The sequence below is a fragment of the Streptomyces sp. NPDC048516 genome, from assembly GCF_043199875.1.
Lineage (GTDB): Bacteria > Actinomycetota > Actinomycetes > Streptomycetales > Streptomycetaceae > Streptomyces.
The window spans coordinates 56,987-172,329 of record NZ_JBICWS010000006.1 but is presented as its reverse complement, the minus strand read 5'-3'; the positions used below and the strand labels follow the sequence as shown (position 1 = coordinate 172,329).

At 70.7% G+C, this 115,343-nt stretch carries 86 protein-coding genes, 1 tRNA gene and 4 pseudogenes (2 of these 91 running past the window's edge); 47 read left to right on the top strand and 44 right to left on the bottom strand.

Going from position 1 to position 115,343, the window contains the following annotated elements:
- From topA to ACGFR7_RS14470, 5 genes are all read left to right on the top strand, one after another.
- Positions 1–2,220 carry the 3' portion of a type I DNA topoisomerase gene (topA, locus tag ACGFR7_RS14490; protein WP_393317954.1) on the top strand. 636 nt of this gene lie to the left of the window's left edge, so only the last 2,220 of its 2,856 coding nucleotides appear in the window; its start codon lies beyond the left edge, outside the window; its stop codon occupies positions 2,218–2,220.
- A gap of 200 nt (positions 2,221–2,420) precedes the next feature.
- A complete protein-coding gene (gene tmk, locus ACGFR7_RS14485; RefSeq protein WP_393317951.1) occupies positions 2,421–5,915 on the top strand; it encodes a dTMP kinase in 3,495 nt (1,164 codons plus the stop codon).
- Between the two features lie 283 nt (positions 5,916–6,198).
- Entirely contained in the window at positions 6,199–7,512 is a 1,314-nt protein-coding gene (locus ACGFR7_RS14480) for a DNA polymerase III subunit delta' (protein WP_393317948.1), read from the top strand.
- Between the two features lie 464 nt (positions 7,513–7,976).
- Positions 7,977–9,560, top strand: a complete 1,584-nt coding sequence (locus tag ACGFR7_RS14475; RefSeq protein WP_393317945.1) for an alpha/beta hydrolase — start codon at positions 7,977–7,979, stop codon at positions 9,558–9,560.
- A 102-nt stretch (positions 9,561–9,662) separates the two neighbouring features.
- Positions 9,663–9,736 (top strand) — tRNA-Thr (locus tag ACGFR7_RS14470).
- A gap of 46 nt (positions 9,737–9,782) precedes the next feature.
- On the opposite strand, the pseudogene ACGFR7_RS14465 reads toward ACGFR7_RS14470, so the two are convergent.
- A pseudogene (locus tag ACGFR7_RS14465) lies at positions 9,783–10,052 on the bottom strand (integrase); the annotation flags it as partial.
- Between the two features lie 681 nt (positions 10,053–10,733).
- Between ACGFR7_RS14465 and ACGFR7_RS14460 the strand changes: the two are divergent.
- Entirely contained in the window at positions 10,734–10,937 is a 204-nt protein-coding gene (locus ACGFR7_RS14460; protein WP_393317942.1) for a hypothetical protein, read from the top strand.
- Positions 10,938–11,291: 354 nt separating this feature from the next.
- Here ACGFR7_RS14460 and ACGFR7_RS14455 read toward each other — a convergent pair whose 3' ends face one another.
- The gene (locus ACGFR7_RS14455; RefSeq protein ID WP_393317939.1) at positions 11,292–11,489 is read right to left on the bottom strand and encodes a hypothetical protein; all 198 of its coding nucleotides are present in this window, start codon (positions 11,487–11,489) and stop codon (positions 11,292–11,294) included.
- 283 nt (positions 11,490–11,772) lie between these two features.
- On the opposite strand from ACGFR7_RS14455, the gene ACGFR7_RS14450 reads away from it, so the two are divergent.
- On the top strand, positions 11,773–12,795 hold the full coding sequence (locus ACGFR7_RS14450; protein ID WP_393317937.1) for a LuxR C-terminal-related transcriptional regulator: 1,023 nt from the start codon (positions 11,773–11,775) through the stop codon (positions 12,793–12,795).
- 388 nt (positions 12,796–13,183) lie between these two features.
- Here the strand turns inward: ACGFR7_RS14450 and ACGFR7_RS14445 are convergent.
- The 18 genes and pseudogenes from ACGFR7_RS14445 to ACGFR7_RS14360 form a co-directional block, all read right to left on the bottom strand.
- Positions 13,184–14,132 (bottom strand): annotated as a pseudogene (locus ACGFR7_RS14445) (hydroxyacid dehydrogenase); the annotation flags it as partial.
- A 41-nt stretch (positions 14,133–14,173) separates the two neighbouring features.
- The gene (locus tag ACGFR7_RS14440; RefSeq protein ID WP_393317934.1) at positions 14,174–16,123 is read right to left on the bottom strand and encodes an FtsX-like permease family protein; all 1,950 of its coding nucleotides are present in this window, start codon (positions 16,121–16,123) and stop codon (positions 14,174–14,176) included.
- 26 nt (positions 16,124–16,149) lie between these two features.
- Positions 16,150–16,923 carry an ABC transporter ATP-binding protein gene (locus ACGFR7_RS14435; protein ID WP_393317931.1) on the bottom strand — a complete coding sequence of 258 codons (774 nt, stop codon included), beginning with the start codon at positions 16,921–16,923 and terminating at the stop codon, positions 16,150–16,152.
- A 69-nt stretch (positions 16,924–16,992) separates the two neighbouring features.
- On the bottom strand, positions 16,993–26,154 hold the full coding sequence (locus ACGFR7_RS14430) for an amino acid adenylation domain-containing protein (RefSeq protein ID WP_393317929.1): 9,162 nt from the start codon (positions 26,152–26,154) through the stop codon (positions 16,993–16,995).
- Entirely contained in the window at positions 26,147–26,371 is a 225-nt protein-coding gene (locus tag ACGFR7_RS14425) for an MbtH family protein (RefSeq protein WP_393317926.1), read from the bottom strand. Before ACGFR7_RS14425 ends, ACGFR7_RS14430 begins: the two co-directional genes overlap by 8 nt.
- A gap of 29 nt (positions 26,372–26,400) precedes the next feature.
- The gene (locus ACGFR7_RS14420) at positions 26,401–27,165 is read right to left on the bottom strand and encodes a thioesterase II family protein (RefSeq protein ID WP_393317923.1); all 765 of its coding nucleotides are present in this window, start codon (positions 27,163–27,165) and stop codon (positions 26,401–26,403) included.
- A complete protein-coding gene (locus ACGFR7_RS14415) occupies positions 27,162–27,395 on the bottom strand; it encodes a hypothetical protein (protein WP_393317920.1) in 234 nt (77 codons plus the stop codon). The genes ACGFR7_RS14420 and ACGFR7_RS14415 overlap by 4 nt, the downstream gene beginning before the upstream one ends.
- 147 nt (positions 27,396–27,542) lie before the next feature.
- Positions 27,543–38,237 carry an amino acid adenylation domain-containing protein gene (locus tag ACGFR7_RS14410; RefSeq protein ID WP_393317918.1) on the bottom strand — a complete coding sequence of 3,565 codons (10,695 nt, stop codon included), beginning with the start codon at positions 38,235–38,237 and terminating at the stop codon, positions 27,543–27,545.
- Complete coding sequence (locus ACGFR7_RS14405; protein ID WP_393317916.1) at positions 38,234–43,270, bottom strand: amino acid adenylation domain-containing protein; 5,037 nt, start codon at positions 43,268–43,270, stop codon at positions 38,234–38,236. The genes ACGFR7_RS14410 and ACGFR7_RS14405 overlap by 4 nt, the downstream gene beginning before the upstream one ends.
- 58 nt (positions 43,271–43,328) lie before the next feature.
- On the bottom strand, positions 43,329–43,544 hold the full coding sequence (locus ACGFR7_RS14400) for an MbtH family protein (protein WP_393317913.1): 216 nt from the start codon (positions 43,542–43,544) through the stop codon (positions 43,329–43,331).
- Between the two features lie 48 nt (positions 43,545–43,592).
- Positions 43,593–44,543: a TauD/TfdA family dioxygenase gene (locus ACGFR7_RS14395; RefSeq protein WP_393317910.1), complete on the bottom strand. Its 951-nt coding sequence runs from the start codon at positions 44,541–44,543 to the stop codon at positions 43,593–43,595.
- Between the two features lie 84 nt (positions 44,544–44,627).
- Positions 44,628–45,890, bottom strand: coding sequence for an MFS transporter (locus ACGFR7_RS14390; protein ID WP_393317907.1), 1,263 nt, complete (start codon positions 45,888–45,890; stop codon positions 44,628–44,630).
- Positions 45,887–46,840, bottom strand: a complete 954-nt coding sequence (locus ACGFR7_RS14385) for an ornithine carbamoyltransferase (protein WP_393317904.1) — start codon at positions 46,838–46,840, stop codon at positions 45,887–45,889. Before ACGFR7_RS14385 ends, ACGFR7_RS14390 begins: the two co-directional genes overlap by 4 nt.
- A complete protein-coding gene (locus ACGFR7_RS14380) occupies positions 46,789–47,652 on the bottom strand; it encodes a 4'-phosphopantetheinyl transferase family protein (RefSeq protein ID WP_393317901.1) in 864 nt (287 codons plus the stop codon). Before ACGFR7_RS14380 ends, ACGFR7_RS14385 begins: the two co-directional genes overlap by 52 nt.
- A 34-nt stretch (positions 47,653–47,686) precedes the next feature.
- Positions 47,687–48,709, bottom strand: coding sequence for a 2,3-diaminopropionate biosynthesis protein SbnA (gene sbnA, locus ACGFR7_RS14375; RefSeq protein WP_393317898.1), 1,023 nt, complete (start codon positions 48,707–48,709; stop codon positions 47,687–47,689).
- 799 nt (positions 48,710–49,508) lie between these two features.
- Positions 49,509–50,183 carry a hypothetical protein gene (locus ACGFR7_RS14370; protein ID WP_393317895.1) on the bottom strand — a complete coding sequence of 225 codons (675 nt, stop codon included), beginning with the start codon at positions 50,181–50,183 and terminating at the stop codon, positions 49,509–49,511.
- 73 nt (positions 50,184–50,256) lie between these two features.
- Entirely contained in the window at positions 50,257–51,957 is a 1,701-nt protein-coding gene (locus tag ACGFR7_RS14365) for a BTAD domain-containing putative transcriptional regulator (RefSeq protein ID WP_393317893.1), read from the bottom strand.
- Between the two features lie 298 nt (positions 51,958–52,255).
- Positions 52,256–53,074 carry a rhomboid-like protein gene (locus ACGFR7_RS14360; RefSeq protein WP_393317891.1) on the bottom strand — a complete coding sequence of 273 codons (819 nt, stop codon included), beginning with the start codon at positions 53,072–53,074 and terminating at the stop codon, positions 52,256–52,258.
- Positions 53,075–53,232: 158 nt separating this feature from the next.
- On the opposite strand from ACGFR7_RS14360, the pseudogene ACGFR7_RS14355 reads away from it, so the two are divergent.
- From ACGFR7_RS14355 to ACGFR7_RS14340, 4 genes and pseudogenes are all read left to right on the top strand, one after another.
- Positions 53,233–53,405, top strand: a pseudogene (locus ACGFR7_RS14355) (LuxR C-terminal-related transcriptional regulator); the annotation flags it as partial.
- A 207-nt stretch (positions 53,406–53,612) separates the two neighbouring features.
- Positions 53,613–53,861, top strand: coding sequence for a hypothetical protein (locus tag ACGFR7_RS14350; protein ID WP_393317889.1), 249 nt, complete (start codon positions 53,613–53,615; stop codon positions 53,859–53,861).
- 135 nt (positions 53,862–53,996) lie between these two features.
- Positions 53,997–55,181 (top strand): pyridoxal phosphate-dependent aminotransferase, encoded by a 1,185-nt coding sequence (locus ACGFR7_RS14345; RefSeq protein WP_393317887.1) that lies wholly within the window; start codon positions 53,997–53,999, stop codon positions 55,179–55,181.
- The gene (locus ACGFR7_RS14340; protein ID WP_393317884.1) at positions 55,171–55,761 is read left to right on the top strand and encodes a response regulator transcription factor; all 591 of its coding nucleotides are present in this window, start codon (positions 55,171–55,173) and stop codon (positions 55,759–55,761) included. The genes ACGFR7_RS14345 and ACGFR7_RS14340 overlap by 11 nt, the downstream gene beginning before the upstream one ends.
- A gap of 87 nt (positions 55,762–55,848) precedes the next feature.
- On the opposite strand, the gene ACGFR7_RS14335 is transcribed toward ACGFR7_RS14340, so the two are convergent.
- From ACGFR7_RS14335 to ACGFR7_RS14310, 6 genes are all read right to left on the bottom strand, one after another.
- Complete coding sequence (locus ACGFR7_RS14335; RefSeq protein WP_393317882.1) at positions 55,849–56,331, bottom strand: SAM-dependent methyltransferase; 483 nt, start codon at positions 56,329–56,331, stop codon at positions 55,849–55,851.
- Between the two features lie 32 nt (positions 56,332–56,363).
- Positions 56,364–56,633, bottom strand: a complete 270-nt coding sequence (locus ACGFR7_RS14330; RefSeq protein ID WP_393317879.1) for a hypothetical protein — start codon at positions 56,631–56,633, stop codon at positions 56,364–56,366.
- Between the two features lie 655 nt (positions 56,634–57,288).
- The gene (locus tag ACGFR7_RS14325; RefSeq protein WP_393317877.1) at positions 57,289–58,497 is read right to left on the bottom strand and encodes a sensor histidine kinase; all 1,209 of its coding nucleotides are present in this window, start codon (positions 58,495–58,497) and stop codon (positions 57,289–57,291) included.
- A 5-nt stretch (positions 58,498–58,502) separates the two neighbouring features.
- Positions 58,503–59,180 carry a two-component system response regulator CseB gene (gene cseB, locus ACGFR7_RS14320; protein WP_393317874.1) on the bottom strand — a complete coding sequence of 226 codons (678 nt, stop codon included), beginning with the start codon at positions 59,178–59,180 and terminating at the stop codon, positions 58,503–58,505.
- A gap of 11 nt (positions 59,181–59,191) precedes the next feature.
- Positions 59,192–59,644 carry a hypothetical protein gene (locus ACGFR7_RS14315; protein ID WP_393317872.1) on the bottom strand — a complete coding sequence of 151 codons (453 nt, stop codon included), beginning with the start codon at positions 59,642–59,644 and terminating at the stop codon, positions 59,192–59,194.
- A gap of 15 nt (positions 59,645–59,659) precedes the next feature.
- Positions 59,660–60,160, bottom strand: coding sequence for a hypothetical protein (locus ACGFR7_RS14310; RefSeq protein WP_393317869.1), 501 nt, complete (start codon positions 60,158–60,160; stop codon positions 59,660–59,662).
- 505 nt (positions 60,161–60,665) lie between these two features.
- On the opposite strand from ACGFR7_RS14310, the gene ACGFR7_RS14305 reads away from it, so the two are divergent.
- Entirely contained in the window at positions 60,666–61,550 is an 885-nt protein-coding gene (locus ACGFR7_RS14305; protein ID WP_393317867.1) for a glycerophosphodiester phosphodiesterase, read from the top strand.
- A gap of 374 nt (positions 61,551–61,924) precedes the next feature.
- Entirely contained in the window at positions 61,925–63,193 is a 1,269-nt protein-coding gene (locus ACGFR7_RS14300; protein WP_393317865.1) for an acyltransferase family protein, read from the top strand.
- Between the two features lie 223 nt (positions 63,194–63,416).
- Here the strand turns inward: ACGFR7_RS14300 and ACGFR7_RS14295 are convergent, their stop codons facing one another.
- The 4 genes from ACGFR7_RS14295 to ACGFR7_RS14280 form a co-directional block, all read right to left on the bottom strand.
- Positions 63,417–63,863 (bottom strand): RidA family protein, encoded by a 447-nt coding sequence (locus ACGFR7_RS14295; protein ID WP_393318568.1) that lies wholly within the window; start codon positions 63,861–63,863, stop codon positions 63,417–63,419.
- Positions 63,864–64,079: 216 nt separating this feature from the next.
- Positions 64,080–64,259 (bottom strand): hypothetical protein, encoded by a 180-nt coding sequence (locus ACGFR7_RS14290; protein ID WP_393317862.1) that lies wholly within the window; start codon positions 64,257–64,259, stop codon positions 64,080–64,082.
- Between the two features lie 192 nt (positions 64,260–64,451).
- Positions 64,452–65,612, bottom strand: a complete 1,161-nt coding sequence (locus ACGFR7_RS14285) for an alpha/beta hydrolase (RefSeq protein WP_393317859.1) — start codon at positions 65,610–65,612, stop codon at positions 64,452–64,454.
- Between the two features lie 150 nt (positions 65,613–65,762).
- Positions 65,763–67,448 carry a bifunctional 3'-5' exonuclease/DNA polymerase gene (locus tag ACGFR7_RS14280; protein ID WP_393317856.1) on the bottom strand — a complete coding sequence of 562 codons (1,686 nt, stop codon included), beginning with the start codon at positions 67,446–67,448 and terminating at the stop codon, positions 65,763–65,765.
- Positions 67,449–68,047: 599 nt separating this feature from the next.
- On the opposite strand from ACGFR7_RS14280, the gene ACGFR7_RS14275 reads away from it, so the two are divergent.
- The 7 genes from ACGFR7_RS14275 to ACGFR7_RS14245 all read left to right on the top strand — a co-directional run bounded on the left by ACGFR7_RS14275 (position 68,048) and on the right by ACGFR7_RS14245 (position 73,171).
- The gene (locus tag ACGFR7_RS14275; protein ID WP_393317854.1) at positions 68,048–68,446 is read left to right on the top strand and encodes a rodlin; all 399 of its coding nucleotides are present in this window, start codon (positions 68,048–68,050) and stop codon (positions 68,444–68,446) included.
- 363 nt (positions 68,447–68,809) lie between these two features.
- Positions 68,810–69,043 (top strand): chaplin, encoded by a 234-nt coding sequence (locus ACGFR7_RS14270; RefSeq protein ID WP_393317851.1) that lies wholly within the window; start codon positions 68,810–68,812, stop codon positions 69,041–69,043.
- Positions 69,044–69,312: 269 nt separating this feature from the next.
- Positions 69,313–69,600, top strand: coding sequence for a hypothetical protein (locus ACGFR7_RS14265; RefSeq protein ID WP_393317849.1), 288 nt, complete (start codon positions 69,313–69,315; stop codon positions 69,598–69,600).
- A 321-nt stretch (positions 69,601–69,921) separates the two neighbouring features.
- Positions 69,922–70,320, top strand: a complete 399-nt coding sequence (locus tag ACGFR7_RS14260) for a rodlin (protein ID WP_393317846.1) — start codon at positions 69,922–69,924, stop codon at positions 70,318–70,320.
- Between the two features lie 450 nt (positions 70,321–70,770).
- Entirely contained in the window at positions 70,771–71,166 is a 396-nt protein-coding gene (locus ACGFR7_RS14255) for a rodlin (protein WP_393317843.1), read from the top strand.
- 142 nt (positions 71,167–71,308) lie between these two features.
- Entirely contained in the window at positions 71,309–71,929 is a 621-nt protein-coding gene (locus tag ACGFR7_RS14250) for a chaplin (RefSeq protein WP_393317841.1), read from the top strand.
- 396 nt (positions 71,930–72,325) lie between these two features.
- Positions 72,326–73,171 carry a nitrilase-related carbon-nitrogen hydrolase gene (locus ACGFR7_RS14245; RefSeq protein ID WP_393317839.1) on the top strand — a complete coding sequence of 282 codons (846 nt, stop codon included), beginning with the start codon at positions 72,326–72,328 and terminating at the stop codon, positions 73,169–73,171.
- Positions 73,172–73,279: 108 nt separating this feature from the next.
- On the opposite strand, the gene tatA is transcribed toward ACGFR7_RS14245, so the two are convergent.
- The 3 genes from tatA to rpmB form a co-directional block, all read right to left on the bottom strand.
- Entirely contained in the window at positions 73,280–73,531 is a 252-nt protein-coding gene (tatA, locus tag ACGFR7_RS14240; RefSeq protein ID WP_393317837.1) for a Sec-independent protein translocase subunit TatA, read from the bottom strand.
- A gap of 113 nt (positions 73,532–73,644) precedes the next feature.
- Complete coding sequence (rpsN, locus tag ACGFR7_RS14235; RefSeq protein ID WP_393317834.1) at positions 73,645–73,950, bottom strand: 30S ribosomal protein S14; 306 nt, start codon at positions 73,948–73,950, stop codon at positions 73,645–73,647.
- Positions 73,950–74,186: a 50S ribosomal protein L28 gene (gene rpmB, locus ACGFR7_RS14230; protein WP_393317832.1), complete on the bottom strand. Its 237-nt coding sequence runs from the start codon at positions 74,184–74,186 to the stop codon at positions 73,950–73,952. Before rpmB ends, rpsN begins: the two co-directional genes overlap by 1 nt.
- Before the next feature lie 482 nt (positions 74,187–74,668).
- Between rpmB and ACGFR7_RS14225 the strand changes: the two genes are divergently transcribed.
- Positions 74,669–74,908 (top strand): DUF397 domain-containing protein, encoded by a 240-nt coding sequence (locus ACGFR7_RS14225; RefSeq protein WP_086718280.1) that lies wholly within the window; start codon positions 74,669–74,671, stop codon positions 74,906–74,908.
- A gap of 200 nt (positions 74,909–75,108) precedes the next feature.
- Here the strand turns inward: ACGFR7_RS14225 and ACGFR7_RS14220 are convergent, their stop codons facing one another.
- Entirely contained in the window at positions 75,109–75,597 is a 489-nt protein-coding gene (locus ACGFR7_RS14220) for an ATP-binding protein (RefSeq protein ID WP_393317829.1), read from the bottom strand.
- A 313-nt stretch (positions 75,598–75,910) separates the two neighbouring features.
- Here ACGFR7_RS14220 and ACGFR7_RS14215 point away from each other — a divergent pair, with 313 nt between their 5' ends.
- The 6 genes from ACGFR7_RS14215 (at position 75,911) to ACGFR7_RS14190 (ending at position 81,788) form a co-directional block, all read left to right on the top strand.
- Positions 75,911–76,774 (top strand): helix-turn-helix domain-containing protein, encoded by an 864-nt coding sequence (locus tag ACGFR7_RS14215; RefSeq protein ID WP_393317826.1) that lies wholly within the window; start codon positions 75,911–75,913, stop codon positions 76,772–76,774.
- Positions 76,775–76,858: 84 nt separating this feature from the next.
- A complete protein-coding gene (locus ACGFR7_RS14210; RefSeq protein ID WP_393317823.1) occupies positions 76,859–78,316 on the top strand; it encodes an aldehyde dehydrogenase family protein in 1,458 nt (485 codons plus the stop codon).
- Positions 78,317–78,469: 153 nt separating this feature from the next.
- Positions 78,470–79,018: a DinB family protein gene (locus tag ACGFR7_RS14205; RefSeq protein WP_393317820.1), complete on the top strand. Its 549-nt coding sequence runs from the start codon at positions 78,470–78,472 to the stop codon at positions 79,016–79,018.
- A gap of 64 nt (positions 79,019–79,082) precedes the next feature.
- Positions 79,083–79,820, top strand: coding sequence for a PadR family transcriptional regulator (locus tag ACGFR7_RS14200; RefSeq protein WP_393317817.1), 738 nt, complete (start codon positions 79,083–79,085; stop codon positions 79,818–79,820).
- 82 nt (positions 79,821–79,902) lie between these two features.
- Complete coding sequence (locus ACGFR7_RS14195) at positions 79,903–81,000, top strand: ATP-binding cassette domain-containing protein (protein WP_393317814.1); 1,098 nt, start codon at positions 79,903–79,905, stop codon at positions 80,998–81,000.
- Complete coding sequence (locus ACGFR7_RS14190; protein ID WP_393317811.1) at positions 80,997–81,788, top strand: ABC transporter permease; 792 nt, start codon at positions 80,997–80,999, stop codon at positions 81,786–81,788. The genes ACGFR7_RS14195 and ACGFR7_RS14190 overlap by 4 nt, the downstream gene beginning before the upstream one ends.
- Positions 81,789–81,867: 79 nt before the next feature.
- On the opposite strand, the gene ACGFR7_RS14185 is transcribed toward ACGFR7_RS14190, so the two are convergent.
- From ACGFR7_RS14185 to leuE, 3 genes are all read right to left on the bottom strand, one after another.
- Positions 81,868–83,283 carry a glutamate decarboxylase gene (locus ACGFR7_RS14185; protein WP_393317809.1) on the bottom strand — a complete coding sequence of 472 codons (1,416 nt, stop codon included), beginning with the start codon at positions 83,281–83,283 and terminating at the stop codon, positions 81,868–81,870.
- Positions 83,284–83,299: 16 nt separating this feature from the next.
- A complete protein-coding gene (wrbA, locus tag ACGFR7_RS14180; RefSeq protein WP_393317806.1) occupies positions 83,300–83,923 on the bottom strand; it encodes an NAD(P)H:quinone oxidoreductase in 624 nt (207 codons plus the stop codon).
- Between the two features lie 161 nt (positions 83,924–84,084).
- Positions 84,085–84,750 carry a leucine efflux protein LeuE gene (gene leuE, locus ACGFR7_RS14175; protein ID WP_393317803.1) on the bottom strand — a complete coding sequence of 222 codons (666 nt, stop codon included), beginning with the start codon at positions 84,748–84,750 and terminating at the stop codon, positions 84,085–84,087.
- 115 nt (positions 84,751–84,865) lie between these two features.
- On the opposite strand from leuE, the gene ACGFR7_RS14170 reads away from it, so the two are divergent.
- Entirely contained in the window at positions 84,866–85,624 is a 759-nt protein-coding gene (locus ACGFR7_RS14170) for a MerR family transcriptional regulator (RefSeq protein ID WP_393317800.1), read from the top strand.
- A gap of 101 nt (positions 85,625–85,725) precedes the next feature.
- Here ACGFR7_RS14170 and ACGFR7_RS14165 read toward each other — a convergent pair whose 3' ends face one another.
- On the bottom strand, positions 85,726–86,094 hold the full coding sequence (locus ACGFR7_RS14165; protein WP_088799183.1) for a YbjQ family protein: 369 nt from the start codon (positions 86,092–86,094) through the stop codon (positions 85,726–85,728).
- A 208-nt stretch (positions 86,095–86,302) separates the two neighbouring features.
- Here ACGFR7_RS14165 and ACGFR7_RS14160 point away from each other — a divergent pair, with 208 nt between their 5' ends.
- Positions 86,303–86,998 carry a DedA family protein gene (locus ACGFR7_RS14160; protein WP_393317797.1) on the top strand — a complete coding sequence of 232 codons (696 nt, stop codon included), beginning with the start codon at positions 86,303–86,305 and terminating at the stop codon, positions 86,996–86,998.
- A gap of 252 nt (positions 86,999–87,250) precedes the next feature.
- Positions 87,251–88,999 (top strand): threonine/serine exporter family protein, encoded by a 1,749-nt coding sequence (locus ACGFR7_RS14155; protein WP_393317794.1) that lies wholly within the window; start codon positions 87,251–87,253, stop codon positions 88,997–88,999.
- Positions 89,000–89,155: 156 nt separating this feature from the next.
- On the opposite strand, the gene ACGFR7_RS14150 is transcribed toward ACGFR7_RS14155, so the two are convergent.
- Positions 89,156–89,650 carry an inorganic diphosphatase gene (locus tag ACGFR7_RS14150; RefSeq protein ID WP_088799186.1) on the bottom strand — a complete coding sequence of 165 codons (495 nt, stop codon included), beginning with the start codon at positions 89,648–89,650 and terminating at the stop codon, positions 89,156–89,158.
- An 86-nt stretch (positions 89,651–89,736) separates the two neighbouring features.
- Here ACGFR7_RS14150 and dacB point away from each other — a divergent pair, with 86 nt between their 5' ends.
- The 6 genes from dacB (at position 89,737) to folE (ending at position 97,610) form a co-directional block, all read left to right on the top strand.
- The gene (dacB, locus tag ACGFR7_RS14145; protein WP_393317791.1) at positions 89,737–91,311 is read left to right on the top strand and encodes a D-alanyl-D-alanine carboxypeptidase/D-alanyl-D-alanine-endopeptidase; all 1,575 of its coding nucleotides are present in this window, start codon (positions 89,737–89,739) and stop codon (positions 91,309–91,311) included.
- Between the two features lie 260 nt (positions 91,312–91,571).
- Entirely contained in the window at positions 91,572–92,720 is a 1,149-nt protein-coding gene (locus ACGFR7_RS14140) for a zinc-dependent metalloprotease (protein ID WP_393317789.1), read from the top strand.
- A 188-nt stretch (positions 92,721–92,908) separates the two neighbouring features.
- The gene (tilS, locus tag ACGFR7_RS14135) at positions 92,909–93,967 is read left to right on the top strand and encodes a tRNA lysidine(34) synthetase TilS (RefSeq protein WP_393317786.1); all 1,059 of its coding nucleotides are present in this window, start codon (positions 92,909–92,911) and stop codon (positions 93,965–93,967) included.
- An 86-nt stretch (positions 93,968–94,053) separates the two neighbouring features.
- The gene (gene hpt / locus ACGFR7_RS14130) at positions 94,054–94,593 is read left to right on the top strand and encodes a hypoxanthine phosphoribosyltransferase (protein ID WP_129298546.1); all 540 of its coding nucleotides are present in this window, start codon (positions 94,054–94,056) and stop codon (positions 94,591–94,593) included.
- 282 nt (positions 94,594–94,875) lie between these two features.
- A complete protein-coding gene (gene ftsH, locus ACGFR7_RS14125; RefSeq protein ID WP_393317783.1) occupies positions 94,876–96,888 on the top strand; it encodes an ATP-dependent zinc metalloprotease FtsH in 2,013 nt (670 codons plus the stop codon).
- Positions 96,889–97,004: 116 nt separating this feature from the next.
- Entirely contained in the window at positions 97,005–97,610 is a 606-nt protein-coding gene (folE, locus tag ACGFR7_RS14120; RefSeq protein WP_393317780.1) for a GTP cyclohydrolase I FolE, read from the top strand.
- Positions 97,611–97,875: 265 nt separating this feature from the next.
- Here the strand turns inward: folE and ACGFR7_RS14115 are convergent, their stop codons facing one another.
- Entirely contained in the window at positions 97,876–98,991 is a 1,116-nt protein-coding gene (locus ACGFR7_RS14115; RefSeq protein WP_393317777.1) for an alpha/beta hydrolase, read from the bottom strand.
- Positions 98,992–99,132: 141 nt separating this feature from the next.
- Between ACGFR7_RS14115 and ACGFR7_RS14110 the strand changes: the two genes are divergently transcribed.
- From ACGFR7_RS14110 to ACGFR7_RS14080, 7 genes are all read left to right on the top strand, one after another.
- The gene (locus ACGFR7_RS14110; protein ID WP_393317774.1) at positions 99,133–100,980 is read left to right on the top strand and encodes a phosphatidylglycerol lysyltransferase domain-containing protein; all 1,848 of its coding nucleotides are present in this window, start codon (positions 99,133–99,135) and stop codon (positions 100,978–100,980) included.
- A gap of 123 nt (positions 100,981–101,103) precedes the next feature.
- Positions 101,104–102,042: a dihydropteroate synthase gene (gene folP, locus ACGFR7_RS14105; RefSeq protein WP_393317772.1), complete on the top strand. Its 939-nt coding sequence runs from the start codon at positions 101,104–101,106 to the stop codon at positions 102,040–102,042.
- Between the two features lie 5 nt (positions 102,043–102,047).
- Positions 102,048–102,527: a nuclear transport factor 2 family protein gene (locus tag ACGFR7_RS14100; protein ID WP_393317769.1), complete on the top strand. Its 480-nt coding sequence runs from the start codon at positions 102,048–102,050 to the stop codon at positions 102,525–102,527.
- Positions 102,528–103,070: 543 nt separating this feature from the next.
- Positions 103,071–103,430, top strand: a complete 360-nt coding sequence (gene folB / locus ACGFR7_RS14095; RefSeq protein WP_393317767.1) for a dihydroneopterin aldolase — start codon at positions 103,071–103,073, stop codon at positions 103,428–103,430.
- Entirely contained in the window at positions 103,427–104,074 is a 648-nt protein-coding gene (gene folK, locus ACGFR7_RS14090; protein ID WP_393317764.1) for a 2-amino-4-hydroxy-6-hydroxymethyldihydropteridine diphosphokinase, read from the top strand. Before folB ends, folK begins: the two co-directional genes overlap by 4 nt.
- A gap of 123 nt (positions 104,075–104,197) precedes the next feature.
- Positions 104,198–104,689 carry a DUF3180 domain-containing protein gene (locus tag ACGFR7_RS14085; RefSeq protein ID WP_393317761.1) on the top strand — a complete coding sequence of 164 codons (492 nt, stop codon included), beginning with the start codon at positions 104,198–104,200 and terminating at the stop codon, positions 104,687–104,689.
- Positions 104,690–104,955: 266 nt separating this feature from the next.
- Positions 104,956–106,128 (top strand): hypothetical protein, encoded by a 1,173-nt coding sequence (locus ACGFR7_RS14080; protein WP_393318565.1) that lies wholly within the window; start codon positions 104,956–104,958, stop codon positions 106,126–106,128.
- 236 nt (positions 106,129–106,364) lie between these two features.
- Here ACGFR7_RS14080 and ACGFR7_RS14075 read toward each other — a convergent pair whose 3' ends face one another.
- Positions 106,365–107,507 carry an NADH-quinone oxidoreductase subunit D gene (locus tag ACGFR7_RS14075; protein ID WP_393317759.1) on the bottom strand — a complete coding sequence of 381 codons (1,143 nt, stop codon included), beginning with the start codon at positions 107,505–107,507 and terminating at the stop codon, positions 106,365–106,367.
- A 44-nt stretch (positions 107,508–107,551) separates the two neighbouring features.
- Positions 107,552–108,583 carry an SAM-dependent methyltransferase gene (locus ACGFR7_RS14070; RefSeq protein WP_393317756.1) on the bottom strand — a complete coding sequence of 344 codons (1,032 nt, stop codon included), beginning with the start codon at positions 108,581–108,583 and terminating at the stop codon, positions 107,552–107,554.
- A gap of 173 nt (positions 108,584–108,756) precedes the next feature.
- Between ACGFR7_RS14070 and ACGFR7_RS14065 the strand changes: the two genes are divergently transcribed.
- Together ACGFR7_RS14065 and ACGFR7_RS14060 are read left to right on the top strand one after the other, a co-directional pair.
- Positions 108,757–109,962, top strand: coding sequence for a sensor histidine kinase (locus ACGFR7_RS14065; protein ID WP_393317753.1), 1,206 nt, complete (start codon positions 108,757–108,759; stop codon positions 109,960–109,962).
- A gap of 151 nt (positions 109,963–110,113) precedes the next feature.
- Positions 110,114–110,797 carry a response regulator gene (locus ACGFR7_RS14060; RefSeq protein ID WP_393317750.1) on the top strand — a complete coding sequence of 228 codons (684 nt, stop codon included), beginning with the start codon at positions 110,114–110,116 and terminating at the stop codon, positions 110,795–110,797.
- 75 nt (positions 110,798–110,872) lie between these two features.
- Here ACGFR7_RS14060 and ACGFR7_RS14055 read toward each other — a convergent pair whose 3' ends face one another.
- Together ACGFR7_RS14055 and ACGFR7_RS14050 are read right to left on the bottom strand one after the other, a co-directional pair.
- Positions 110,873–111,982, bottom strand: coding sequence for a DUF5937 family protein (locus ACGFR7_RS14055; protein WP_393317747.1), 1,110 nt, complete (start codon positions 111,980–111,982; stop codon positions 110,873–110,875).
- Between the two features lie 314 nt (positions 111,983–112,296).
- Positions 112,297–112,596, bottom strand: a pseudogene (locus tag ACGFR7_RS14050) (threonine aldolase); the annotation flags it as partial.
- Positions 112,597–113,109: 513 nt separating this feature from the next.
- Between ACGFR7_RS14050 and ACGFR7_RS14045 the strand changes: the two are divergent.
- The gene (locus ACGFR7_RS14045; RefSeq protein WP_393317744.1) at positions 113,110–114,225 is read left to right on the top strand and encodes a Rossmann-like and DUF2520 domain-containing protein; all 1,116 of its coding nucleotides are present in this window, start codon (positions 113,110–113,112) and stop codon (positions 114,223–114,225) included.
- On the top strand, positions 114,222–115,343 hold the 5' portion of the coding sequence (gene panC, locus ACGFR7_RS14040) for a pantoate--beta-alanine ligase (protein WP_393317741.1). 123 nt of this gene lie beyond the right edge of the window; the window shows 1,122 of its 1,245 coding nt (coding positions 1–1,122); its start codon is at positions 114,222–114,224; the stop codon falls past the right edge of the window. The genes ACGFR7_RS14045 and panC overlap by 4 nt, the downstream gene beginning before the upstream one ends.

Genomic DNA, 115,343 nt, shown 5'->3' with positions numbered 1-115,343 from the left:
TACTGGGACCTGACCGGCACCTTCTCCACCGGCCGGGCCGGCGACGCCGGCGACCCGTCGGTGCTGACCGCCCGGCTGAACACCGTCGACGGCCGCCGCATTGCCCAGGGCCGTGACTTCGGTCCCAACGGGCAGCTCAAGAACGACGTCCTCCACCTGGACGAGGCGAACGCCCGCGCGCTCGCCACCGCCCTGGAGAACACCGACTTCGCGGTGCGCTCGGTCGAGTCCAAGCCCTACCGCCGCTCGCCGTACGCCCCGTTCCGGACGACCACCCTCCAGCAGGAGGCCAGCCGCAAGCTCGGCTTCGGCGCCAAGGCGACGATGCAGGTCGCGCAGAAGCTGTACGAGAACGGCTTCATCACCTATATGCGTACGGACTCCACCACGCTCTCGGACACCGCGGTCGCCGCGGCCCGGGCGCAGGTGACGCACCTGTACGGCGCGAACTACCTGCCGGACAAGCCGCGCACCTACGCCGGCAAGGTCAAGAACGCCCAGGAGGCGCACGAGGCGATCCGCCCCTCCGGCGACCGCTTCCGCACCCCGGCCGAGACCGGTCTGACCGGCGACCAGTTCAAGCTCTACGAGCTGATCTGGAAGCGGACCGTCGCCTCCCAGATGAAGGACGCGACCGGTAACTCCGTCACCGTCAAGATCGGTGGCCGGGCCGCCGACGGCCGGGACGCCGAGTTCAGCGCGTCCGGCAAGACCATCACCTTCCACGGCTTCCTCAAGGCCTACGTGGAAGGCGCCGACGACCCCAACGCCGAGCTCGACGACCGCGAGCGCCGGCTGCCGCAGGTCGCCGAGGGCGATGCGCTGGCCGCGCAGGAGATCACCGCCGACGGGCACGCCACCAAGCCGCCCGCCCGCTACACCGAGGCCACGCTGGTCAAGGAGTTGGAAGAGCGCGAGATCGGCCGCCCGTCGACGTACGCCTCGATCATCGGCACCATCCTCGACCGCGGCTATGTCTTCAAGAAGGGCACCGCGCTCGTCCCGTCCTTCCTCTCCTTCGCGGTGGTCAACCTCCTGGAGAAGCACTTCGGCCGGCTGGTCGACTACAGCTTCACCGCCAAGATGGAGGACGACCTCGACCGCATCGCCCGCGGTGAGGCGCAGTCCGTGCCCTGGCTGCGGCGCTTCTACTTCGGCGAGGGCGATGCCGAGGGAGCCGCCTCGGAGGCCGGAAACGGCGACGGCGACCACCTCGGCGGCCTGAAGGAGCTGGTCGAGGACCTGGGCGCCATCGACGCCCGGGAGATCTCGTCCTTCCCCGTCAGCGACGACATCAAGCTGCGGGTCGGCCGCTACGGCCCGTACGTCGAGCGCGGGGAGAAGGAAGCCGAGGGCCATCAGCGCGCCGATGTCCCCGACGACCTGGCACCCGACGAGCTGACCGTGGAGTACGCGGAGGAACTGCTCGCCAAGCCGAGCGGTGACTTCGAGCTGGGCATGGACCCGGAGTCCGGCCGCCAGATCGTCGCCAAGGACGGCCGCTACGGCCCGTACGTCACCGAGATCCTGCCCGAGGGGACCCCGAAGACCGGCAAGAACGCGGTCAAGCCGCGCACCGCCTCGCTCTTCAAGTCGATGTCCCTGGACACCGTGACCCTGGCGGACGCGCTCAAGCTGATGTCGCTGCCGCGCGTCGTCGGCAAGGACCCCGAGGGCGTGGAGATCACCGCGCAGAACGGCCGCTACGGCCCGTATCTGAAGAAGGGCACCGACTCGCGCTCCCTGGAGACCGAGGACCAGCTCTTCACGATCACCGTCGACGAGGCGCTGGCGATCTACGCACAGCCCAAGCAGCGCGGGCGGGCCGCCGCCAAGCCGCCGCTGAAGGAGCTGGGCACGGACCCGGTGAGCGGCAAGCCGGTGGTGGTCAAGGACGGCCGCTTCGGTGCGTATGTCACCGACGGCGAGACCAACGCGACGCTGCGGCGGGACGACGACGTCGAGACGGTCACCGCCGAGCGGGGCTACGAACTGCTGGCGGAGAAGCGCGCCAAGGGGCCGGCGAAGAAGACCGCGAAGAAGGCGGCCAAGAAGGCGCCGGCCAAGAAGACGGCCGCGAAGAAGACGGCCGCCAAGAAGACCGCGGCGAAGACCACCGCGGCGAAGACCACCGCGGCGAAGAAGACGACCGCCAAGAAGGCCACCGCCAAGACGGCGGCGGCGAAGAAGACGGCGGCGGCGCCGGCGGCGGAGGACTGAGGCCTGCGCCGACCCCGGCCGCGCCGGTAATGCGGAGGACCGAGGACCGCGCCGGTTCCGGCACGGTCACGTCGGTTCCGGCACGGCCGCGCCGGTAAAAGCGCAGGACATGGGCGGGCACAACGGATGCGTTCCGTTGTGCCCGCCCATTTGTTCGGGTGGGCGCTCGACGGCGTGCCCCGTCCCGCTAGGCTGGCGGGATGACGCGTGCCGAGCAGCCAACGGTCGTGACCCCCACATCAGGCGCCCTAGCGGCGGATTCCCGCGAGCGCGCCGTGCGAGCCCTGCTCCGCTTCCCCCCACTGAAGCGATTGTGGAGCGCCCAGTTTGTCGGGGGCATCGGCGATGCCCTGTCCATGCTTGTCCTCGTACTCCTCGCCCTGCAGGCGGCGTTGTACGTCCCGTTGGGCGGCGAGCCCGTCTTCGGCGGCGGCTATCGGGGGGCAGCCCTGGCGGTCACCGTGGTCTTCGCGGCCCGGATGCTGGCGATGCTGCTCTTCGGAGCCGTCCTGCTGGGCCCGCTGTCCGCGATGACGTCCCCCGCCGCCGCGCGCGCGGGGGGAGCCCCATCCGGCGGGCCGCTGGACCGGCGCTGGACGATGATCGGTGCGGATGTGCTGCGGCTCGCGCTGCTGGTCATCGCCCCCCTCTGGATCGACTGGACGCCGGACGACGCGCTGGCCTGGCTGCTGGTCACGGTCTTCGTGACCGGTGTCGCCGAACGCTTCTGGACCGTCGCCCGGGAGAGCGCCGCACCGGGGCTGCTGCCCGCCCCGCCCCCTGAGGGCGCCGCCGTGCGGCCCCTCCCCGACAACATGGACGCCCTGCGCCGCCTCTCGCTGCGCACCGGCTTCGTCTCGCTGCCGATCGCGGCCGCCGCCCTGGTGGTCGTCACGCTCATCAGCAAGCTGCTGGGCACCGGCATCGACTGGTTCCACCTGCACCAGGCCGCGCTCGGCTCGTATGTCGCCGCCGGTCTGTTCGCCGCCTCCGTATCGATCCTCTACTTCATCGAGCTCCCCGGAGTGCCGACGCCGCGGCCGCGCTCCCCCCTGGAGGGGCTGCGCCGTCCGAAGGCCGCGAGCGCGAAGACCGGAGCGGCGACGGGTACGAAGACCGGAGCGGCGACGGGTACGAAGGCCGGAGCGACAGGCCCGGGCGACACGCCGGAGAACGGCACGGCCCGGGCGAGCGCCGACAAGGGCCGTACGGGCGCGCTCCCGCTGCTGGTGGCGTCCTGCGCCGCGGTGGCCGGGGCGATCGCCGCGGCCGTCTCGCTCGCCGTCCTGCACGGCTACGACCTGGCCGGCGGTCCGGCCACCTTCGCGCTGCTGGTGCTCGCGCTGACCGGCGGTACGGCCGTCGGCATCCGTGGCGCCCACCGGGTGCTGCCCGCCCTCTCCCGGCGCCGGCTGCTCGCCCTCGCGGTGGCCGCCACCGGCCTGGGACTTCTGGCCATGGGGCTGATCCCGGACCCGACGACGGTGCTGGTGCTCGCGCTGCTGTCCGGCGGCAGCGCCGGTATCGCCGCCAATACGGGCCATGTGCTGCTGGAGCAGGAGACCGAGGAATCCCGCAGTGCCCGCACGACCGAGCATCTGCACGCCGTCGTACGGCTGACGGTCGCGCTGGCCGCCGTCCTCGCGCCGCTGCTCGCGGCGATCATCGGCCCGCACCACCTCGGCAGCGGCACCTTCAACTTCGCCTACGGCGGCGCCGCCTACACCCTGATGCTGACGGGCGCACTGCTGCTGCCGGTCGCGGCCCTGGTGCTGGGCAAGGTCGACGACCGGCAGGGCGTACCGCTGCGGCGTGATCTGCGCGAGGCGCTGCGCGGCGGCGACCCGGCCCAGGCGCCCGCCCCCACCGGCTTCTTCCTCGCCCTGGAAGGCGGCGACGGGGCCGGCAAGTCCACCCAGGTCGAGGCGCTTGCGGAGTGGATCCGCAACAAGGGCCACGAGGTCGTGGTGACCCGTGAGCCGGGCGCCACCGCCATCGGCAAGCGACTGCGCTCGATCATTCTCGACGTCTCGACCTCCGGGCTCTCGGACCGTGCGGAGGCGCTGATGTTCGCCGCCGACCGGGCCGAGCACGTCGACAGCGTCATCCGCCCCGCCCTGGAGCGCGGCGCGATCGTCATCACCGACCGGTACATCGACTCCTCGGTCGCCTACCAGGGCGCCGGACGCAACCTCGCGCCCACGGAGATCGCCCGGATCTCGCGCTGGGCCACCGACGGCCTCGTCCCTCACCTGACGGTCCTGCTCGACGTCTCACCGGAGACCGCACGGGAACGCTTCACCGAGGCACCGGACCGGCTGGAGTCCGAGCCCGCCGAATTCCACCAGCGGGTGCGGGCCGGCTTCCTGACACTGGCCGCCGCCGACCCCGCGCGTTATCTGGTCGTTGACGCCGGGCAGGAGCCCGAAGCCGTCACCACCGTCGTACGGCACCGCCTCGACCAAGTGCTCCCGCTGTCCGAGGCCGAGATCACGGCGCAGGCCGAGGCCCGTAAGGCAGCCGAGGAAGAGGCCCGCCGCAAGGCCGAGGAAGAGGCCGCGCGCAAGGCGGAGGAGGAGCGCCTGGAGCGCGAGCGCCAGGAGCAGCTGGCCAAGCTGCGCGCCGAGGAAGAGGAGCGCAAGCGCCGCGAGGCCGAGGAGGCCAGGGCGCGCGAGGAGGCCCGCCAGGCCGAGGAGGCCCGCAAGCGCGCCGAGGAGGCGCGCCAGGCCGCGGAGACGGAGCGGCAGCGGCGCGAGGCCGAGGAGCGCGCCCGCGAAGCCGAGCAGGAGCGGCTGCGCAAGCAGCACGAGGAAGAGGCGCGGCTGCGCAAGGAGGCCGAGGAGCGCCGCTTGGAGAAGCAGCGCAAGGCCGAAGACGCCCTGCTGCGCGCCGAAAAGGCCCGGATCGCGGCTGCCGAGGCGGCGGCCGCGGCGGAGGCCAGGGCGGCGGCCGAGGAGGCCGAGGCAGCCGAGGCGCCCACCGCGGAGACGTACGTCGCGGATCTGCGGAAGCGGCTGGGGCAGGACGCGGCCGATGACTCCGGTTCGTCGGGTTCCGGCTCGTCCGGTTCCGGACCGGAGGCTTCTGGACCGGGTGCTTCCGGCTCGGACGCTGAGCGGACCGAGGAGTCGCTGCCGCGGCCCGGGACGCAGCAGGGCGGTGCGGCGGACGAGACGGCGGTGCTGCCGTCGGTGCGTGACACGCATGACGCCTGGAGCGGCCGTGGCGCCGGTTCGGACGTGGAGGAGACCGCCGTGCTGCCGCCCGTACGGGGCGAAGCCGCGCGCGGCGAGGACGGCCGGGGCGACGCCCCTGCCGACCGCGTCCCGCCGTGGATGTTCCGCAAGGAGACGCCGCCCCACGGCGCGAACGGCGGGAGTGGCGTGAACGGCGGGAGTGGCGTGAACGGCGGAAGTGGCGTGAACGGCGGGCAGGGCGCGGCCTCGGGGCACCCCTCCGCCCCCGCCGAGTCGCGCGTCGAGCGCACCCGCGAACTCCCGCAGATCGACCCGGCGACCGGCCGCCCCGTGGAGCCCCCGCAACGCAGCCGCCCCCGCCCCGAATGGGCGGAGGAGACCCCGCTGGACGACCTGCCGACGCTCGCCGACGAACTGCTCGGCCCGCGCGGTGACGACGAGGCGGACGACGGTGCGGACGACAACGGCCGCCGCGGCGGCCGGGGGCGGCGCGGCTAGCCGCCTCGTGTAGCCCGGACAGAGCCCGGAGGAACCGGCCGGGGCGGCAGCGCAACAGCTGCGGCCCCGGCCGGTTCCTGGTTCCGGACGGTCCCCTTCGTCCCTCTTCGCTTTCCTCCCCCTTCGCTCCCCCTTCGGCCGAGCGGCCCCGCCTTCCGGATTCGTTTGTCAGTGGGTTGCACCACAATGGGTCAGGCGTGGAGCGATGCGCGGTGCGCGGCCGGGCAGACACCCACCTCGCACGGCACGAGCAGGACGGCACGGACAGGAACGGCGGACAGCGATGGCGGTATGGGACGACGTGGTCGGCCAGGACCGGGTGACGGCGCAGCTGGCCGCGGCCGCGCGCGATGCGGACGCCTTCATCACCGCGGAGCATGCGGGAGCGGGGGCGGGAGCGGGGACGGGAGCGGGGACGGAGGCCGGACCCGCTGATCAGCCGCAGCCGCAGCCGCAGCCGGCGCCGGGGCTGGGGTCGGTGTCATCCGCCGACCGCGGCAGTGCCTCCCAGATGACCCACGCCTGGCTGTTCACGGGCCCGCCCGGCTCCGGCCGCTCCACCGCGGCCCGCGCCTTCGCCGCCGCCCTGCAGTGCGTCAGCCCGGACCGCGCCCTCGGGGGCGCCCCCGGCTGCGGGTTCTGCGACGGCTGCCACACCTCTTTGGTCGGCACGCACGCCGACGTCGAGATCGTCCGAACCGACCTGCTCTCCATCGGCGTCAAGGAGACCCGCGACCTGGTCCGCCGGTCCTCCCTCTCCCCGGCCGGCGGCCGCTGGCAGGTGATCGTCCTGGAGGACGCCGACCGCCTCACCGAAGGTGCCGGCAATGTCCTGCTCAAGGCCGTCGAGGAGCCCGCGCCCCGTACGGTCTGGCTGCTGTGCGCCCCCTCCGTGGAGGACGTCCTCCCCACCATCCGTTCGCGCTGCCGCCATCTCTCCCTGCGGACCCCGCCGGTCAGCGCGGTCGCCGACGTCCTCGTCCGGCGGGACGGCATCGAGCCGGAGGCCGCCGCCCGGGCCGCCCGCGCCACCCAGGGCCACATCGGCCGGGCCCGCCGCCTCGCCACCGACGAGCGCGCCCGGGCCCGCCGGACGGCCGTACTCAAACTCCCCCTCCGCGTCGACGACATCGGCGGCTGCCTCAAGGCCGCCCAGGAGCTGATCGACGCCGCGGGGGAGGACGCCAAGCAGGTCGCCGAGGACGTCGACACCAAGGAGACCGAGGAGCTGCGCGCCGCGCTCGGGGCCGCCGCCGGCACCGGCGGACGCCTGCCGCGCGGCACGGCCGGGGCCATGAAGGAGCTCCAGGACAAGCAGAAGCGCCGCTCGACCCGTACCCAGCGCGACAGCCTCGACCTGGCCCTGGTCGACCTCACCGGCTTCTACCGTGATGTCCTCGCCCTCCAGATGGGCGCCTCGGTACCCCTCGCCAACGACGAGGTGCGCGACAGCATCCACCGCATCGCGACCGCCTCGTCCCCCGAACGAACCCTCCGCCGCATAGAAGCGGTGATCGCCTGCCGCGAGGCACTGGACCGCAACGTGGCTCCCCTCCTCGCGGTCGAAGCAATGACGGCAGCCCTCCGCGCCGGCTGACCACCACCCACCACCCACCGCAGCCCACACGCCCCCGCCGCTCACCCGGCCCGCCCTTCAAGGAGACGCACACACAACGTCCCCGGCCGGATACTCTCCGTCCGAACTCACCAGCGCTCTCCCGCCCCGACATCCGTGACACGACCACGACCAGGACCACGACCACGGCCACGGCCATCACCACCACCACCAGCGCCACCCCAGCCCCGTCCCCGGCGCCGACCCTCTGACGCCCCGCACTCCACCTCCGGCACTCCACCCCCCCCGCATTCCACCCTCCAGGGACTCCCAGGAACCCCCAGGAACCTCCGAAACCCCCAGGAACCCCCAGTAACTCCCAGGGATCTCCAGGGGCCTGCGGGAGCTCCAGGGCCCGGCCCCACACTCACCACACTCCACCGCTCAAGGACCGCACCGCACTTACCCCACTCCATACCTCAGGGACCGAGACCAAGGGACCGTCCATGGCCACCAGCCGACTGCTCCGCACCTCCGCCGCCTTCCTCGCGGCCACCGCTCTGCTGATCTCCGGCTGCTCCTCGGGGAGTTCTTCCCCCGACGAGGCGTCCCCGGGCCGCACCACGGAGGCCGGGGCCCAGCGCCCCGCCGACGAACCGACCCTCGCGCCCCTCCCGGCCTCGACCCCGGCAAGCCTCCGCTCGTACTACGACCAGAAGCTGAGCTGGCATTCCTGTGCGAGCGGCGGCTTCGAATGCGCCACGATGAAGGCACCCCTGGACTACTCCCACCCCGGCGCCGGCGACATCAAGCTTGCGGTCGCCCGCAAGAAGGCCACCGGCTCCGGCCACCGGCTCGGCTCCCTCATGGTCAATCCGGGCGGCCCCGGCGGCGCGGCGATCGAATACCTGGAGCGGTACGCGCCCCAGCCCGCCGCGGTCCGTGCGCGCTACGACATGGTGGCGATGGACCCGCGCGGCGTGGCCCACAGCCAGCCGGTCGAGTGCCTCAGCAACAAACAGATGGACCGCTACACCCAGGTGGACCAGACCCCGGACTCACCGGCCGAGGTCAACAAGCTCGCCACCGCCTTCCGCGACTTCGCCAAGGGCTGCGCATCCCGCTCCGGCAAGCTGCTCTCGCACATCTCCACCGTCGAGGCCGCCCGCGACATGGACGTGCTGCGCGCCGTCCTGGGCGACAAGAAGCTCAACTACGTCGGTGCTTCCTACGGCACCTTCCTCGGCGCGACCTACGCCGGCCTCTACCCCTCCCGCGTCGGCCGCATGGTCCTCGACGGCGCGATGAACCCGGAGCTCGACGCCCGCGCCACCAATGTCCAGCAGACCGCCGGCTTCAACACTGCCGTCACGGCGTTCGGCGCGGACTGCATCAAGCACAAGGACTGCCCCCTCGGCACCAAGAGCACCGAGGACGCAGCCAAGCAGCTCTCCGCCCTCTTCAAAAAGCTGGACGCCCACCCGGCAGCCACGGGCGAGGACCGGAAGCTCACCGAATCCCTCGCCACCACCGGCGTCATCGCCGCCATGTACGACCAGCGCGCCTGGCCCCTCCTGCGCGAATACCTCGCCCAGGCCAAGGCCGGCAACGGCCGGGGGCTGCTCGCCTTCTCCGACAGCTACTACGAGCGCAAGCCGAACGGCTCCTACAGCAACCAGATGTACGCCAATCCCGCCGTCAACTGCCTAGACCTCGCGCCCGCCTTCACCGGCCCCGCCCAGGTCCGCGCCGCCCTGCCCAGCTTCCACAAGGCCTCCCCGGTCTTCGGCGACGCCTTCGCCTGGGCTGCCCTGAACTGCTCATACTGGCCGGTCAAGCCCACCGGCACCGCCCACCGCATCGAGGCCAAGGGTGCCGCCCCCATCCTCGTCGTCGGCACCACCCGCGACCCGGCCACCCCCTACAGCTGGGCCCAGGCCCTCGCCTCCCAGCTCTCCAGCGCCACCCTCCTCACCTACGAGGGCGACGGCCACACCGCCTACGGCCGCGGCAGCAAGTGCATCGACTCCACGATCGACGCCTACCTCCTCGACGGCACCGTCCCCCCGAAGAACAAACACTGCAAGTGACCCGCCTCACACCACCGCGCCCGTTCCCCGCCCACCCCTGACCAGCTCCTAAACCGGTTACAGAGCACCCCTCCGCGATGTGTAGACTGGGCCGCGCACCACGCCGCCTTAGCTCAGTTGGCCAGAGCAACGCACTCGTAATGCGTAGGTCTCGGGTTCGAATCCCGAAGGCGGCTCCGCGGAAACCCCAGGTCAGGATTCATATGACCTGGGGTTTTGTGTTCAGCGGATGCGGCGACGCCGCCGGGGGTGCTCCGTACGGGTGGCGGCGGTCTCCGTTTTGGTCTCAGATGCGGGTTCCTGCGGAGGCAGGAAGGTGTTCCCCATCCAGGTCATCGCGTCCTTCGACAGGTGCGATCGCCCCTTCACGTAGCGGCGGGTCTGGCTGATCCGGGTGTGCCGCAGAATCTCCATGATCGTGGACATGTCCACGCCGAGCTCGTTGAGGATCGTGCCAGCGGTTTGGCGGCTCCCGTCGTACAGCCGACGGTCGCCGTCGAAGTGGTCGAGCCCCAGGGGGTCTTCAGTTCTCGGTAGTCGTGCTCGATCCGCCAGCGGGACTTCGAGGCCGGACGAGGTCTTTGGCGGGGATTTCGGCAGGCAGGTTCGAGATCCCGTGCTTCAGGCTCCGCCTCACCTTCGGGCCACTGGGCGATCGACCAGACCAGGGGGATCGTGCGTCCGCGGAGGGCTTGGGCCGCCGTCCCGCCAGACGGACGCGCAATGGTAGGAAGTGCGAGCTCATCGCGGCTTTGGAGCTCCTGTGCCAGGTGAGGGTCCGGCCCTGGTGGCGGCCGGTGGACATCACGTGTTCGCGCAACGAGAGCGGGCGAGTGCGGTAGCGGGGCAGTGGCCCGGGACGAGCCCGCCGCAGGCAGGCATCCCGATCCTCCCTACGTTTTTCCCTGGGAAAGGCTCTCCGGCGACCTGTATGGGCCGAGTCAGCTGCCTTGTGGTTCGGCAGGGCGGCCGGATGGTGGACCGCTGGGCCACCCGTCCCAGCGGCATGCGCCAGGAGATCGTCGACAGTGCCGGCATCAATCCGGGCGTCCTGCCGCCGTAGCCCCAATCAAGGCCATCGGTCCCTGGCGGGGAGGTCGGGGCCTTCCTCGGCATCGTCGTCAGCAGGTGTATTCGCATCGGTGGGCGAGAGGTCACCGCCAAGGTGGTCTTGTGCACCGTGTTGAGGACCGCCACCCCATCTGCCGGTCCGCGGACAACGCCGTCAAGCGCCATCAAGGCCCGCATGCGGCGGGGCCGAAGCCGAAGAGCTGCGCTCAGCTCGCCGACTTCGTCCCGCCGTATGTGGCCAAGGCGTGGGGTGATCTACGAATCCCCCGGCAGACGCCGTCCGCTTCGGCCACGACCACCACCTGAAGGCCGGCCACTGACCGAACCCGCCATCCGGTCACACTGCCCGCTGCTCAACGAGGCCCAGGGTGGTCGAGGAATCTGCCCGAGCCACTGTCGGCCGCCGTCGAGCCCGGGGTGTGGTGAACGACTCCAAGGGTGGCCCTGCCTTGCTCCTTCCGCTTCGACGCGGCCCGGTGCAGGAAGCCGGCCGGTGGCTGCCGGTCGTCGACGCCCCGATCCGGACGACGGTACTTCGGAGGTCGGCACGTCCCCCTCGGGCACATCGAGCGATGGACGTGATCCTGTTCCGGTCCCACGTCGGTGACGGTGCTTGGGCATCCGCCATCCCTGAATGGTGTTCCCCTGTCGGATCCAGTCTCAGTTGCCCCAGGTATTCTCGTCGGCGACGGGTGTGGCGGCTAACGATGCCTTGCCCCAGGTGTTGTCCGCCCGAACGCCGGCCGACGAACCGTCATGTGCGTAGGTCGCTGTGAAGACGCTCGTTCCGGCGGTCGAGATTCCGACGATTGCGGCACTCCGGTGGGCGGCGGTGGACGTGACGATGAACTCGTACATGGTGAAGCCTCCAAGAGGGTCATGGTTGCGGCGAGTTGAGGGATCGAGGCGCGTTCCCAGCCGTCACTCGAGTTTTCATGCTTAGCACTGGACACTTCAGCAGCACTGGGTGTCAGGGTCCTGCGGTGGCACGACGTTGCCAGTGTGTTCCGACTGCAACTAGTTCATCGGACAACGTCCAGTTTCGCGTTGTCCTCGCCCATTCGAGGGGGGACAATCACGATGGACTCAGGGGGAGTCTGACCAGGAATTGCGTGTTTCTGGGGCAGTAGGGGGAGGGTGCATGCTCGAGGAGCTGGGGCTTGATTGCGACGAGGAGTTGGTCTATCGAATGATGCTCGGAAGGCCCAGGATCTCGGTCAAGGAGCTCACCGCCGAACTGGGTTGGCCCATCGATCGGATGGCTGCGGTCGTAAAGGACCTGAAGCGGATGGAACTCATCCGGCCCTCCGCTGAAGATCCACGCCAGATGCGGCTGGTCAATCCGGAACTGGGGCTGGAGGCTCTGTTGTTGCGCCAGGAGCGCGAGCTGCTGGAGCGTCAGGAAGCGATGGCGGCCACTCGGCTGTCGATCACTCGCATTCTGGCCGAGTACGGAGAAGACGACTCCGGCTCCGAGCCGCCCGGAGTGCGGCAGTTCATGGGCATGGATGCCATCGGCTCGCAGATCGAGCGCTATGGCCATAGCTGCACCAGCGAGGTTGCGGTGTTCGCCCCGCGCGGCGCTCAAACCGAGGAAGCGCTGGAGGCGGCTCGGCCCCTGGATCGGGCAGCTCTCTCGCGAGGGGTCCGATTACGCTATGTCTACCTGGAGAGCTTGCGGAACGACCCTCCCACTCTGTCGTACGCCCAGTGGCTGAACGAGAGCGGCGGCCAGGTGCGCACGATGCCTCAGCTCCCGCTCAGAATGATCATCTATGACGGCCGGACGGCCATCGTGCCGATCGACCCGGAGGCGGCGGCCAAGGGGGTGCTGATCCTCAACGGCACCGGAGTGGTGATCGCCTTGTGCACCCTCTTCGACCAGATTTGGCAGCAGGCGCAGCCGTTGGGCGGCCACACCAGACGCCCCTGCTCGGACGGCGACGGCCTCACCAGTCAGGAACGGGCCGTCCTGGAGCTGCTCGTGGCCGGGCACACGGACGAGGTGGTGGCGCGCAAGCTTGGGATCTCCGTGCGGACCGGGCGCCGGATCACTGCGGAGTTGATGAGGCGGCTGCAGGCCCGCAGCCGCTTCCAGGCGGGAGCGGTAGCGACGGCCCGGGGGTGGCTGACGCCGACGGCGGAACCGTCCGTCGGTTTGTAGGTTCCCCTTGTAGGTTCCCCAGCGATCGCGGGCGTTCTCATGGGTAACGCAGAAGGCTGTGCTCGGCAGGGTTACCGTCGGGGGTCGGCGGTCGTGATCAGGCGCTGGGTGCGCGGGTGTGAATAGGGCGACAGCCTGCGCAGCGTGGTGGAGGCCGCTGCCGCGCTGTCGGCACGGCACCACTGCCTCCGCCACCGGGGCCGTCCGCGCCCCGCTCCCGCACCGTCTTCAGCAGCCGCTCGAACTGCCTCATCCGCGGTCCGGCGGTCGTCCCTCGCCTCCCCGAACGGATCAGCCCACAACACTCGGGCCCACCCACAGAAAGTGCTCAGTCGGCAGGGCCCTGCGACAGCCTCCAGGCGGCCCCCGAGGAACGACCGACCACCGAACTGACCGCATCCGACACCGGCTCACCCGCGAAGAGGAGCCGCACGGAAGCGGCCGCCCCCGTGCCCGCCTTTTCCTGTGCCTCGTGCGTACTGGCGCCGAGGTGCGGAGTGACAACAACACGGTCGAGCCCGAACAACGGGGGTCGACGCGGGGTTCGACCGCGAACACATCGAGTCCCGCACTGGCTACCCGGCCCTCCCGCGGGAAGGAGTAGAGCGCGTCCTCGTTGACGATGCCACCCCGGGCCGCGTTGACGATGCGCACTCCGGCTTTCATCTGGGCGAACTCCCTGGTACCAATCAGGCCCAGCGTCTCAGAGGTCCTCGGCAGGTGCACAGTGATGAAGTCGGCACACTCCAACAGCTGGTCCAGGGAGACCGGCTCTGCGCTGGCGCGGGCCGCGTCCGCGGCACCGACATACGGGTCGTAGGCGACCACCCGCATGTCGAAAGCGGCCACCCGGCGGGCGACAAGTGCTCCGATCCTGCCCAGGCCCACCACCCCCAGGACCTTGCCGGACAGTTCCACCCCGGTGAAGCGGCCCCGCTGCCACTGCCCGGAGCGCAGCGAGGCGTCCGCCGCAGGAACATTCCGGGCCACTGCCAGGAGCAGTGCCGTGGTGTGCTCGGCCGCGCTTACGGCATTGGACGCCGGGGCGTTGACGACGAGAACCGAAGCCGCGGTGGCCGCGTCCACATCGACGTTGTCCAGCCCGATGCCGGCCCGGGCGATCACTTTGAGTCGTTTACCTGCAGCCATGGCTTCGGCGTCCATGAGGGTGGCGCTCCGGATCAGGATCGCGTCGGCCTCGGCGAGCGCGGCCAGGAGCGCGGGCCGGTCGTGCCGTCGCAGCGGTGGATCTCGACATCCGCACCCAGGGCCTCGACGGTGGACGGGGAGAGCGGTTCGGCCAGCAGTACAACGGGGCGCGCCGGTTCGGTGGTCATGGTCGTCCTCTTCTCGAAGAAAGCGAAGCGCAGGGCCGGCACTACTGCCTGGTGCCGGCCAGGTCCAGGGCGCGGGCCCGCAGGGCGAGCCGGGCCGGCAGCAGGCTGGCGGCCAGCGCAAGGGCGAGTCCGGTGGCGGCGCTTGCGGCGATGGCGGACCAGGGGAGCCGGAAGGACAGGGTGGCCCCGCCGTCCAGCAACCGGTGGTTGATGAGCGTCATCGTGGTGAACTGGGTCCCGGCGGTGACCAGCAGGGCCAGTGCGGTTGCGGTGGCCGCGGTCAGCAGGGCCTCGACGCCGACCATGGAGAGCACTTGGCGGTCGTTTCCTCCGGTCAGCCGCAGGGTGGCGAAGTCCCGCAGCCGGTCGCCCGTGGACATCATCATGGTGTTGACGATGGCGATCAGGGCGTAGAGCACGGCCGGCCCGAGGATGGCGAGCACGGAGATCCAGTCGTAGCGGGCCCGGGGGTCGTTGCCTGCGGACCCCCACTCGGCGGTCGGGGTGACGGTCGCCCGGTCGGCGGCCGGGAGCACGGGGGCAGGCGCGCCGGGCTGCGTGGTCACGTAGACGGTGGGGCGGACCGGGGCGGTGAGGTGGGTGGCCACGGTGCTGTAGGGCAGCAGGACTTCGGACAGACTCAGCGGGGGTTTGAAGACCGCCACCAGACGCAGGGTGACCGTCGTTCCGTCCGCGAGTCCGGTGGACAGCTTGTCGCCGGTCCGCCAGCCGTTGGACTTGGCCAGGTCGGCGGAGACGGCGATGGCCTGGCCCTTGAGCTCCGCGAGCGAACCGGCTTCGGTCGGCACCTTCCAGGTCTTCGTCAGATCGCCGTCGACGACGGTTGCGGATGTCGTGGCCGCGTCCTGGGCACCGCCGGATGCGGTACCACCGCCCAGATCGGACACCATGGTGGACGTGAGGGCCGTGGTGCTGACGCCGGGTAGCCCCCGTACATGACGCAGGGTCTCGGGCGAAAGGCCAGAGGAGCCCACTGGCTCCACCACGTACTGGGCACTCAGCGCGGCCCGGGTCTGGGCCTGTCTGGCGTCGCCGAAGGCAGCGGTGGAGCCGACCACACTTCCGGTAAGCCCGACCACCAGGAACAAGGGAGTGGCGGTGGAGACGGTCCGGCGCACCGCGGTCAGGGCGTTCTGCCGGGCCAGCAGGCCCACCGCGCCGGAGGCCAGCGGCACGGGAAGGGTCAGCAGCCGTACCAACGGGGGGACGAGCAGGGGGGCGAAGAGTGCGACGGCAAGAATGGTGAGGATGTCGATGAGCAGCGACCAGACGGGCATGTTGTGCGGGTCACGGAGCTGGGGGTCGCGCTGCAGCGCAGTCGGCATGGTGGCGAAGAGGGCCAGGATCGTGGCGAAGACGGCGAGATAGCCGAGGGCCCATAACCAGCGGCCCAGCGTCATGACCTTCTGGTCCACCACGGCATCGCTCAGTGCTTCGACGGGGCGTACCCGCCCTGCCCGGCGGGCCGCGGCGTAGGCACCCAGCAGAGCCACTGCCACGCCGATGCCGGCGGCGATCAGCAGCGGGTCCGGCGTCGGGTGGATACCGAAGCCCTGAGGAGCCACACCGCGCGAGACCAACCACCGTGCGATGAAGGGGGCGATTGCCAGCCCCAGCAGCGCGCCGCAGACGGCGGCGACGACAGATACGACCAGCGCCTCGCCCAGAACCAGCAGCCTGACCTGCCGGGGAGTGGCGCCGACGGCCCGCAGCACGGCCGTCTCGCGGCGCCGGCCGGCCACGGCGAAGGCAAAGGTGGAGGCGACGACAAAGACCGAGACGAAGCCTGACATTCCTGCCATGAAGGACAGTAGCTTCTTCAGCGAGGGTGCCGTCGGGTCGGCGTTGTCGATGTCCATGGTCGTGCCGACCAGCAGGCCGGAGGCGGAAATCAGGGCGACGCCCAGGGCGAGGGCGATGAAAGAGCCGATGAACCCGAGCCACCGTTTGCGCAGAGTGGCGACGGCCACGGGCAGGAGAGTGACGAGCGCGCCCATTACGCCGCACCGCCCATCTGCGACGCCGCCCGCGAGGTGTCGGCCTCCAGCCGGGTCATGCGTTCGGCGATCAGCTGGGCGCCGGGCCGGGTCATTTCGTCCATGAGACGCCCGTCGGCGAGGAAGACGACCCGGTCCGCGTAGGAGGCGGCCACCGGGTCGTGGGTGACCATGATGGTGGTCTGGCCCTGCTCGTCGGCCAGATTGCGTAACAGCTCCAGTACGTTCCGGCTGCTGCTGCTGTCCAGAGCGCCGGTGGGTTCGTCGGCGAAGAGCACCTGCGGCTGAGTGATCAGGGCACGGGCGATGGCCACCCGCTGCTGTTGACCGCCGGACATCTGTGAGGGCAGGTGCCCGCCGCGCTCGCCCAGTCCCACCTGGGCGAGCGCGGTCCGGACCGCGGCGGAGTCCGGCCGGTTACCGGCCAGCCTCAGCGGCAGCCCCACGTTCTGCTCGGCCGTCAGTGAACCGAGCAGGTTGAAGGACTGGAAGATGAAACCGATGCGGTTGCGGCGCAGTTCGGTCAGCGCTCTCTCGCTCAGGGGGCCCAGCTCGACACCGTCCACGATCACCTTCCCGGCGTCCGGGCGGTCGAGTCCGGCCGCACACTGCAGCAGGGTGCTCTTGCCCGAGCCGGAGGGCCCCATGATCGCGGTGAAGGTGGTGCGATCGAAGTCGATGGAGACGCCGTCGAGCGCGCGCACCGCTGCCGACGAGCCGGACGCGTAGGACTTGGTGACCTGTTCGAGCCGAATTGCTTGATCGTTTTGCATGGGTCAACGCCTATCGAATGGTGTGGTGTGGTGCGGAGCGGAGCGAGGCTGACCGATGCACGACATGACTCAGTACCCTCCCCACTCGGCCAGCAGCTCCTGCTGGCCCTCGTCCGCCGAGAGCAGATCGAGCTGATCGACCGGGATCTCCGGATCGTCGGTCAGAGCCTCCAGTATCCGGACCATGTGGTCCAAGAGCCGCTGTGCCTCGAACTGTTCGTACACATCCGGCCGGTACCCCAGGTGCAGGCCCAGCGTGGATGCGTCCAGACCGGGTACGGCCTGCATGCCCAGCGGATAGTGGTTGGCGTCCTCGCTGTCGCCGCCGGTCAGTCGCAGGCCGTCGAGCGTGCCGAGCAGGGTGCCGGCGTCCAGCGGCGTGTTCTTCACCACCGTCGTGGTGTCGAAGAGCGCGCCTCCCCCGGCCAGTTGCTGAAGGTCGCTCAGGCCGACATGGTGATGGGCCATCAGGCGCGATTGCTCCTCCTGGAGCCGCTGCAGCAGTGCCAGCAGCGACTCGTCACCGCACAGCCGGACGCGCACCGGCAGGGTGTTGATGAACATGCCGACCATCCGTTCGATGCCGGGAAGTTCCGCCGGCCGGCCGGATACCGTGGCGCCGAAGACCACGTCGTCCCTGCCGGTCAGCCGGGACAGCAGCACGCCCCAGGCGGCCTGGACGGCCGTGTTGAGTGTGATTCCGTGCTGCCGCAGCCGGTCTCCCAGGCGCGCGGTGAACTCTGCCGGCAGTTCGGTTCGCACCGACTCCTGGGCCACCGGGGCGCCTGGTGCGGCCTGCGGCCCCACCAGGGTGGGTGCCGCCAGGCCCGCCAGCGCCGACGCCCATGCGCGCAGCGCCTCCTCCCGGTCCTGTCCGGCCAGCCAGGTCAGATACGAGCGCAGTGGGGGCGGTGCCGGCAGTGAGGCATCACCGCCCTGGGCGTAGAGCGCGAACAACTCCTCCAGGAGGACCGGAACCGACCAGCCGTCCCACAGGATGTGGTGTCCCGTCAGAATGAGCCGGAACCGGCCGCCCGGCAGTGAGACCAGCAGCAGTCGGAGCAGCGGCGGGCGCGTCAGATCGAACACGCGCAGCCGCTGCTCGTCGGCGAGCCGGGCCACCGTGACCGGCAGGTCCGGTCCCGGTTCCGCAGAGAGGTCCACGTGCAGCCAGGGAAGCTCCACCGTCCGGTGCACCACCTGCACCGGACGTTCCGCCACGTCGTGCCGGAACGCGACCCGCAGGGCGGGGTGACGGTCCAGCAGACGCTCGCCGGCAGCGCGCAGGACGTCGGGGTCCAGCTCGCCTTCCAGGTCGAGCGCGATCTGCGTGGTGTAGACGTCCACTTCGTCACCGGTCAGCAACGCGTGGAAGAGGAAGCCTTCCTGGAGGGGGGTCAGCGGAAGAACGTCCGTCAGCTCCGGTTCCATCTCCAGCAGTAGCCGAGTCTCCTCCTGCAGGCCCGGGAAGGGGCCGTCTTGGGCGGTCGCAGCGCCGACCTCGGTCGCCTCGGCGACCGCTGCGAGAGCCGCCACGGTACGGTGCCGGAAGACCTCCCGGACGGTGAAGGCAAGCCCTGCCTCGCGTGCCCGGGAGACCAGTTGGATCGCCATGATGCTGTCGCCGCCGAGGTCGAAGAAGGAGTCGTCGGCACTCGCCCGCTCCACTCCGAGCACCTGCGCGAACAGGCCGCACACGACCTGCTCGTGGGCGGTCATGGCCGCCCGGCCTGTTTCCGTACCGCCGAAGCCGGGCGCGGGCAGTGCTTTGCGGTCCACCTTGCCGTTGGCCGTCAGGGGGAGCACATCCAGCGTGACGAACGCCGACGGAATCATGTGGTCGGGCAGCGAATCCGCGAGGAAGGGCCGCAGTGCCGTCCCCTCCGCCGTACCCACGACATAGGCCACCAGCCGTCTGGGCCCGGGCCGGTCGTCCCTGACCATGACCACCGCCTGGTCGACCTCCGGGTGCGCGGTCAGGGCCGCTTCGACTTCCCCGGGCTCGATGCGGAAGCCGCGGACCTTCACCTGCTGGTCGGTACGGCCCAGGTACTGGAGGTTGCCGTCGGGCTGCCAGCGCGCCAGGTCTCCCGTGCGGTACATCCGGGAGCCGGGCTCGCCGAAGGGGTTGGCGACGAAGCGGTCCGCCGACAGGTCGGGCCGGTTCAGGTAGCCGCGGGCCAGGCCGGCACCGGCCAGGTACAGCTCTCCCGCCACACCGGCCGGCACCGGCTGCAGATGGGAGTCCAGGACGTACAGGCGGGTGTTGGCGATCGGCCGGCCGATGGGGGCCACCACCGCGCCCGACAACGGGGCGCTCATGCTCGCGCACACCGTGGACTCCGTCGGCCCGTAGGCGTTGACCATCCGCCGCCCCCGGGACCAGGTGTCGACCAGATCCGGCGCAGTGGCCTCGCCTGCCACCACCAGGGTGGTGCCGGGCGGCAGGCTGCCCTCGGGCATCACGGGCAGCGCCGACGGCGGCAGGGTCAGGTGTGTGACGCGGTGCTCGGCGATCAGTGCGGCCAGCGACGGGCCGGGCAGCAGCAGATCGGCGTCCGCCAGGATCGCGCAGGAGCCGGTCAGCAGTGCCATGCACAGTTCCCATACCGCCGCATCGAAGCTCGGCGAGGCGAAGAGCAGCACCCGGCTGCCGGGCACCACACCCAGCCCTTCGACCTGCCCGGCGACCATGCTGGAGATCCCGGTGTGGGTGACCACGACGCCCTTGGGGCGTCCGGTCGAGCCGGAGGTGTAGATGACATAGGCCGGGTGAGCGGCTCGCCGGGGCGCGGCACACTCGGCGTCCGCGAGGTCGGTTCCCGCGAAGCAGGAGGTGTCGGTACGGTCCACCAGCACCCGGGGTGCGACCGTGTCCGGCAGCGGCCCCGCCGCGACCGCGCTGTGGGTGACGACGAGCACAGGGTCCGCGTCGGCCAGCATGTAGGCGAGCCGGTCGGACGGGTAGCCGGGGTCAAGCGGCACGAAGGCGGCACCGGTCTTGATGACGGCCAGCTGGGCCACTATGAGGTCCACCGAGCGCTCCAGCGCGACGGCCACGAACCGCTCGGGTGCTGCGCCGTGCTCGGCCAGCAGCCGGGCCAGTCGGTTGGCGCGGACGTTGAGCTCCTGGTACGTCAGCGTCGTGCTGCCGTGCACCAGAGCCGGTGCGTGTGGGGTGGCCGCGACCTGGGTCTCGAAGAGGCCCGCAAGCGTCGCCTGCGGGGATGCCGACGGCACACCACTGGCGTTCCAAGAGGTGAGCAGTTGCTCGCGTTCGGCACTCGGGAGAAGGTCGAGCCGGCCGACCGGTGCGCCGGGCCGGTCCACGACTGCCGTCAGGACGGTCAGCAGTCGGTCGGCGACGGCGCGTGCCTGCTCCCGGTCGAGCAGGTCGGGCTGGTAGTCGAGCCGGAAGTCCAGCCCGTCACCGGGCTGCGCGACCAGGCCAAGGGTGTAGTGGACGGCGTCGTGCCCCCGCAGCCCGGCCAGGCGGACACCCGTGCCGGCCGTGGAGCGGCCCAGGGCGTCCAGATCGAGCGGGTAGTTCTCGAAGACCATCGCGGTGTCGAACAGCTCGCCGACACCAGCCAGTTGCTGGAGTTCGGAGAGACCCAGGTGCTGGTGACCGAGCAGGGCAGACTGCTCACTCTGTATCCGGGCGAACAACCCGGCGGGCGTTTCGCCGGCGCGCAGCCGCACGCGCACGGGCAGGGTGTTGATGAACAGCCCCACCATCTCCTCGATACCCGCGAGCTCCGGGGGACGACCGGAGACGGTGGCGCCGAAGACCACGTCGTCCTTGCCGGTCAGCCGGGCCAGCACCAGTGCCCAGGCGCCCTGGAGCACGGTGTTCATGGTCAGCCCGGCTGACCTGGCCCATTCCGCCAGCGCGGCCGTTGTCGGCGCGGGCAGGCCGAACTCCAGCTTTCCGGGCATCAGGGGGGTTCGGCCGGACGCACCCTCACGGACCCGGGTGGGCTCCTCCAGCCCCGCCAGTGCCTCGGCCCATGCGCTGCGCGCCGCCTCCCGGTCGGCGTCGGCCAAGTGCTCCAGGAAGTCCCGGTAGGGGCGGACGCTGGGCAGTGCGCCGGCCTCGGCGCCCGCCGCATAGAGCGTGAGCAGTTCCCGGATCACGATCGGCGTGGACCAGCCGTCCAGCAGCAGATGGTGGTTGGTGAGCACCAGCCGGTGGCGGTCGGCCGCCAGACGCAGCAGGGTGCAGCGCAGCAGCGGCGCGCGGTCGAGCGCGAAGCCGCGGGTGCGTTCGGCAGCGGCGAGCGCCTCGGCCCGCTCTTCGAGGGCGTCGCCCTCCAGGCCGGCCAGATCGGTTTCCGTCCAGGGGAGCCCGGCGTGGGCGGGGATCACCTGTACCGGGCGGGTCAGTCCGGTGTGGTGGAACTCTGCACGCAGGCCCGGGTGCCGGTCCAGCAGGCTCTGGGCGGCGGAGCGCAGCACGGCCGGGTCCAGCGGGCCTTCCAGATCGAGCTGGACCTGAGCGGTGTAGACGTCCGCCGTCCGCCCGTCATGGAGGCCGTGGAAGAACAGGCCCTGCTGGAGGGGGGAGAGCGGCAGGATGTCGGCGAGATCGGGCCTGCGCCCCTCCAACAGCTCGACCTCCTGCTGAGTGAGCGCGGCCAGGGCGACGTCCGTGGGCGTGCGGCCACCCGCACCGGGCCGGGAGCCGTGGGCGGCGATGGTGCGCAGTGCCGTGAACCAGGCGGCGGCGAGACCTTCGACGTCCACCGCATCGAGAAGGCCGTTCGCCCACGTCCAGCTCGCCACGAGTTCGGGACCGTTCGGGCCGTCCTGGGTCAGGGCGTTGAGTTCCAGCGTGTGGCCGAGCGGCATGCAGGGGCCCCCGCCGGGGATACCGCCTTCGACCCGGGGGACGACCGTCCAGTCGGCGTCCTGACCGGACGGTGCTGCGAAGCGACCCAGATAGTTGAAGCCGATCTGCGGGCCCGTGAGTCCGGCGAGTCGGGTGGCCGTCTCCGCTTGGAGGTGGCGCAGCAGCCCGTAGCCGATGCCTTTGCCGGGCACGGCTCGCAACTGCTCCTTGACGTGCTTGAGGGCGCTGCCCACCGCCACCCCGTCGGAGATGTCGTGGTGGCCCGGGTCCAGCCGGACCGGGTGCATGCTGGTGAACCAGCCGACCGTACGGGACAGGTCGCTGCCCGGCACGGCCTCCTCTTCACGGCCGTGGCCCTCCAGGTCGACCAGTACCGGTCCGCCTCGCCAGTGTCCGTACGCGAGCGCGAAGGCGGTCAGCAGCACGTCGTTGACCTCGGCATGGAAGGCCGTGGGCACCGTGGTCAGCAGTGCCTCGGTCACCTCGGCCGGCAACCGCAGGGTCAGCTGCCCGGCCGTCCCGACCACATCGCGGGCCGGGTCGAGGGGACGTGAGCCGAGCAGCGGCTCCGCCTTGTTCAGAACTCCCTGCCAGTAGGGGAGTTCGCCGACGCGTTCCGCCGCGGCCTCGGGCAGGTGCCGGGCCCATGTGCGCAGTGAGGTGCCCACGGGATCGAGGCGGGGTGTACGGCCCACCGCAACGGCTCTCCAGGCCTGGGCCAGGTCGGGCGCCAGCACGCGCCAGGAGACACCGTCGATCAGCAAGTGATGGATGACGAGCAGCAGCCGGCCGGACAGGTCCGGCCCGCGGTCGCACCACACGGCTTGCAGCACGACCCCGTCACGTGGCGCCAGCCGGCCGAGCGCCGCCCGGCCCTCCTCGCCCACGAGCACGTCGAGTTCCGCCTCGTCCAGACCGGTCGCATCGACGCGGCGCACGAGCGACTCGGCATCCGTGGAACCTGCCGGACCGATGTGCAGGGCGTCGTCGACAAGCCGGCCGCGCAAGGCGTCGTGGTGATCGAGCAGCGTCTGGAGCGCCGCCGTCAGGTGCTTCCCGGTCAGCGCGCCCGGTACCTGCAGCGCCATCGACTGGTTGTAACCGTCGACCGGACCGCCGCACTCCAAGGCCCAGCGCATGAGGGGGGTCAGCGGCAGGCTGCCGGTGCCCGCGTCCGCGGGCTCCGCGGAACGTCGTCCGCCCGACCCGACGTCGGTCGCGGTCCCGGCCAGCGCAGCCGGAGTCCTGAGCCGGAAGACGTCGCGTGGGCTGATGCCCAGGCCCGCCCGGCGTGCCGCCGAAACGAGCTGGATGGACATGATGCTGTCGCCGCCCAGGTCGAAGAAGGAGTCCTCCACTCCGACCTCCCCGGCACCCAGCACCTCGGTGAACAGGCGGCACAGTGTGCTCTCGCGCCCGGTGCGGGCGGTGCGCCCGGTGGCGGCGGAGCCCGTGAACTCCGGCGCCGGCAGCGCCTTGGTGTCCAGCTTTCCGTTGGCGGTCAGCGGCAGCGCGTCGAGGGTGACGAAGCCCGACGGCACCATGTGGCCGGGCAGTTCCGCAGCAAGGCCGGCACGCAGCACGCCTGCGTCCGGGCCTGCGCCGGGCGCCGGAACGACGTAGGCGATCAGACGCTTGTCGCCCGGGCGGTCTTCGCGGACGACGACTGCGCCGTCCGCCACGCCGGACTGGTCCAGCAACGAGGCCTCGATCTCACCCAGTTCGATGCGGAATCCTCGGATCTTCACCTGGTGGTCGGCGCGTCCCAGGTATTCCAGGCCGCCTTCGGGCAGCCACCGCGCAAGGTCACCGGTCCGGTACATACGGCTGCCCGGTTCGCCGAAGGGGGCCGCGACGAAGCGGTCCGCCGACAGGTCGGGACGGCCCAGGTATCCGCGGGCGAGCCCGGCACCTGCGACGTACATCTCGCCCTGCTCGCCCACCGGGACGGGCTGCAGGCTCGCGTCGAGGACGTAGATCTTCAGGTCGGGGAGGGGGTGGCCGACGAGGCTGCGGGTCTGTCCGGCGAGCACGGAGGGGGGCAGAGCGATATGGCTGACGTGCACGGTGGTCTCGGTGATGCCGTACATGTTCACCAGCACGGCGTCCGGATGGCGCTCGTACCAGTGCGTCAGCCGGGCGAGGTCGAGTGCCTCGCCGCCGAAGACGACGCGGCGCAGCGCGAGTCGGCCGGCCGGCGCCTGTTCGTCCGCCCGCAGCAACTGGTAGAAGGCCGACGGCGTCTGGTTGAGGACTGTGACCTTCTCCCGGGCCAGCAGGGCGAGGAAGTCCTCAGGCGAACGGCTGACCGTGTGCGGCACCACGACCAGCCGTCCGCCGTGTATCAGTGGCCCCCACAGCTCCCATACCGAGAAATCGAACGCGTAGGAGTGGAACAGCGTCCACACGTCGTCGGGCCCGAAGCCGAACCAGGGCTCCGTGGTGGTGAACAGGCGCACCACATTGCGGTGCGGGACAGTGACGCCCTTGGGGCGGCCGGTGGAACCGGAGGTGTAGATGACGTACGCGGGGTGGTCCGGAGACAGCGGCGCGATGCGGTCGGAGTCGGCAAGGGTGTCCGGGGCGGCGTCCGCGAGTTCGGCGACGGTCCGCCGGGCGTCGAGGACGAGGACGGGGACATCGGTGGCCGGGATCGTGGCAGCGGTCGCGCTGGTGGTGACGACGAGCTCGGGCCGGGCGTCCGCCAGCATGTAGGCGAGCCGGTCGGCCGGGTAGTGCGGGTCGAGGGGGACGTATGCGGCACCCGCCTTGACGGTCGCGAGCAAGGCGACGACCAGGTCGTTCGACCGTTCCAGCGCCACGGCCACACAGCGCTCGGGACCGGCGCCACGGGTGGCCAGGAGCCGGGCAAGGCGGTTGGCGCGTGCCTCCAGCTCGGCATAGGTCAGTATCTCGGTGCCGTCGGTCAGGGCGACCGCATCGGGGCGCAGGGACGCCTGCTCCTCGAAGCGGGCGGCAAGGGTGCGCACATCGGCGCAGGCGCCGGCGCCGGGGGCGTCGCGGTCGCCCACGAGCGCTCGTCGCTCCCCGGCCGACAGCAATTCCAGACGGCCGACGGGTTGCTCCAGGTCGTCCAGCGCACCGGCGACGAAGCGCAGGAACCGGTCCTGGTGCGCGGCGACGGCGTCGAGGTCGCATTGTTCGGGTGCGGCGTCGAAGGTGATGCGCAGGCCCTGTTCCTCACCAAGGTCGTAGACGCCGATGGACAGGTCGTCCACGGGCCCGTTGCTGAGGTTGTGCTGCAAGGTGAAGTGGCCGCAGAACCGCAGTCCGGGGTCGAAGGACATGATGTTGACCATCGGCGCGGCGATCCGCCGTGCGGTGCCGTCGGGGCCCAGGTCGCGGCAGAGGTCCTCGTAGCGCGGTAGCTGGTGTTTGAGCGCCCCGCGCACCTCCCGGACGACCGAGGCGATGAGGTCGCCGAGCCCGGTGCCCGGGCGTACGCGGATACGCAGCGGTAGGATGTTGGAGGACATGCTGGGTGTACGGCGGGACGAGGGCGTGGGGCGGCCGGTCACGGGCAGGCCGAGCACCAGCTCGTCATGTCCGGTCGCCCGGTGCAGATAAGCCGCGATCAGCGCGATGAGCACCATGGACCAGCGGGTGCGGGCCCCGCGTGCGGCCGTCCGCAGCCGGTCGGCGTCGGCCGCGGGCAGCATGACGCTGCGCCGGATGAACACCTCGCCGTCCGGATCGGGTGCCACCGGACGGGGGAGTTCGGCCAGCCGGGGGGATGCGGGCAGTCCGGCCAGATGCTCCGCCCAGTAGGCCCTGTCGGCTGCGGCAGCCTGCGACGTCCGGTAGTCCGTGTCCTCGGTGATCACCTCGGACAGGGTCCCGAAGGGATTCGGCCCTGCGGAGGGTCCGGCCGCCGATTGCTCGTACAGCTCGGAGATCCGGGAATCCAGCAGGGCGAGGCCGAATCCGTCGATAACGATGTGGTGGTAGCGCTGGTAGTAGAAGAAGTGGTCGTCGGCCAGCTTGAGCAGAGCGAAGTGGCTCAGTCCCCCTGCGGTCAGGTCCATCGGGGCCCGCAGGTCCGAGGCCATCCAGGCGCGAGCCTCGGCCGTGGGGTCGCTCGCGCCCGAGACGTCGATGAACTCCAATGCACGGGTTCCGGGCTCGGAGTCGAGGATCTGCCACAGGCCTTCCTCATCACGATCGATACAGCTGATGCGCAGCACGTCGGTCTCGCGCGCGAGCTGATACCAGGCGGCGGCCATCTGCTCCGGGTCGACGGGGCCGAGGATCTCCTTGTACTCGCCGATGTTGTAGCGGCGGCCCGTGGGGTCCAGGTCGTGGGCGAACCAGATACCGGCCTGGGCCGCCGACAGAGGCAGCCGGGTGCTCTCAGACATTGCTCTGTGCCTCCGTCGCCTCACGCAAGCTGCGCGGCCGCATGTCCGTCCAATGGCTGTTGATGAACTCCACGCACTCGGGGCGCGTACTCTCCTCCAGGACCACGGTCCAGCCCTTGGGCACCTCGGCGAACGCGGGCCAGAGAGAGTACTGATCCTCAGCGTTGACCAGGACGAGGAAGGTGCCCTCCTGGTCGTCGAAGGGGTTGTTCGCCATGGGTGGACTCCTAGGAAGAGCGACAGGACTTACGGTCGGTGGGCGGGGACGAGCCGGTCGGTTAACAGTTCGAGCAGCTCCTCGGTCGCGGTCTCGAGGTAGAAGTGGCCGCCGGGCAGGACGCAGACCTCGAAGCCGGAGGTCGTGTACCGCGACCAGCCCTGGGCGTCGGCGGGCGTGTTGTGGGTGTCGTCCGTGCCGACGAGGGCGGTGACGGGGCACATCAGCGGTGCGCCTGGCACGTGACGGTAGGTGTCGATGAGACGGAAGTCGCCGCGGAGCACGGGGAGGGCGACCGCGAGGAGTTCCGGTTCGGCGAGGAGGGCGGCACCGGCGCCGCCGAGTCCGCAGATGTAGCGGAGCAGTCCGTCGTCACTCCGCAACTCGGGTGCCGGCGGCCGGCACTCGTCCGGCGTCTTGCGGGCCGAGGCGAAAAGCCGCACCAGAGCAGGGCGCAGCTCGCGGGGCAGGGCGCGGGCTACCTCGTAGGCGACTGTGCCGCCCATGCTGTGGCCGAAGAAGGCCACAGGACGGTCGATGAGCGGGACGATCGCCTCGCTGATCTCCTGGACGAGAGTGGCCATGTCGGGCGCGGGGTTCTCGTCGTAGCGGTCCTGCCGCCCCGGGTACTGGACGGCGGTGACTTCCACCGAGGCCGGGAGCCCGGTCGCCCAGCTGCGGAAGGCACTGGCGGCCCCACCGGCATGGGGGAAGCAGAAGAGGCGCAACTCCGCTGCGGGGCGGGGCACGAACGTCCGGAACCAAGACGGGCGGCACGCAACGATGGTGTTCATGCGGCGGCCGCCGCTGTCGGGTCGGCGGAAGGGGCGGCGAGGCGCGTGGTGGCGGTTTCCTGTACGCAGTGGAAGGGCAACAGCCGGGCCCAGGAGGACCGGTAAGAATTCTCCTTGTGAAGAAATATCCTCTTCTCCACCGAGTAATCCGTGAAGAGGTGGATATTTCCCTTCACCTTGCTGCGCGAGGTTCGGCCGGCGCGCTCGGATTCGGCGTTCTCTGCGGTCATCGGACCTGCCTTTCTCGGACGGGGCAACGCGAAATATCAAAGAAATTCATGGGCCCGACCGACCCGTCGGGGAAACAGAAGGAAAAGCCCCGGCCGGATCACTCTCCGGCCGGGGGCTATATTTCGTCCATACGGTGCGGAAGGGGCTCAGCGGTCGATGCCGACCGCCTTCAGCACCTGAGCGCTGAACTCACCGTTCGTGAGCACCACCACTCCGCTGCCGCGGTGCAGCGACGACATGGAGACCGCCTGGTATCCGCCCGGCGAGCCGCCGTGGCCGTACTCCACGTCCTGGCCGCTGGCGTCCACGATCGTGCCCAGGCCGTAGAAGCTGGCACTGTGCGGCGTGAGCAGCTGCCGGGCGCTCTGCTGGGACAGCAGCGCCAGCGGGCGCCCCAGGGCACTACGGCGGATCTCCAGTTCCATCCGTGCCATGTCGAAGGCCGTGGTCCACAGCCCTGCGGCGGCCAGCTCCGGGTGGATCAGCCAGCCGCCCTCGGCCGTGCGGCCCTCTGCGTCGTGGCCGAGCGCCACCGGACGGCCGCAGGTCTCCGGGAAGGACTGGTCGAAGCTGCTGCCGTCCATGCCCAACGGGTCGAACACCAGACGCCGCATCAGGGCCTCGAAGGACTCGCCGGTCAGATCGGTCAGGGCCTGCTCGAGCACCGAGAAGTGGGCGTTGGACTTGTGGAACCGCTGACCCGGCGCACTCTCGCGCGTCGCGGTCTCCCGCAGCAGGGTGAGCAGGCGCGGCACGGGCTCGCCCCGCCGGACGCCTTGGCGAGGCGTCTCGGCGAATCCGGCGAGGTGGCTGAGCAGTTGCCGTACCGTGACCGGGCCGTTGGCGGACTCGGGCACCCGCCAGGCCCGCAGATAGGTGCCGGCGTCCGCGTCCAGGTCGATCAGCCCCTCGTCCACCAGCCGCAGGACCGCGACGGCAGTGACGTGCTTGCCCCAGGAGCCGGCCTGGAAGACGGTCCGCTGGGTGACATTCTCCGTGGAGCCGGCGGCGAGGGTGCCGATCCCCTCCAGGGCGACCAGTTCACCGCCCTCCGTCACCGCCAGACTCGCCCCGGGCACGCCGCATTCGGCGAGCGCGTCGAGCATGGCGCGCACGTCGACCGCTGCGGCAGCCACAGCGGACGGTGCGCCTGCTGCGGAGGTGAGCTTCGCGTCGACCGCTGCAGCCACCTCGGCGAGCGTCTCGTGCTGGTAGAGCAGGAAGAGCGACAGCGGCAGTGCTGCCCTGCGGGCGGCCGCGATCACCTGAATCACCAGGATCGAGTCCCCGCCCAGTGGGAAGAAGCCGTCGTCGCGGCCCACTCGGCCGATCCCGAGGGCCAGTGCCCAGATGTCGGCGATCGTCTGTTCGGTGGGTGTCGCGGGCGCGGTGTACGGCCGGTCCGGGGCGTCCCAGCTGTCCGGGTCGGGCAGCGCTTTGCGGTCGACCTTGCCGTTGGCGGTCAGGGGCAGGGCCTCCAGCGGCACGTACACGGACGGGATCATGGTCTCGGGGAGCGAGCGGGTCAGCAGGGAGCGCAGCGTAGCCGCCCCGGGTTCCCTGCCGCCGGCCGGAACCACATAGCCGACCAGGCTCTCCCGGCCCGTCGGGCCCCGCTTGACGGCCACCGATGCGTCCGCGACCTCGTCGAGTGCGGTCAGGGCCGCCTCGATCTCGCCGAGCTCGATGCGGACGCCGTGCAGTTTGACCTGGTGGTCGACGCGGCCGAGGAACTCGATGCTGCCGTCCTCGTTCCAGGTGGTGACGTCGCCGGTGCGGTACAGCCGTGCACCCGCCGGGCCGAAGGGGTCCGGAAGGAACCGCGAGGCGGTCAGTGCGGGCCGCCCGCCGTATCCGCGGGAGACGCCCGAGCCGCCCACGTACAGCTCGCCCGGGACACCGACCGGGACGGGCGCCATGTTCTCGTCGAGGATGTGCAGGCGGGTATTGCGGACCGTACGGCCGATCGACACCCGTGCCTCGCCGATCGGGTCGCCGGCGCGGATCACGGCGTGCGTGACATCGTCCGAGCACTCGGTCGGCCCGTAGGCGTTGACCATCGGTATGTGCGGGAAGCGGGCGAACCAGCGCCGGCACAAGTCCGGCGGCAAGGCCTCGCCCGTCACCACCAGATGGCGCAGAGCGGGCAGTTCGCAGGCCAGTGCTCCCGCGTCCCAGGCGTCCAGGGATGCTCGGAGCAGGGAGGGGACGACCTCCAGGACGGTCAGTCCCTCCTGGGAGGTGCGCCCGAAGAGCGCTATGGGGTCGACCGCGTCTTCGGCGGAGACCACCCGGACCCGGCCGCCGACGGCGAGGGCGGAGAGCATCTGCCAGACGGAGATGTCGAAGGCCAAGGAGGCGTTCTGCACCACCGCATCGGACTCGGTGATCCCCAGGTCCTCGATCTTGGCGAGCAGGTGGTTGCCCATGCCCCGCCGGTTGACCAGCACGCCCTTCGGACGGCCGGTGGAGCCGGAGGTGTAGATGACGTAGGCAAGGTTCTCCGGTGCCGCGACCGGAACGGGGTCGGTGGCCGGTCGGTCGGCCCACAGCTCGGGCCGGTCGAGCCGCACCATCTCCGCACGAATGCCCGGATCCGCCTCCCGCAGCGATTTCCACAGGGCCTCTTCGGTCAGCAGCACCGTGACGCCCGCATCCTGCACCATGTACGCCAGGCGGTCGGCCGGATATCCCGGATCGAGCGGGAGATAGGCGCCGCCCGCCTTGAGGACGGCCAGCACGGCCACGACAGTGGCCGGCGAGCGGTCGGCGCAGATGCCGACCACCGCATCCGGTCCGACACCCAGCGTGCGCAGGTAGTGCGCGAGGCGGTTGGCGGCCTCGTTGACCTGCGCGTAGCTCAGCTCCACGCCGTCGGCGACGATCGCCGGACGGCCCGGACCGCCGGCGGCGTGACGCTCGAACGCCGCCTCAGCGGCGAGCGTCTCCGGTTCGCGAAGCGTCTCCGTCCAACTGCTCAGGAGCTCCTGGTCACGTGCCGGGAGGTAGGCCGGCCGCGGGTCGCCCCGGTGGTCGCGAGCCATGGCGGCGAGCACGGCACGGTACATTCCGGCCAGCCGCTCGGTGTGCTTCCGGCTCAGCACCCGGGAATCCGCCCTGAGGTTGAGGCCCTCCCCGCCGGTGGCCACGCTCAGCGCGAACTCGGTGGTGGTCTCGCCGATGCTCGATGCCGCGTCGATCCGCTCGCTGTCGAAGACCCGCAGATCATGGTAATTGAACAGCACATCGATCTGTCGACGGCCGCTTCCGGAGTCGCGCTGGATGGCTGCCATCGGATAACGGCGGTGCGGCCACAGCTCGGTCTCCCGGCTGAACACCTGCTGCACCAGCTCGTCCCAGCTGCGGGCCGTCCGGTCGTACGGGAACGGCAGCGTATTGAGGTACATGCCCAGCACCCGGTCCGCGCCCAACACTTCAGGGCGGGCGTCGCAGACCAGCCCGGTGTGAAAGGACTCTTCCTGGGTGAGCTGGCTCATCACCTTGAGGTGGGCTGCCAGCAGCACGCTTTTGAGCGAGACGCGGCTGCGGGAGGCGAAGGCACGTAACGGCTGTTCCAGGTCGGTGAGTTTGACCGACACCACATGGGTGCGCTGCCCGCCCTCCTCACCCCATCCTGCAGGCAGGGCAAGCGGGGCGTACCGCTGGGTGATGGACCGCCAGTAGGCACGGTCTTCGCCCGCTGCGAGCGACTGGAGTTCTCCGGCCACGAAGTCGGCGTACCGGACCGGCGGTGCCTGGTAGGGCTCCGATGCCGCTCCCTCACGCAGCTGCCGGTAGCAGTCGACCAGCTCGGTGACCAGCGCGAACTGTCCCCAGCCCTGGGTGATCGCGTGGGGCTGGCTGAAGGTCACCCGCCAGGCCGTGTCGCTCTCCAGGTGCGCTGAGACCCGCAGCAGGGGAGCGGTGGCGGGATCGAAGCGGTCGGCCCGCTCGGCGGCAAGGAATCCGTTCAGCTCGGCGGCCTGCGCTGTCTCGGTGAGCCCGCGCAGGTCGACGACGCGTACCGGCACCTCGACATCCTTGTGCACCAGCTGCATCGGTACGGAGTGGCCGGTCAGGTCGAACGAGGTGCGCAGCACATCGTGGCGGGTCGTGACCACGTCGACGGCCTTCCGCAGCGCCTCCTCGGAGAACGGGCGGTCGTCCCGGACCCGGATGGAGACAGCCTGGTGGTAGTTGCTGCCTTCGGTATCCGCGAGCATCTCCACCAGCATGCCGAGCTGGAGCTGCGAGGCGGGGTAGGCGTCGGAGAGCCCGGCCGGCAGCCCGGCCCGGTCCTCCTCCGTGACGAGGGCGAAGGGCTCGACGGCGGCGATGCCACCGCTCAGTGTCGGCCGGGTGGCGGCGGTCTCCGCGAGCCCGGCCACCGTGCGGTGCTCGAAGACGTCGCGGACGGCGACGTCGTAGCCGGCGGCGCGCAGCGATCCGACCAGGTTGATGGCCCGCAGAGAGTCGCCGGCGAGGTCGAAGAAGGAGTCCTCGACCCCGACCCGATCCACGCCCAGCACCTTTGCCCATAGGGCGGCCATGCCCTCTTCCGCCGGTGTGCGGGGGGCGAGGTAGCCGCTCGTGGCCAGTGCTTCCTGGGCGGGGGCGGGCAGGGAGTTACGGTCGACCTTGCCCGCGGTGTTCAAGGGCAGCGCGTCGAGGGTGACGAACGCGGACGGCAGCATGGCGTCGGGAAGGACACCGGCCAGTTCGCGACGGAGCGCGCGGGGTTCGGGAGCGGTGCTGTCGGCCGGCACGACGTACGCCACGAGCCGCTTGTCGCCGGGAGTGTCCTCGCGGACGGTCACGGCGGCCTGCGCGACCTGCTTCAGCCGGGCCAGCGCGGCCTCGATCTCACCGGGCTCGATCCGCACCCCGCGGATCTTGACCTGGTCGTCGACCCGCCCGTTGTAGAGGTAGCTGCCATCGGGGCGGATGCGCACGATGTCACCGGTGCGGTAGAGACGGGCTCCCGGGGTGTTGCCGAACGGGTCGGGCACGAAGTGCGCCGCCGTCCGCCCCGGCATGCCCCGATAGCCATGGGCCAGGCCCGCACCGCCGATGTAGAGCTCGCCTGGGGCGCCGACGGGCACCGGGCGCATCCGGCCGTCCAGCACATAGGTGGTCGTGTTGGCGATCGGCCTGCCGATCGAGACGTCCTCGGAGCCCTGCGGCACCTCCCACAGCATCGACCAGATCGTCGTCTCGGTGGGGCCGTACACATTGACCAGTCGGCCGACGGCGGACCGCAGTTCGCGGGCCAGCCCGGCCGACAGTGCTTCGCCGCCGACCAGAGCGGTGAGACCGGCGCCGCCCTCGAAGCCCGACCTCAGAAGCAGGTTCCAGGCGGAGGGTGTCGCCTGGACGTGGGTGACACCGTGCGTCGCGACGACCCCGCCGAGCGCGGCACCGTCCTTGGTCGCCATGCTGTCGGCCAGTACCAGCCGGCCACCGGTGACCAGCGGAAGGAACAGTTCCAGACCGGAAATGTCGAAGGAGACCGAGGTGAGGGAGAGCCACACGTCGGATCCGGTGGAGCCGAGCTCCTCCTTCATGGACAACAGCAGGTTGGTGAGCGCCCGGTGCCCCACACCGACACCTTTGGGACGGCCGGTGGAACCGCTGGTGTAAAGGGTGTAGGCGAGATCGTCGGCAGTCGCCGGGGCCTCCCCCGCGTCGGGGGCGTGCGGCCATGGCGCATCCGTCAGGAGCCGCCGTCCTTCGAAGACCCCGTCCAGCGCGGCCGCGTGCACGGAGTCGGTGACGACCAGGACCGCCTGTGCGTCGGCGAGCACATGACGCATGCGCATGCCAGGGAAGGACGGGTCCAGGGGCACATACGAGCCGCCTGCCTTCCACACGCCCAGCATCGCGGCGACGAGCTCCGGTGTCCGGTCCAGCAGCAGACCGATCACGGCCCCGGGGCCCGTGCCCATGGCGTGCAGCTGCGCCGCGTACGCGTCAGAGCGCTCGCTCAACCATCCGTAGCTCAGCAGGCGGTCGCCGTCTACGAGGGCTACCGCGTTCGGGGCGGCGGCTGCGTGCGCCTCGAACAGCGCGTGGACCGGGGCGGGGTCGCGCTCCACGGCCGTGTCGTTCCACGAGCGGAGGAGCAGGGCGCGCTCGCCGTCGGACAGCAGGTCGGCCGTGGCGTCGCCGTCGGGGTCGGCGGCCATCGACTCCAGCACCACCCGGTACATCGCCACCATGCGCTCGGCGTTGGCCCGGTTCACATGGTGGGAGTCGGCGGTCACGATGATGTGGCCGAGGCGGGAGGAGACGGTGAGCGGGAACTCCGACGGGCTGTCGTCGATGCCGCCCTCGTGGTCCACGAGTCCGGCATCGACCTGCCGGAAGTCCTGGTAGTTGAAGTAAACGTCGATCAGACGCCGCGAGCCGCCCCACTGGCGCTGGATCGCGGCCATCGGATAACGGCGGTGCGGCCACAGGCCGACCTCACGGTCGAAGACCTGTTGCACCAGCTCGCGCCAGGTGCGGGCCGAGCGGTCGTGGGCGAAGGGAAGGGTGTTGAGGTACATGCCCAGTACCCGGTCCGCGCCGAGGATTTCGGGACGGGCGTCACAGACCAGACCGGTGTGGAAGGCTGCGTCGCCGGTGAGCCGTCCCATAACGGTCAGGTGTGCGGCGACCATCACGCTCTTCAGTGAGGTCTTCGCCCGGGCGGCCAGCGCCCGTAGTCCCTCCTCCAGGTCGGTCCAGACGATCGCCGCCTGCACGGTCTCCCTGGGCAGCGACGCGCTGTCCCCCCAGCCCTCGGGCAGCCGCAGCGGTGCGTGTTGCTCGACGATGCCCTGCCAGTAGGAACGGTCCTTCTCCGAGTCCAGCGCCTCTAGTTCGCCGGCGACGAAGTCGGCGAAGCGCACGTCGGGGGCGTCGAAGGGTTCGGGCTCCCGGCCGTCCCGCAGTGCTCGGTAGCACTGCACCAGCTCCATCAGCAGCGAGTGGTGGCCCCAGCCCTCCAGGACGGGGTGGCACTCGGTGACCGAGATCCACCAGCCCTCGTCGTCGTCCGTCAGGTGGGCGAAGAAGCGCATCAGTCCGGGTACGGACAGGTCGAAGACGTCGGCACGCTCGCCGGCGGTGTACTCGCGCAGCGCGGCATCCACGGCGGCCGCATCCAGCCCGGAGAGGTCCTGCCAGCCCATCGGCATCTCGGCCATGGCGTGCACCAGTTGCAGGGGCCGTGAGTAGCCGGTCAGCTCCAGGGAGGTGCGCAGGACTTCGTGGCGGGAAGTGACGAGCCGGCCGGCCTCCAGGAATGCCTCGGGGGCGAAGGGTTTGTCGTCGTGGAGCCGGAAGGTGGAAACGTTGTGGTACAGGTTGCGGCTGGTGTCGGACAGCATCTCGACGACCATGCCCAGCTGCATCTGGGACAGGGGGTAGGCATCAGTGACGCCGGCCGGCAGCGCAGCCCTGTCCTCCTCGTCGAGCAGGGCAAAGGGCTCGACCGTGCGCCGGCCGGAGGCGAGTGCCGGACGGCCGGTGGCCGCCTCGGTGAGCTGGGCGACCGTGCGGAAGTCGAAGACGTCACGGACCGCCACGTCGTATCCGGCGGCGCGCAGCTCGCCCACCAGGGCGATGGCACGGATGGAGTCGCCGCCGAGGTCGAAGAAGGAGTCCTCGACACCGACCTGCTCGGTACCCAGCACCGCGCTCCACACGGCTACCATGCGCCCTTCCGCCGGTGTGCGGGGGGCGATGCAGGTGCCGTTCCCGCGCAGGGCCGTGAGGTCGGGCGCAGGCAGGGCCCGGTGATCGAGCTTGCCGTTGACGGTCAGCGGGATGCGGTCGAGCGTGACGAAGGCGGCCGGCAGCATGTATTCCGGCAGCGTCCTGCGCAACAGCGTGCGCAACTCGCCGGCCGGCGGGACCGTTTCGCCCGGGGATGCGACGAGGTAGCCGACGAGCTTCCGGTCGCCGGGCGCGTCCTCTCGGACCCGGACGACCGCGTCGGCGAGGGCGGAGTGCTGGAGCAGGGCATGGGCGATCTCGCCGAGTTCGATCCGATAGCCGCGGATCTTGACCTGGTTGTCGATGCGGCCGATGAATTCCAGGCTTCCGTCCGCCCGGCGCCGCGCGGCGTCACCGCTTCGGTAGAGTCGGGAGCCGTCCTGGGCGAAGGGGTTGGGTACGAAGCGCTCGGCGGTCAGGCCGGGCCGGTTCAGATAGCCGCGGGCGACTCCGGGGCCCCCGACGTGGATCTCGCCCGGCACCCCAACAGGAACCGGGTTTCCCGCGCCGTCCAGGAGGTACACCGAAAGGTCGCTGAGCGGATAGCCCACCCGGTTTCCCGAGAGCGGCGCAAAGTCCTCCTCCTCGATGCAGTAGTAGGTGGTGTGCACAGTGGTCTCGGTGATCCCGTACATGTTGACCAGGTCCGGGCCGTGCTGCCCGACGCGGTCCAGCCAGGGGCGCAGCTCGGCCACCTCCAGCTTCTCGCCTGCGAAGACGATGGCGCGCAGCGCGAGTTCGTCGATCCGTTCGTCTCCGGAACCCGCGGCCGCCACCAGGGAGCGGAAGGCGGTGGGCGTCTGGGAGAGGACGGTCACCCGCTGCTGGACGAGCAGATCGATGAAGTCCGAGGGGGAGCGGGTGACCTCGTGTGCGACGACCACGAGCCGGCCGCCGTACAGCAGGGCGCCCCACATCTCGAAGACGGATACGTCGAAGGCGTAGGAGTGGAACATCGTCCACACGTCGTCGGGGCCGAAGCCGTAGTGCTCGTCGGCGGTGGTCATCAGGCGCAGCACGTTGCGGTGCGAGAGGACGACGCCCTTGGGGCGGCCGGTCGAGCCCGAGGTGTAGATGACGTAGATGACGGCGTCGGGCCCGGCGAGGGGGGCCGGGTCCGACGCCGGGCGGGCGGCGATCCGGGCGGCGTCCTGCTCGCCGTCCAGCAGCACCAGCTCGCCGTCGTGGGCGCCGTCGAGCGCGGTGGCCGTGGCGGTGGAGGCCACGACGATCCCGGCCCCGGCGTCAGCGATGACGTAGCCGAGCCGGTCGGTGGGGTTGGCCGGGTCCAGCGGGAGGTATCCGGCGCCCGACTTGAGGATGCCCAGCAGGGCGGGCAGCAGCTCGATGCCCCGCTCCAGGCAGAGGCCGACGAGGGTCTCCGGCCCCGCGCCGAGCTCGCGCAGGTGGTGGGCGAGCCGGTTGGCCCGTTCGTTGACCTCCCGGTAGGTGAGCGAGGTGCTGCCTGCCGTGACGGCGACGGCGTCGGGGGTGGCTGCCGCCTGCTCCTCGAAGACCTGGTGCACGCAGCGGTCCGCCGGGGCGGCGGGCCGCTGTCCGTCGAGGGCGCCGGTGACCACCGCGTACTCGGCATCGTCCATCAGAGGGAGCCGGGACACGGGCAGGTCCGGCGTCTTTGTGGCGCCGTCGAGCAAACGCAGCAGGTGACGGACCATGCGATGGGCGGTCGCACGGTCGAAGAGGGCGGTGGCGTAGTTGAGCGCGCCGCCGAAAGAGCCGTCGGCGGCTTCCTCGATCTGCAGCGTGAGGTCGCATTTGGCGACCTCGTCCCTGCGTGCGTACGGCTCGACGGTCAGGCCCGGAAGGGCGAACGCATCCAGGCGCTGCTCGTGCAGGGTGAAGGCAACCTGGTGCAGCGGGGTGCGGGACATGTCGCGCTCGGGCTGCAGCTCGTCCACCAGCCGAGCGAAGGGCATCTCCTGGTGGTCGAACGCGTCCAGCACGGTGTCCCTGGAGCGCTCCAGCAGTTCGGCGAAGCCGGGATCACCGTCCCATGCGCCACGCAGCACCAGGGTGTTGATGCCGTAGCCGATGAGCTGCTGGAGCTCGGGACGGTGGCGGCCGGAGACGACCGTGCCGACCGAGACGTCGGGCTGCCCGGTGTACCGGGAGACCAGCACGTGGAAGGCGGTCAGCAGTACGGCGAACGGAGTGGTGCCGTGGGTGGCGGCCAGCCGGCGGACCCGGCCTGACAGGTCCTCAGGGAAGCGGATGGGGACGTCGGAGCCGGCGGAGTCGCGGAGGGCGGGGCGCGGCCGGTCGGTGGGAAGCTCGGTGGGTTGTGCGCCGGAGAGTGCGTCGCGCCAGTGGGCAAGCTGCCGTTCCATTTCGGGACCGGCCAGCCGCTGCTGCTGCCAGGTGGCGAAGTCGGCGTACTGCAGGGCGAGCGGGGCCAGCCCGTCGGGCACGCCCTGCACGCACGCGGTGTAGGCCTGACTGAGCTCGGATGCGAAGATCCGGGTGGACCACGCGTCGCAGGCGATGTGGTGGAAGACGACGGCCAGCACGTGGTCGTCGGCTGCGAGCCGGATCAGCCGGGCCCGGACCGGCCATTCGGCAGCGAGGTCGAAGGGCGTGGTGACCTCGTTCTGGATCAGCTCGGCGGTGATCTGCTCGCGGTGCGAGGACGGATCACCGGTCAAGTCGTCCAACAGGACGGCAGGTTGGTTGTCCTCGGGGGTGTCCACGATCTGTACGGGCTCGTGCCCGTTCAGCCCGTACCGGGTACGCAGGATCTCGTGCCGGCCGAGCACCCGCTGCCAGGCCGTCTCGATCGCGGCCGTGTCGAGGGTGCCGCGCAGCCGCAGCACCATCGGGACCAGGTACTCGCAGCTGTCCGGCTCCAGGCGGCTGTGGAACCACATCTGCTGCTGTCCGGCGGACAGGGGCAGAGGCGCGGTGCGGTCGGCGCACGGGATTCCGCCGGGGCGGCCGTCGTTTTGTGGGTTGCGCCGGCCGGCGAGACGGCGGCGCAGCAGCTCGGCCCGGAGTGTGTCCGCGCCCTTCCCCGTGGCCTCCGCGGCCTTCCCCGCAGCCTGGGCGCTCTCCTGGATGCTCATGCGGTCTGCTCCTCCAGCAGCTCGGCGTCCGACATCTGGTCGATTTCGGCTCGGATACGGCACTCGACGGCGTGGGCCAGGCCGGCGATGGTCGGGTGGGCGAAGACCTCACGCACCGGCAGCGCGATCGCGTACTCGGCCTGGATCGCCGCGATCACCCGGATCGCGAGGATCGAGTTGCCGCCGGACTCGAAGAAGTTGTCGTGAACTCCGACACGGTTGCCCAGCAGCTCCGTCCAGAACGCGGCGATGTTCTCCTGCAGGGGGCCCTCCGGCTCATCGCCCTCCTTCTCGGCGACGGACTCCGGGACGGGCAGCGCGGCCCGGTCGACCTTGCCGTTGGCGTTCAGCGGTATGGCGTCAAGAGCCGTGAAGCTTGCGGGCACGAGGTAGTCCGGCAGCCGCTCCGCGCAGTGGGCGGCCAGAACGTGCGCGGGAACCGGGGCCGCAGCGGGGACGACGTATCCGGCCAGGCGCACAGCGCCGGGACCGTCCGTCCGGGCGATCACCACTGCGTCCCGGACATCCGGGTGCGCGGCGAGCACGGCCTGGGCCTCGCCCGGTTCCACGCGGTAGCCGCGGATCTTCACCTGCTGGTCCGTGCGGCCCAGGAACTCCACGTCTCCTGCGGGCAGCCGGCGCACCAGGTCCCCGGTGCGGTACAGGCGGGCGCCGGGCACGGTGCCGAACGGGTCGGGGACGAAGCGCTCCGCCGTGAGCTGCGGACGGCCCGCGTAGCCACGGGCCACCCCGGTGCCGCCCACATAGAGTTCGCCGACGGCACCTGGCGGCACCGGTCGCTGGCACGCGTCGAGCAGGTACATCGCCATGCCGGGCAGCGGGCGCCCGATGGGCATCACCGCCCCCGGCTCGGTAGCCGTCACCGGGTAGGTGCAGGTGCCCACCGACGCCTCCGTCGGTCCGTACTCGTTGACCACGCGGCCTTCGCCCAGCCAGTCCGCCCACTGCCGGGCGAGCGGACCGGGCAGCGCTTCGCCCGCCACCACGATCACTCCGGCGAGCGTGGCCGCCTGCGCGGGTGTGATCTGCTGGGTGAGGATGTCCAGATGGCCGGGGGTGAGCTTCAGGAAGCTGTACGGACCGGCTGCGGTCAGCCGCGCGCCCAGCTCGGAGAGGTCCGTCTCCTGCGGCAGGACCACCACGCGCTGCCCGGCCAGCAGCGGCGCCCAGACGTTCGGCACCGCCAGGTCGAAGGCGACGGACGAGAAGACGGCGCTGCCTCCGGTGCCGCGCGAGACCAGCTCGGACACGGCCCAGTTCAGGTGGTTGGCCAGGCCCCGGTGCGGCACGGCCACGCCCTTGGGGCGGCCCGTGGAGCCCGAGGTGTAGATGACATACGCCAGCCGGTCCAGGTCGGCGGGCACACCGATGGGCGTCGAGGGGCGGGCCGAGACAGCCGCGGCGTCCGTGGTGTCGGTGACGACGATTTTGCCGTCGTAACCGGCCGCGAAGCGCCCTGCGTGGGCCGAGGTCGTCATAACGACCGGGGTCCCCGCGTCGGCGGCCATGCCGGCCACCCTCTCCGCCGGCCAGGCCGGGTCCATGGGGATGTACGCGCCGCCCGCCTTCCAGACGGCCAGCAGTGTGGCGATCAGCTCCGCGCCCCGATCCAGCAGCACACCGACCTGGGACTCCGGACCGACCCCCAGCGAACGCAGATGGTGCGCAAGCCGGTTGGCCCGCATGTCCAGTGCGGCATACGTCACCTCCACGCCGTCCTCGACGACGGCCACCGCGTCCGGAGTGGCCTGCGCCTGGCGCTCGAAAACCGAGTGCACGGCGGCGGTCACCGGCTCTGCGGGGGTGGTCGCTTCGCCCAGCAGCTGGCCCCGCTCCTCGGCGGAGAGCAACTCCACTTCCTCCAGGAGGACGTCAGGGTCCGCGGCGACGGCGGCCAGCAGACGCTGGAAGCGGTGCGTGAGCGCCACGACGGTGCCGGCGTCGAACAGTGCGGTCGCATACTCCAGGCTGCCGAACATCGTGCCGTCGTCGTGCCGGCGCATATAGAGGGTCAGGTCTGTGTGAGCCAGCCCCCACGTCTCCTGGAGCGTCTTGACGTCCTCCGGCTGTTCGACCGCACCGTTGAACGACTCGTCGTGCAGGTCGAACGCCACCTGGTAGAGCGGCGTACGGGACAGGTCGCGCTCCGGGGCCATCTCCTCCACGAGGCGCTCGAAGGGCAGCGCTTGGTGTGCGAAGGCCTCGCGGGTGGTCTCCTTGACGCGCTCCAGCGCCTGGCTGAAGGACCGCTTCCCGTCCAGCGCGCAGCGCAGCACGAGGCTGTTGAGGAAGAAGCCGACGACATTCTCGGTCTCCGCCCGGTCGCGCCCGGCCACCGGAGTGCCCACCGGCACGTCCCACTGGTTTCCGTGCCTGGCCAGTAGCGCCGCGAAGGCCGTCAACATGGTGGCGAAGGGCGTGGCGCCGTGCCGCTTCCCGAGACCGGTGAGGGAGCTCACGACCGGCGCCGGCACCGAGAAGTGGACTGCCGAGCCACGGCCGTCGCGCACGGCCGCACGTGGCCGGTCCGTGGGCAGCTCCAGGGGAGTGCTGCCCGCCAGGACGCCGCGCCAGTGATCCAGTTCGGCGGCCAGCACCTCTTCGGTCAGCTGCGCCCGCTGCCATACCGCGTAATCGGCGTAGCCCAGCTTCACCTCGGGCAGGCCGTCGTCCGTACGGCCATGACGGTAGGCATGGAGCAGTTGATAGAACTCGCGCTCAAGGATGGCCGAGGACCAGCCGTCGGTGGTGATGTGGTGCATGGCGACAACGACGATCTGATCGCCGCCGTGGATGCGGACGAACACCGCACGCAGCAGCGGCCCGTTCCCGAGGTCAAATCCCCTCCCGAACTCCTCCTTGAGCAGCGCGGTGAACTCCTCCCGGCTCGCGTGCAGGTGGCGCAGGTCCACGCGGTGCGGTTCGGCGATGAACTGCGCGGATTCTCCGTCGATGACGGCATAGCGGGTGCGTAGCGCCTCGTGCCGCTCCACGAGGGTGTTGAGCGCGCGTTGGACATGGATGGTCCGGGTGCCGTCCGACACCTTGAGGAACATGCCGGCCACCCACTCGGCGCTCTGCGGGTTCATCTGGTCCAGGAACCACAGGCGGCGCTGGCCGAAAGAGAGCGGCAGCGGTCCACCGTCACGGGGGACCCGCATCACCGGGACGTCGGCGGCGCTTGCGGACGTCTCCTCAGGCGCGAGCAGCCGGGCCTGGGCCTCGACCGTGGTTGCGGTGAACAGGTCGCGCAGTGGGATCTGCTGCCCGGAGGCGGTGCGCAGCTTGTGGGTGAGGCGGGTCAACTGCAGCGAGGTGCCGCCGAGGTGGAAGAAGTCGTCGTCGAGGCCGATGTCCTCCGCGTTCAGCAGTTCCTGCCAGGCGTGGACGATCAGTTGCTCGGCGGCGGTGCGTGGAGCCCGGTGGGCGGGGCGGTACTCCTTGCTGAGGGACTCGGGCGCGGGCAGCGCCGAGCGGTCGACCTTGCCGTTGACGGTCAGCGGGAACGCATCGAGGCGTAGGAAGACAGCGGGGACATGGGTGTCGGGCAGGCGTTCACGGAGAAATGCGCGCAGCCCGGCGAGGACGCCGGCCGAGTCGGCGGTGAAGTACCCCGCCAGCCGTTTGGCGCCGTCGGCTCCGGTGAATGCGGTGACGACCGCGCCGCTGATGCCCGGGTGTGCCGACAGCGCGCTCTCCACCTCGCTCGGCTCGATGCGGACACCGTTGATCTTCACCTGGTGGTCGATGCGGCCCAGGTACTCCAGCACTCCATCCCCGCGCCAGCGCACCTTGTCCCCTGTGCGGTAGAGCCGGGAGCCGTCCTTGGCGTACGGGTCGGGCACGAAACGCTCGGCGGTCTGCTCCGGGCTGCCGAGGTAGCCGCGTGCCACGCCCAGGCCACCGGCGTAGAGCTCGCCCGGGATGCCGACGGCGGCCGGCTTGCCGGACTCGTCGGCGACGAGCACCCGCAGGCCGGGGATCGGGCGGCCGATCGGCACCGGTCCGGAGGTCTGCGCGGGGTCGAAGCGGTGGGCGGTAACGTCGATGGAGCACTCGGTGGGGCCGTAGGTGTTCCAGATCTCCAGTTCCGGGCGACCGGCAGCGGCACCCTCGGCGGAGAGGCGGCGCAGCACGCGCTGGGCCAGTTCGGCCTGCAGCGGCTCACCGGCGGAGAAGAGCAGCCGCAGCCGGGCGCAGTCCTGCCAGCCGTCTGCATCGGCCAGCATTTGCAGTACGGAGGGCACCACCTGAAGGACGGTCACCCGCTGTTCCGCGACGGTGCGCAGCATGAGTGCGGCGTCGCGTTCGGCTCCTGCTGGGGCGAGGACGACGGCTCCGCCGATGACGAGCGGCGCGAAGACCTCCCAGACATGGGCGTCGAAGGTGACTGCGGTCTTGTGCAGTACGCGGTCCTCGGCGGAGAGACGGTGAGCATCGGTGGCCCAGGCGATGCGGTTGCCGATGCCCTCATGGCTGATCACCACGCCCTTGGGGGTGCCGGTGGAACCTGAGGTGTAGATGACGTACGCGGCGTCCTGCGGGCCGGCTCCGCTCTCGGGCATGTGCCCGGGCCGCAGGGTCAATGCAGCGTCGAGGGCCGCGAGTTCCAGCGGCTCGGCTTCGGATTCGTCGGCCACAGCGGCCGACGCCGCGTCGGTGACCACCACGCGGGCCCCTGCCGCGCGGAGCATCCACGCGGAGCGTTGCCGGGGCTGGGCAGGGTCGAGTGGCAGATATCCCGCTCCCGCACGCCATACCGCGAGCAGCGTGCTGATCAGGTCGGCGGTGCGGGGCAGGCATACACCGACCACCGAGCCGGGGCCTACGCCCATGTCGTGCAGGTGGTGGGCGAGGCGGTTGGCACGGATGTCGAGCTCGGCGTAGGTGATCTCCTGCCGGCCTTCGACGACGGCTACAGCCTCCGGAGTCAGCGCCGCGCGGCGGGCGACGAGTTCGTGGGCCAGGTGGGGCTCGTGGGTGGAGGTGCCCGTTCGCGACTCGGGAATCATGTGGCTGGTGCTCCTCGTTGACGGTCGGCGACGATCGTTGCGTGCTCGTCAGGCGGAATCAGTTCGCGGCGGCGTCCATGCGGAGTCGCAGGCTCAGCGGGCGCATGTCCGTCCACACCTCGCCGATGTGGGCCAGGCACTCCTCGCGGGTGCCCTCGGTGCCCTCGGCACGCCAGCCGACGGGCAGATCTCGGTCGGCCCACCAGATCGAGTACTGCTCCTCGTGGTTGAGCACGACGCGGTAGGCGGGGGCGCTGATCTCAGCAGCGGGCATGAAGGTCTCCTGGGATGGGTGAAGGGAGGGGTGGGCGAACGCGGCGGGTCAGTCCGACATCGCTACGAGGACGCGCCGCGGGCCGGTGAAGGGCCGACGGCCGTGGCCGACCAGTACGTTGTCGATGAGCAGCAGGTCACCGGCGCACCAGTCGACGTCCACGGCGTTCGCCAGACCCCGGTCGCGCACCTGGACGGCGTAGGCGTCCGGGATGGGCGAGCCGTCGGCGAAGCTGACGGACTGCGGTAGTTCCTCGGCCGGCATGATCGCGGCGAGTGCGGCGGAGGTGTCGTCACCGAGGGCGGCGGGGTGCCACTGGTCGGCCTGGTTGAACCAGACCTCGTCGCCGGTGACCGGATGCCGGATGACGGCAGGCCGCACCTGGGAGATGCGCAGCCCGCCGTCCTGCAGCCATTGCCAGGTGGCGCCCGAGTCGTTGAGGAAGGTCTCGACCTGCTCCCGGTCCTCGGTCTCGAAGGTCGACTGCCAGCTTTTGCCGAGGCCCAGACCGCCGTGCAGGTTCTGCGTGTACCGCACGCCGCTTCGGAAGGCCTCACGTACCTCGGCGTCAAGGCAGGCGAGCCAGTGGACGCCGTCGATGACGGGGGTGGCGCCGCCGCTCTGCGGTGCGGTCTCGCAGAAGAAGAGCAGCCGGGCCGGCCACTGATGCGCGTAGCTCATCTCATTGTGCATCGAGATGGCGTATTCGGCCGGGTACTCGGTGGAGGTGTAGACATTGGCCCCGACCTTGGTGCGCGGAGAATTACCGTGCACATAGGCGAGCCGACGGGGCAGCAGCAGGTTCAGCGCCTCGTTCAGCCCGGCCGGATCGACCCTGAAGCCCCGGAAGACCAGGGCCTTCTCGGCGGTGAGCAGGGCACCGAGATCCGGAACGGACCCGAGGTATTCCACCAGTCCCCGGGTACTCGCCTCGGCCCCGGTGGCCGCCGGCGTGATCTCGGCGGGGGCCCAGAGGGCGTCTCCCGCGTCGTCGTTCATCGGTCATCTCTCCTTTCTGGCAAGGCTGTTGACTTGACGCGTGCAACTCTGGCCAGAAGTCCTATATTTATTCGCTAAATGGATCTATAGCCGAGTTGCGGGGGCTTCGACGGCGTCGTCGCGCAGCGCCGGGGTGACGACGGCGGCCAGCGCCAGCAGCGCCATCGCCGCGGCGATACCCAGCGCCGTCGGGTACGTCCCGACGGTGCTCAGCAGCAGTCCGCCGACGAGGGCACCCGCCGAGCCCATGCCGGAGCCCAGAAGGGAAAAGACACTGGTGACCCGGCCCTGCAGAGCGTCCGGGGTGACCCGCACCTGGTACACCCCTGCCACCACGTTCATCAGCGCCCCGGCGAAGCTCATTCCGGCCAGCAGCACGCCGAGCGCCCAGGGGTCACTGGTGAAGGGGACCGGCACCATGAGCACCGTCCAGACACACAACGAGCCGGCCAGCACGGTGAACGGCCTCAGTCGGCCGGCCGCGCGTGCCCCGGCCAGCGCCCCCGCCACGCCGCCGAGTCCGGCCACTAGGCCGATGAGCCCGACGGTCAGCGCCGATCCACCGTGTTCCTTGACGATGAGCGCCAGGGTCAGGACGAGTATCTGGAAGAGCAGATTGCTGCCAGCGTTCAGCCCGACGGCAGCCCGCATGAACCGTTGCCGCCGCACCCACCGGAGCCCCTCGACCACCTCGGAGCGGAGCTTCCGCGCCGGCGTGGACCGCTCCCCCTGAAGGTCTTTGCGGATGAGCAGCAGGGTGGCAAGGGCGAGGAGATGGGACACGGCAGCGAAACCGAAGGGCACCCACGGCCCGAGTGTGAACAGTCCGCTGCCCGCAGGCTGTCCGAGCAGCCCGGCCGCCTGTCCTCGTGCCTCGTTCTGTCCCAGGGCCTGGGACAGCTGGGAGGACGGCACGACATGCGTGACGGCCGCCCGTTCGGCGAGCCGCTGGAACAGCCCGACCGCGCCGTCGACGAATGCTGCCGCCATCAGTCCCGGCAGCCACAGCCGATCCATGGCCAGCATCACCACGACGGCACCCATCGCCAGCAGTCCGGTGATGTCGCAGCAGATCAGTAACAGCCGCCGGTTCCACCGATCGACCAGAGCGCCCGCATGCAGTTGCACCACCAACTGGGGCAGCAGCGCAGCGAATCCCACCATTCCCGCTCCCGTGGGGCTGTCCCCGTACCAGAGCATGAGCAGCGGGTAGGCGGCCGTGCTCGCGCGCAGGCCGAGGAGCGACATACCGGCGCCGGTCCACAGCAGGAGGAAGTCGCGATTGCGCCGCAGCGGGCCGGGGCCGGCCTGCCCGGTCTCCGGTGCACGCCGATCGAGCAGGCTCACGCGCAACCGCCGGCGGCGTCCGCGACGATGCCGACCCGGCACCACTCCAGTACCGCCATCGCGCTGTGCATCTTGTTCTCGGCCTGATCGAAGGCGATGCTGTGCGGGCCGTCCAGCACGTCAGCCGTGACCTCCTCGCCAGGGTGAGCGGGCAGATCATGCAGGAAGACGGCTCTGCGGCTGGTCTCCCACAGCGCCTCGGTGACCTGGAACGGCGCGAAATCCCGGCGCCAGCCCGGATCCGCCTTGCTGGTGCCGGTGGTCTGCCAGCGGGAGGTGTAGACGGCGTCGACGTCTGCGGGCAGGTCCGTCATGTCGTGCCGCTCATTGATCAGCGCACTGTGTTCCGCGGCCAGGGCCAGGGCGCGCGTCCGCAAGTCCTCGCCTTGCCCGTATCCCTCCGGTGTGCGCAGTTCTAGCACGGTGCCCGGGAACCGGGTCAGACCCAGGGCGAGTGCGGCGGCCGTGTTGTTGCCCTCTCCGACGTAGAGCACACGCAGCCCCGCGATCCGGCCGAAGTGCCGCAGCAGTGTGGTGAGATCGGTTAGTCCTTGTGTGGGGTGCTCGTCCGCGCTCATCGCATTAACCACCGACATGCGGTCCTGGGATGCCCAGGCCCGCAGCTCCGCCGGGTCACCGGCGGTCCGGGCCACCAGCGTGTCCAGCATCCGCGAGAAGACCCGGCCCGTATCCTCGCTGGTCTCCCCGGTGTTGATCATCAGGTCACTGCCGTGGTAGGCGATGATCTGCGCACCGAGCCTCAGGGCACCGGTGGAGAACGCGGTACGGGTCCGGGTAGAGGTCTTGCGGGAGTAGATCCCGGCGACCGTCCCTTCCAACGTCCGAGCGGGTGTCAGTTCGCCCGAGGAGAATCCGGCGCCTCTGGCCACGATGGAATTCAGATCGGCGTCGGTGAGGTCGTCGAGAGAGATGAGATGGCGGATGGCCACGGTGTGCTCCTTGTCTCCAGCATTTCCGTCCGTCCTGCCGGCACGGGCTCCGGCACCGGGAGGTCGAGGGCCGGATGGGTGTTCCCGATCAGCCGCAGCGGACCCGTGGCGGCCGTCTCACGGGCGATGGCCGCGTACCGGCCGGGCCCGACGGCGATGTCCTCGACGACCCACGAGTCCGGCCCTGTGGCCGCGGCATGTCGCACGACGAGCGGGTCGCCGAGCGGTGCGTCGTGCACGTCCACAGCGCGCAGATCGGTCATCGGACCGACCCCGCTGGCATTGATCACCGCTTCTTTGCGGGTCCAGTAACGGAGGAAGAGTCCCAGCTGCCCCTCGGACGCCGGCTGGGCGCGCAGCCGGCTGAGTTCCCGCATGGAGAGCACCGTGGGGGCGACCGCGTCGAGGTCCACGGGCGACATCTCCTCGATGCCGATCCCTATGCGGCGTCGGCCGCCCGTGACACCGAGTATCCAGTGCGGCCCCGACCGGGACAGGCTGTAGCTCAGCTCGGTGGGCGGCCAGACCACGCACGGTGCGCCGTGGTCATCGCCGGCGCACTGCGGACAACGCAGTCTGCCGAGCAGGACGAGCGCTGGGTCCGTCCCCAGATAGCCGGCGAGAATGCGGCGCACGGCCACCTGCGCAGCCGTGTAGCGCAATCCCGCCTCCGCGGTCATGGCACGGGCCCATTCCCCTTCGGCCGCGGACAGGACTGCCGTGGCGCTCAGGGCGGACGGGGCGGCTGCGGTGCCCCACCACACATGGGCGGCACCGCGGTCGAAGACATCCACGAGGTCGTCGGCGCTCATGGCTGCCACCTCTCTCTTGCTGCCGGTCCGCGGCTCAGACTCCGGCAGCGTCGGAGGAAGGAACACCTGAGGGGGCGTCCTTCCACAGGTGTGAGACCTCCCCGAAGTGCGCGCCGACCCAGTCATCGGAGTAGATCGTGTCGACGTACCGGTCCCCTCCGTCGGGGAAGATCATGACGCAGTGAGATCCGTCCGGGATCCGTCCGGCGATCTTCAGCAGCGCCGCGACGGCTGCTCCGGAGGAGCCGCCGGCCAGGATCCCCTCGCGGCGTACCAACTGCCGACAGGCGACCACACAGTCCAGGTCGTCGACGTGGACGACATCATCGGCACATGCCGGGTCCAGCAGTGCCGGCGGCACGGAGGCTCCGTGGCCGGGAATGAGACGGCGGGCGGGCTGCTGCCCGAAGATGGCGCTGCCGACGGCGTCGACCGCGACGACAGTGGTGTCCAGTGAGTGCTGCGCGATGTATTCGGCGCAGCCGCGCAGGGTGCCGAAGGTGCTCACCGGGGAGAAGAGGTAGTCGACCTGCCCGTTCAGAGCCTCGGCGATTTCCCGCATCGTCTCCCGGTGAGCGCGGGGGTTCAGCGGATTGCCGTACTGATTGGGCCAGTACGCACCGGGAACCGTTGCGGCCAACTCACGAACCCGGTCGAGCCGGGCGCCGAGGTACTCCCCCGTTTCCGGGTGGGGCGCCCGTACGACCTCGACCCTGGCACCGTATGCGGAGAGCATGGCCAGGTTCTGCCGGGTGGTCTTCGCATCGACCACACAGATGAATTCGATCCCGAAGTACCGGCAGATCTGCGCAATCCCAATGGCCAGGTTCCCGGAGCTCGATTCGACGACCACCGAACGGCCGGGCACGAGCAGACCGCTGTGGATCCGCTCCAGCAGCATGCTCAGCGCGGACCTGTCCTTGATGCTGCCACCCGGGTTGAACTTTTCCATCTTGGCGAATATCCGAGATCCGAACTCGGGTGCAAATTTGCTCAGTTCGACCAGCGGGGTGTGCCCGATGGCGTCCAGAATCCCTTGGAGTGCGGGACGGCTCATGCGGATGCCCTTCGCTAGAGATCGACGATGCGGCCTTTAGCGTGGTGGGCACCTCTACGGGCTTTCTATTAGAGACGCCTTATAGAACTTGTTGGCAGGGTTGCTGCAGGACTGGACTGCCGGCCGTCCAGTCCTGCAGCCGTGATGCCGCTCCCGGGAGAGGATTGAACGCTGCGCCTCCCGGACTCCGGGACGTCGCGCTCTACGACATGGAACCGGCACACGCGAGTCGTTCGCGCGTACCTGCACCGTGGTCGTGCCCGGAAGTGCGAGCAACGGCAGCGAAGAGCCTCGATGCGGCCCTTGCGGGGCACCCGCTGCTCTCGCTGGCCACCACAGCTGCCGAGCCGCACCTGGACCCGTCGACCTGCCCTCCGGGCACGACCGTGCTGCACGTTTCGCTGCGCGACATGGCTGTGGAGACGATTCTCAGTGCCGTCAACGTCGTGGACGACACCGACCACCTCTGGCGTGAACGCACCTACTGGCCCTGGCCCAACAGCACGCCGGAAACCGCGACTTCGTCGTCGCGCAGATCGGTGCCTCGCTGCGCGGCACCACGCACATCGAGCGCAAGCCGGGGCAGCACGTGGTCTACTCCCTGTTCGGCTTGGGCGTCCTCGACATCGCCCTCACGGAATGCGTACGGAGCGGGCGGAGCGCAACGGACGGGGAGTGCGGGTGGACGACTTCCTGGAGGCCTGACGCAGCGCTCCGACATGGCTGTGCCGCGGACGTGATGCCATGGGGACCGGGCCGCTGCAATGGCGCTGACCGGCCCCCATGGCATCCGGGCCGGTCAGCCGGCGGAGAGGACGGACACCCCGCCGCCGTCCGACCGTGCGGTGATCTTGTGGTCGGAGCCGGGGTCCGTCTTCACACCCACCTTCTGGCTGCCGCCATCGGTCGATGCATTCACCGCATAGGCGCCGGCCGGCATGCGCAGAGTGACATTGCCACCCGAGGAGTTCACCTCCACGCTTTCCGGCGCGGCCGGGAATTTGCCGGCCGTGACACTGCCCCCGTCCGAGTGCACGGTGAGCTGTCCGGCCGCTCCCCCGTCGACGGTGACATTGCCACCGTCACTCTGCAGATTGGCTGCCAGCGCCTTCGGGACCTCCACGCGGTAGCTGACCTCACAGGTGTTGCCGCCGATGCCCCCGCCCCCGCAGCTGTTGGGCGCTGCCAGCGTCAGCACTCCGCCCGCGGAGGTGTGCCGAGTCTTCGGCTTGTCGTTGTTGTAGTGCAGTTTCTCGGTCACCTTGATCCCGCTGCCGCTGCCACCGACGAGTTCGATGGAACCGCCCGCACTCTTGACTTTGAGGGAGGTGATCTGTTCGTCGACCGTATAGGAGGAGGAAGAGGCGTCTTCCTCGGCCTTGTTGCAGCCCGTAAGCAGAACGCCGCCGACGACCGTGGTGGCAACACACAGAGCGACCCTGGCAGGCAGGCTGGTGAGGAAGGTGGCAGTCATCTCTTCTCCTGGTTCATCGACAACGTGGATGGCACGGGATTCATGGACGTCGGTAGGGTGCGCAGGGTCATCCTCACGCCGGGATGCTGCGGCTGAGCACGGGGCGGGCGGAATGGGAGGCGATCCGGACCGGCGCCAGATCGGGTGTCGACGCGCAACCTTCCGACGGCTGCAGTGACGCGGCGAACAGCCGGACGAGCTCGTTGCAGTGGTAGAGGGGGTTGCCGTGGTCGTCGGCGGCAGGCAGGTCCAGCAGCCGTGCGTCGACAAGCGCTTCGAGCGCCTCCTCGGCGTCCGCTGCGCGCAACCCGATCAACGCTGCTATCTCCTCCGCCGGGAAGCACCCCGCACCGAGTAGGGGCAGTGCATACAGAGCGGCCCAGCCGTGCGGCGAGAGCCGTTCCAGTGACTGCCGCAGACTCCCGGCCACGGAGAGATTCCCTATGGACAGCTCACGCAGGCGGTTTGGCCTGTAGTCCAACCTGCGGGCCAGCATCTTCACCGACCAGTGCGGCCGTGCTGCGAGCCTCGCCCCGGCGATTCGCAGCGCCAGTGGCAGTCCGGCGCAATACGTCACGATCTTCCGCGCCGCTTCCTCCTCGGCCGCGATCCGCTCAGGGCCGGCGACCGCAGCGAGCAACGCAAGCGACTCGTCCTCCGGCATCGGCCTCAGGAGTGTCGTCCGGACGCCCACGGCGGAGGCGAGTTGAGCGCGACTGGTGATGAGCACAGCCGACTGCTCCCCTGTGGGCAGCAGTGAGTCGATCTGCAGATCGGAGCAAGCATTGTCCAGCACCACCAGCAACCGCTTGCCCGAGGTGAGTGTCCGGTAGCGCCGTACAAGGTCATCCGGCTCGCCGGACCGGAGGTCCGTGTCGTCCAGTGCCCGCAGGAACAGCGGCAGGACGTCGTGCGGGGCCTTCGGGGAGCCGTCCACGCCGGTGAGGTTGGCATAGAGCTGCCCATCGGGGAATTGCGGCCGGGCGATGTGCGCGGCCCGTACCGCCAGCGCGGATTTGCCGATGCCGGCCATCCCGGTGAGCAGGAACCGCCGGGGCAGTCCGGGCCCGCCCGGTGGGAGCTCTTCGAGCAGAGAAGCCAGCTCCCGCTGTCTCCCGCAGACGTCATGGCTGGCCGGCGGCAGCATGTCGGGGGCCGGGGGAGGAGCCGGTGAGGAACCCAGCACCGTCGGCTCGCCGGAACCAGCGGGGAGACCCAGCTCCCGGTTGAGTACCGAGAGGTACGTGCTGTGCAGCAGGGAGCCCGGGTCCACCCCGAGTTCGTCCGACAGCACCTTGCGGCCGCAGTGGTAGGCGGCCAGCGCATCACCCTGCCGGTCGCAGCGATACAGCGCGATCATCAGCTGCGCCCGCAGCCGCTCCCGTACCGGGTGGCTGTTGACCAGACCGGTCAGCTCCGGAACCAGTTGCCGGTGCCGTCCCAGGGCCAGGTCGGTCTCGATCCGGTCTTCCAGGGACCCGGCCCGGGCTTCCTCCAGCCGCGGCCGCTGCTCGTCGGCCAGAAACTCCGTGACGTTCCCCAGTGCGGGCCCCCGCCACAGTGCCAGAGCCGCCCGCAGATCCCGGTCGGCCTCGGCGTACCGACGCGCCCTCAGTGCCTCTCCACCGGCCTTCGCCAACCGCTCGAAGTCCACCACGTCAATCAATGGGCTGTCGGTCTGCAGCGCGTATCCCGACTGCCCCCGGGCCAGGTCCGCCTCGTCACCGAGCAGGCCCCGTAACCGCGAGATGTACGTGTAGATCTGGGCACTCATCGTCGCCGGTGGATTCCACCCCCACAACGACCTGCTCAGCCCACTGTCCGAGACCATTCGGCCATGTGCCAGAACCAGCGTGGCGAGAACTGTGTGGATCTTCGCTCCAGCGAGCGCCACTTGGCCTCTGCTGTTGCTGGCAACCACATTTCCGAGCAACTGGAACTCCATGACTCCCCCAAGACATCGAACGGCCGGACGTGCCCCGGCTCAGCCATTGTCTGCACGGGAAAGCACCGGAACCTTCGGCTGATCGGTCAGTAACTTGCCGCCGCAGGAGGCTGCCAGGCCGCGGTGGTTAGGCCGCACCGGAACGCTCTTCCGGCCGAAGCCCGGGCTGCTCGTCCGGATGACGCGGAGGACTCGCTCCGCGCCCCGCGCTTCTCATCGCCGTCGTGGCAAGCGGGCGGAGGAGGAAGCCGAGAACCACGGAGGTGTTGTGCCCGAACGCGGTGTAGTCCTCGAAGAATGCGCCTGAGGCGACCACACCGATCAGGAGACCGGCCATGACCAGAATGCGCAGGGGGAGGCTGCGCACGCGGTAGCAGAGCAACCCGGCCACGCAGAGACTGCCGTAGCTGACGCCGACATCGACCACGCTGCCGAACCCGCGGTCCGCGTAGCGCTCGGTTTCCACCCTGAGCAGGGCGGTCAGCACTCCCGCGGTGATGAGCGTCGCCAGCACATGGCCGAGGAAGAACACGACGACTGTCCGGAAGGTGCCGAGCCAGCGTTCCGCGGGTGCAAGGACACAGACTGCCAGCAGGGCGACCATCGGAAGATCCGAAATCTCGATCCACAGGGCAGAACTGATCAGGGCCGAGACGGGATGCTCGGCAAGCTGGGTGAGGTTGGTGCTGTGCAAGCGCAGGACCTCGGTCCGCACGCTGGACGTCAACTCGCCCAGGGTAGAAGAGTGGAGCGTGAGAAAGATCCACAGGGCCGCGGTGGCCGGGGCCGACAGAACCCATGCCTTGATCCACAAGGCGATGCGGCGGAGACGGGCCTCACCGGGCCAACCTCGCTTGACCGCAAGGACGGCGAAGAACAGTGCCAGAACGATCGCGATCTCTGCAACGGGCCATAAGACGGCGGCCTGTGGTGCCTCGGACGCCATCACGTCATCAACGGCCCTTCCTGGCCTCGACTCGTACCGCACCCATTGATCATGCGTCATCACCACTCTGCATCACCCGGGAATCCTCTCGCCCCGTGTTTGCCTCATAACTGATACGGCATGGCAAGGTCCTGCAGTGGCAGCAGGTTGTCAGATCCGACGTGCTCGGGCTCCTGGCCGGCGGCGTGTCCAACGCTGAGATCGCCACCGGTCTGGGGATGCGGGAGAGCACGGTGAAGGCGCACGTCAGCCGCATTCTGGCCCCGCCCTCGAGGTGGACAACCGGGTGCAGGCCGCGCTGTGCGCCAAGGATGCCGGGCTGACGCGCTGACGCCGCCGCCCCCTTCGTCGGGCCTGTGACCAGCACGTATACGCGGGTTCGTGGGCAATCCTTCTCATCTCCTTCTGATCGGCTTTCGGCTCAGGGCCGGTGCGCACTGAGCCGACGGAAGGACGTTCGAAAGCGGCCGGGGTTGAACTGTTCCTGTCACGGGGGCGACCCCGGTGAAGCGACGAGCCGCGGACGAAGGAGAGAGCGATGAGGAAGACCCGGATCGTGACCCGCTCGGTGCTCGGCCTGGCCGCCGGGGCGGTGGCGGTGCTGACGGCGGTCGGGCCGGCCGGGGCCGCCACCTCGCCTCCCGGCGACACGCACTGGAACGTGGCCGCCACCTCGCCTCCCGGCGACACGCACTGGAACGTGGCCCTGACCGCCACCGGAACGGGCACGGGTACCGGCGACAGCCACGGGGGCACAACCGTCTCCTCGGACGACACCCACTGGTGAGAAGGAGACTCGGTCGTCGGCGGCAACGGGCCGTGGTGGGGCCTGCCGCCGCCCCTTGCCTGTGTCGTCGCACGGCGGAGTCAGGAGTCACGCACGTTCCCTCCCGAAGGTTTCCTCCAGCAGGAGCACCCCGCCATGCCGTCTCTCGCACGGGCTCCCGGTGAAGGCCCACGCTCCCCTCTCGATCGTGTGGAAGAGCTGCTGCGCGGCTCCGGGCACGCGGATCCGATCGGCTTGCACCGGGGCAGGACCGTCTTCGGACCCTGTGTCCGGTCCGGCACCCGGGGCAGTGGGGAGTTCGGTTTCACCCCTGACGAGCAGGCTCCTCCCGGTGGTGTCCCGGCGCTGCGGGCGGCGCTCGCCCGGGCCGCCACCGCCCGGCGGCAGAGTGCCGTGGGCCCCGAACAGGTCCTGGTCACCAGTGGTGCCACGCACGCCCTCGCCGCCGCCCTGCACGCGATCCTGCGGGAGGGCGATGAGGTCCTGGTGCTCTCACCGCAGTGGCTGTTCACCACCGGCCTGATCCGGGCGGCCGGCGGCGTGCCGCGCGAGGTACCGGTCTTCCTGGAGCTCGGGGTGGCCCGTGGATTCGACTTCGCGGGGGCCGTCGAGCGGGCCGTGGCACCCAGGACCCGCGCGATCTACTTCAACAGTCCCAACAATCCGACGGGTTACCGGCTCGACGGTGCCCGGCTCGGTGCGCTCGCGGACCTGGCCGAGCGGCACGACCTGTGGCTGATCGCCGACAACACCTACGAGAACTACGACTTCACCAGGGAGGGCTTCCTCGACATCGGGGACGCCGGCGCGACGGACGCCGGCGCGACGGCGGCGCGCACCTTCTCCGTGCACGGCTTCAGCACGACGTATGCGCTGCCGGGCACCAGGGTGGGCTGCCTGATCTCTCCGCCGGGGCTGACCAAGCCGCAGGCCACCCGGTCGCCGCACACGCTCCGCTCCGTCTCCATCCCGGCGCAGTTCGCCGTGTACGCGGCGCTGCGCACACCCCGGAAGGAGCTCGACCGACGCCGGGACCACGCTGCCGCGGCCGGGTGGCTCGCCGATTCGCTGCTGGAGGTTCCGCACACGAAGGCGTCCGGCGGGCTGTACACCTTCCTCGATCTGAGCGCCTGGGGGGACGGTGAGCGGTTCGTCCGCCGGTGCGCCGAGCTCGGTGTCGGCCTGGCTCCGGGCCGGGGCTTCGGGGCGCACTGTGGCAACTGGGCCCGTCTCTGCTTCACCGCCGAGCCATCACAGCGGGTGGCTGAGGCGATCGAACGCATCAACAAGATCTACGGGGAAGGCATCGATGAGCACTGAGACGATCACCCTCGAACGCCCGGAAGCCGGTCCGCCGGCCTCCCGCGCCGATGTCGGCGGGGTGCGAACAGCGATCTGTGACGGCCGGCCCCTCGTGTTGATGGGTCTGACGCACCTGCTGACCACCCGGTCGCCCTGTGAGGTCGTCTTCACCTCGGCCGATTCCTTTCCCGGTCCCGGGACCGGGATCGACGTGCTGCTCGTGGAGGACACCTTGGCCCAGGCCGTGCCGGACGGACCGGCGTGGTGCGGGAGCGCGCCGGATGTCGTCGTGGTGCGGGCCGAGGCCACCCCGGACCAGGTGCTGCGGCAGGTGTACGAGGCAGTGGACCGCCGCACGCCGGTGCCCGAGGCCGGCCGCATGGAGCCCGAGGCCGGCCGCACGGAGCCCGGGCTGTCGCCGCGCGAGCGGCAGGTGCTGCGGTTCATCGCGTCCGGGATGACCCACGGCCAGGTGGCCCGGCGCATCGGCATCAGCCCGCACACCGTCGACACGTACGTCAAGCGGGTGCGATCGAAGTTCGGCATCGGCAACAAGGCGGAACTCACCCGCGTCGCCCTCGGCCTCCTGCCCCTGTGAGGCCTGGGCCCGGCGTCCCCCGCCCCGGCACGGCATCCTCCGGGGCAGCGGCCGGTACGGCGCGCGGCCGCCCGCGCACGGGGCCGGTCAGTGGTAGTGGCGCATGATGTCGGTGACCCAGTCGGGCTGGGTGGTCGGGCCCTGGGGGCCGAACTCGGTCATGTAGGGCTTGATGTCGAGGACGGGGGTGCCGTCGACGGCGTCGAGGCCTTGGACGTGGAGGTCGAGGCCGTCGGTCTTGAGGAGGCGGCAGCGGGAGACGCCGAGGCGGTTGGGGCGGTTCTTGCCGCGCTGGGCGAAGATGCCGACCAGGGGCCAGTCGGTGTTGCCACGGGGGTGCCGGGCCCCGGTCTGGATCTTGTCGGTGGGGACGCGGTCGAAGTGGTAGACGATTTCCAGGTGGGAGAAGGTGTCCAGGCCCGCCACCGCCTCGGGGCCGTACTGGCCGGCGTCCAGGCGGATGATCGCCGTCTCCTTGCCCCAGTCGTCGTCGCGGACCTCCGTCCGGCCGCCGACCACCCGGCCCACCGGCACCGAAACCACCGCGGCAGGAGTGCTGTTCTCGGGCATGTGCAGTGCCTTTCGTCCAAGGGGCCGGTCAGTCAGTCGAGTTGGCCTACCGTACCGATGGCCTGGGGTACGCCGGTATGCGGCATGTCGGACTGCGGCATGTCGGACTGCGGTACGTGCGTCCCGTGCCAGAAGTGGTACAGCCGCTCGCGCAGTTGCTCCAGCAGCGCGCTCAGCTCGGCGTGATCGGCGGCGGAGCCGTAGACCGTGCCGATCGCGCCGGTCGTGCCGCGGCGCCAGTCGGTGTGCCAGTGGGAGGGAGGGGCCCTCCCCGTACATGCATCGCGATCAAGGATCGGCACCGTAGCTCTCGGCCGGAGCTGACATCCGGACAATTGCGAGGAGTTTCTCGATAAAATGGCACATGGGTGCCCCGGTGCCCGCTTTCGCCCTGGCAGGGCGGTGCAAGCTGTGTCGAGACAGGGGCGACTCAGCGCATCAGGTTCTCAGGCCTGTGACCGGAAGCCCATGAGGGGGCGCCCGCCCGGCCCTTCAGGCCGGCCTCGGACAAGTCCGCGCCGAGGCGCCGTCGGACGGCAGGAGGAACAGGTACCCCCGCAGGTGGGGGTTCCGTCATGCCGGGCGGCGCCGAGCGACCCCGCCCGGGGAGGCCGACGGATCCGGGTGCGATGTAGCCAGATATGGAGCCCGATCGTGCCCCGAACTGCAACTTCCCATGTCTGCCCCCGTTCAGCGGGCGCGGGCGGTGCCGCGCATATACGCAAACTCAAGCGCACGCCGGCTGGCGCGTGTGGTCAGGAAATGCCAGCCGGACCGAACGCGTGTCCATAATTGCACATACGCGCAACAGTGTGCATGGCGCAAGGGCTCACAAGGACGCCGTGCGGCACATCGTCGTGCAGCGCACCGCCGCGCGGCCCACACCGCGGCCTGCGGAACAGCAGCCGCGCGTGGCGGGCGAGCGTAACGAGTAGGCCGCGGGGGGCTCCTGGCTCGTCACGAGCTGTTCGGGGGGAGGTGCACCGTTGCCAGCGCGCCTCCGTCCGGCGGGTTTTCGTAGGTCACCCGGGCGTTCAGTACGCGGGCCTGGCCGGTGACGATGGTGAGGCCCAGGCCGATGCCGGCGCCTCGTTCGCGGGCGCCGGTGCGGAAGCGCCGGGGGCCGTGGGCGAGGAGTTCGGCGGGGAAGCCGGAGCCGCCGTCGCGTATGCGGATCGCCGTGGCGTCGACTTCCAGGGTCACGGGTGGGGCGCCGTGGACCCGGGCGTTGGTGATCAGATTGGCAAGGATCCGTTCGACGCGGCGGGGGTCGGTCCTCACGGGTGCTTCGTGGTGCACCGTGACCTCGACGTCCCCGCCCGCCAGGGTGACGGCCCGGTGCGCCAGGGTGCTCGGGAGGACCTTCTCGTGCTGGGCCTGCTCGACGCCCGGGACATCGAGCCGGGCGACTTCCAGGACGTTCTCCACCAGGGTGCGCAGCGTGTCCACACCCCCGCTGACCAGCTCGGCAGGGCGGCCGGGCGGCAGGAGTCCGACGGCGGTCACCAGGCCGGCCACGGGGGTGCGCAGCTCATGGGCGATATCGGCGGTGACCTGCCGTTCGGCCTCCAGGCGGGCGCTCAGGGCATCCGCCATGGTGTTGACCGCGGCGCCGAGCCGGGCGATCTCGTCCTTGCCCTTCGGCCGGACCCGGTCCGTGAGATCGCCGTCCGCGATCCGCTGCGCGGTGTCCGCGGAGGCGGTGATACGCCGCCCCGCGCCGGCCGCCGCGACGATGCCCAGCACACAGCCGAGCGCGGTGACGGACGCGCCGGAGCCGACCAGCACCCGGTCGAGATCGGCGAGGGCGCGTGCCTGGGGAGCGTAGGAGCGCCGGACGGCGAGGATGTCGCGGCCGCTGCGGGTGGCGGCCCACAGCACCGGAGCCCGGGAGCCGCCCCTGCTCTGGAGGCAGGTGGCGCGCACGGGGCGGTCGGTGACGGTCTTGCGGAGCGCGGCGGGCAGCTCGGGTGAATTGACCAGGGCGCCGCTGTCGATCCCCGAGGCGTAGGCGCTGACCGCCTCGACGAGCCGGGCGTCGACCACATGGCCCGCGCTCTCGCGCTGGTCCTCCGCGGTGAGCTGGTGCACCAGCAGCCCGATGAGCGTGGCGACGATCGCGGCCGTTGCGGCGATGACCAGGGCGGTCTTGGTACGCAGTCCCATGAGGGTCAGGGGGCGAGCTTGTAGCCGAAGCCGCGGACCGTGACGATGCGGTCGTGGCCGATCTTGGCGCGCAGTCGCAGCACATGGACGTCGACGACACGGTGGTCGCCGCCGCACGGGTAGTCCCACACGCGCTCCAGCAGCGTGGTGCGCGAGAGCACGACGCCGGGCTCGGCGGCGAATTCGAGGACCAGCTTGCGCTCGGTGGGGGTGAGGTCGAGCAGCCGGCCGGCCCGGTGGATGTCCATGGAGGCGGTGTCCACCGTGAGGTCGCCGAACCGTAGCAGCGTCTCGTCCTCGGGCGGGCCGGGCTCGGCGAATTCCGTGGCGCGGCGCAACGCCGCGCGTATGCGGGCGACGAGCACCGGTATGTCGTACGGCTTGGTGAGGTAGTCGTCGGCGCCGGCTTCGAGACCGAGGACGACGTCCACCGGGTCGGTGCGGGCGGAGAGCATCAGCACCGGCAGCCGGCTCACCTCACGGATGCGCCGCACCACGCTGACCCCGTCGAGGCGGGGCAGCATCACGTCCAGGAGGGCGACATCGGGGGCACGCTCCCGGAACCGCGCCAGCCCGGCGTGGCCGTCGGCGGCGGTGCGAACCCGGTACCCGTAGCGCTCCAGGGACAGCTGGGTGGCCTCGCGCAGCAGGGGATCGTCCTCCACGAGCAGCACATCGGTCATCGCTTGCATTCCTAGGGCTCGGGGACGGGCAGCCGGACGTTGCGCAGCTGGGCTGCCGGGTCGGACGGGAGGGGGTGGGAGGAATGTACGACGGCGCGGCTGTAGTAGGAGACGTTCTCCTGGTGCTGCAGGCGGCTGAGTTCGATGGTGGCCCGGTATCCGTGCGCGGGGCAGTGGGGGATGCAAAACATGCCGGACAGCCGCCCGGTGGCGACGGCTTTCGGCTGTCCCCACGAGCGCCAGCTGAGCCGGGAGACCGAGGCGAACTCGGTGAGGGCGAACCCCGTGGGGCGGGTCAGCGGATGGCCCAGGGTGTCGGAGACGTAGACCGGTCCGCGGACCTGGGTGGGGCTGGGCGCGGGGCCCTCGACATGGGGCGTTCCCGGGTTGCCGCACCCGGTGAGGCCCACGGCCGCCAGCACCAGTGCGAAGACGGTGGTGCCGGTGGCCGTGGGCCTGTTCATCGGGGGCCTTTGCCGTCAGATGGTGGCGAGGTGACGCTTGCCGTGGAGGTCCTCGTGATCGTACGCACCCGAGCCCCCGGCGAGCTTCAGGGTGAAGGAGGAGAAGACCGTCTTGCCGTTCACGGTCTTGGGGTCGGAGAGCGTCAGGGTCCCCTTCAGCGGCTTGTCGAGGCAGGACTGGCCGCACCAGATGCCGCTGACATTGCCGGTGGCGACGGCCGTCTTGTCGCCCCACTGCTTCCAGTTGAGGTCCCCGGCCGCGGTGTACTCGGAGAGCACCAGGTTCTCGGGGCTGCGCTCGGCCTTGCCCTTGTCGGCGTTCTCCTCGCCGTAGTGGTTCATGACGTAGGGGGTGTTGGCGGCGCGGGCGGCACTCGCGAGGTGAGCGGTGTGAGCCGAGCCGGTGGCGGCGGTCGCCGTATTGGCGGTGGCGAAGGTGCCGAGAACGGCGACACAGGACAGTGCGGCGCCGATGGCCGTCTTGTGGCGTCGGGGCATGCTCGTGATGCGCTTCATGGCTCTCGCTCCGGTTCGTTGGATCGGTCGGCGCGAATGAAGCTATGAGTGACGCTTTTCGGTGGACTGTCATCTGTGTAACAGCCGTCCATCGGCGGTTGTTACGTGATCTACATACGGACGGGAGGGCCGTGACGGATCCGGTGACGGGGTCGGTGACGGTGCCGGTGACGGAGCCGACGGGGCCGATCGTCCGCGGAAAGGCCAGGGCGGTGGGGGCCCGGACGCACAGGCGGCTGGCCTGGGCGGCGCACACGGATGGGGGGCCGCCCGGGAAGCCGCCGTCCGTCCGCTCCGCCTGCCTGCGCACCCCCGCTGACCTGGGAGAAGGAGGTCGGTGGAACAGCCGGTGCACAGCAGTCGCGGGAATGCTCGCGTGGCGGGTGACGACGGTTGCGGGCATGTTGAGAAAACAGCCGTATTCCTGGACGGAAGGAAGGGCCTCAGGGGGCAAACCTGACGCGGACGGGTCCGTCCGCGGGTGAGCGCACCAGGAGGCTCCCGGATGCTTCGGAGATCGCTGCGTATACCCGCCGCCGGGGTCGCCTACCTGGTGGCGGCCGCGGTGTCGTTGTCCGCGATGGCCTCCGGTCCCGCGGAGTACGCGGATGTCGGGGTGAGCAGCGGGACACGGGCCGGTCCCGGCACCGCGGCCATGCTGCTGATCGCCCACCGCGGCGCCTCCCGTTACGCGCCCGAGAACACCCTCGCGGCCGTCGATGCCGCACACCGCCGCGGGCTCATATGGGTCGAGAACGATGTGCAGCGCAGCAAGGACGGCCGGCTGGTGGTGATGCATGACGCCACCCTGCGGCGGACGACCGACGCCGCGAAGGTGTTTCCCGGACGGGCGCCGTGGCGGGTGGGGGACTTCACGGCCGCCGAGCTCGCGCGGCTGGACGCCGGCAGCTGGTTCGGCAGGCGGTTCACCGGGGAGCGGGTGCCGACGCTCGCCGACTATCTACGCCGCCTGGACCACAACGGGCAGCGCCTTTTGCTGGAGATCAAGGCCCCGGAGAAGTATCCCGGAATCGAGGCGCAGGTCATCCGCGAACTGCGGGCACGGGGGTGGCTGGACCGGGACCATGTCCGCAGCCGGCTGGTCGTCCAGAGCTTCTCCGTGCCGTGCGTCCAGGCCGTACACGCGAGGGCGCCGGAGATCCGTACGGGGATACTCGGTGCGCCCGGGATGGACGAACTGGCGCGCTATGCGCGGTTCGCCGATCAGATCAACCCCCGTGCGTCCGCGCTCAGTTCAGGCTGGCTGGCGGCCGTGCACCGGCTGCGCGGGCCGCACGGGCGCCGACTGCAGGTCTATGTGTGGGACGTGGCGAAGAACACCAGCGCCCGATCGGTGAGAGTCCGAGGGGTCGAAGGTGTTATTGAATAATGGGCAACGGACGGGGATTCGGGGGGCATTGTCCAGATCTCGGTCCGGATCTCGTGGTGCGCCGGGCGGTGGCCCCAGGCGCGCTGCCGCCCGCGGCGCGTGAAGGAGCTGTGGAGGGCGGATGCGGCGCGTGTGGCCGCCGCAGTCGGGGATTTACGTGATTCCCGCCGCGGGGCTAAGGTGCCTGAGATGTTCGACGCCGCCACACTCCCCGTAAAAGAACTAAGACGCAGGATTTGGCTTTTGGGTTCCGATTTGCGGCCCGGTGCGGGCCAGCGTCCAGCTCCTCCTCTGGGATCGTTCCGGGAGGCTCCTTGAAAAGCAATTTTCCGGCGTACGGCGAACGGCGGGTGCCGCTTCCCCCGCCTCGGCAGATGCCGCATGACGAGCTGAGTCCGGCGGGAGCGGCCGCGGCCGGCGGCGCGACGGCAACGATGGCGACGGCGACGACGACCGCGAGGGCGACCGCATCCGGGTCGGCGGCGACGACCGCCCCCGGTTCGGCGACGGGCCGTCAATCCGCGCCCACCGCCGGTACTTCGCATGCGGGACCCCGCAGTCATGCCAAGCGCCGGGCCGCGGGCCGCGACAAGAAAGCCGAGGCGGCCGACGCCAAGGCGAAGCCTCGCGACGCCTTCTTCGACAATGCGAAGTACCTGGCCATCGTGCTCGTGGCGATGGGCCACTCCTGGGAACCGCTGCGCGACGGCAGCCGGACGGCGGCGGCGCTCTACATCACCGTCTACGCCTTCCATATGCCGGCGTTCATCATCATCTCCGGCTATTTCTCGCGCAGTTTCGATATGCGCAAGGACCGGCTGCAGCGGCTGATTACCGGCGTCGCGGTTCCCTACATCCTCTTCGAAGTCGCCTACACGCTCTTCAAGAGGTGGGCGGATGACGATCCCGGTTATCCGATCAGCCTGATGGATCCCTGGTATCTGACGTGGTTCCTGGCCGCCCTGTTCATCTGGCGGCTGACCACTCCGCTGTGGAAGATCGTGCGCTGGCCGGTCCCGCTCGCCCTGGCCGTCGCCGTGCTCGCGTCCCTCTCACCGGACATCGGCGACGACCTGGACCTCCAGCGGGTGCTGCAGTTCCTGCCGTTCTTCGTGCTCGGGCTGTCGCTGCGGCCGGAGCACTTCAAGCTCGTACGCCGCAAGAAGGCGCGGATCCTGGCCGTACCGGTCTTCGCGGCCGCGCTGGTCTTCGCGTACTGGGCGGCGCCGCGGATGAACGCCGCGTGGTTCTACCACCGCGACGCCGCGCAGGAGCTGGCCGCCCCGTGGTGGAGCGGTGGTGTGATGACGCTGGCGATGTTCGGCTGTTCACTCGTTCTGGTGGCCTGCTTCTTCGCCTGGATTCCGGGGCGCACGATGTGGTGCACGGCGCTGGGCGCGGGCACTCTCTACGGCTATCTGCTGCACGGCTTCCTCGCCAAGGGGTCGCGCTTTTGGAACTGGTACGACGCGGACTGGATGCAGACCCCGTGGGGCGCGGTACTGCTGACGCTCATCGCGGGCACCGTCATCACGCTGCTGTGCACACCACCTGTGCAGCGGATCTTCCGCTTCGCCATGGAGCCCAAGATGACCTGGGCCTTCAAGAAGGACCCGGTGGGGATGGCCCGCGGCCGGAACTGAGCGGGCGTGCGCGGTGCGCGGTGGTGCGTGAGCGGGTGGGCGAGGGCGCGGCGAAAGCGTGCGTTCGTGAAACAGCGCAGGGGCGCCCGCCCCGCCGGGAGACCGGCGGGGCGGGCGCCCCTCGCGCGTAAAGGGAGTCGCGGCAGCCGGGCGGCTCCGGTGTGCAGGCACCCTGGTGCGCAAGGGTGGCGCAGTGGCCGGCGTCGGCGCCGGCGTCGTGCCGTCAGCGGACGACGGCGATCCCTTCGATCTCGACCAGGGCCGTCTCGTCCCACAGACGGGTGGCGCCGATCACGGCCATCGCGGGGTAATCGCTGCCGACCAGGCGCTTCCACACCGCGCCGAGGTCACGGGCATGGCGGCGGTAGTCGGCGACATCGACGGCGAAGACGGTGAGCTTGGCGAGGTCGGACGGGCGGGCGCCGGAGGCTGCCGCGACGTCCAGGAGGTTCGTCAGCGCCCGCTCGAACTGCTCGACGATGCCGTCCCCGACGATCCGGCCCGAACCGTCGAGAGCGGTCTGCCCGGCGAGGAAGACCATGGTTCCCTGGGCGGCGCGCACGGCATGGCTGAATCCGGTCGGCGGCGCGAGATGCGGTGGATTGATGCGCTCCAGCTCGCCGCCGCGCGCGCCCGCGGCAGCTCCCTTGTCACTGCTCCCACCACTCATCATGTCCGCCTCCGCCTCCGTCGGGCTCTCGTCACTCATCCTCACCGGCTCCCCTCCGCCGTCAATGTGGCTCGCGTCCAATGGTTTGCTCCATCAACATGTCTCGCACACCCGGGAATTGAAGCGCGTCCCGTTCCGCCCCGGTAGCCCTGCACCGTTCACCCGGCCTTCGGCGTTCACCTGACCCTCGGCCGGGGCACACCCGGCCAGGGGCCCCTAGGGGCTTTGCGCCGCCCTCGCGGCCGCTGCCATCGGCTCCTGGCCGTCCAGTGTGCCCTGGGCGCCATAGGGCCGGCAGCGCAGAAACGCTGCCTCGTGGTGGAAGGGCTTCACCTCGTGCTCCCTGACCGCTTCCTTGTGCGCGGGCCGGCCGGCGCCGTAGGCGTAGTGGCACATCGCCGACATGCTCTGCCACAGGAGAAGGTGCCGACGAAGCGGATCACCCGTGGCCTGATCTCCACCGTAGAGGTCCCGGGCGGCGGGCACGGGGGCGACGTCCAGGGTGCCGAGGCCGCCGAAGCTGCCGGGGCATCGGCGGGGGAGGACGCTCCCGGCCCGCCGGGAGGGACGGGGACGGACTGAGCGGACTCACACCACCGCCGGGGACGCCGGATGGAGCGCCGCCCGCAACTGCCCCGTCCAGTGGGCCGTCATCTCCTTCGCCACCCGGGTGTCCGGCGCGTACAGCTCGAAGCCGTGCCAGGCACCGGGCACATTGCGGACCGTGACCGGCACCCCCGCGTCCATCAGGCGCCGGGCGTAGGCCAGCCCCGCCTCGCGCATCGGGTCGAGATCGCAGACCAGGACATGGGCCGGCGGCAGCCCCGACAGCTCGGTGGCGCGGGCGGGCGCGGCATACGCCTCCGCCTCCGTCATCCCTTCCGGAAGGTAGTGCTGCCACGACGACCGGACACCGCGCCCATTGAGCACCCGCGCGTCCAGGGCCCGCTCCGTCTCCGCCGCCTCGTCCGCCGCCTTGTCCGCCGCCTTGTCCACCGTCGCGTCCGCCCCGACCCGGTCATCCAGATCAGGGACGCACAGCGACTGACAGGCGAGCCGCGGCCCGCCGCGGTCGCGGGCCATCAGGGCGACCGCGGCGCTGAGACCACCGCCCGCGGACTTGCCCGCCACAGCGATCCGCGCGGGATCGATGCCCAGCTCGGCGGCCCGCCCCGCCACCCATTCCAGCGCGAGATAGCAGTCCTCCACCGCGGCCGGATAGCGGTGCTCCGGGGCGAGGCGGTATTCGACGGTGATGATGACGGCGGGCAGCGTGCGGCAGAGCTCGATGGCCACCCGGTCCTGTCCCGGCAGCGCCCGGCCGAGGGCGAACCCGCCCCCGTGGAAATGCAGTACGGCGGGCAGCACGTTCCCGGCTCTTCCGGTGCTTCTGGCGTTCCTGGCACTCCCGGTGCGCTCGGCGGCATCACCGTGCCCGCCCGCTCCCGGATCGGCCCCCTGGGCGGCCCCCGGATCGGCGCCCACCGCCCCCTCCGGACGGTAGACCTCGACCGTCAGCGTGCCGCCGTCCGCAGGTGCGCCGCCGCCCGTTCGCGGGATGTCGAACCGCTCACTGCACACGCCCGTACGGTCTGCCGGGAAGGCGGCCAGCAGCTCGTGGAACCCGGCGCGCGCGGCCTCGATGTCCTCATACGGATCGGAGATCCGCGGCAACGCCTCGAACGCGGGCACGAGTTCGGGGTGCACCCGCATCGCGGTCCGGTCATTCGTCTCGGGCTGGACGCTCATACGGAGTGCTCCTCGTTCAGAACGGACATGCCACAGCTTCTGCTCACGATCACCGCCCGCACGCGTCCGCGCCCACCCGCAGCCTGCATGCGCGCCCCCACGGCCTGCGCCGGCCCCGCTGCACCGGCCCGGCTCCGCCCGCCGCCCCGTTCACTTCGCCTCGGCATAGCACTCCACCACCGCCGTGGTGAACGGGAAGCGGACCGGAGTCTCCCCGAACGCGATCCGCCCGGCCGTCGCGGCGGCCGCCGTGATCGCCTCGGCGACCGTCTCCGCCTCCTGCGCGGGGCAGTGCACGATCACCTCGTCATGCTGGAAGAAGACGAGTTCGGCGCGGAGCCCGCCCTCCGACAACGAGCGGCGCACCGCGGCCAGGAGCAGCAGGGCCCAGTCGGCAGCGCTGCCCTGCACGACGAAGTTGCGGGTGAACCGGCCACGCGCGCGGGCGGCCGCCGAGCCGGTGCCATAGGCCGGCGACGGCTCCTCCTCCTGGGGCAGGCCCGCCTCGTCGGGGGGTGCCACGGACGCGGGCGGGCAGGTGCGGCCCATCCAGGTGCGCACCAGCCGTCCTTCCTCGCCCGCGCGCGCCGCCTCGTCCACATACGCCACCGCGGCCGGATAGCGGCGGCGCAGATCGGCCATGTGCTTGAGTGCGTCGCCGGACGTCTGGCCGTAGATGGCGCCCAGCAGACCGAGCTTGGCGCGGGCGCGGTCGCCGCCGAACGCGCGGGCGGCCAGATCCGCGTACAGATCCTCGCCGCTGCCGGCCAGCTCCATCAGGCCCCGGTCGCGGGAGACGGCCGCCAGCACCCGGGGTTCCATCTGGGCGGCGTCGGCGACCACCAGGCGCCACCCCGGGTCGGCGCGTACGGCACGCCGGATCACCTTGGGGATCTGCAGCGCACCCCCGCCGTTGGTGGTCCAGCGCCCGGAGACCGTGCCACCGGGCAGATACTCGGGGCGGAAGCGGCCGTCGTGCACCCACTGCTGGAGCCATGCCCACCCATGGGCGGTGTAGAGGCGGTAGAGGGTCTTGTACTCCAGCAGCGGTGCCACCGCGGGGTGATCGATCTGCTGCAGCTCCCATTTCCGGGTCGAGGTGAGGGAAATCCCGGCGCGGGCAAAGGCCTTGATGATGTCGTTGGGCAGATCGGGGCGCACCCGCCGGCCCGCCCCGAAGGCCCGGGACACCTCGTCGGCCAGCTCCGCCATCCGGCGCGGCTCCCCTCCGCCCGGATAGCGCTCTCCCAGCAGCTCGTCGAGCAGCTTGCGGTGCACGTCGGCGCGCCACGGCACCCCGGCCCGCCCCATTTCCGTGGCGACCAGCATGCCCGCGGATTCGGCGGCGAGCAGCAGCCGCATCCGGTCCGGATGTTCCGCCCTCTCCGTACGTGCCATGTGGCCGGCATAGACCTCCAGCAGCGCCGTGAGCTCGTCCGTACCGGGCGGCAGCGGCACCGAGCCCGGCTCGAACAGGGACGGCTGGGCCTGAGCCGTACGGACCGGCGCGTCCTGCGGGACCGGCCGGCCGTGGAGTCGCGCCCAGGCGGCGGCCAGCGAATGCGGCTGGCCCGACTGGCCCTCCTCATGGCCGATCAGCAGCGCCTCCGCGGCCTCCACGTCATAGCACCGCTCGACTCGCACCTCTGCCAGCAGCCGCCGGTAGATCTCCGCGGTGGACCGCCACACCCACCGCTCGACCTCGGGCCGACTGCGCACGGCCTCGGCGAGCGAGGGCTCCCGCAGCACCGGTCCGGCGGGCCGGCCGTCCCGGTCCAGCGGGCAGAGACGAGCACCCCCGTCACCCGTCTCCACCACCGCCCATCTCATGCCCACGAGTCTTCCACCAGGGTCTGACATTCGCCCTGACCAGCGCAGACGACACGACCCCGGCAGCCTCATGCCGGCGGGACGCCCACGGCTCGCCCCCCGGGGGCGAGGCAGGCCGCCGCCCACCCCCGCTGCCAGGAAGCAATTTCCCGGACTCCGCGGCACGGAGGACCGGACACCCCTATACGCAGCCACACGCCGCATGCACGGTCACCTTCTGACGCCCTTGCCGCGGAGCCGTCCCCAACCGGACGTGATCTTTGGCAGGTTGACATTCCGCGCACCGCGCGGTGCGCGCAACCCTCTCGGCATCGACGCCCGGCCGCATCCGGTGGCCGGCGGCGTAGGTGTCGGCAACTCATGCTTTCTCCATGGCCCTTGAGGGCGGCATCCAGTGGGCGAACCTCCCGCCGGCAAAGGCCGGTGGGAATTCTTCCTACCGGCCTTTGAAATGCCAAACTCCTTCCGGAGGCCGAAATCGGCCCGCGCAGTGATATGTATCTATGGTTTCGTGGCATTCGGGTGAAACGGCGAAACCGCACCCCCAGAAGCGAGTTGACCAGTGCGCTCCGGATACGGGCACTCCGCTTCGAGAAGGGTAAATCGTGATCAAGAAGGTCCTGGCCACGACGGCTGTAGCCGCGTCCGTCGTCGGCATCTCGGCAACGGTCGCCCCCCAGGCGATGGCGATCGGCAACCACAACGGCACCTCCACGGTCAACGGCAACGGTGCCAAGAGCGCGTTCGGCAACTCCACCACCGTGGGCAAGATGAGCCCGCAACTGGAGCTCGTGCAGGGCTCGCTCAACAAGCCCTGCATCGCGATCAACAAGCTGCCCGCCCATATCGCGTACGTGCTTCACGTCTCCGACATCAACCTGCTGTCCAATCCGCAGAACCAGCAGTGCACGGAGAACTCGACGCAGGCCAAGGGCGACGAGCCGCTGTCGCACATCCTCAGCGACCTCCCGGTTCTGTCCGGGAACGGTGTCGGCAACCACTGAGCCGGCCAACGGCCGCAGGCCTGGACCGCCGCCTCTCGTTTCCAGAGCGGTCCGGGACCTGCGGCGCCCCGTTACGAACCGTAGGGACGTAGGCTCTCGATCCCCTTTTCGGTAGGAATTCGTATTCGACGGGTGTCTCGATTGTTCGAACTCCGGTGTTTTTTCCGCGTCGTATGCGCGGTGACAATCTCCTGAAGCGGTGTTGCATCGTTCGGGCGATTCCCCCGAAAACCTCCCGGCAAGAGTTTCGTGCACGAGAGGAAATCGTTACCAATATCGCGGCGGTGTTACGGGTGAGCGGAAAGCGCCCGTGCGACACGAGGGTCGTGTTCGCCACGGACCCGCTGCAAGGAAGGGCTGAAAGTGAAGTACGCAAAGGTCGCAGCGATCACTGCCGGTACGATCATGGCGGTGGGTGCGGCGGCGCCGGCCTTCGCCGACGCAGGGGTTGCGGGTGGCGCCAAGAACTCGCCCGGTGTGCTCTCCGGCAATGCCATCCAGGTTCCGGTGCATATCCCGGTCAACGTCTGCGGCAACACCGTCAACATCGTTGCGCTGCTGAACCCGGCGTTCGGCAACAACTGCCTGAACACCTGACTCGAAGGAATTCGAGCCATGTCGACGTGACCTGGCCCCGGTGCGCGGTCCCCTGCGCACCGGGGCCGGTCGCCATTCGCTTTGTGCGGGTGGACATATAGCGCCCGCTATTTCGGGCGGCTCGTCCGGGAAGAGTGAAACTTCAGGGTTTCCCAGGACGTAGGCACTCGTTAGTCACGCTGAAATCGGTATCCGAGCAGCGAAGTGATTGCTCATGTGGCGTTGCTGCCGCCGGACCGTCAAGCACCGCCCGAGAAGGGACAGTTGAAGTGAAGTACGCAAAGTCTGCCGCGGTTGTTGCCGGTTCCGTCATGGCGCTGGGGGTCGCCGCACCCGCATTCGCCGCCCAGCCCGGAGCCCCGACCATGAGCCTCAACGGCGGGCTGAACGACGCGCTGAGCAGCAAGCAGCTGGACGGTCACGAGCTCATGCCGCTGGTCAAAACGGTCAAGACCGCGGGGGGCAAGCTCAGGTCGACCGCCCCGAAGAAGCTGCTCCGTGGTGTTGCCGGGACGGCCAAGAAGACCCCGTTGCTCGGTGGCCTCCCGCTCAAGTAAGTACGGGACGCGCCGGCGGCGGGCGGGCGGCGGGAGCGACCGCCCCGGGCGCGGTGACGCAGGTGTGAACTTCACTGTTCCTCGGCCGCTCCGGTGAGTTCGGCGCAGTATCGGTATTCCGCGGCACTCGACGGCGGATTGGATGAGGCCGGGACTCCGCCGCATCCCGGCTATTCCCGCTCCGCCGTCCGGCCGTGATCCCGATCGGCAAAACGGATCAGACCGGCCAGCTCATTTGAGTGAATGAGAACAACCAAAATCATCCCTGTGAGTTGGGCAGATTGCCCGGCCCAAGGGCATCCCGAAACACAAAGGACCAAAATGATCAAGAAGGTTTTGGCGACCGCAGCCGCGGCTGCCTCCATTGTTGGTGTCGCCGCGGCCGCGGCCCCCGCGGCGATGGCGATCGGTAACCAGCACGGAACGTCTTCCGTCAACGGCAACGGTGCGCGGGAGTACTTCGGCAACTCCACCACCTACGGCTACATGAGCCCGCAGATCGGCCTGATCCAGGGCTCGCTGAACAAGCCCTGCCTCGCTGTGGGCAAGCTGCCCATTCATGGCGTCGGCCTGGGCCACCTCAGTGACATCAACGTTCTGTCGTCGCCGCAGAACCAGCAGTGCACCGAAAACTCCACCCAGGCCAAGGGTGACGAGGCGCTGTCGCACATCCTGGACAACATCCCGATCCTTTCCGGTAACGGCGCCGGCAACCGCTGACCGGCTGAGTAGCACCCGGGCCGTCCGGTCCTCCTTCTTCCGGGCGGCCCGGGTTTCTGCTGTCCGGTGTGGGCGCGGAAATGTTATTCGCTCGTGACTCGACGCCGGTGCGCCGATCGTTAGGAATGTTGTGTGGAGGGAAGCGTGCCGATGCCCTGGTGAGATTGATGGGGCTGCCAGGGCATTGGCACGCCGTCCGTATCGAGAGCAGGGCCCGCGATTCCGTTCATCGGAGTCGCGGGCCCTGTTCCGTACGAAGGGAATTAACGCTCCGGAGCGACAAATCGCATTGTCGGTGCGTCGATTCGGGCGAGGTCGAGTGGCGGCAAGGGCAGATATGCACACCCGGTACCAGCTATTCGGGTGATGGTGCAGAACCCGAGACGGTATGGCGGGTTGTTCAAACAGGGCTCCCGTGTCGGGAGTTTCTTCTCCTGAAGGGTTTGCGTGATGAAGAAGATGATGGCGGGCGCGGCTGTGGCGGCGTCGCTGATCGGTATGTCCGCTGCGGCCGCGCCTGAGGCCATGGCGATCGGTGACCAGAAGGGCACCACCACGGTCAACGGAAACGGTGCGGCGTCGGTCTACGGCAACTCCACCACGCGCGGCAACCTGAGCACCCAGCTCGGCCTCGTCCAGGGCTCGCTGAACCAGCTGTGCCTCGCCACGAACAAGACGCCCGTGCACCTCCTGCACGTGCTTCATGCCTCCGACATCAACATCCTTTCCAACCGCCAGAACCAGCAGTGCACCCAGAACTCGACGCAGGCCAAGGGTGACGAGCCGCTGTCGCACATCATCGACGGCATTCCGTTCCTCTCCGGGAACGGCGTCGGCAACCGCTGACCGCCAACGACTCCGGCCGTTCCACCGCTTGTGTCTCCGGGCGGCCGGCGCCGCGTACGCGCTGCCGGCCGCCCGGTCGTGTGAGCGGCACGGGCGGTGCGGACGGCGTGGCTACGCACTGACTGCAGAGGAGGGACGAGAGGTGCGACAGAGCCTGAAGGCGTGTGTGTTCGTGGCGGCGGCGGCATCGGGCGTGCTGGGCGCGGGCGGCGGTGTGGCGTCCGCGGATGCCGGCGCCGCGGGCGGTGCGACGAACTCTCCCGGAGTGCTGTCCGGCAACAGCATCCAGGTGACCGTGGATACCCCGGCCAATGTGTGTGGCAATTCGGTGGACGGGGGCGCGGCGCTCAACCCGGCGACCGGTGCCTCGTGCGGGAACGGCGCGGCACCCGGAGCGGCAGCCCGGCGGCCCCTGCATGCCGCCCCGCCGCCCCCGGTGGCGCAGCGGCCCGCCGCTGAGCCGGTCCGGCGGCGCACGGCCCCCGAAGGGGTGCCCCACCGGGAGGGCCCGGCGGTGGCGCTGGCGGCCAAGACGGCGCCGCAGCACGCGAGGAAGTCCTCGGGGGGCCTGGGGGTGGTGCCCGCACCACGGCCCGCACGGGACGCACCGGGGGGAGCGGCGACGCGGGCCGGGGACTCGGCGGGCTCCGCGCTGCTGGCGGCCACCGGACCCGGCGAGCTGGGCGTGGTGGCCGGTATGGGCGGCGGGCTGCTGGTGGGAGGGGTGCTGCTGTTGCGCCGGTCCCGTACGCGTCGCAGTTGAGTGCGTGGGCCGCCTGTGCAGGGCGGGGTCCCCGGGAGGCCGGGGGCTCGACGGCCGGCCGAGCGGGTCCGGCGGGCCGCTCGGCCCCGTCCGCCCGGTCGAGCCGGCCGTCGGCATCGCCGGACGGCTCGACCGCGGGCCGTCGTGCCACGCTGCCCAGGGCGGCGCTGCGGCTGGAAGCGCCCCTCCGGGTCGTACGACGGATCGTGCGGATCAACGCGCGAAGGCCGTGTCCGGCACGGGAAGGATCGTTCTTTCGCTCATTGGTGGGGACCCGGCTCCCGGGTGTTTGAAGCAGGGCGGAGCCGGAAGCGCCGCGGGGCCGTGCCGCGTGCTGCACCCTCTGGCAAAATTGGGGTGAAAGCCGCAAAAGCGATGGGTCGATGAGGTGGGGCCATGCTCGTTGCGCTGGCGCAGACGGACTGTGTGCTGGGCGGGGTGGCGGAGAACCTCGATGTCGCCCGTGAGCAGATCGAGCAGGCGGCGGCGCAGGCTGCGGATCTTGTCGTCTTTCCCGAACTGAGCCTGCATGGCTACCACTTGGGGGCACTGGAGCGTGACGCGTCGCTCGCGGCGAGCGATCCGAGGCTGCTGGAGCTGAGCACCCTCGGCCCCGATGTGCTGGTCGGCTTCCACGAGCACACCAGTCTGCGGGCCTACAACACCGCGGCCCACTACGCGGCGGGTGAACTGGTGCATGCCCACCGCAAGCTGTACCTCCCCAACTACCTGGCCTGGGAGGAGCGCAAGCACGTCAGCCCGGGGCAGTCACTGCGTGCGTACGAGCTGAAGCGGGACCGGAGCGGGGGCCGGGGCGCGACGCTGGTGTGCAATGACGCCTGGCAGCCGGCCCTGCCGTGGCTGGCGGTGCAGGACGGTGCCGAGGTGCTGTTCGTCCCGACGAACAGTGCGGCGAGCCTGGATCCGGAGGCGATGGACACGGGGCTCTACTGGGACACCCTGCTGTCCTATACGGCGAAGATGCTGCAGTGCTGGGTGGTCTTCGTGAACCGGGTGGGCAATGAGCACGGCGCGGCGTTCTGGGGCGGCTCGCGGGTGGTGGACCCACGGGGCGCGGTGGTGGCGCAGGCGCCCAAGTGGGAGCCCTCGCTGGTCACCGTCGAGATCGATCTCGCCGAGGCGCGGCGGCAGCGCCGGGCGGTGCCGCTGGTCGCCGAGGCCCGGCTGGGGCTGATCGACCGCGAGGTGCGGCGGCTGATCGACGAGGGCGGCGATCACTGAGTGACCGGCGATCCCTGAATGACCGATGATCACTGAGTGGTCGGCGATCACTGAGCGGTCGGCGATCACTGAGCGGCCGGGGGTGGCTGAGTGGCCGGCGGACCGGCCTCAGTGGCGGGCGGCGGCCTCGGGGCGGGGCGTCGCTTCCGAGCGGGGCGTGGCGTCCGGGCGGGGCGTCGCTTCCGGGCGGGGCGTCGCCTCCGGCGCGTCGGCCTTGAGCGTCTTGGCCTCGGCCTTGAGGATGCGCATCGAACGGCCCAGGCCGCGTGCCATGTCGGGCAGCTTCTTCGAGCCGAAGAGCAGCACGAGTACCGCGATGATCAGGATCAGATGCCAGGGCTCGAAGGCGTTGCGGAGCATGTGCGCGCTCGCTTTCGTCGGGAGGGGCGGCGGACGTTCTGTCCAGTATTACCCCAACGGTCCGGCCGTCCGGTCCGGGGGGCGGACCCTGGACCGGACGGCCGGCGACGTGGCTACCAGCTCGACTTGCGGACCCCCGGCAGGTAGCCCGCGTGCGCCTGTTCGCGCAGCCGTACACGGGACAGGCCGAAGGCGCGGAAGTAGCCGCGCGGGCGCCCGTCGACGCCGTCGCGGTTGCGCACCCGGGTGGCGCCGGCGTCCCGCGGCTGGCGGGAGAGCTCGCGCCGGGCGGCGGTGCGCTCCTCCTCGGGGGTGTGCGGACTGCGGATGACGGCCTTGAGGACCGCGCGCCGGGCCGCGTAGCGGGCGACGGTCATGCGGCGCTTCTCGTTCTTGGCGATCTTGCTCTGCTTGGCCATCAGACCTTCTCCCCTCGTGCGCGGATACGGGCCACCGCCGTCTCGATCCCGATCGTGTCCACGGTCCGGATGCCCTTGGCGCTCAGCGTGAGCCGGATGTGCCGGCCCTCGCTCTCCAGCCAGTACCGCTTGCGCTGGATGTTGGGGTCGAAGCGGCGCGGGGTGCGCCGGTGCGAATGGGAGACGGAGTTGCCGAAGCCCGGCGTGCGGCCGGTCAGCTGACAGCGGGCGGACATGGTGCCGTCCCTTCGGTCGGGGCCTCTGCCGAGGGCCTATTGAAAATGGAAACCATTTCCGTATGCTAACCCCTATTCGTCGCGCCCGATGGACTGGGTTGCTCGCCGCGTGCGGGGCGGGAGCGCGTTGACGAGGATGATCACCGTCGCCCCCCGTCGCCCCCCGTCGTCCGTCGCCCCCCGTCACCCTCGTTGCCCCGCGTCGGTCGGACGCCCGCCCCTCCCCGGAACCCACAGGACGTGGCGCACGTCTCTCCCAGGGCCGTGAGGGCATCGAGCCTGCGGTCCGTACCAGGTGCAGGGCGCACCTGAGCAGGGGTGACGAGTGGAAGCCGGCCGCGAGAGGGCGGGCGGCCGGGGTGCTCGACGAGCTGTGACCGCCTCTGCACCGGCTGTCGTGCACGTGCATCTGCGCATGCATACGCATGAGAACGCGGCTATGCTCCGGGGCAGTTGACACCATTTATCACCGGGAGACCCCTGTGCTCCACGCATACAACGGCATGGCCGCCACAGATCTCCGTGATGTGGCATGGCAGAAGAGCAGGCACAGCAACTCCCAGGGCTCCTGCGTGGAGTTCGCCAAGCTGCCCGGGGGTGACATCGCGGTCCGCAACTCCCGCTTCCCCGACGGTCCCGCGCTCGTCTACACACCGGCCGAGGTCCGGGCGATGCTGCTCGGCATCAAGGACGGGGAGTTCGACCATCTCGTACGGGACTGAGGGCCCGTGGGGAGCACCAGGGTGTCGGTGCCCGGGCGGCGGCCGGAGGGGCGTGCGGGTGCGGCGCGCAGTGCGCGCGGTGGCCGCAGCGCAGCGCGCGCGGTGGCCGTCCCGGTGAAGTAGCCGCGGCCGGCGCGGTGTCCGCACCCTGCAGCCGGGCGCCGTAGGTGACGACGTAGCGCCCGGCGCGAGGGAAGCGGCTACGGCAGCCGGAAGAGGGCCCACACGATCTTGCCGTGTGCGGCACCGGCCAGCGGATGCCAGCCCCAGCTGTCGCTGAAGGAGTCCACGAGATACAGCCCGCGACCCGACTCCGCGGCGGAATCCGCCTCCCCGGCGACCGGTGAATCATCGCTCGGGTCCCGTACGGCGCAGATCAGCCGGGAGGACCAGCGCATCAGGTGCAGCCGGGCGGGCGGGGTGGCGTCGTGGTGCTCCTGCTCCGGGGCGGCCAGGATCGCGTGCCGCAGGGCATTGGTGACGAGTTCGGAGACCACGAGGGCGACCGAGTCGAAGAGATCGTCCAGATCCCAGCCCTGCAGGGTCTCGCGAGTGAACGCACGTGCACTGCGCACCGATTCATAGCGCGCCGGGAGTGTGCGGGACGCCGATCCGGAGACAGCCAAGGGGTCGACGGGAGGAAAGCCCTGCCATAACGGCTCGAGCATGGTCAAAACCTTGGTCCCCATGCGAGGCACTCCTGGCGTTCGCGGACGTCATGACCCTGGCCGGTCAGCCGGATCTGGCGGATCTTTCACGAGCGTGCATGCGTGCGACGCCTATGGTTCCCAATGCGCGGGACAGATGCAAGGGCAGATGCACGTGCACGTGCCGTGATTGCGCCAGGCCGGACGGTTTTCCTCCGGATTCTTCCCGTCAGTTCGTGTGGAGGGGTTGCGGGGGCCTCACATATCAGTAACCGGATGAGCACTCAACGAAGCCCGAACGTGGCAGACTGCGGCCCACTGTTGGACGGGGTGGGGTCACAGGAGGGTCTGAGAGGTGTCCGCAAGTGAGTCGAGCGGGTCGGTGGTGCGGCGGATCCTGCTCGGGTCGCAGCTCCGTCGGCTGCGTGAATCGCGCGGGATAACCCGTGAGGCGGCCGGCTACTCGATCCGTGCTTCCGAATCGAAGATCAGCCGCATGGAGTTGGGCCGCGTGAGCTTCAAGGCACGGGATGTGGAGGACCTGCTCACGCTGTACGGGGTCGGCGACGCCCAGGAGCGCGAGGCGCTGCTGTCACTGGCGCGCGAGGCGAATGTGGCCGGCTGGTGGCACAGCTACACCGATGTGCTGCCCGGCTGGTTCCAGACGTATGTGGGTCTGGAAGGCGCCACTTCCCTCCTCCGGGTCTACGAAGTCCAGTTCGTGCACGGGCTGTTGCAGACGGAGGGCTATGCGCAGGCCGTCGTCAGACGGGGCATGCCGGATGCCGGGCCCGCCGAGATCGAGCGCCGCGTCGCGCTGCGTATGGAGCGCCAGAAGCTGCTGGTGACCGAGCGATCGGCGCAGTTCCACTGTGTCCTGGACGAGGCCGCGCTGCGCCGCCCCTACGGGGAACGGTCCGTGATGCGCGAGCAGGTGAAGCATCTGATCGAGGTGTCCGAGAGACCGAATGTGCGGCTTCAGGTGATGCCCTTCAGCCTGGGAGGGCATGCGGGCGAGAGCGGAGCCTTCACGATGCTCGGCTTCCAGGAGTCCGGTCTGCCGGACGTCGTCTACCTGGAGCAGCTGACGAGTGCGCTCTATGTGGACAAGCCCGAAGAGGTGGCGCAATACGCCCGGGTGATGGACCGCCTCCAGGAAGAGGGGCCGAATCCGGCCGAGACCAGGGACCTGCTGCGTGGTCTACTCCAACTGATGTGACGCATCGGTAGGATGGCGCACCATCAGGAGTCAGCACCCCCCCATGCGGCGCCCTGAGCGCCCTGTTCTCCAGATCGGGATGGCATGTCCTACTTCGACGAGTTGGCGTATCAGTTCATCGACGGCGAGTGGCGGGCCGGCAGCGGTTCGTGGGACATCGTCGACTTCAATCCCTATAACGGGGAGAAGCTGACCTCCATACCCGTCGCCACGGTCGAGGAGGTCGACCAGGCCTACCGTGCCGCCGAGCGCGCGCAGCGGGAGTGGGGCGCCACCAATCCGTACACCCGGCGGACCGTCTTCGAGCGGGTGCTGCGGATCATCGACGACCGTGAGGCGGAGCTGGCCGAGACGATCGCCGCGGAGGTCGGCGGCACGCTCGTCAAGGTGGGCTTCGAGCTGCATCTGGCCAGGGAGTTCCTGCGCGAGGCGATCCAGCTGGCGCTGCGCGCCGAGGGCCGCATTCTGGCCTCGCCCATCGACGGCAAGGAGAACCGTCTCTACCGGCTGCCGGTGGGTGTCGTCGGCGTCATCAGCCCCTTCAACTTCCCCTTCCTGCTGTCGCTCAAGTCCGTGGCGCCGGCCCTTGCGCTCGGCAATGCGGTCGTCCTCAAGCCGCACCAGAACACCCCGGTGTGCGGCGGCGGTCTGGTCGCCAAGATCTTCGAGGAGGCGGGGCTGCCGGCGGGGGTGCTCAACGTCGTGGTCACCGATATCGCCGAGATCGGTGATGCGCTCATCGAGCACCCGGTGCCCAAGACCATCTCCTTCACCGGCTCCGAGAAGGTCGGCCGGCATGTCGCCACGGTCGCCGCCGCCCACTTCAAGCACTCCGTGCTGGAGCTGGGCGGCAACAGCGCACTGGTCGTGCTCGACGACGCCGACATCGACTACGCCGTGGACGCGGCCGTCTTCAGCCGCTTCGTCCACCAGGGCCAGGTCTGTATGGCCGCCAACCGGATCCTCGTGGACCGCGCCGTGGAGCGGGAGTTCACCGAGAAGTTCGTCGCCAGGGTCGCGGCCCTGAAGGTGGGCGACCCCACCGACCCGCAGACCCATATCGGACCGCTGATCAACGAGGGCCAGGCCGAGGCGATCACCTCGCTGGTGGACCGCGCGGTCGCCGACGGCGCCTCGGCGCTCCTGCACGGTGAGACCCGGGGCACGCTGGTGGCACCCAGCGTGCTGAGCGGCCTGCCGGAGGACTCCCCGCTGCTGCAGCAGGAGATTTTCGGGCCCGTGGTGGTGCTGGTGCCGTTCGACGGTGACGACGAGGCGGTGCGGCTCACCAACACCACGCCGTACGGGCTCAGCGGCGCCGTGCACACCGCTGACATCGAGCGCGGTGTGCGGTTCGCCAAGCGGATCGAGACCGGGATGTTCCACGTCAACGACGCCACGGTGCACGACGAGCCGATCGTGCCGTTCGGCGGCGCGAAGAGCTCCGGGGTGGGGCGGCTGAACGGCGATGCGATGGTGGAGGCCTTCACCACCACCAAGTGGATCTCCATCCAGCACGGGCGGTCGCAGTTCCCGTTCTGAGGAGCGGGGCGGTCCGGGGGCATTCGCCGCGGGTTGCGGACAGAAGCTGACCGCATGGGTTCCTACCTTGAGTGATGTCGAAGGCGGACGGCGACAAGCCGGCCGCCGGGGGATGTCACGAGACGTCACGAGGCGTCATGAAAGGCGGATCTCATGCCCACTCACGTTCTTGCCGAGGCCCACGGCGACGAGACCGGCGCACTGCTGGCCTTCCTGGAGGCCCAGCGCGGCGGGCTGCGGCGGGCGGTCCTGGGGCTGACCGACGCCGAGGCGGACCGGCGGCCGAGCGCCAGTGAGCTGTCCTTGGCCGGGCTGGTCAAGCATGTCGCGCAGACCGAGCAGACCTGGATCGAGATGGCCCAGGAACGGCCGCGCTCCATCGAGCGGACCGCCGAGACCTGGCACCTGAGCTTCCGGCTCGAGGACGGCGAGAGCCTGGCGGAGATGCTGGCGTTCTGGGACGAGGTCGCGGGGCGTACGGAGGAGTTCATCCGCTCCGTGCCGAGCCTGAACGACACCTTCCCGCTGCCCGAGGCGCCGTGGTTCCCGCCGCAGGCCCGGCAGTCGATGCGCTGGCTGCTGCTGCACCTGATCGAGGAGACGGCCCGGCACGCCGGTCACGCCGACATCCTCCGTGAGTCCCTGGACGGCAAGACGGCCTTTGCGCTGGTGGACGAGGAGCGCACGGCGCGGCAGGGGTGAGCGCGGGGCCCTGCCGGGGCGTTCTAGGCTGACGGCAGGGGCGCGTTCAGGGATAGAGGAGACGATGTCGGCGATCCGGCTGTTGGTATTGGGCGCCGTGCGGCAGCACGGCCGGGCGCACGGCTATCAGGTGCGCAACGACCTGGAGTACTGGGGCGCCCATGAGTGGTCCAACGCCAAGCCCGGGTCGATCTACCACGCGCTCAAGCAGATGGCCAAGCAAGGGCTGCTGCACGCCCATGACATCGCGCCCAGCACCGCCGGTGGCCCGCCGCGTACCGAGTACGAGCTCACCGCGGCGGGCGAGACGGAGTACTTCGCGCTGCTGCGCGCGGCGCTCGCCCAGCACGACCAGAAGGTCGACGTGCTCAGCGCGGGCATCGGCTTCGTCGTCGACCTGCCGAGGGCCGAGGCGGTGGCGCTGCTCAAGGAGCGGGTGCGGGCGCTGGAGGAGTGGCGCAGCGCGGTCACCGGCCACTACACGCCGGAGGAAGGGCCCGAAGCCCTCGGACATATCGGCGAGATCATGCAGATGTGGGTGCACTCCGCGGACAGTGGCGCGGTGTGGACGCGCGGGCTGATCGAGCGGATCGAGGGCGGGGCGTACGTCTTCGCCGGCGAGGGGGAACCGTTCGTCGGCGTGCTCGCCGAGGGGCAGGAGAACCCGTACGCGACGAAGGATGCGCGCTCCGAGGGGAGCGAGCGCTCCGAGGAGGACGCGGAGGCCGAGGGCGGCGGGGCTGCCGGGCACAAGGGCGGCGGAGACGGCGATGGCGATGGCGTCGCCACGGAAGCTGATTAATCAAGTTTGACTAACCGTTACGGCGGGAATTACCTTTCGGTCGGCACGTAGTCAAACTTGACTAAAGCCGGGAGGAGATGTCGTGACGGACCGCGATCAGGCGATCGTCGTCGAAGCACTGCACAAGCACTACGGCACCAAGGCGGCCCTGGAGGGGCTGGACCTCACCGTTGCGCACGGGGTGGTGCACGGTGTCCTCGGACCCAACGGCGCGGGCAAGACCACCCTCGTTCGGATCCTCTCCACGCTGCTGCGGCACGACGGCGGCCGGGCCGAGGTCGCCGGCTTCGATGTGCTGCGGCAGCCGGACGAGGTGCGGCCGCGGATCGGGCTGCTCGGCCAGCACGCGGCGGTCGACGAGGAGCTCGGCGGGCGGCAGAACCTGGAGATGTTCGGGCGGCTCTGCCGCCTCGGGGCGCGCAGGGCGGGCGAGCGCGCGGACGAGCTGCTGGCGCGGTTCGGGCTCGCCGGTACCGGCCGTAAGGCGGTACGCCACTACAGCGGCGGGATGCGGCGCCGGCTCGATCTGGCGGCAAGTCTGGTGCGGGCGCCGCGGATCCTGTTCCTGGACGAGCCCACGACCGGGCTCGATCCGCGGGGCCGTACCGAGGTGTGGCAGGCGGTGCGCTCGCTGGTGGACGGCGGTACGACGGTGCTGCTGACCACCCAGTACCTGGAGGAGGCCGACCGGCTCGCGGACCGGATCTCGGTGGTGGACGGCGGCCGGGTGGTCGCGGACGGCACCCCCGACGAGCTGAAGTCCGCCACCGGGGGTGACCGGGTCGATGTCGTCCTGCACGACGCCGGGCAACTGGGCCGGGCGGCCGGCCTGTTGGAGGAGGCGCTGGGGAGTGCGGCGGGCGGCGGCGCGGTCGCCGCGGAACAGGAGGCCAGGCGGCTGAGCGTGCCCGTCGCCGACCGGATGGCGGGCCTGGCGGAGGCGGTACGGGTGCTGGCGGCGGCGGGGATCGAGGCGGCGGACCTCGCGGTGCGGCGGCCGACGCTGGACGAGGTCTTCCTGCATCTGACAGGGCACGGGGCGGCCGGCGGTACGGGCAGCAGGGGCAGGGGGCGCGATACGGGCGGTGCGGGCGATACAGATGGTGCGGCCGGTGCGGCTGGTGCGGGCCCCTCGGCTGCCACGGCGGTGGGCGGAGACAAGGAGGGCACGACGGTATGAGCGGTATGGCGTGGGCGGTCACCGATTCCTGGACGATGACCCGGCGCGGCCTTGCGCACTGGGCCCGACAGCCGGTGCAGGTCGTCGTGCAACTGGTCTTTCCGGTATTGCTGCTGCTGATGTTCGGGTACTTCCTGGGCGGTGGGATGGCCGTGCCGGGCGGCGGTGATTACAAGGAGTACCTGGTCCCGGGGATGTTCGCGCTCACCATGGCGTTCGGGCTCGAATCGACGATGGTCGCGGTGACCCAGGACCTCGGCAAGGGGGTGCTCGACCGCTTCCGGTCGATGCCGATGGCGCCGTCCGCGGTGCTGGTCGGACGCAGCGTCCTGGACATGCTGCAGTCGGCGCTGAGTCTGCTGGTGATGATCGGCGTCGGGCTGGCGATGGGCTGGCGCTGGCACGGCACCGCGGCCGACGCCTTGGCCGCGGTGGGGCTGCTGCTTCTGCTGCGGTTCGCGATGCTGTGGATCGGTATTTATCTCGGCCTGCTCGCGGGCAGGCCGGAGCTGGTGCAGGCGGTACAGATCCTGGTCTGGCCGGTGGGCTTCCTTTCCAACGCCTTTGTCTCCGCCGCGTCAATGCCCGGCTGGCTGGGCGCGGTCGCCGAGTGGAACCCGATGTCGGCGACCGCAAGCGCGGTGCGTGAGCTGTTCGCCAACCCGCGGTGGTCCGGGGACAGCTGGGCGGCGGGCCACGCCGGACCGCTGGCCGTGGTGTGGCCGCTGGTGCTGCTCGCGGTGTTCTTCCCGGCGGCGGTGCGGAGGTACCGGGGGCTGGGGCGTTAGGGCGCTGGGGCGTGCGGCGCGCTGCTCCCGGCTCCGGCAGCAGCCGCCGGACGGCCCGGACCGCCAGGGCGGGAAGCCCCTAGTGATGGAACGCCGTCGCGACGCTCTCCGGGCGTTGCAACGGCCCGGACTGTTGCCGGAGTTCGGTCAGCAGCTCTTCCAGGTCCGCGATGAAGAGGTCGGCGAGATCCAGGGAGAAGCCGTTGCGGCAGACCACCCGCAGGACGGACAGGTCCTCGCGCTTCGGGGGGAAGCTGTAGGCGGGGAGCAGCCAGCCGCGTTCCTTCATCCGCCGGGAGACATCGAAGACGTCAAAGGCGGTGACGTCGTCCGCGGTGGTGAAGGCGAAGACCGGCAGCTGGTCGCCCTGGGTGAGCAGCCTGAAGTCGCCCAGTGCGGCGATCCGTTCGGCCATCGACCGGGCCACGTCGCGGGTCGCCTGCTGGACGGCGCGGTAGCCGGCCCGGCCGAGCCGGAGGAAGGTGTAGTACTGCGCGGCGACCTGGGCGCCGGGCCGGGAGAAGTTGAGCGCGAAGGTCGGCATGTCGCCGCCCAGGTAGTTGACGCGGAAGACCAGCTCCTCGGGCAGCGCCTCTGTATTGCGCCACAGCGCCCAGCCGACGCCCGGGTAGACCAGGCCGTATTTGTGCCCCGAGGTGTTGATGGAGGCGACCCGCGGCAGCCGGAAGTCCCAGACCACGTCCGGGTCGAGGAACGGCGCGATCATGGCGCCGGACGCTCCGTCCACGTGGACCGGGATGTCCCAGCCCTTCTCCTTCTGGACCTCGTCGAGCGCCGCGCAGATCTCGGCCACTGGCTCGTACGACCCGTCGAAGGTCGAGCCGAGGATCGCGACCACGCCGATGGTGTTCTCGTCGCACAGTCCCGCGGCGGAGTCCGCGTCCAGATGGAAGCGGTCGCCCTCCATCGGGACCATGCGCGCCTCGACCTCCCAGAAGTTGCAGAACTTCTCCCAGCAGACCTGGACGTTGGCGCCCATCACGAGGTTGGGCCGGGCCTGACCCGGATACCGGCCCTTGTTGTGCTGCATCCAGCGCCGCTTGAGGGCCATGCCCGCGAGCATGCACGCCTCGCTCGACCCGGTGGTCGAGCAGCCGACGGCCTCGGACGGGACGGGGGCGTGCCACAGGTCGGCGAGCATCGCCACGCACCGCTTCTCCAGTTCGGCGGTGCGCGGGTACTCGTCCTTGTCGATCATGTTCTTGTCCCGGCACTCCGCCATCAGCACCCCGGCCTGCGGCTCCATCCAGGTCGTGACGAACGTCGCCAGATTCAGCCGGGAGTTGCCGTCCAGCATCAGCTCGTCGTGCACGAACTGGTAGGCGGTACGCGGGGAGACCGGGCCGTCGGGCAGGGTGTGCCGCGGCGGGGCGGACTCCATACCGGCGACCGGGTCGGCCTCCCCGTAGAACGGGTTGACCGGATGCCCGATGTGCTTGCGGTCGGATGCCGATGCGCCTTTGTGCAGAGTCATCTTTCGCCCCTACCCGTCAACTGGCCAAGGAAAGGCCGTGTTTGACGGCCTTGGTGAACTTCACCACGCGCTCCGCCTGGATGCGGGCGGCGGTGCGCGCGTCGTCGTCGGGCGGGGTGCCCGGGCCGCCGACGTGGGAGGTGCCGTAGGGATTGCCGTCGGTGAACTTCGCCGGGTCGGTGTAGCCCGGCGTCACGAGGATGCCGCCGAAATGGTGGACGGTGTGGTAGAGCGCGAGCAGGGTGGACTCCTGGCCGCCGTGCCTGGTGGCGCTCGCGGTGAAGCCGCTGTAGATCTTGTCCGCCAGTCTGCCCTGCTGCCAGAGGCCGCCCAGGGTGTCGAGGTACTGCTTGAGCTGCGAGGACACATTCCCGAAGCGGGTGGGGGTCCCGAAGATCACCGCGTCCGCCCAGAGCATGTCCTCGTGGGTGGCCTCCATGATGTCGGCGGTGGCCGTGGCGTTCGCCGCCCATGCCGGGTTGGCGTCGATGGCGGTCTGCGGCGCGAGTTCCGCGGTCCGGCGCAGTCGTACGTCGGCCCCCGCGTGTTCGGCGGCGTCCGCGATCCGCTGGGCGAGCTCGGCGATGGTGCCGGTCGACGAGTAGTAGATGACGGCGACCTTCACATCGTGCACGGGCATCGGCGTACCTCCTGGAACCCGACAATAAGGGCATAGGGGGTAAGGGGCCTCCAGGGTTCACCCAGTGGAAGCGCAACGAGCGGGCGGCCGTCCCGGGGGAGGGCCACCCGCCCGTATCCGCCTGCACGGGACGCCGCCGGGCCCGCCCGCCCGGCGCCGGTTCAGCTCGCGCTCGCCAGCGACAGCTTCGCGGCGAAGCCGAGGAACGCCGCGCCCGCACCCGCGGACAGCCCGGCCGTCAGCCGCTTGCGGCGGCGGAAGGTCGCCGCCAGAAACGTCCCGCTGAAGATCAGGACCGACAGGTACGTGAAGCTGAACAACTGCGCCCAGGCGCCCAGCGTCAGGAACGACAGCACCGGATGGGCATAGGACGGGTCGACGAACTGCACGAAGAAGGAGATGAAGAACAGGATCGCCTTCGGGTTGAGCAGGCTGACCACCAGCGCCCTGCGGTACGGCCGCTCCACGGTCTCCTTCGGCGCCTCGGCGGCCTCGCCCCGCCGCTCGGCCCGGCGCGTCTCCCGGCCGCGCCACAGCGCCCAGGCGCCGCGCAGCATCCCGACCGCCAGCCATGTCAGATAGCCGGCGCCGGCGAACTTCACGACGGCGAACAGCACCGGGCTGGTCTGCAGCAGCGAGGCCACCCCGCCGGCCGACAGCGTCATCAGCACCGTGTCACCGCACAGCACGCCGGCCGCCGCCCGGTAGGCCACCCGCGGGCCGCGCCGGGCCGCCACCGAAACGACGTACAGAGAATTCGGCCCCGGCAGCAGAATGATCAGTGCGAGACCCACCAGATACGTGGACAGATCCGTTATCCCCAGCATGTGCGGCAGGATCTCATCCCTCTGTCCGCCGCCTCACCGGCTTTTCATGATGCGGACTTGCGCCTCACGCGACGTGAGGACACATCGTGGAGCGCGTACCGAGAAGGGAGCGGAAGTGAGTTATCCGGTAGGGCAGGTCGCCGCCTTCGCCGGCGTCACGGTGCGCACCTTGCACCACTACGACGCGATCGGGCTGCTGCTGCCCGGCGAACGCAACCAAGCAGGTCACCGGCGCTACGGCGAGGACGATCTGGACCGGCTGCAGCAAATCCTGTTCTACCGGGAGCTCGGGTTTCCGCTCGACGAGGTCGCCGCCCTCCTGGACGACCCGCACGCGGACCCGCAGGAACATCTGCGGCGCCAGCACGACCTGCTGACCGGGCGGATCGCCAGACTCGAGGAGATGGCCGCGGCCGTCGAACACGCGATGGAGGCACGCAGGATGAACGTACGGCTCACACCGGAGGAGAAGTTCGAGGTCTTCGGGGACTTCGACCCCGATGAGTACGCCGAGGAGGCCGAGGAACGCTGGGGCGGCACGGACGCCTACAAGGAGTCGCAGCGCAGGGCGGCCGCGTACACCAAGGACGACTGGAAGCGGCTGACCGCGGAGTTCGAGGCTCTGCACCGCAAGATGGCGGACCTGCTCGAGCGGGACGTGCCGGCGGACTCCGAGGCGGCCATGGAGGTCGCGGAGGAGCACCGGCGGTTCATCAGTGGTGCGTACTACGACTGCACCTACGAGATGCACAGCGGACTCGGCGAGATGTATGTCGCGGACGAGCGGTTCACCGCCACCTACGAGGCCATCGGGCCCGGCCTCGCCGTCTATATGCGGGACGCGATGCTGGCCAACGCCGTCCGCCATCTGTGACCCGTACGGGCCGGGAGCGCGCCCCGGCCCGTACGGCTGCTTCTGCCGGTCTTGCCGGGGGCGGTGCGCCGCCCTCCGGCCGGCCCCGCCCGCCCCGGTGCTCAGCCCTGCGGAGAGAGCACCACAGCCGTCCCGTAGGCGCACACCTCGGTGCCCACGTCCGCGGCTTCCGTGACATCGAAGCGGAACATCAGCACCGCATTCGCACCGCGCGAGCGGGCCTGCTCCACCAGCCGTTCCATCGCCTGGTTACGGGTCTCGACCAGCGTCTTGGTCAGGCCCCGCAGCTCGCCGCCGATCATCGACTTCAGGCCCGCGCCGATCTGGCTGCCGAGGTGACGCGACCGCACGGTCAGGCCGAAGACCTCGCCGATGACACGTTCCACGTGAAACCCCGGGACGTCGTTGGTCGTCACCACCAGCACATCGGACTGCGCATGCTGCCCGCCGCCGTACTCCTCGATGCCCATGGCGCGCACCTCCTTACGGCCAGCATCACCCGGCCCCCTGGACGCGGCCAGCGGTCGGTGGCGCTCGGGTGGGGCCCCCGGGGCCCGCCTGGAACCAAGGAGGGCCATGTGGCGTTGATAGTTTTGGGCCGCACACGCGCCTGCACCCTCGTCGCTTCGCTCGTCGCACCGCACGATCCGGCGCCCTCGACCCAGGAGCCTTCACCCCGTGAATACTCTCGCGCTCGGCCCCCAGTGGCTGGACCCGGACTATCTGATCGCGACCTTCGGCCTGGTCGGCGTCCTGGTCATCGTCTTCGCGGAGTCCGGCCTGCTGATCGGCTTCTTCCTGCCGGGCGACTCGCTGCTGTTCACCACCGGACTGCTGGTGACGACGAACAAGCTGGACCGGCCGCTGTGGCTGGTGTGTTCCCTGGTGGTGCTGGCCGCCGTCCTCGGTGACCAGGCGGGCTATCTCTTCGGCCGCAAGGTCGGCCCCTCGCTCTTCAAGCGCCCCGACTCCCGCCTCTTCAAGCAGGAAAACGTCGAGAAGGCGCATGCGTTCTTCGAGAAGCACGGCCCCAAGTCGCTGATCCTGGCCCGCTTCGTACCGATCGTGCGGACCTTCACGCCGATCATCGCCGGTGTGAGCCGGATGAACTACCGCTCCTTCATCACCTTCAACCTGATCGGCGGCGCCCTGTGGGGCGCCGGTGTCACGCTGCTCGGCGCCTCGCTGGGGAACATCGCATTCGTCCACCAGCACATCGAGCTGATCCTGGTCGCGATCGTGCTGGTTTCCGTCGTGCCGATCGCCATCGAGTACCTCCGCGCCCGCGGCAAGGCCAAGAACGAGCAGCCCGCCCCGCCCCACCCGGCGGATCGCGCTCCCGACACCCGCCGCGGCCGCCACGCCAAGCGCTGACACCGGCCACGAGTCTCTTCTCCCGCCGCACCCAACGCCCCGCGCAGCGGCAAACCGCCCGCCGCTGGGGGGACCTCCCACGCCCTTCAGGCAGTGGGGGAGCCACGGCGGAACAGCCGAAAGGCGTTCTCCGCCGGGCAAAGCGCAGTGGACCGGTAGCCGAAACGTCGCCCCCGTGCACGCACCGTCCACCCCTATCAGGCATCGTGTCCTTGGTATCCGTCAGGAGGCTTACGAGGAGAGCGAAGAACCGTGGCGTCGGACCCACAACGCGGCCAGCGCGGCGCGAGCGGAAGTGGCAGCAGCAGCGGCAGCGGCGGCGGCTCGGACCCGGCAGATTCCGAGGAGCGCAAGCCCCAGCCGGACGAGGTGCACAGCGCCTTCACCCCGCCGCTGGGTGTGCCGTATCCGCCGCTGCCCGAGGACGAGCACCCCACCTCGGAGTTCGCGCTGCCCTCCGGCCTGCGCCCGGAGGTTCCCGCAGAGCAGGAGGGCTCGGCGTTCGCGCCGCCCAGCGGCACCACGGGACAGACCCCGATGCCTGCCGGCTCGACCGCCCTGAGCTACGCCTTCACCCCGCCGCACGGCATCCCCGCCGTCCGCCTCACCAAGGAGGCTCCCTGGCAGGACCGGATGCGCACGATGCTGCGGATGCCGGTGGGGGAGCGGCCGGTCCCCGAGCGCCTGGAGCGGGCCGACGACGAGACCGGCCCGGCCGTACCCCGTGTGCTCGACCTGACGCTGCGTATCGGGGAGATCCTGCTCGCCGGCGGCGAGGGCGCCGAGGACGTCGAGGCCGCGATGTTCGGCGTGGCGCACGCCTACGGGCTGGAGCGCGTCGAGCCGACCGTCACCTTCACGCTGCTGTCGATCTCTTACCAGCCGTCACTGGTCGACGACCCGGTCACGGCGAGCCGGACGGTGCGGCGCCGCGGCGTCGACTACAACCGCTTGTCGGCGGTCTTCCGGCTCGTCGACGAGATCGCGTCCGAGGGCATCACCCTCGAAGAGGCCTACCGTGGCCTCGCCGAGATCCGCCGCAACCGCCACCCCTACCCGAGCTGGGCGCTGACGGTGGCCTCCGGGCTGCTGTCCGGTGCCGCCTCCATGCTGGTCGGCGGCGAGCTGCTGGTGTTTGTCGCGGCCGCGGTGGGCTCCATGCTCGGCGACCGGCTGGCCTGGCTGGCATCCGCGCGCGGGCTGCCGGAGTTCTACCAGTTCGTGGTCGCCGCGATGCCGCCCGCCGCGGTGGGCGTCGCCTTCGGCCTGGCGCACGCCAATGTGCAGGCGTCCGCGGTGATCACCGGTGGACTGTTCGCGCTGATCCCGGGGCGGGCCCTGGTCGCCGGCGTCCACGACGGGCTGACCGGCTACTACATCACCGCCGCCGCCCGTCTGCTGGAGGTCGGCTACCTCATCGTCGGCATCGTCGTCGGCGTGCTCAGCGTGCTCTACATCGGTCTTCAGCTGAATCCCGGCCTGCGGCGGCTCAACCCCGAGCAGTCGCTGGGGGCCTACAACGAGCCGTTGGTGCAGATCGTGGCGGCCATGCTGCTGGCGCTGGCGTTCTGTGTGCTGCTCCAGCAGGAACGTCACACCGTGGCGTTTGCGACCTTGAACGGCGGAGTTGCCTGGGTCGTGTACGGCGCGCTCACCTACGTCGCCGGGATGAACGCCGTGCCCGCCACCGCGATCGCGGCAGGACTGGTAGGCCTCTTCGGCCAGTTGCTCTCCCGCTACCGCTATGCGTCCGCGCTGCCGTACGTCACCGCGGCCATCGGCCCGCTGCTGCCCGGTAGCGCCACGTACTTCGGCCTGCTCAACTTCGCCCAGGGACATCTGCCGCAGGGCCTGACGTCGCTGGTCCAGGCCGTGTCGCTGGCGTTGGCCATCGCGGTGGGGGTCAACCTCGGCGCCGAGGTCGCCCGCCTGATCCTGCGGGCGCCCGGTCTCCAGGAGGCCGGCGGCCGCCGCGCCGCCAAGCGCACCCGCGGCTTCTAGCCGGCGGCCCCCGGGCGGGCGGCACACCGCCCGCGACACGCACAACGGGCGGCAACCCAACCGGGTGCCGCCCGTTCGCGTAAGAAAATCAGTCCGCCATTCCCGGCGCGTCGCGGTTACGAAAACCCCGCCGCGCGCCGGGACGGTACGGCTGTGTCAGTGCTTGCCGCCCTGCGCCTCGAGGCGCTTGTACGAGGCCTCGATCTCGGCCTCGGCCTCGGTGCGGCCGACCCAGTTGGCGCCCTCGACGGACTTGCCGGGCTCCAGGTCCTTGTAGACCTCGAAGAAGTGCTGGATCTCCAGGCGGTCGAACTCCGACACGTGGTGGATGTCCCGCAGGTGCTCCACCCGCGGGTCGGACGCCGGCACGCACAGCAGCTTGTCGTCGCCGCCGGCCTCGTCCGTCATCCGGAACATGCCGATGGCACGGCACTTGATGAGGCAGCCGGGGAAAGTCGGCTCGTCCAGGATGACCAGCGCGTCCAGCGGGTCGCCGTCCTCGCCCAGGGTGTCCTCGACGAAGCCGTAATCGGCCGGGTAGCTGGTCGAGGTGAAGAGTCGACGGTCCAGGCGGATCCGACCGGTCTCGTGGTCCACCTCGTACTTGTTCCGCGAACCCTTCGGGATCTCGATGGTGACGTCGAACTCCACGGGTGGCTCCTCCATGATCAACACATACGTCTGGTGATTAAGTGTCCCCCACGCAGGTGTGTGGTGGCGAAAGGGGCTGGTCCGAGGTGCCGGAGACCGGAAAGTGGCAGGTCAGATGGCAGTCGGCGCAGCGGTCCGGGCGGGCGGCGACGCGCGCGGCGGTCCGTGCGGCGCAGAGCGCGGTGGATGCCGCGCGGCAGGCCTGGGAGGCCACACCGCGCCATACCCGGCAGACCTGGCGGCTGACGGCGGTCTCCGCAGCCACCGGCCTGGCGGTCGCGCTCGCCGCGGTGGCAGCGGCAGGGCCGTGGGACTCGGGTCAGCGTACGGCCGAGCGCGCACAGGCGGGCTCCATGGACGGTGCCAGTGGTGAGCATCACGCCGCCGACCCCGGGCGGGCGCCCAGCGCCCCGCCCGTCCTGCCCGCGCTCGGCGACGCGGCGCCCGGCTCCGCGGGCCGCGGCGCGGCCCCCGTGCCCACCGACGCGGGGCTGGCCGACGCGCTCTCACCGCTGCTGAAGGACCCCGCGCTCGGCCCCCTGCGTACCGCCTCCGTCCTGGACGTCGCCGCGGGCCGCGAGGTCTTCGGCGAGGGCCAGGGCAAGGCCGCCACCCCCGCTTCCACCGTCAAGCTGGCCACCGCCGTCGCCGCGCTCTCCGCGCTCGGGCCCGACCACCGCATCGACACCACCGTCGTCATGGGCGGCAAGAACCGCATCGTCCTGGTCGGCGGCGGCGACCCCACGCTCACCGCCCGCGCCCCGCGGCACGGCGCCGAGGAACAGCCCGCGAACCTGCGCACCCTTGCCGACGCCACCGCCCGCGCGCTCAAGAAGCGCCACACCACCAAGGTCGGCCTCGGCTACGACACCGGCGCGTACACGGGCCCCGTCCTGCACCCCATCGGCCCGAACGAGAACATCGCCCCCGTCACCGCCCTGATGGCCGACGAGGGGCGCCTCGACGACAGCGACCACGGCACCGCCCCCCGCAGCACCGACCCGGCCCGTGACGCGGCCCGCACCTTCGCCGGACTGCTCCACGAGCGCGGCATCACGGTCGACGGCGGCCCGGCCGGCGCCAAGGCCCCCGAGAAGGCCGACCGGATCGCCACCGTCCGCTCGCTGCCGCTGTCCGCGCTCGTCGAGCGGATGCTCACCTACAGCGACAACGACATCGCCGAGGCCCTGGCCCGCCAGACCGCCCTCGCCCTGCGGCAGCCGCCCGGCTTCGCCGGCGCCGGAAAGGCCGTACGCACCGCCCTCGCCCGGCAGCACCTGCCCCTGTCCGGCGCGGTCTTCGAGGACGGCAGCGGCCTGGACCGCGACGACAAGGTCACCGCCGCCCTGCTCTCCCACCTCCTGCTGCAGGCCTCGTCGCCCGACCGGCCCGCGCTGCGTCCGGTCGTCACCGGCCTTCCGGTGGCCGCCTTCACCGGCACCCTGAGCAACCGCTACCGGGGCGAGAGCGCCGGCGCCGGTGCCGTACGCGCCAAGACCGGCACCCTCACCGGGGTGAACACCCTGGCCGGCACCGTCGTCGACGCCGACGGCCGGCTCCTGGTCTTCTCCTTCATGACCACCGGCACCACCGACCCCCAAGGCGCCCAGAACGCCCTCGACAAACTCGCCTCGGCAGTCGCCAACTGCGGCTGCCGGTAGGCCCCCAGGCACTCGACCGGACACTCGCCCGGACCCGAGACCTTTGGCCCGTCCCCGCACCCACGGCCCCGCAGCAGCGGCCCCGGCCCGCCGCCAGGCGCCACGGCGGGAAGCCCCACGGCGGGGCAGCCGAAAAGCCGTGCCGAGGCAAAGCGCGGCGGACCGGCGGGAAAGCCGGAAACGCGGAAAGCCGAAAACGTGGGCAAAGCCAAATTCGTGGTCGGCTACCCCCTGGCGAAGCGCCCACGTACGGTGAACTCATGACGAGCATCGGTGGGACCGAGATGGTCGACTGGAACCTCGCGGTCGCGACCGCGACCCGGTTCGTACGGCCGGGGCCAGAGGTGAGCCGGGACGAGGCGCGCGCGATCGTCGCCGAGCTGCGCAAGCACGCCAAGTCCTCCGAGGCGCACGTCCGGGCCTTTACGCGGATGGCACAGCCCGACGCGACAGGCGAGGCGCCGCATGACACGCCGGTCCTCGTCGTGGACCGGCCCGGCTGGATCAAGGCGAACGTCGCCGGTTTCCGGGCCGTGCTCAAGCCGCTGCTGGCCAAGATGGAGGACCGCCGCTCGGCGGTCCCCGGCGGCGCGGTGCTCGGCGCGGTGGGCGGCAAGGTGACCGGCGTGGAGCTGGGCATGCTGCTGTCGTTCCTGGCCTCGCGGGTCCTCGGCCAGTACGAGACCTTCGCCCCGGCCTCCCGGGACCTGCCGGCGGGAGCACAGGGCGGGCGGCTGCTGCTCGTCGCGCCCAACATCGTGCACGTGGAGCGCGAGCTCGAGGTGGAACCGCACGACTTCCGGCTGTGGGTGTGCCTCCACGAGGAGACCCACCGCACCCAGTTCACCGCGGTTCCCTGGCTGCGGGACCACATCGAGGGCGAGATCCAGGCGTTCCTCGGGGAGACGGACATCGATCCGGGCACCCTCCTGGAGCGGCTGCGCGAGGCCGCCCAGTCGCTGGCCGGCGCCAAGCCCGAGGGCGAGGAGGGCGAGGAGGAGAGCAGCCGTTCCCTCGTCGATCTCGTCCAGACGCCCGCGCAGCGCGAGATCCTGGGCCGGCTGACGGCGGTGATGTCCCTGCTGGAGGGCCACGCCGACTACGTGATGGACGGCGTGGGGCCCGATGTCGTGCCGTCGGTCGCCGAGATCCGCGAGAAGTTCCAAAAGCGCCGGGCCAGCGGCGCCGGTCGGCTGGACCAGGCGCTGCGCAAGCTGCTCGGCCTGGACGCCAAGCTGCGCCAGTACCGCGACGGCGAGCGGTTCGTGAGCGCGGTCGTCGAGGAGGCCGGAATGGACGGCTTCAACCGCGTCTGGACGTCACCGAACACCCTCCCGACCAAACAAGAGATCGCCAAACCGGCGGACTGGGTCGCGCGGGTGCACCGCAAAGCGGACGGGGCACCGTAATCGAACGGCGTGAGCTGGGCACGCCGGGTGGCAGTAGCGCGCCCCTTCAATCACCCGTCTGAGGGACCGTTACGGATGGATAGGCGTGCAATGCTCGGGGAACCGCTCGCCTCTGTCACCATCTAGGCACTCTGTGTGACGAAGATGCCCTCACCGGCGGGCTCCCAGCTGAACGATTGGAAACGGACATGGGTCCCCATCCAGCGGTCGCCGCGATACGCCTGGCGGTCCGCCGCGTACTCCACGACGTCCTCACCCACCACTGCGCGCAGGACCGGCACGAGCCCCCGCTCGTGCTCGTCGCCTGCTCCGGCGGCGCCGATTCGATGGCGCTCGCCTCCGCTCTCGCCTTCGAGGCCCCCAAGCTGGGGGTCCGCGCCGGGGGCGTCACCATCGACCACGGCCTCCAGGAGGGCTCGGACCTCCGCGCCGCCGAGGTCGCCCTGCGGCTGCGGGGCCTGCGACTGGACCCCGTCGAGGTCGTCGCCGTCGATGTGGACCAGCCGAACCGGGTGGCGCACAGCACCTCGTACCGGGGAGGTGGCGGGCGAGGGGCGGGCGGGCCGGAAGCCGCCGCCCGTGACGCCCGTTACGCCGCCCTGGATGCCACCGCCGAGCGCCACGGCGCCACCGCGGTCCTCCTCGGCCACACCCGCGACGACCAGGCGGAGACGGTGCTGCTCGGTCTCGCCCGCGGCTCCGGGACCCGCTCGCTCTCCGGTATGGCGGCGACCAGCGGCAGGGACGGCCGCTACCGCCGCCCCTTCCTCGACGTGGACCGCCAGACCGCCCGCAAGGCCTGCCTGATCCAGTCGCTGCCCGTCTGGGACGACCCGCACAACACCGACCCCGCCTACACCCGCTCACGCCTCCGCCACGAGGGACTGCCCGCCCTGGAGAAGGCCCTCGGCAAGGGCGTCGTCGAGGCGCTGGCCCGTACCGCCCAGCTCTCCCGTGACGATGCCGACGCCCTGGACGCCTGGGCCTCCGACGCGGAGGGCACGGTCCTCGACGACACCGGCACCCTCGACATCGCCGCGCTCTTCGTCCTGCCCCCCGCGGTGCGCCGCCGGGTGCTGCGCCGGGCCGTCATCGCCGCCGGCGCACCGGCCGGTTCGCTCTTCGCCCGCCACATCGAGGAAGTGGACCGGCTCATCACGGCCTGGAGGGGGCAGGGGGCCATCAACCTCCCCGGGCGAGTGGGTGTGCGACGGCAGGGTGGCAGACTGGTGATCCGGCAGGGCTGAGCCGCAGACGCTGCCCCGCATCCGAAGTCTCACGACTGACGTGAACACCGAACAGAGCGAGAGTGGCACGGGTGGACGACAAGGACATGGGCTCCGACCTTGAGTCGGTACTCATCAGCAAGGAAGAGATCGACGCGAAGCTGGCTGAGCTGGCCGCGAAGATCGACGCGGAGTACGCGGGCAAGGACCTGCTCATCGTCGGCGTCCTCAAGGGTGCCGTGATGGTCATGGCGGACCTGGCGCGCGCGCTGTCCACCCCCGTCACGATGGACTGGATGGCCGTGTCGTCGTACGGCGCGGGCACCCAGTCCTCCGGCGTGGTCCGCATCCTCAAGGACCTCGACACCGACATCAAGGGCAAGCACGTCCTGATCGTCGAGGACATCATCGACTCCGGTCTGACGCTGTCCTGGCTGCTGTCGAACCTCGGCTCGCGGGAGCCGGCCTCGCTGGAGGTCTGCACCCTGCTGCGCAAGCCGGACGCGGCCAAGGTCGCCATCGACGTGAAGTGGATCGGCTTCGACATCCCCAACGAGTTCGTGGTGGGGTATGGCCTCGACTTCGCGGAGAAGTACCGCAATCTGCCGTTCGTCGGTACTCTCGCGCCGCACGTCTACGGCGGCTGAGGGCACTCTGTGTGCCCGTCCGGCCGACGTGGCCGGGCGGGGCCCGGACCGGCCGTCGCGGGGCGGCGGGAACCCTTCGGGGCCTCCCGCCGTTGGAGCAGGGAGAACGGAATCCTCGGCTTCGTGTTCACCCTCGGCGCAGGCGCCGGGTGACAATGCTGGGGTACCGTCCGAAGGCAGTTCTTTTTCGGGCCAGTAATACACCGTACGCACGACCAGCCCTCCCCAGGGCGTTGTGCCTCACTGTGGCAGGAGGGACGGGGCCTCAGCGGCTCCGTATGGATGGACGTGAAGCGATACTTCCGTGGGCCGGTCATGTGGATCGTGCTGGCCGTCCTCGCCGTGGTCGTGTTGATGCAGGTCGTCGGCTCGTCCGGCGGCTACAAGACGGTGGACACCGGTCAGGTCGTCAAGGCGATCGCTGACAACAAGGTGAAATCCGCCGAGCTGACGACCGGTGACGAGAACAAGATCAAGATCGAGCTGTCGGGCTCCAACAAGATCGAGGGCTCCAACAAGCTCCAGGCGAGCTACATCGGCGACCAGGGCGTCGACGTGGCCAAGAACCTGCAGGCCAAGTACCAGACCGGCGAGATCAAGGACGGGTACACCGTCTCCCCGTCGAAGCAGAACCCGTTCGTCTCGGTGCTGCTTTCGCTGCTCCCCTTCGTCCTCATCGTGGTCGTCTTCCTGTTCCTGATGAATCAGATGCAGGGCGGCGGCTCCCGGGTGATGAACTTCGGGAAGTCGAAGGCGAAGCTGATCACCAAGGACACCCCCAAGACGACGTTCTCGGACGTCGCGGGGTCGGACGAGGCGGTCGAGGAGCTCCACGAGATCAAGGAGTTCCTGCAGGAGCCGGCGAAGTTCCAGGCCGTCGGCGCCAAGATCCCCAAGGGTGTGCTGCTGTACGGCCCGCCCGGAACGGGCAAGACGCTGCTGGCGCGCGCCGTCGCCGGCGAGGCGGGCGTCCCGTTCTACTCGATCTCCGGCTCCGACTTCGTCGAGATGTTCGTCGGTGTCGGTGCCTCCCGTGTCCGTGACCTCTTCGAGCAGGCCAAGACGAACGCCCCGGCGATCGTCTTCGTCGACGAGATCGACGCCGTCGGCCGGCACCGTGGTGCGGGCCTGGGCGGTGGCCACGACGAGCGCGAGCAGACCCTCAACCAGCTCCTGGTCGAGATGGACGGCTTCGACGTGAAGGGCGGCGTGATCCTCATCGCCGCCACGAACCGTCCGGACATCCTCGACCCGGCGCTGCTGCGCCCCGGCCGTTTCGACCGGCAGATCGCCGTCGACCGCCCGGACCTGCAGGGCCGTCTCGAAATCCTCAAGGTCCACCAGAAGGGCAAGCCGGTCGCCCCGGACGTCGACCTCTCGGCCGTCGCCAAGCGCACCCCCGGCTTCACCGGTGCCGATCTGTCGAACGTCCTCAACGAGGCCGCGCTGCTGACGGCCCGGAGCGACGAGAAGCTGATCAACAACCACTTCCTGGACGAGGCGATCGACCGCGTCGTGGCCGGACCGCAGAAGCGGACCCGGATCATGTCCGAGAAGGAGAAGAAGATCACCGCGTACCACGAGGGCGGACACGCCCTGGTCGCGGCGGCCTCACCGAACTCCGACCCGGTTCACAAGATCACGATCCTGTCCCGCGGCCGGGCCCTGGGCTACACCATGGTCCTGCCCGACGAGGACAAGTACTCCACGACCCGCAACGAGATGCTCGACCAGCTGGCGTACATGCTGGGCGGCCGCGCGGCCGAGGAGCTGGTCTTCCACGACCCGACCACGGGTGCCGCCAACGACATCGAGAAGGCCACCGCAACGGCCCGCGCGATGGTCACGCAGTACGGCATGACCGAGCGGCTCGGTGCGATCAAGTTCGGTACCGACAACTCCGAGCCCTTCCTGGGCCGTGAGATGGGTCACCAGCGCGACTACTCGGAAGAGGTCGCCGCGCTGGTCGATGAGGAAGTCAAGAGGCTCATCGAGACCGCGCACAACGAGGCGTGGGAGATCCTGGTCGAGAACCGCGACGTGCTGGACAACCTGGTGCTGACGCTGCTGGAGAAGGAGACCCTCAACAAGGAGGAGATCGCCGAGCTCTTCAAGCACGTGGTCAAGCGCCCGGCCCGCCCGGCCTGGACCGGCTCCTCGCGCCGTACGCCCTCCAGCCGCCCGCCGGTGCTCTCGCCGCGGGAGCTGGCCCCGGCCAACGGTTCGGTGACCACGACCGCCACCGTCTCCACGGAGAAGGCGGAAGCCCCCGAGGACCAGCGCCCCGAGAGCTGATTTCCGGGACCACGGCCCCGGAATAAATGCCGCGCCCCCCAGGCTTAACCTGGGGGGCGCGGCATTTCGCGATTCCACCGCGGTGACGAGCGGTCGCAGAAGGAACGAGGCACCACATGACCGACCCTGTGACGCTGGGCGTCGACGGCAAGATCGGCACATTCGACGAGAAGCGCGCCGAGAACGCCGTTCGCGAGCTGCTCATCGCGGTGGGCGAGGACCCGGACCGAGAGGGACTGCTGGAGACGCCGGCCCGGGTGGCACGGGCGTACAAGGAGATCCTTGCGGGGCTCTGGCAGAAGCCGGAGGAGGTGTTGACGACCACGTTCGACCTGGGACACGACGAGATGGTTTTGGTGAAGGGCATCGAGATTGTGTCGTTGTGCGAACACCATCTCCTCCCATTCCACGGTGTGGCGCACGTCGGGTACATTCCGGCGGACAGCGGAAAGATCACAGGGCTGTCCAAGCTCGCCCGCCTGGTCGATGTGTTTGCTCGCCGTCCCCAGGTGCAGGAGCGGCTGACCACGCAGATCGCCGATTCGTTGATGGGAATTCTTGAAGCCCGAGGCGCCATCGTGGTGGTCGAGGCCGAACACATGTGCATGTCTGTGCGTGGCATTCGCAAGCCCGGCGCGAAGACGACGACGTCTGCGGTGCGAGGTCAGCTGCGTGATGCCTCGACCCGGGCCGAGGCAATGAGCCTGATAATGGCGCGGTAGATCTCCCTCAAGCACGGCAGGCGGCCGGCTGCCAGTGCTCCCCGTACCCTCCGTGGTGAGTCAGTTACTGCCGGAGGGGGTCGGTGCGGGGAGCGGTGGGCCGCCGAGCGGGCAGCTGCGACGGGGTTGCAAGCCCGCCTCGAACCGCACCCGGGCTTCTTGTCGCATGGGCACCTGGTGAGGACGGTCTGGTCAGCCCCGGGCCCCTCAGCTGCTGCTGAGGAACCCGGCCGCGGACAGGGCCGTACGGGACGCGTGCCGCCCGTCAGGCCTTGAGGTGGTTGCCCAGCCACTCCAGGGCGGCCGGGATCTCCCGGCGCCAGGTGTTGAAGTTGTGGCCGCCGCTGTCGAGGATGATCGACGAGACCCGGCTCGGTGACTTCGTCTGCTGGATGAACCGCAGCGTCTGGTGGTAATTCCCCTCACCCTGCTTGCTGCTGGTGACCAGCAGGTTCACCTCGGGCGCGGGCAGGTGCTGCTGACGCCACAGCAGGTTGTTCTCGCGCTGCAGTTGCGCGTTGCCCTCGAAGAGGTCCCCGGTGGTGGCGTCGAGGGGAGCCTTGTAGGCGCCGGAGAGGGCGACGGCGCTGGAGTACGCGTCGGGGTGTCGCATCGTCATCTTCAGCGCGCAGTAGCCGCCGGTGGAGTCACCGATGACCCCCCAGCTCTTGGCCTCGCGCCCTATTCGGTAGTGCCCGGAGATATTCGCACGCAGGTCCTTGGTGAAAAAGGTCTCGGTCTGCGGGCCGCGCGGTATGTCCATGCACTCGGTGTCGCGGGGCGGCGCGACCGTCGGACGCATCATCACCAGGACGGTTGGCTGCATCTTGTGCTTCTTGAGCAGTTCGTGCTGGGTCTGCGGGAAATGCAACTTTTTGTAGAGCGCCTGGGCGGTGCCCGGATAGCCGGTGAGCACCAGGGCCGCCGGGAATTTCTTGTGCGCGTATTCCTTCTGGAAGTACTGCGGCGGCAGATAGACAAAGGCGGGGCTGGCGATCCGGGAGTGTTCGCCGCGGATCACCACCTTGTCGATGCGTCCGCCGACCGCCGGGCGCGACCCGTTCCGGACGCTGACCCGCTCGGTACCCAGCATCTGCAGCTTGGTGCCGTTCGGCCCGGTCTGGTAATTGGTGACCACACCCGGCTCCTGCTCCTGGCCGAAGAGGTCGGCCCAGGACGCGTAGAAGCCGAACGAGTTGTTGGCGGACAGGCCGATCACGGCGAATAGGGAAAGCTGGGTCGCCAACAGGAGTCCGACACGGCCGAGAACGGCGCGCCAGTTCCCCTTGGCCAGCCGGGGCCAGAGCCAAACGGTGAGGACGAACAGTGCCACCGCAACGAGGACGGCAAGAAGCAGCACTTTCTTGCTGGTGAGACCCATGTGGTGCTTTCTTCCGGGCGGCCGGGCCATCCGTACCGCTGGTGGAACCCCGAGCCCTGAAACGCCGTCATACAGGGCGCATAAAGTCCAGATGCTGCGACAAGGCTCGCACGTTCTCTCGACCGGGGCGACGGGAAAGTGATGTCTGACAGGCTAGATGGCGAAAAGTCGGAGAAGGTTGCGTGGCGTCCGCCACGCTGGCTCCGCGGTCCGCGGCCCGAAGCGGTGCCGGGGTGCGTCGGTACGGCCGGTGTGGTCGTCGGCCTGCTGAACCTGGCCGCCGGGACGTTCCCGCGGTTCCGGCACAGCCGGGTGCACACCCTCGCGGAGGTGCTTCCGGGCGCGGTGAGCCCGCTGGCGGCCGCCGCGTCCCTCGTCGTGGGCATCCTGCTGCTCCTTTTGGCCCACGGGCTCAAGCGGCGTAAGCGGCGGGCCTGGGGAGCGGCCGTGGCGCTGCTGCCGGTGGGGATCGCCGCCCAGCTGGTCTACCGCCACTCCGTGTTCGGCGCGGTGCTCTCGCTGGCCCTGCTGGCGTTCCTGCTGTGGCACCGCAGGGAGTTCGCGGCGCTGCCCGACCCGCGCAGCCGCTGGAAGGCGGTGGCCAACTTCGTCGTGCTCGGCGGGGCGGCCTTCGGCATCGGCATGATCATCGTCAGCTCCCACCCCAACAAGATCATCGGATCGCCCTCCGTCTGGGCCCGTGCCCAGCACGTCCTGTGGGGCCTGTTCGGCTTCGAGGGCCCGGTCGGCTACACCCAGCGGGTGGACTACACCGTCGGCTACTCCCTCGGCGCGCTCGGCCTGCTGACGGTCGCCACCACCGCGTACCTCGCCTTCCGCCCCGAGCACCCGGCGGCCCGGCTGACCGACGAGGACGAGCGGCAGCTGCGCGAACTGCTCGCCCGGCACGGCGCCCGTGACTCGCTCGGCTACTTCGCGCTGCGCCGCGACAAGGGCGTGGTCTTCTCCCCGACCGGCAAGGCCGCGGTCTGCTACCGGGTGATCTCCGGCGTGATGCTCGCCAGCGGCGACCCGATAGGCGATGTCGAGGCCTGGCCGGGCGCCATCGAGCGCTTCATGGCGGAGGCGAAGGCGCACTCCTGGACCCCGGCGGTCACCGGCTGCAGCGAGACCGGCGGCCAGGTGTGGACCCGGGAGACCGGGATGGACGCGCTGGAGCTCGGCGACGAGGCGATCGTGGAGGTGGCCGACTTCACCCTCGCCGGCCGCGCGATGCGCAACGTACGGCAGATGGTCAAGCGCATCGAGCGCAACGGTTACGAGACCCGGGTGCGCCGGGTGCGCGATCTGGACCCGGCCGAGCTGGCCCAGCTCCAGAAGGCCGCGGACGCCTGGCGGGACACCGACACCGAGCGCGGCTTCTCCATGGCGCTGGGCCGGATCGATGCGGTGGCCGACGGCGACGCGGTGATCGCCACCGCGCATCTGTCCGCGGGCGAGGGCGAGGAGCCCGGCCCGTACGGGGACCTGAAGGCGATGCAGCACTACGTGCCGTGGGGCGACAGCGGCATCTCCCTGGAGCTGATGCGGCGCGACCGCAGCGCCGACCCCGGCATGAACGAGCTGCTGATCGTCGCTGCGCTGCAGGCCGCCCCGGACCTCGGGATCAAGCAGGTGTCGCTGAACTTCGCGGTCTTCCGCTCCTCCCTGGAGCGCGGCGAGAAGCTGGGCGCGGGGCCGGTCATCCGGATCTGGCGCGGGATGCTGGTCTTCCTGTCCCGCTGGTACCAGATCGAGTCGCTGTACAAGTTCAACGACAAGTTCCGGCCACGCTGGGAGCCTCGCTTCGTCGTCTTCCGCAACAGCCGGGACATCCCCCGGATCGGCCTGGCGGCGCTGCAGGCCGAGGGCTATCTGGAACTGGGCCTGCCGCGCGTACTGCGGCGCAGGAAGCCCGCCGAGCCGCGGCCGTGCGCGCACGCGCCGGAGCCGGTCAGGGCGGCGGGCGCGGTCGAGCGCGCGGCCTGACCGGTTGCCGGACCGGGCGCCGGAGGGAGCCGTTCCGCATCGCCCGGAGGGTGCCGGCGTCCGGGCGGCCCCGCAGCCGACGGCAGCAATCCGGCCGGTCGGCACACGGCCTAGGCTGGTGCCATGAGTACCTTGCGTGGCCGGGTGGCCGGATTGCCGGACTGGGAACGCTGCGCGGTGATGGGCGTCGTCAATGTGACGCCCGATTCGTTCTCCGACGGCGGTGACTGGTTCGATACCGAACTCGCCGTCAAACACGGTCTCGACCTGGTGGCGCAGGGCGCCGACATGGTGGACGTGGGCGGCGAGTCGACCCGGCCGGGCGCGGCGCGGGTGGACGAGACCGAGGAGCTGCGCCGGGTCGTCCCGGTGGTGCGGGAGCTTGCCGCCGCCGGTGTCGTGGTCTCCGTCGACACCATGCGCGCCTCGGTCGCCGAACAGGCCGTGGAGGCCGGGGCATGCCTGGTCAACGACGTCAGCGGGGGCGCCGCCGACCCGGCGATGGTGCCCGTGGTGGCCACCCACCACGTCCCGTTCGTGGTGATGCACTGGCGGGGCCAGTCCATCGACATGAACAACCGCGCCGTCTACGGGGACGTGGTCGCCGAGGTCGTCGATGAACTCGCCCGGAGCGTGGAGCGCGCGGTGGCCGGCGGGATCGATCCGGACCGGATCGTCATCGACCCCGGCCTCGGCTTCGCCAAGAACGCGGAGCACGATCTCGCGCTGGTCGCCGGGCTCGCGCGGCTGCGGGCGCTGGGGCGTCCGTTGCTGGTGGCGGCATCGAGGAAACGGTTCCTGGGCAGGGTGCTGGCAGGGAACGAGGGAGCCGCCCCACCGCCGGCCCGGGAACGGGACGCCGCGACGGCGGCGGTGTCGGCGATCGTGGCGCGAGAGGGGGCCTGGGCGGTGCGGGTGCACGAGGTCAGGGCGAGCGCGGACGCGGTACGGGTGGCCCGTGCCGTGGAGGAAGCGGCGGCGGCCGGGCGTGGCGAAACGGCCGGTGCGGCCGGTACGGGTGAGATGAGCGACACGACGGCGAACACGACGGGAACGGTGTGAGCGGCTTGGGCCCACGGACGGACATCGAGCTGGTCGAGCAGGCGAACACCACGCTGTACGAGACCATCGAGCGCGGGGATCACGAGGCCCTGTCCGAGCTGTGGCTGGACGGTCAGGTGAGTGTGGTCCACCCCGGGTGGCCGGTGCTGCGGGGGCGCGGCGAGGTGCTGCGCTCCTACGCCCTGATCATGGCGAACACCGAGTACATCCAGTTCTTCCTCACCGATGTGGAGATCGATGTCGTCGGTGACACCGCGCTGGTGACCTGCACCGAGAACATCCTCAGTGGCGGGCCCGCCGAGGACGACGGCTCGGTGGGGCCGCTGATCGGCCAGCTGGTCGTGGCGACCAATGTCTTCCGGCGCACGGAGGACGGCTGGCGGGTGTGGTCGCACCACGGCTCGCCGGTGCTGGCCGACCGCGACGAGGAGGACGAGGACGACGAGGCCGGGGGAGCCGGCGACGGGGACGAGGACACCCTCTGAGCCGGTTGCCAGGGGACAGGACGCCCTCTGAGCCCGTTGCCAGGGGGCAGCAGGACACCTTCTGAGCCCGCTGCCAGGGGGACGGGTGCGCCAGGGTGTCCGCCGGGCGGTGCGTCCGGGGGACGTGACCCGGGGACGGACGGGGGTGTGAGCCTCGCCATGCCGCCCGCCCTTGCGTCCCGGGCGGCGCCCTGCCGCCCGCCCTGGCGTCCCGGGCGGCGCCCTGCCCCGCCGTCAGCGATGGGTGTCAGCCATCTGGGCGAGAGCGCACCCGTTCGAGCCAAGTGCGGCACGGGTAGGGGTGGGGCGTGGGCAGGGGGGTAAGAGGCCGCGCGGACGATCTCCCGGTTTGCCGGACGCGGCCCCGATGGGCGGCTTCTAGCAGCAGGACGGGATCTTGTCCATAGCCCCCGTAGGCGAGGACTGTCGTTCCTCGAAGGTAGATTCGATGCCGGGGCAGTGTTGCCGGATCGCTCCGGCGGCTGCCCGGAATCCGACGAACAGTGGCGCCAGAGGTGCCGTGGACCAGTGGGAGTGATTCGCGTGGATCGTGTCGCGCTGCGTGGGCTGAAGGCCCGGGGCCACCACGGGGTGTTTCCCCGGGAGCGCGAGGAAGGGCAGACCTTCATCGTCGATGTGGTGCTCGGCCTGGACACCCGCCCGGCAGCGGCCTGTGACGATCTCGCGAAGACCGTGCACTACGGCGTTGTGGCCGAGGAGGTGGTGGCCGTCGTGCAGGGCGAGCCCGTTGACCTCATCGAGACCCTGGCGGAGCGCATCGCCGGCCAGTGCCTCAAGCACGAGGGCGTGCAGGAGGTGGAGGTGGTGGTGCACAAGCCGGACGCGCCCATCACCGTCCCCTTCGATGACGTGACCATCACCATCACTCGGAGCCGAGTATGAATTCCGCCCGTCAGCCGACCACCACCTCTGATGGCACCGCCGTGCGGCGCCCCCAGCCCGGTGACCCGACCGTACAGCCGGTGCCCGCCTCCGTCGTGGAGCAGGTGGACGCCGCGGATGTGACGCTCTCCAACCCCAAACGCGCCGTGATCTCGCTCGGCAGCAACCTCGGCAACCGCCTGGAGACGCTGCAGGGCGCCGTCGACGCGCTGGAGGACACCCCTGGTCTGCGGGTCAAGGCGGTCTCCCCGGTCTACGAGACCGAGCCGTGGGGTGTGGCCCCGGGCTCCCAGCCGGCGTACTTCAACGCCGTGGTGCTGATCAAGACGACGCTGCCGCCGGCCTCCCTCCTGGAGCGCGGGCATGCGATCGAGGAGGCCTTCGAGCGGGTCCGCGACGAGCAGTGGGGCCCGCGCACGATCGACGTCGACATCGTGGCGTATCAGGATGTGCTCTCCGACGACCCGCGGCTGACGCTGCCGCACCCGCGCGCCCATGAGCGGGCGTTCGTGCTGGCGCCCTGGCACGACATCGACCCGGAGGCGGAGGTTCCGGGGCACGGTGCGGTGGCCGCGCTGCTGTCGGCCGTCGGCCGTGACGGGGTGGCGCCGCGCGCCGACCTGGAACTGCGGCTGCCGGAGTAGCCGTTAGGGTTGCGGGTCGGTTCCCTGCGGGATGCATGCGTACGGGACGGACAAGGCAGTCATCACGGTAGGAATGGTTGCCGTGGCAGGGATGGTCATGACGGCGCGAGGGGCGATCGCTCGGTGAAGCAGCTACACGTCAAGGTGCTGGTCGGGCTGTTCCTGGCGGCCGGGGTGCTGGCATGGGGAGGCGCCCGGCTGTGGGACGCCCTCGGCACCCTCCCCAGCGTTCCGGTGGCCGCGCCGATCGTGCTGGCGCTGATCGCCGCGGTGCTCGCCGCCACCGCGCTCGCGCTCCGGGCCCGGCTGCGCGCGCAGCGCGAGCGCCGGCCGGGCGCCAAGGGCGTCGATCCGCTGGTGGCCGCCCGCGCGGTGGTCTTCGGCCAGGCGAGCGCGCTGGTGGCGTCGCTGGTCGCCGGGCTGTACGGCGGCGTCGGCGTCTTTCTGCTGACCACCGGCCTCGATGCCGTGCCGCGCCGGGACCAGGCGATCTACGCCGGTCTGTCGGTGGCCGCCGGAGTGGCGGTGGTCGCCGCGGCGATCTTCCTGGAGCGGGTGTGCAAGCTGCCGGAGGACGACGGCAACGGGAACGGCGGGGCCGATGTGTCGGTGTGAGGCCGGGGGCGAACCGCGCAAGACCGGGGATGTCGTACAGACTTATGGGGAGTCCGACGGTCTGGTCAGGAAGTAACCAGCGGGAAACGGATTCGTGTGCGGGGCCCCATACGTCCCGCACGCACGGTAAGTTTCTGGCCATGCCACGAGGACGCCACCGCCAATCACCACCCCTCCACCGGCTGCTTCCTCCCGCGACGGTCGCCGGTGCGTCAATAGCCTGCGCCGCGGGCGCGTGGTTTGTCGGCGACGACCTGGTGCAACGGGTGCTCGCCGCGGGCGCGGCGGCCGCCGCTCTCACCGGCGCCGTCCTTCTGCGGAGCTGGGACCGCGCGGCCGGCCGACGGGTTGCCGAACTGGACCGCGCCCGGGTGCGCGACGAGTGGCGCACCGAAGAGCGGATAGCCGAGCTCGAAACGGATGTGGAGGAATCCCGCGAGCTCCGCGCCGCCCTGGACGCCAAACTCCGTGCCAAGCGTGCCGAATTGGCCCGGCTGCGCAGCGAACACGCCGCCCTGCTGCGCCGTTACGCCACCGCCGAGACCGAGCGGGCCAGCGCCCTGGAGGGCCGCCGGCTGCTCGCCATCGAGGCCGCCGCCCCGGCCAAGGCGCTGCCGGCCGCCGCCGGTCTGCCCCGCGCCCTCGACTTCGTCCGTGCAGGGGAGACCTCAACGGCTTCGGTGCCGGTCCGGCGCGAGCCCGCCGCGAACGGGGACGGCCGGGCCCCGGCAGAGTCCCCGGCTCGGGCCACCGCGACCTTCGCCCAGGCCGACCGGGCGCTGCGTCAACTCGCCCGCAACGCCGCCCGGCAGCGCACCGCGCAGAAGGCCGCACGCCTGGCGCGGGACGGCGCCGGTGCCGGTTCCGGTGCCGAAGGGACCAGCCGGTCCGGGCAGCCCGCGGCCCGCGATGCCGGGGATGGCCAGGACGGTGAGAGCGGCCGGGGGAACCCGTCGGCGGCCGCCGCACAGCGCACGGGCGGCGCATCAGCCCGTACGGCCGCCGCCTCCGGACCCGCGCTCCGCCCGGTCCCGGCCACCGCCGCCGCCCTCGCCCCGTCCCGTCCCGCCGTATCCCGCGCGCAGGGCGGGTTCGACTTCTTCGGCAACGCGACCGCTTCCGGCCCCCGGGAGCTGACCGCGCCGCTGGAGGACGACCTGGCGGATGTCGTCGGCGACGAGGCCCTTGCCGAACAGTCGGCCCGTGCGCGGGCGCGCACGGCCCGCGCGGCCCGTACGGACGCGCGTCCGCAGCCGCCCACGGAGGGCGCCGCGGCCGACGGCGAGCACACCCGCGACAAGCGGCGGACGGGCGGCGAGCGCGCGGACGAGCAGGCCGACGGCGCAACGACCGCGGGCACCGGCGAGGTCATCGACCTGACCGCGCACGACGAGACCGAGCAGTTCGCCTTCGGCGCACTGCGCAGCGCCATCTCCTGATCCTGAGCTGACGGCCGCCTGGCCCCGGAGCGTTCACCGGCTCCGGGGCCGGGCGGCTTTCGGCAGGGACGCCTCCGGCCGGGCGGCTTTCGGCAGGGACGCCTCCGGCCTGGCGGCTTTCGGCAGGGACGCCTCCGGCCCGGAGTCCTTCGTCCGTCCACAGGGTGTGGGCGACCCGGCGGCGGGCGGCGACGGCGGCCCTCTCGGCACCCCTCTCGCCTGCTCCTTGCCGCCTGCTACTTGTCGATGTCCCCGACCACGAAGAAGAACGAGCCGAGGATGGCGACCATGTCGGCGACCAGCGTGCCCGGCAGCAGCTCCACCAGCGCCTGGATGTTGTTGAACGACGCCGAGCGCAGCTTGAGGCGGTAGGGGGTCTTGTCGCCCTTGGAGACGAGGTAGTAGCCGTTGATGCCGAGCGGGTTCTCGGTCCAGGCGTAGGTCGCGCCCTCGGGGGCCTTGAGCACCTTCGGCAGCCGCTGATTGACCGGCCCCGGCGGCAGCTCCGCGATCCGGTCCATGCAGGCATCGGCGAGATCGAGCGCGTTGTGGCTCTGCTCCAGCAAGCACTCGAAGCGGGCCAGGCAGTCGCCCTCCCCGCGGGTGACGACCTTGAGCGTGGACTGCAGCTCCCCGTACGCCAGATACGGCTCGTCGCGCCGCAGATCGAAGTCCACGCCGGAGGCGCGGGCGATCGGACCGGAGACGCCGTACCCGTGCACCGTCTCCGGCGCGAGCACACCGACCCCGCGGGTCCGGCCACGGAAGATCTCGTTGCCCAGGACCAGGTTGTCGAAGACGTCCATCCGGGAGCGCACCTCGGCGACGGCGTGCCGGGCCCGGCCGAGCCAGCCCGCCGGCAGGTCCTCCTTGAGGCCGCCGACGCGGTTGAACATGTAGTGCATCCGGCCGCCGGAGATCTCCTCCATCACCGACTGGAGCTCCTCCCGCTCACGGAAGGCGTGGAAGACGGGGGTGATGCCGCCGAGCTCCAGGGGGTACGAGCCCAGGAACATCAGATGGTTCAGCACCCGGTTCAGCTCGGCGAGCAGCGTTCGCATCCATACGGCGCGCTCCGGCACCTCCATGCCGAGCATCCGCTCGACGGCCATCACCACGCCCAGCTCGTTGGAGAACGCCGACAGCCAGTCGTGCCGGTTGGCGAGCATGATGATCTGGCGGTAGTCGCGCGCCTCGAAGAGCTTTTCGGCGCCGCGGTGCATGTAGCCGATCACCGGCTCGGCGTGCTGGATGCGCTCGCCGTCCAGGACGAGGCGCAGCCGCAGCACGCCGTGCGTCGAGGGATGCTGCGGGCCGATGTTCAGCACCATGTCGGTGCTCTCCGCCGCGCCGCCGATGCCGACCGTCGTCTCCGTCATGGGAACAGTCTTGCAGCACCCCGTCGCGGGGGCCGCCCTGGCCCTCAGGCGGCCTCCGCCGGCCCGAGCAGGCCCGCGCACGCCCCGCCCACCGGCTCCAGCAGCCATCCGAAGCCGCCGAGGCCCGCCGGATCGGTCAGCTCCGCCGCGGCCCCGGCCGCGCTCAGGGCCCGTACGTAGCCGGAGGGGTCGGTGGCGGCCATGGCGAGCGGCGGACGGCGGCCGTCCACCCCCAGGGCGCGCAGCGCCGCGCGCTGGGTCAGCCGCTGCGCCGACGGCCCGGCACAGGCGTCCAGCGCCACATGTGCCGTGATGTCGCAGCTCCCGTCCGGTACGGGCGCCACCTCGCGGCCGTCGCGGAAGCCGGTGAGCGTGCCGAAGGGCGGCCGGCCGCCCCGCTCGTGCGCATAGTCGACGGCGACGGCGAGCCCGGCGCGCAGCGTACGGACGGCTTGCGCCCAGGCCTCGTCGCGGGGCCGGCCGATCTCGGCACGCAGCCCGGGGGAGGCGGCGGCATCCGGGGCCGGCGGGGGTGCCCACCAGCGGCCCAGCCACTCCGCGTCCCTACCGTCCACCGGCTCGCCCAGCCGCTCCGTGCCGTCGGCGCGTACGAGCACCCTGCGCGGCACCCCGTCCGCGTCCGTCTCGACGACCTCCACCGGCACGTTGTCGAGCCATTCGTTCGCGAACAGCAGGCCGGTGACCGAGCCGGGGGCGGGCAGCTCGCTGCACCAGGCGATCCGCGGATCGAGGCCCGGGGGGCGCGCGGCGCGCTCGACCGCGCACGGGCGCAGCCGCGCGGCCACCTCGTCGGGCAGTGCGGCCAGCACGCCGGTCAGCAGCTCGCCGCGCCCCGCGCCCACATCGACCAGCGCCAGCTCGTCCGGACGGCCCAGCGCGGTGTCCACCCGGCACAGGAGGGTGGCGACCGCGCCGGCGTACAGGGGGGAGGCGTGCACGGAGGTACGGAAGTGGCCGGCCGGGCCGGGGCCCCCGGGGCGCGTGTAGAAGCCGTCACCGGGACCGTACAGCGCCCGCTCCGTGGCCTCGCGCCACCCGCACCACTCGTTCGTCACCCGCCCCACGGTACGGGCGGGCGCCGCCCCGCGCGGGAGGGGTGGTACGCGGGCCGTCCCCCCTTCCCGCACATTTGGCGCATGGAGTCTCCACCTTGGGGAGTAGGCCCGGCGCACAGGATCGCTCCTCCGGTTGACTCGTACACGTATGCGTGGTGCCTACGCTGGGTTACGTGCAGCGCCTCTATGACTTCCTCCGCAGGCACCCGACGGGAGTGGACACCTTCTGGGCCGTCCTCCTGTTCGGGTTCGGCAGCCTGTGGGTCGTGGCCGCCGGACACGGCGTACCGCAGATCCTTCCCTCGGTCTTCACGGTCGGTCTGTGCCTGGTCGTCGCGCTGCGCCGCAAGGCCCCCGTGCAAATGCTGCTGCTGACGGCGGCCATCGGCGTCGGCCAACTGCTCGGCGGCGTCCCGATCATGGCCGCCGACTTCGCGATGTTCGTGATCACCTACACCGTCGCGTCCGCGCCCGCCGTGCCCCGCTGGGCCTCCCGCTGCGCCCTCGTCGGCGCCGTGTTCGGGCCCGCGCTCTCCGCCGCGCGTTTCAGGGATGCCTTCGGCGGCCGGACGTTCGGGCAGAGCCTGTTCGCCACCGTGCTGCTCACCGTGCCCTTCGTCCTGGCCTGGGTGCTCGGCGACTCCCTGCGCACCCGCCGCGCCTACTGGGCGCAGCTGGAGGAGAAGGCGGCGCGGCTGGAGAAGGAGCGCGAGACGCAGTCCCGGATCGCGGTCGCGGCCGAGCGCGCCCGGATCGCCCGGGAACTCCACGACGTCGTCGCCCACAACGTCTCGGTGATGGTCGTCCAGGCCGACGGCGCCGCCTACGTCCTCGACGCCGCGCCGGAGCAGACCCGGCAGGCCCTGGAGACGATCTCCGGCACCGGACGCCAGGCGCTGGCCGAGATGCGCCGTCTGCTGGGCGTCCTGCGCACCGGCGAACAGTCCGAGGGCGGCGAGTACGTCCCCCAGCCGGGCGTGGACCAGCTCAGCGACCTCATGGAGCAGGTCCGGGGCGCAGGGTTGCCGGTCGACTTCCAGGTCGAGGGCGAGCCGCGGGAGCTGCCCAGCAGCGTCGAACTCACCGCTTACCGCATCGTTCAGGAAGCGCTCACCAACACCCGCAAACACGGCGGCCCCGCGGTCGGCGCGACCGTCCGCCTCTCCTACCAGGACGACGATCTCGACCTGCTGATCGAGGACGACGGACGGGGCGCGCAGCGCGAGCTCTACGAAGAAGGCGGAGCGGACGGCCTCGGCCACGGCCTGATCGGGATGCGCGAGCGGGTCGGCATGGTCGGCGGCACCCTGGCCGCCGGACCGCGGCCGGGGGGCGGCTTCCGGGTCAGCGCCGTCCTGCCGCTCAAACCGGTGCGGTGAGCGGGGTGACCGGAGCCGCTGCGGTGCGCGCGGTGACCGGGCCGGTGCCGCGGCAGGGCCGCCGGCCCGGCGAGCTCACCCGGGAATCCGGCCCGCCGCACTTCACCCCGTACGCTCGGCCCCCACTCCTGTACGAAAGGACCCCCTGCCCATGACCATCCGTGTGATGCTCGTCGACGACCAGGTGCTGTTGCGCACCGGGTTCCGGATGGTGCTGGCCGCACAGCCCGACATGGAGGTCGTCGCGGAGGCGGGGAACGGCGTGGAAGCCCTGGAGGTGCTGCGCGCCACCCAGGTCGACGTGATCCTCATGGACGTACGGATGCCGCAGCTGGACGGGGTGGAGGCCACCCGCCGGATCTGCGGAGGCGGGCAGCAGCAGGGGGCTCCGAAGGTCCTCATCCTGACCACGTTCGACCTCGACGAATACGCCTTCTCCGCGCTGAAGGCCGGGGCCAGCGGCTTCATGCTCAAGGACGTCCCGCCCGGCGACCTGCTCGCCGCGATCCGGGCGGTGCAGAGCGGCGACGCGGTCGTCGCCCCGTCCACCACCCGCCGGCTCCTCGACCGCTTCACCCCCATGCTGCCCTCCACTTCCGCGGAGCCGGTCCGGCCCGAGCTGGAGCGGCTGACGGAGCGCGAGCGGGAGGTGCTGCTGCTGGTCGCCCAGGGACTGTCCAACGGTGAGATCGCGGCACGGCTGGTGCTCTCCGAGGCCACCGTCAAAACTCATGTGGGCCGCATCCTCGCCAAGTTGGGCCTGCGGGACCGGGTCCAGGCGGTGGTACTCGCGTATGAGACGGGGCTGGTGCGGGCGGGGGGAACGGGGGCGTAGGCAGGGGCGTAGGCAGGGGCGTAGCGGGTGAGTGGGGGACTCGGACCGCTCTGGCCTCATCCGGCCGGACCGCCGTCAACGCAGCACGCCCTCAAGGAAGTCGCTGCCCAGCCGGGCCACCACCTGGAGGTCCAGCTGGTGCAGCACATAGCGCCCGCGACGCCGCGTCTGGATCAGCCCGGCCTTCTTGAGTGTGGCGATATGCCGCGAGACCTCCGGCGCGGTGATCCCGAAAGCGTGCGCCAGCTCTCCCGTCGTATGCGGCCCCCGTGACAGCGTCCGGCACAGCTGCATCCGCATCGGGTGGCCCAGCGCCTCCAGCCGCTGCTGGACGAGTTCCAGCGCGGCCGGCGCCGGCAGCTCCCGGTCGGCGATCGGGTACTGGAGCACGGGGCGCCAGCCCGGGGCGTGGCCGAACACCAGATGCGGCCAGCCGAACGACGTCGGCAGGAAGGTGACGCCCGGGTCCGCGGGACGGGCGAAGGCCGTCGTCCGCCCCCGGGCCAGCTTGTCGACCAGGATGCGGGTACCGCCGCTGCCGTCCTGCGCACTCTCCATGGACAACGCCTGCGACGTCGCGGACAGCGTCTCGGCCAGGCCCTTGTGGCGCAGCAGCTCGGTCTTGTGCCGGGCATCCGCCGCCAACTGGATGCCCACCCGCCGCCAGATGTCCCCGAAGAACGCCTCCTCGCAGTCCTCGAACAGGCGGCGCAGCCACACCCGCAGGCCGTCGGGGTCGGTGAGCATCCGGTCGGTGAAGGCCGCCTGCCGCGGGCCGCGCGCGGCCGCCATCTCCCGTACCCGCGCCCGCTCGTCCGCATCGACGAGGGGCGAGGGCGTGGGGCGGGTGTAGCGCGCCGAGCAGGTGATCTCGAAAGCGGCGGCCACGAACCGCTCGTCGTCGATCGTGTCCAGCTCGTCCAGCTCCGCGGCCAGTGTGGCCCCGGGACGGGCCGGCAGCAGGATGTCGGCACGGGAGGACCGCCACAGGAAGTCCGCCTCGCACAGCCGGTCGGCCAGGTCGGTCTTCAGCGCGGCGTTGGTGGCGGTGACCCAGCCGTGCAGCCCGGGGTGGTGACCCGGCTCGGAGAGCGCGTGCAAAGCGGCGCCCAGCTCCGCCAGCGGCGAAGGGGAGAAGACGACGCGCTCCGGCGGCAGCCCGGTGATGTCGATGACGTTGGCCATGCGCCCATCATGCGCGAGGCCACCACCTGCACGGACGTCGATTGACGGCTCCCGTCAATCGACGGGCCACCGGCCACGGAACCGCACCACATTGAGGGACATGAACGCCGCTCAGCAGCACCTCCTCGACACCTACCGGGCCGCCCGGCGAGGTGAAACAGCCCCACCCGCCCCGGGCACCCACACCGTCCGCACCGTGCGCGAGATCCAGCAGTGGCGCCGCTTCCAAGCCGTCGTCACGGGCCCCGGCAGCCGTCTTCGGGGACGTGTCCGGCGGGGCGGGTGGTCGGGCCTCACGGCCTCGCTGCGCCGCCTCACCCCCCGACCCGGCCCACGAACGCCACGAACTCCCTGACCGCCGCACGCACCTCGCCTGCCGTCCAGCCCAGGGCGGAGGCGGCAACGGTCACCTCGGTCACCGCCACCCCGGGCGGCCCTACCGGGGCGGGCTCGAACCACCTCTGGAACAGCGCTGTCCCGGTCTCCTCCGCCTGGCGTACGGCGGCCTCGTCGAGCAGCGCGGGCGGGTGCGGCAACCACACCTGGAACTGATGGGTGTGCGGCACCTCCGGATGCACCCTGAACCACGGGACACCGGCCCCGTCCAGGCCTTCGCGCGAGCTCGGCCGACTCGGTCGCGGGTCCCCTCCTCCTCCGGAGGGCCGCCCGTGGCGCCCGCGTTCGTGGCGCCCGCGTTCGTGGCGCCCGCGTCCGTGGCGCCCGCGTCCGTGGCGCCCGCGTCCGTGGCGCTCGCATCCGTGGCGCCCGCGTCCGTGGCGCTCGCATCCGCGAAGCCTGCGTCCGCGACGCCGGTGTCCGCGACGCCGGTGCCCGTGACGTCCACGCCCGCTTCCCTCGTGTGTCTCATGTGCTTCATGCGCCCCCCTGGCTGCTCTTTCTCGCACGGCCCGCGGCCACGCCGCTGCCACGTTCCCTGCCACACCGCCGCGCGGCACTGCACCGAGCATCACTCGGACCCGCGCGAAGCCGCGACCCCTGTGCATAACCTCGTGAGAGACCCCCGTCTCACCTTGCGTACAGCTCTGAAGGCCGCCGGAAACACTCGCGTAGCATGGCGAGGAATCGTCCGGTACCCCCCGCGGACTGGAACGGAAGGCCATCGCCGCGTGAATGCAATGCCACCCACCGAGGCCCAGGACCGACCCGCCCGGCTGACCGTCGGAGTCGTCGGCGCGGGCCGCGTCGGGCCCGCCCTCGCCGCTTCGCTGCAGCTCGCAGGGCATCGTCCCGTTGCCGTATCAGGCGTCTCCGACGCCTCCGTGCGGCGCGCCGCCGAGCTGCTGCCCGATGTCCCGCTGGTCACCCCGGCCGAGGTGCTGGCCCGCGCCGACCTCGTGCTGCTGACCGTCCCCGACGACGCCCTGGCCGACCTGGTGAGCGGCCTCGCCGAGACCGGCGCCGTACGGCCCGGCCAGCTGCTGGTGCACACCTCGGGCCGGTACGGAACCGCGGTGCTGGACCCGGCCACCCGGGCGGGCGCCCTGCCCCTGGCCCTGCATCCGGCCATGACGTTCACCGGCACGTCCGTGGACGTCCAGCGGCTGGCCGGCTGCTCCTTCGGGGTGACCTCGCCCGACGAGCTGCGGATGGCCGCGGAAGCGCTGGTCATCGAAATGGGCGGGGAACCCGAGTGGATCGCGGAATCGGCTCGTCCGCTCTATCACGCGGCGCTCGCCATCGGCGCGAACCACCTCGTCACGCTCGTGGCCCAGTCGATGGAGCTGCTGCACGACGCGGGTGTGCAGGCCCCGGACCGGATGCTGGGGCCCCTGCTCGGTGCCGCCCTGGACAATGCGCTGCGCTCCGGTGACGCGGCGCTGACCGGCCCGGTCGCCCGGGGGGACGCCGGTACGGTCGCTGCCCATATCGCGGAGCTGCGCCGGCATGCGCCGCAGAGCGTTGCCGGGTACGTCGCCATGGCCCGTACGACCGCGGACCGGGCCCTGGACCACGGCCTGCTGAAGCCGGAACTGGCCGCCGACCTCCTCGATGTGCTCGCCGACTCCGGCGACGGCACCGGGCGGGCATCGGGCAGCTCCGCGCCGGGCAGCTCCGCGCCGGGCACTTCTGCGCCAGGTGCCTCCGCTTCCGGCGCACCCGGCCCGGACCCTGCCGGCCCCGACGCCCCCGACCACGGCCCCGGCACCCCCGACCAAGGGCCTGACGCCCCCGACCAAGGGCCTGACTCCCCCGACCACGGCCCTGAGGGGGGCGACCGATGACCTCCGCGCCGCAGATTCCGGACCCGGACCAGCCCATGGACGCAAGCCAGGCCCGCTCCGCCGACGCCGGCCACCCCGCCCCGCCCGTGGACGCGAGCCACCCCGTCCACCTCGTCCACACCGCCGCCGCTCTGCGCGACGTGCCCCGCCGCGCCGGCGCGCGCGCCGTCGTCATGACCATGGGCGCACTGCACGAGGGCCACGCCACCTTGATCCGCGCCGCCCGGCGCCGGGTCGGTCCGCGGGGCCAGGTCGTCGTCACGGTCTTCGTCAACCCGCTGCAGTTCGGCGCCGGGGAGGATCTGGACCGCTATCCGCGCACTCTCGACGCGGATGTCGAGCTGGCCGCCGCGGCGGGCGCGGACGCGGTCTTCGCCCCGTCCGTCGACGAGGTCTACCCCGGCGGAGAACCGCAGATCCGGATCGCCGCGGGCCCCATGGGCACCCTCCTGGAGGGCGCCAGCCGCCCCGGCCATTTCGACGGCGTGCTGACCGTGGTCGCCAAGCTGCTCCACCTGACCGCGCCGGACCTCGCCTTCTACGGCCAGAAGGACGCCCAGCAGCTCGCGGTCATCACACGGATGGCCGCCGACCTCAACTTCCCCGTCGAGATCGTCGGTGTCCCCACGGTGCGCGAGGAGGACGGCCTCGCCCTCTCCAGCCGCAACCGTTACCTCTCGGCTCCGGAGCGGCGCACCGCGCTGGCGCTGTCGGCGGCGCTGTTCGCGGCCCGCGACCGGCTCGCCGCCGAGGAGGCGCTGCGCGCCCGCGCCGCCTCCGTGGGCCACGCGGCCCAGCACCGTTCCGCCGCCCTGGCCGCCCTCGGCGAGGACCGGGCGGCCGCCGACGCGCACGCCGTCGCCTACGCCGCCGCGGGGCCGCTGCACGGCCCCTCCGTGGCGCGCGCCGCGGCCCGCGCGGTGCTGGAGGACGCCGCCCGGCTCGACCCACCGCTCACGCTGGACTACCTGGCCCTGGTCGACCCCTCCGATTTCACCGAGATCCCGGATGCGTACGCGGGCGAGGCGATCCTCGCGGTCGCCGCCAAGGTCGGCAGCACGCGGCTCATCGACAACATCCGTCTCGTCTTCCGAGCCGGACGGCCGGAGGCAGCGGCC

Excerpts from the sequence above, each read along its gene's own strand:
- rpsN (WP_393317834.1), bottom strand. The coding sequence starts at position 73,950 with ATGGCCAAGCAGAGCAAGATCGCCAAGAACGAGAAGCGCCGCATGACC.
- ACGFR7_RS14370 (WP_393317895.1), bottom strand. The coding sequence starts at position 50,183 with ATGACTGCCACCTTCCTCACCAGCCTGCCTGCCAGGGTCGCTCTGTGT.
- ACGFR7_RS14480 (WP_393317948.1), top strand. The coding sequence starts at position 6,199 with ATGGCGGTATGGGACGACGTGGTCGGCCAGGACCGGGTGACGGCGCAG.
- folP (WP_393317772.1), top strand. The coding sequence starts at position 101,104 with ATGAGTACCTTGCGTGGCCGGGTGGCCGGATTGCCGGACTGGGAACGC.
- leuE (WP_393317803.1), bottom strand. The coding sequence starts at position 84,750 with ATGCTGGGGATAACGGATCTGTCCACGTATCTGGTGGGTCTCGCACTG.
- ACGFR7_RS14395 (WP_393317910.1), bottom strand. The coding sequence starts at position 44,543 with ATGAACGACGACGCGGGAGACGCCCTCTGGGCCCCCGCCGAGATCACG.
- ACGFR7_RS14425 (WP_393317926.1), bottom strand. The coding sequence starts at position 26,371 with ATGGCGAACAACCCCTTCGACGACCAGGAGGGCACCTTCCTCGTCCTG.
- ACGFR7_RS14405 (WP_393317916.1), bottom strand. The coding sequence starts at position 43,270 with ATGATTCCCGAGTCGCGAACGGGCACCTCCACCCACGAGCCCCACCTG.
- ACGFR7_RS14200 (WP_393317817.1), top strand. The coding sequence starts at position 79,083 with ATGTCGGCGATCCGGCTGTTGGTATTGGGCGCCGTGCGGCAGCACGGC.
- ACGFR7_RS14365 (WP_393317893.1), bottom strand. The coding sequence starts at position 51,957 with ATGAGTGCCCAGATCTACACGTACATCTCGCGGTTACGGGGCCTGCTC.
- ACGFR7_RS14185 (WP_393317809.1), bottom strand. The coding sequence starts at position 83,283 with ATGACTCTGCACAAAGGCGCATCGGCATCCGACCGCAAGCACATCGGG.
- ACGFR7_RS14345 (WP_393317887.1), top strand. The coding sequence starts at position 53,997 with ATGCCGTCTCTCGCACGGGCTCCCGGTGAAGGCCCACGCTCCCCTCTC.
- ACGFR7_RS14260 (WP_393317846.1), top strand. The coding sequence starts at position 69,922 with ATGATCAAGAAGGTTTTGGCGACCGCAGCCGCGGCTGCCTCCATTGTT.
- folE (WP_393317780.1), top strand. The coding sequence starts at position 97,005 with ATGACCGACCCTGTGACGCTGGGCGTCGACGGCAAGATCGGCACATTC.
- ACGFR7_RS14165 (WP_088799183.1), bottom strand. The coding sequence starts at position 86,094 with ATGGGCATCGAGGAGTACGGCGGCGGGCAGCATGCGCAGTCCGATGTG.
- ACGFR7_RS14075 (WP_393317759.1), bottom strand. The coding sequence starts at position 107,507 with ATGACGGAGACGACGGTCGGCATCGGCGGCGCGGCGGAGAGCACCGAC.
- ACGFR7_RS14350 (WP_393317889.1), top strand. The coding sequence starts at position 53,613 with ATGAGGAAGACCCGGATCGTGACCCGCTCGGTGCTCGGCCTGGCCGCC.
- ACGFR7_RS14210 (WP_393317823.1), top strand. The coding sequence starts at position 76,859 with ATGTCCTACTTCGACGAGTTGGCGTATCAGTTCATCGACGGCGAGTGG.
- ACGFR7_RS14060 (WP_393317750.1), top strand. The coding sequence starts at position 110,114 with ATGACCATCCGTGTGATGCTCGTCGACGACCAGGTGCTGTTGCGCACC.
- ACGFR7_RS14220 (WP_393317829.1), bottom strand. The coding sequence starts at position 75,597 with ATGGGGACCAAGGTTTTGACCATGCTCGAGCCGTTATGGCAGGGCTTT.
- ACGFR7_RS14300 (WP_393317865.1), top strand. The coding sequence starts at position 61,925 with ATGCCGCATGACGAGCTGAGTCCGGCGGGAGCGGCCGCGGCCGGCGGC.
- tmk (WP_393317951.1), top strand. The coding sequence starts at position 2,421 with ATGACGCGTGCCGAGCAGCCAACGGTCGTGACCCCCACATCAGGCGCC.
- sbnA (WP_393317898.1), bottom strand. The coding sequence starts at position 48,709 with ATGAGCCGTCCCGCACTCCAAGGGATTCTGGACGCCATCGGGCACACC.
- rpmB (WP_393317832.1), bottom strand. The coding sequence starts at position 74,186 with ATGTCCGCCCGCTGTCAGCTGACCGGCCGCACGCCGGGCTTCGGCAAC.
- ACGFR7_RS14360 (WP_393317891.1), bottom strand. The coding sequence starts at position 53,074 with ATGGCGTCCGAGGCACCACAGGCCGCCGTCTTATGGCCCGTTGCAGAG.
- ACGFR7_RS14305 (WP_393317867.1), top strand. The coding sequence starts at position 60,666 with ATGCTTCGGAGATCGCTGCGTATACCCGCCGCCGGGGTCGCCTACCTG.
- ACGFR7_RS14410 (WP_393317918.1), bottom strand. The coding sequence starts at position 38,237 with ATGAGCATCCAGGAGAGCGCCCAGGCTGCGGGGAAGGCCGCGGAGGCC.
- wrbA (WP_393317806.1), bottom strand. The coding sequence starts at position 83,923 with ATGCCCGTGCACGATGTGAAGGTCGCCGTCATCTACTACTCGTCGACC.
- ACGFR7_RS14455 (WP_393317939.1), bottom strand. The coding sequence starts at position 11,489 with ATGTACGAGTTCATCGTCACGTCCACCGCCGCCCACCGGAGTGCCGCA.
- ACGFR7_RS14450 (WP_393317937.1), top strand. The coding sequence starts at position 11,773 with ATGCTCGAGGAGCTGGGGCTTGATTGCGACGAGGAGTTGGTCTATCGA.
- ACGFR7_RS14315 (WP_393317872.1), bottom strand. The coding sequence starts at position 59,644 with ATGAACAGGCCCACGGCCACCGGCACCACCGTCTTCGCACTGGTGCTG.
- tatA (WP_393317837.1), bottom strand. The coding sequence starts at position 73,531 with ATGCTCCGCAACGCCTTCGAGCCCTGGCATCTGATCCTGATCATCGCG.
- ACGFR7_RS14255 (WP_393317843.1), top strand. The coding sequence starts at position 70,771 with ATGAAGAAGATGATGGCGGGCGCGGCTGTGGCGGCGTCGCTGATCGGT.
- ACGFR7_RS14310 (WP_393317869.1), bottom strand. The coding sequence starts at position 60,160 with ATGAAGCGCATCACGAGCATGCCCCGACGCCACAAGACGGCCATCGGC.
- tilS (WP_393317786.1), top strand. The coding sequence starts at position 92,909 with ATGGGTCCCCATCCAGCGGTCGCCGCGATACGCCTGGCGGTCCGCCGC.
- ACGFR7_RS14435 (WP_393317931.1), bottom strand. The coding sequence starts at position 16,923 with ATGCAAAACGATCAAGCAATTCGGCTCGAACAGGTCACCAAGTCCTAC.
- hpt (WP_129298546.1), top strand. The coding sequence starts at position 94,054 with ATGGGCTCCGACCTTGAGTCGGTACTCATCAGCAAGGAAGAGATCGAC.
- ftsH (WP_393317783.1), top strand. The coding sequence starts at position 94,876 with ATGGACGTGAAGCGATACTTCCGTGGGCCGGTCATGTGGATCGTGCTG.
- ACGFR7_RS14190 (WP_393317811.1), top strand. The coding sequence starts at position 80,997 with ATGAGCGGTATGGCGTGGGCGGTCACCGATTCCTGGACGATGACCCGG.
- ACGFR7_RS14140 (WP_393317789.1), top strand. The coding sequence starts at position 91,572 with ATGACGAGCATCGGTGGGACCGAGATGGTCGACTGGAACCTCGCGGTC.
- ACGFR7_RS14295 (WP_393318568.1), bottom strand. The coding sequence starts at position 63,863 with ATGAGTGGTGGGAGCAGTGACAAGGGAGCTGCCGCGGGCGCGCGCGGC.
- ACGFR7_RS14285 (WP_393317859.1), bottom strand. The coding sequence starts at position 65,612 with ATGAGCGTCCAGCCCGAGACGAATGACCGGACCGCGATGCGGGTGCAC.
- ACGFR7_RS14110 (WP_393317774.1), top strand. The coding sequence starts at position 99,133 with ATGTCTGACAGGCTAGATGGCGAAAAGTCGGAGAAGGTTGCGTGGCGT.
- ACGFR7_RS14340 (WP_393317884.1), top strand. The coding sequence starts at position 55,171 with ATGAGCACTGAGACGATCACCCTCGAACGCCCGGAAGCCGGTCCGCCG.
- ACGFR7_RS14325 (WP_393317877.1), bottom strand. The coding sequence starts at position 58,497 with ATGGGACTGCGTACCAAGACCGCCCTGGTCATCGCCGCAACGGCCGCG.
- ACGFR7_RS14290 (WP_393317862.1), bottom strand. The coding sequence starts at position 64,259 with ATGTGCCACTACGCCTACGGCGCCGGCCGGCCCGCGCACAAGGAAGCG.
- ACGFR7_RS14115 (WP_393317777.1), bottom strand. The coding sequence starts at position 98,991 with ATGGGTCTCACCAGCAAGAAAGTGCTGCTTCTTGCCGTCCTCGTTGCG.
- ACGFR7_RS14430 (WP_393317929.1), bottom strand. The coding sequence starts at position 26,154 with ATGTCTGAGAGCACCCGGCTGCCTCTGTCGGCGGCCCAGGCCGGTATC.
- ACGFR7_RS14420 (WP_393317923.1), bottom strand. The coding sequence starts at position 27,165 with ATGAACACCATCGTTGCGTGCCGCCCGTCTTGGTTCCGGACGTTCGTG.
- ACGFR7_RS14380 (WP_393317901.1), bottom strand. The coding sequence starts at position 47,652 with ATGAGCGCCGACGACCTCGTGGATGTCTTCGACCGCGGTGCCGCCCAT.
- ACGFR7_RS14400 (WP_393317913.1), bottom strand. The coding sequence starts at position 43,544 with ATGCCCGCTGCTGAGATCAGCGCCCCCGCCTACCGCGTCGTGCTCAAC.
- ACGFR7_RS14055 (WP_393317747.1), bottom strand. The coding sequence starts at position 111,982 with ATGGCCAACGTCATCGACATCACCGGGCTGCCGCCGGAGCGCGTCGTC.
- ACGFR7_RS14415 (WP_393317920.1), bottom strand. The coding sequence starts at position 27,395 with ATGACCGCAGAGAACGCCGAATCCGAGCGCGCCGGCCGAACCTCGCGC.
- ACGFR7_RS14205 (WP_393317820.1), top strand. The coding sequence starts at position 78,470 with ATGCCCACTCACGTTCTTGCCGAGGCCCACGGCGACGAGACCGGCGCA.
- ACGFR7_RS14335 (WP_393317882.1), bottom strand. The coding sequence starts at position 56,331 with ATGCCCGAGAACAGCACTCCTGCCGCGGTGGTTTCGGTGCCGGTGGGC.
- ACGFR7_RS14245 (WP_393317839.1), top strand. The coding sequence starts at position 72,326 with ATGCTCGTTGCGCTGGCGCAGACGGACTGTGTGCTGGGCGGGGTGGCG.
- ACGFR7_RS14475 (WP_393317945.1), top strand. The coding sequence starts at position 7,977 with ATGGCCACCAGCCGACTGCTCCGCACCTCCGCCGCCTTCCTCGCGGCC.
- folK (WP_393317764.1), top strand. The coding sequence starts at position 103,427 with ATGAATTCCGCCCGTCAGCCGACCACCACCTCTGATGGCACCGCCGTG.
- cseB (WP_393317874.1), bottom strand. The coding sequence starts at position 59,180 with ATGACCGATGTGCTGCTCGTGGAGGACGATCCCCTGCTGCGCGAGGCC.